Annotated in this window: 102 protein-coding genes and 2 pseudogenes (2 of these 104 cut by a window edge); 55 read left to right on the top strand and 49 right to left on the bottom strand. The window is 71.7% G+C overall.

Going from position 1 to position 114,271, the window contains the following annotated elements; translation table 11 throughout:
• From AB0H75_RS05965 to AB0H75_RS05930, 8 genes are all read left to right on the top strand, one after another.
• A protein-coding gene (locus AB0H75_RS05965; protein WP_367791090.1) for a carbohydrate ABC transporter permease crosses the window boundary here: on the top strand, positions 1-256 show its 3' end. It extends 596 nt beyond the left edge of the window; only the last 256 of its 852 coding nucleotides appear in the window; its start codon lies beyond the left edge, outside the window; the stop codon is at positions 254-256.
• Between the two features lie 71 nt (positions 257-327).
• Entirely contained in the window at positions 328-1,770 is a 1,443-nt protein-coding gene (locus tag AB0H75_RS05960; protein ID WP_367791087.1) for a glycoside hydrolase family 3 protein, read from the top strand.
• Between the two features lie 130 nt (positions 1,771-1,900).
• Positions 1,901-2,305 carry a Rid family hydrolase gene (locus tag AB0H75_RS05955; protein ID WP_367791084.1) on the top strand — a complete coding sequence of 135 codons (405 nt, stop codon included), beginning with the start codon at positions 1,901-1,903 and terminating at the stop codon, positions 2,303-2,305.
• On the top strand, positions 2,302-3,621 hold the full coding sequence (locus tag AB0H75_RS05950; RefSeq protein ID WP_367791081.1) for a 3-phosphoshikimate 1-carboxyvinyltransferase: 1,320 nt from the start codon (positions 2,302-2,304) through the stop codon (positions 3,619-3,621). Before AB0H75_RS05955 ends, AB0H75_RS05950 begins: the two co-directional genes overlap by 4 nt.
• A gap of 36 nt (positions 3,622-3,657) precedes the next feature.
• Positions 3,658-4,959 carry a 3-phosphoshikimate 1-carboxyvinyltransferase gene (gene aroA / locus AB0H75_RS05945; RefSeq protein ID WP_367791078.1) on the top strand — a complete coding sequence of 434 codons (1,302 nt, stop codon included), beginning with the start codon at positions 3,658-3,660 and terminating at the stop codon, positions 4,957-4,959.
• Positions 4,960-4,976: 17 nt separating this feature from the next.
• A complete protein-coding gene (locus tag AB0H75_RS05940) occupies positions 4,977-6,506 on the top strand; it encodes an asparagine synthetase B (RefSeq protein ID WP_367791075.1) in 1,530 nt (509 codons plus the stop codon).
• 13 nt (positions 6,507-6,519) lie between these two features.
• Entirely contained in the window at positions 6,520-7,755 is a 1,236-nt protein-coding gene (locus AB0H75_RS05935; protein ID WP_367791073.1) for a hypothetical protein, read from the top strand.
• A 3-nt stretch (positions 7,756-7,758) separates the two neighbouring features.
• Complete coding sequence (locus AB0H75_RS05930) at positions 7,759-9,639, top strand: OPT family oligopeptide transporter (RefSeq protein WP_367791070.1); 1,881 nt, start codon at positions 7,759-7,761, stop codon at positions 9,637-9,639.
• A 77-nt stretch (positions 9,640-9,716) separates the two neighbouring features.
• Here AB0H75_RS05930 and AB0H75_RS05925 read toward each other — a convergent pair whose 3' ends face one another.
• Positions 9,717-10,898, bottom strand: a complete 1,182-nt coding sequence (locus AB0H75_RS05925; protein ID WP_367792354.1) for an ROK family protein — start codon at positions 10,896-10,898, stop codon at positions 9,717-9,719.
• A 217-nt stretch (positions 10,899-11,115) separates the two neighbouring features.
• Between AB0H75_RS05925 and AB0H75_RS05920 the strand changes: the two genes are divergently transcribed.
• A complete protein-coding gene (locus AB0H75_RS05920; RefSeq protein WP_367791067.1) occupies positions 11,116-11,565 on the top strand; it encodes an Rrf2 family transcriptional regulator in 450 nt (149 codons plus the stop codon).
• A 42-nt stretch (positions 11,566-11,607) separates the two neighbouring features.
• Positions 11,608-12,387 (top strand): DNA-formamidopyrimidine glycosylase family protein, encoded by a 780-nt coding sequence (locus AB0H75_RS05915; protein WP_367791064.1) that lies wholly within the window; start codon positions 11,608-11,610, stop codon positions 12,385-12,387.
• On the opposite strand, the gene AB0H75_RS05910 is transcribed toward AB0H75_RS05915, so the two are convergent.
• The 6 genes from AB0H75_RS05910 to AB0H75_RS05885 form a co-directional block, all read right to left on the bottom strand.
• Positions 12,384-12,740, bottom strand: a complete 357-nt coding sequence (locus AB0H75_RS05910; protein WP_367792351.1) for a helix-turn-helix domain-containing protein — start codon at positions 12,738-12,740, stop codon at positions 12,384-12,386. The two genes, AB0H75_RS05915 and AB0H75_RS05910, sit on opposite strands and share 4 nt — an antisense overlap.
• Before the next feature lie 286 nt (positions 12,741-13,026).
• Positions 13,027-13,515: a CinA family protein gene (locus tag AB0H75_RS05905; protein ID WP_367791062.1), complete on the bottom strand. Its 489-nt coding sequence runs from the start codon at positions 13,513-13,515 to the stop codon at positions 13,027-13,029.
• A gap of 6 nt (positions 13,516-13,521) precedes the next feature.
• Positions 13,522-14,094, bottom strand: a complete 573-nt coding sequence (gene pgsA, locus AB0H75_RS05900; protein ID WP_367791060.1) for a CDP-diacylglycerol--glycerol-3-phosphate 3-phosphatidyltransferase — start codon at positions 14,092-14,094, stop codon at positions 13,522-13,524.
• Positions 14,091-15,500 (bottom strand): 30S ribosomal protein S12 methylthiotransferase RimO, encoded by a 1,410-nt coding sequence (rimO, locus tag AB0H75_RS05895; protein ID WP_367791057.1) that lies wholly within the window; start codon positions 15,498-15,500, stop codon positions 14,091-14,093. Before rimO ends, pgsA begins: the two co-directional genes overlap by 4 nt.
• Positions 15,501-15,560: 60 nt before the next feature.
• Positions 15,561-16,379 carry a helix-turn-helix domain-containing protein gene (locus AB0H75_RS05890; RefSeq protein WP_367791054.1) on the bottom strand — a complete coding sequence of 273 codons (819 nt, stop codon included), beginning with the start codon at positions 16,377-16,379 and terminating at the stop codon, positions 15,561-15,563.
• Positions 16,380-16,436: 57 nt separating this feature from the next.
• Positions 16,437-18,782: a DNA translocase FtsK gene (locus AB0H75_RS05885; protein ID WP_367791051.1), complete on the bottom strand. Its 2,346-nt coding sequence runs from the start codon at positions 18,780-18,782 to the stop codon at positions 16,437-16,439.
• Between the two features lie 412 nt (positions 18,783-19,194).
• Between AB0H75_RS05885 and AB0H75_RS05880 the strand changes: the two genes are divergently transcribed.
• The gene (locus tag AB0H75_RS05880) at positions 19,195-21,645 is read left to right on the top strand and encodes a SpoIIE family protein phosphatase (RefSeq protein WP_367791048.1); all 2,451 of its coding nucleotides are present in this window, start codon (positions 19,195-19,197) and stop codon (positions 21,643-21,645) included.
• On the opposite strand, the gene AB0H75_RS05875 is transcribed toward AB0H75_RS05880, so the two are convergent.
• The 3 genes from AB0H75_RS05875 to AB0H75_RS05865 form a co-directional block, all read right to left on the bottom strand.
• Entirely contained in the window at positions 21,635-22,576 is a 942-nt protein-coding gene (locus AB0H75_RS05875; protein WP_367791045.1) for an aldose epimerase family protein, read from the bottom strand. The genes AB0H75_RS05880 and AB0H75_RS05875 overlap by 11 nt on opposite strands.
• A complete protein-coding gene (locus AB0H75_RS05870) occupies positions 22,573-23,535 on the bottom strand; it encodes a LacI family DNA-binding transcriptional regulator (RefSeq protein ID WP_367791042.1) in 963 nt (320 codons plus the stop codon). The genes AB0H75_RS05875 and AB0H75_RS05870 overlap by 4 nt, the downstream gene beginning before the upstream one ends.
• A 94-nt stretch (positions 23,536-23,629) precedes the next feature.
• A complete protein-coding gene (locus AB0H75_RS05865) occupies positions 23,630-24,424 on the bottom strand; it encodes an NAD-dependent epimerase/dehydratase family protein (protein WP_367791039.1) in 795 nt (264 codons plus the stop codon).
• Positions 24,425-24,559: 135 nt separating this feature from the next.
• On the opposite strand from AB0H75_RS05865, the gene AB0H75_RS05860 reads away from it, so the two are divergent.
• From AB0H75_RS05860 to AB0H75_RS05840, 5 genes are all read left to right on the top strand, one after another.
• Entirely contained in the window at positions 24,560-25,870 is a 1,311-nt protein-coding gene (locus AB0H75_RS05860; RefSeq protein WP_367791036.1) for an extracellular solute-binding protein, read from the top strand.
• Positions 25,867-26,796, top strand: a complete 930-nt coding sequence (locus AB0H75_RS05855) for a carbohydrate ABC transporter permease (RefSeq protein ID WP_367791033.1) — start codon at positions 25,867-25,869, stop codon at positions 26,794-26,796. The genes AB0H75_RS05860 and AB0H75_RS05855 overlap by 4 nt, the downstream gene beginning before the upstream one ends.
• Positions 26,793-27,653 carry a carbohydrate ABC transporter permease gene (locus AB0H75_RS05850; protein WP_367791030.1) on the top strand — a complete coding sequence of 287 codons (861 nt, stop codon included), beginning with the start codon at positions 26,793-26,795 and terminating at the stop codon, positions 27,651-27,653. The genes AB0H75_RS05855 and AB0H75_RS05850 overlap by 4 nt, the downstream gene beginning before the upstream one ends.
• A 67-nt stretch (positions 27,654-27,720) precedes the next feature.
• Positions 27,721-28,482 carry an IclR family transcriptional regulator gene (locus AB0H75_RS05845; RefSeq protein ID WP_367791027.1) on the top strand — a complete coding sequence of 254 codons (762 nt, stop codon included), beginning with the start codon at positions 27,721-27,723 and terminating at the stop codon, positions 28,480-28,482.
• Positions 28,483-28,494: 12 nt separating this feature from the next.
• Positions 28,495-29,400 (top strand): 5-dehydro-4-deoxyglucarate dehydratase, encoded by a 906-nt coding sequence (locus AB0H75_RS05840; RefSeq protein WP_367791024.1) that lies wholly within the window; start codon positions 28,495-28,497, stop codon positions 29,398-29,400.
• 276 nt (positions 29,401-29,676) lie between these two features.
• Here AB0H75_RS05840 and AB0H75_RS05835 read toward each other — a convergent pair whose 3' ends face one another.
• Entirely contained in the window at positions 29,677-31,152 is a 1,476-nt protein-coding gene (locus tag AB0H75_RS05835; protein ID WP_367791021.1) for an aldehyde dehydrogenase (NADP(+)), read from the bottom strand.
• A gap of 105 nt (positions 31,153-31,257) precedes the next feature.
• Here AB0H75_RS05835 and AB0H75_RS05830 point away from each other — a divergent pair, with 105 nt between their 5' ends.
• The 3 genes from AB0H75_RS05830 to AB0H75_RS05820 all read left to right on the top strand — a co-directional run bounded on the left by AB0H75_RS05830 (position 31,258) and on the right by AB0H75_RS05820 (position 35,066).
• Complete coding sequence (locus AB0H75_RS05830; RefSeq protein WP_367791018.1) at positions 31,258-32,514, top strand: glucarate dehydratase family protein; 1,257 nt, start codon at positions 31,258-31,260, stop codon at positions 32,512-32,514.
• A gap of 332 nt (positions 32,515-32,846) precedes the next feature.
• Entirely contained in the window at positions 32,847-33,977 is a 1,131-nt protein-coding gene (locus AB0H75_RS05825; RefSeq protein WP_367791015.1) for a hypothetical protein, read from the top strand.
• A 687-nt stretch (positions 33,978-34,664) separates the two neighbouring features.
• Positions 34,665-35,066 carry an ester cyclase gene (locus AB0H75_RS05820; RefSeq protein ID WP_367791012.1) on the top strand — a complete coding sequence of 134 codons (402 nt, stop codon included), beginning with the start codon at positions 34,665-34,667 and terminating at the stop codon, positions 35,064-35,066.
• A gap of 1,040 nt (positions 35,067-36,106) precedes the next feature.
• On the opposite strand, the gene AB0H75_RS05815 is transcribed toward AB0H75_RS05820, so the two are convergent.
• On the bottom strand, positions 36,107-36,436 hold the full coding sequence (locus AB0H75_RS05815; protein WP_367791010.1) for a DUF402 domain-containing protein: 330 nt from the start codon (positions 36,434-36,436) through the stop codon (positions 36,107-36,109).
• A 534-nt stretch (positions 36,437-36,970) separates the two neighbouring features.
• Entirely contained in the window at positions 36,971-37,432 is a 462-nt protein-coding gene (locus AB0H75_RS05810; RefSeq protein WP_367791008.1) for a TspO/MBR family protein, read from the bottom strand.
• Positions 37,433-38,850: 1,418 nt separating this feature from the next.
• Here AB0H75_RS05810 and AB0H75_RS05805 point away from each other — a divergent pair.
• Positions 38,851-39,162, top strand: a complete 312-nt coding sequence (locus tag AB0H75_RS05805) for a hypothetical protein (protein ID WP_367791005.1) — start codon at positions 38,851-38,853, stop codon at positions 39,160-39,162.
• A 169-nt stretch (positions 39,163-39,331) separates the two neighbouring features.
• Here the strand turns inward: AB0H75_RS05805 and AB0H75_RS05800 are convergent, their stop codons facing one another.
• Both AB0H75_RS05800 and AB0H75_RS05795 read right to left on the bottom strand, forming a co-directional pair.
• Positions 39,332-39,973: a response regulator gene (locus AB0H75_RS05800; protein ID WP_367791002.1), complete on the bottom strand. Its 642-nt coding sequence runs from the start codon at positions 39,971-39,973 to the stop codon at positions 39,332-39,334.
• On the bottom strand, positions 39,970-41,223 hold the full coding sequence (locus AB0H75_RS05795; RefSeq protein WP_367790999.1) for a sensor histidine kinase: 1,254 nt from the start codon (positions 41,221-41,223) through the stop codon (positions 39,970-39,972). The genes AB0H75_RS05800 and AB0H75_RS05795 overlap by 4 nt, the downstream gene beginning before the upstream one ends.
• A 113-nt stretch (positions 41,224-41,336) precedes the next feature.
• Here AB0H75_RS05795 and AB0H75_RS05790 point away from each other — a divergent pair.
• The 3 genes and pseudogenes from AB0H75_RS05790 to AB0H75_RS05780 all read left to right on the top strand — a co-directional run.
• A pseudogene (locus AB0H75_RS05790) lies at positions 41,337-41,978 on the top strand (ABC transporter ATP-binding protein); the annotation flags it as partial.
• Positions 41,979-42,052: 74 nt separating this feature from the next.
• The gene (locus AB0H75_RS05785; protein WP_367790997.1) at positions 42,053-42,817 is read left to right on the top strand and encodes an ABC transporter permease; all 765 of its coding nucleotides are present in this window, start codon (positions 42,053-42,055) and stop codon (positions 42,815-42,817) included.
• Between the two features lie 91 nt (positions 42,818-42,908).
• Complete coding sequence (locus AB0H75_RS05780; protein ID WP_367790994.1) at positions 42,909-43,685, top strand: ABC transporter permease; 777 nt, start codon at positions 42,909-42,911, stop codon at positions 43,683-43,685.
• Positions 43,686-44,214: 529 nt separating this feature from the next.
• Here AB0H75_RS05780 and AB0H75_RS05775 read toward each other — a convergent pair.
• The 3 genes from AB0H75_RS05775 to AB0H75_RS05765 all read right to left on the bottom strand — a co-directional run bounded on the left by AB0H75_RS05775 (position 44,215) and on the right by AB0H75_RS05765 (position 47,493).
• Complete coding sequence (locus tag AB0H75_RS05775; RefSeq protein ID WP_367790992.1) at positions 44,215-45,900, bottom strand: ribonuclease J; 1,686 nt, start codon at positions 45,898-45,900, stop codon at positions 44,215-44,217.
• Between the two features lie 54 nt (positions 45,901-45,954).
• Positions 45,955-46,872 carry a 4-hydroxy-tetrahydrodipicolinate synthase gene (gene dapA, locus AB0H75_RS05770; RefSeq protein WP_367790988.1) on the bottom strand — a complete coding sequence of 306 codons (918 nt, stop codon included), beginning with the start codon at positions 46,870-46,872 and terminating at the stop codon, positions 45,955-45,957.
• A gap of 171 nt (positions 46,873-47,043) precedes the next feature.
• The gene (locus AB0H75_RS05765) at positions 47,044-47,493 is read right to left on the bottom strand and encodes a GNAT family N-acetyltransferase (protein ID WP_367790985.1); all 450 of its coding nucleotides are present in this window, start codon (positions 47,491-47,493) and stop codon (positions 47,044-47,046) included.
• Positions 47,494-47,974: 481 nt separating this feature from the next.
• Here AB0H75_RS05765 and AB0H75_RS05760 point away from each other — a divergent pair, with 481 nt between their 5' ends.
• The 4 genes from AB0H75_RS05760 to AB0H75_RS05745 all read left to right on the top strand — a co-directional run bounded on the left by AB0H75_RS05760 (position 47,975) and on the right by AB0H75_RS05745 (position 52,235).
• Entirely contained in the window at positions 47,975-48,691 is a 717-nt protein-coding gene (locus AB0H75_RS05760) for a GntR family transcriptional regulator (protein WP_367790982.1), read from the top strand.
• Positions 48,692-49,419: 728 nt separating this feature from the next.
• Positions 49,420-50,076, top strand: a complete 657-nt coding sequence (gene radC / locus AB0H75_RS05755; RefSeq protein WP_367790979.1) for a DNA repair protein RadC — start codon at positions 49,420-49,422, stop codon at positions 50,074-50,076.
• A 1,080-nt stretch (positions 50,077-51,156) separates the two neighbouring features.
• Entirely contained in the window at positions 51,157-51,633 is a 477-nt protein-coding gene (locus AB0H75_RS05750) for a GntR family transcriptional regulator (protein WP_367790976.1), read from the top strand.
• A 41-nt stretch (positions 51,634-51,674) separates the two neighbouring features.
• Positions 51,675-52,235 carry a GntR family transcriptional regulator gene (locus tag AB0H75_RS05745; RefSeq protein ID WP_367790973.1) on the top strand — a complete coding sequence of 187 codons (561 nt, stop codon included), beginning with the start codon at positions 51,675-51,677 and terminating at the stop codon, positions 52,233-52,235.
• Here the strand turns inward: AB0H75_RS05745 and AB0H75_RS05740 are convergent.
• The 3 genes from AB0H75_RS05740 to AB0H75_RS05730 all read right to left on the bottom strand — a co-directional run bounded on the left by AB0H75_RS05740 (position 52,176) and on the right by AB0H75_RS05730 (position 55,811).
• The gene (locus AB0H75_RS05740) at positions 52,176-52,658 is read right to left on the bottom strand and encodes a transposase (protein WP_367790970.1); all 483 of its coding nucleotides are present in this window, start codon (positions 52,656-52,658) and stop codon (positions 52,176-52,178) included. The two genes, AB0H75_RS05745 and AB0H75_RS05740, sit on opposite strands and share 60 nt — an antisense overlap.
• Before the next feature lie 1,230 nt (positions 52,659-53,888).
• Complete coding sequence (locus AB0H75_RS05735; protein ID WP_367790967.1) at positions 53,889-54,911, bottom strand: hypothetical protein; 1,023 nt, start codon at positions 54,909-54,911, stop codon at positions 53,889-53,891.
• A 48-nt stretch (positions 54,912-54,959) separates the two neighbouring features.
• Positions 54,960-55,811 (bottom strand): DMT family transporter, encoded by an 852-nt coding sequence (locus AB0H75_RS05730; protein WP_367792348.1) that lies wholly within the window; start codon positions 55,809-55,811, stop codon positions 54,960-54,962.
• A 187-nt stretch (positions 55,812-55,998) separates the two neighbouring features.
• On the opposite strand from AB0H75_RS05730, the gene AB0H75_RS05725 reads away from it, so the two are divergent.
• The 8 genes from AB0H75_RS05725 to AB0H75_RS05690 all read left to right on the top strand — a co-directional run bounded on the left by AB0H75_RS05725 (position 55,999) and on the right by AB0H75_RS05690 (position 63,953).
• Positions 55,999-57,405, top strand: coding sequence for a PLP-dependent aminotransferase family protein (locus AB0H75_RS05725; RefSeq protein WP_367790964.1), 1,407 nt, complete (start codon positions 55,999-56,001; stop codon positions 57,403-57,405).
• A 48-nt stretch (positions 57,406-57,453) separates the two neighbouring features.
• The gene (locus AB0H75_RS05720) at positions 57,454-57,972 is read left to right on the top strand and encodes a CGNR zinc finger domain-containing protein (protein ID WP_367790961.1); all 519 of its coding nucleotides are present in this window, start codon (positions 57,454-57,456) and stop codon (positions 57,970-57,972) included.
• Between the two features lie 44 nt (positions 57,973-58,016).
• Complete coding sequence (locus AB0H75_RS05715) at positions 58,017-58,625, top strand: N-acetyltransferase family protein (protein WP_367790958.1); 609 nt, start codon at positions 58,017-58,019, stop codon at positions 58,623-58,625.
• A 7-nt stretch (positions 58,626-58,632) separates the two neighbouring features.
• Positions 58,633-59,508 carry a 1,4-dihydroxy-2-naphthoate polyprenyltransferase gene (locus AB0H75_RS05710; RefSeq protein WP_367790955.1) on the top strand — a complete coding sequence of 292 codons (876 nt, stop codon included), beginning with the start codon at positions 58,633-58,635 and terminating at the stop codon, positions 59,506-59,508.
• A gap of 17 nt (positions 59,509-59,525) precedes the next feature.
• Complete coding sequence (locus tag AB0H75_RS05705) at positions 59,526-60,536, top strand: adenosine deaminase (RefSeq protein ID WP_367790952.1); 1,011 nt, start codon at positions 59,526-59,528, stop codon at positions 60,534-60,536.
• Positions 60,537-60,614: 78 nt separating this feature from the next.
• Entirely contained in the window at positions 60,615-61,334 is a 720-nt protein-coding gene (locus AB0H75_RS05700) for a GAF and ANTAR domain-containing protein (protein ID WP_367790949.1), read from the top strand.
• A 76-nt stretch (positions 61,335-61,410) separates the two neighbouring features.
• Entirely contained in the window at positions 61,411-62,643 is a 1,233-nt protein-coding gene (locus tag AB0H75_RS05695; protein ID WP_367790946.1) for an FxsB family cyclophane-forming radical SAM/SPASM peptide maturase, read from the top strand.
• Entirely contained in the window at positions 62,640-63,953 is a 1,314-nt protein-coding gene (locus AB0H75_RS05690) for an HEXXH motif-containing putative peptide modification protein (RefSeq protein WP_367790943.1), read from the top strand. The genes AB0H75_RS05695 and AB0H75_RS05690 overlap by 4 nt, the downstream gene beginning before the upstream one ends.
• Before the next feature lie 36 nt (positions 63,954-63,989).
• Here the strand turns inward: AB0H75_RS05690 and fxsT are convergent, their stop codons facing one another.
• Both fxsT and AB0H75_RS05680 read right to left on the bottom strand, forming a co-directional pair.
• Complete coding sequence (fxsT, locus tag AB0H75_RS05685; protein WP_367790940.1) at positions 63,990-66,488, bottom strand: FxSxx-COOH system tetratricopeptide repeat protein; 2,499 nt, start codon at positions 66,486-66,488, stop codon at positions 63,990-63,992.
• 201 nt (positions 66,489-66,689) lie between these two features.
• The gene (locus tag AB0H75_RS05680) at positions 66,690-68,129 is read right to left on the bottom strand and encodes an MFS transporter (RefSeq protein WP_367790937.1); all 1,440 of its coding nucleotides are present in this window, start codon (positions 68,127-68,129) and stop codon (positions 66,690-66,692) included.
• A 360-nt stretch (positions 68,130-68,489) separates the two neighbouring features.
• Between AB0H75_RS05680 and AB0H75_RS05675 the strand changes: the two genes are divergently transcribed.
• Positions 68,490-69,245 carry an aminoglycoside N(3)-acetyltransferase gene (locus tag AB0H75_RS05675; RefSeq protein ID WP_367790934.1) on the top strand — a complete coding sequence of 252 codons (756 nt, stop codon included), beginning with the start codon at positions 68,490-68,492 and terminating at the stop codon, positions 69,243-69,245.
• Positions 69,246-69,363: 118 nt separating this feature from the next.
• On the opposite strand, the gene AB0H75_RS05670 is transcribed toward AB0H75_RS05675, so the two are convergent.
• The 6 genes from AB0H75_RS05670 to AB0H75_RS05645 all read right to left on the bottom strand — a co-directional run bounded on the left by AB0H75_RS05670 (position 69,364) and on the right by AB0H75_RS05645 (position 76,168).
• Positions 69,364-69,846 (bottom strand): GNAT family N-acetyltransferase, encoded by a 483-nt coding sequence (locus AB0H75_RS05670; RefSeq protein WP_367790931.1) that lies wholly within the window; start codon positions 69,844-69,846, stop codon positions 69,364-69,366.
• Positions 69,847-69,991: 145 nt separating this feature from the next.
• Complete coding sequence (gene dapB, locus AB0H75_RS05665; protein WP_367790929.1) at positions 69,992-70,729, bottom strand: 4-hydroxy-tetrahydrodipicolinate reductase; 738 nt, start codon at positions 70,727-70,729, stop codon at positions 69,992-69,994.
• Between the two features lie 73 nt (positions 70,730-70,802).
• Positions 70,803-72,113, bottom strand: coding sequence for a M16 family metallopeptidase (locus AB0H75_RS05660; protein WP_367790926.1), 1,311 nt, complete (start codon positions 72,111-72,113; stop codon positions 70,803-70,805).
• A complete protein-coding gene (locus tag AB0H75_RS05655; RefSeq protein WP_367790923.1) occupies positions 72,110-74,470 on the bottom strand; it encodes a polyribonucleotide nucleotidyltransferase in 2,361 nt (786 codons plus the stop codon). The genes AB0H75_RS05660 and AB0H75_RS05655 overlap by 4 nt, the downstream gene beginning before the upstream one ends.
• A gap of 313 nt (positions 74,471-74,783) precedes the next feature.
• Entirely contained in the window at positions 74,784-75,053 is a 270-nt protein-coding gene (gene rpsO / locus AB0H75_RS05650; protein WP_367790920.1) for a 30S ribosomal protein S15, read from the bottom strand.
• Between the two features lie 185 nt (positions 75,054-75,238).
• On the bottom strand, positions 75,239-76,168 hold the full coding sequence (locus AB0H75_RS05645; protein WP_367792345.1) for a bifunctional riboflavin kinase/FAD synthetase: 930 nt from the start codon (positions 76,166-76,168) through the stop codon (positions 75,239-75,241).
• An 81-nt stretch (positions 76,169-76,249) separates the two neighbouring features.
• On the opposite strand from AB0H75_RS05645, the gene AB0H75_RS05640 reads away from it, so the two are divergent.
• A complete protein-coding gene (locus tag AB0H75_RS05640; RefSeq protein WP_367790917.1) occupies positions 76,250-77,296 on the top strand; it encodes a TRM11 family methyltransferase in 1,047 nt (348 codons plus the stop codon).
• 39 nt (positions 77,297-77,335) lie between these two features.
• Here the strand turns inward: AB0H75_RS05640 and truB are convergent, their stop codons facing one another.
• The 8 genes and pseudogenes from truB to rimP all read right to left on the bottom strand — a co-directional run bounded on the left by truB (position 77,336) and on the right by rimP (position 85,356).
• Positions 77,336-78,205: a tRNA pseudouridine(55) synthase TruB gene (gene truB, locus AB0H75_RS05635; protein WP_367790914.1), complete on the bottom strand. Its 870-nt coding sequence runs from the start codon at positions 78,203-78,205 to the stop codon at positions 77,336-77,338.
• A complete protein-coding gene (locus AB0H75_RS05630; RefSeq protein ID WP_367790911.1) occupies positions 78,206-79,240 on the bottom strand; it encodes a bifunctional oligoribonuclease/PAP phosphatase NrnA in 1,035 nt (344 codons plus the stop codon). It lies immediately after the preceding gene.
• A gap of 128 nt (positions 79,241-79,368) precedes the next feature.
• A pseudogene (gene rbfA, locus AB0H75_RS05625) lies at positions 79,369-79,809 on the bottom strand (30S ribosome-binding factor RbfA); the annotation flags it as partial.
• A gap of 52 nt (positions 79,810-79,861) precedes the next feature.
• Entirely contained in the window at positions 79,862-80,158 is a 297-nt protein-coding gene (locus AB0H75_RS05620) for a DUF503 domain-containing protein (protein ID WP_367790908.1), read from the bottom strand.
• 120 nt (positions 80,159-80,278) lie between these two features.
• Entirely contained in the window at positions 80,279-83,449 is a 3,171-nt protein-coding gene (gene infB, locus AB0H75_RS05615; RefSeq protein WP_367790905.1) for a translation initiation factor IF-2, read from the bottom strand.
• Between the two features lie 112 nt (positions 83,450-83,561).
• The gene (locus AB0H75_RS05610; RefSeq protein ID WP_367790902.1) at positions 83,562-83,870 is read right to left on the bottom strand and encodes a YlxR family protein; all 309 of its coding nucleotides are present in this window, start codon (positions 83,868-83,870) and stop codon (positions 83,562-83,564) included.
• Positions 83,854-84,858 (bottom strand): transcription termination factor NusA, encoded by a 1,005-nt coding sequence (gene nusA, locus AB0H75_RS05605; RefSeq protein WP_367790900.1) that lies wholly within the window; start codon positions 84,856-84,858, stop codon positions 83,854-83,856. Before nusA ends, AB0H75_RS05610 begins: the two co-directional genes overlap by 17 nt.
• Before the next feature lie 12 nt (positions 84,859-84,870).
• Positions 84,871-85,356, bottom strand: coding sequence for a ribosome maturation factor RimP (gene rimP, locus AB0H75_RS05600; RefSeq protein WP_367790897.1), 486 nt, complete (start codon positions 85,354-85,356; stop codon positions 84,871-84,873).
• Between the two features lie 233 nt (positions 85,357-85,589).
• On the opposite strand from rimP, the gene AB0H75_RS05595 reads away from it, so the two are divergent.
• Both AB0H75_RS05595 and AB0H75_RS05590 read left to right on the top strand, forming a co-directional pair.
• Positions 85,590-86,105: a hypothetical protein gene (locus tag AB0H75_RS05595; RefSeq protein ID WP_367790894.1), complete on the top strand. Its 516-nt coding sequence runs from the start codon at positions 85,590-85,592 to the stop codon at positions 86,103-86,105.
• The gene (locus AB0H75_RS05590; protein ID WP_367790891.1) at positions 86,102-86,578 is read left to right on the top strand and encodes a ferritin-like domain-containing protein; all 477 of its coding nucleotides are present in this window, start codon (positions 86,102-86,104) and stop codon (positions 86,576-86,578) included. The genes AB0H75_RS05595 and AB0H75_RS05590 overlap by 4 nt, the downstream gene beginning before the upstream one ends.
• Positions 86,579-86,865: 287 nt before the next feature.
• Here the strand turns inward: AB0H75_RS05590 and AB0H75_RS05585 are convergent, their stop codons facing one another.
• Both AB0H75_RS05585 and AB0H75_RS05580 read right to left on the bottom strand, forming a co-directional pair.
• Positions 86,866-88,611, bottom strand: coding sequence for a proline--tRNA ligase (locus tag AB0H75_RS05585; RefSeq protein ID WP_367790887.1), 1,746 nt, complete (start codon positions 88,609-88,611; stop codon positions 86,866-86,868).
• 107 nt (positions 88,612-88,718) lie between these two features.
• Positions 88,719-89,390 (bottom strand): hypothetical protein, encoded by a 672-nt coding sequence (locus tag AB0H75_RS05580; RefSeq protein WP_367790884.1) that lies wholly within the window; start codon positions 89,388-89,390, stop codon positions 88,719-88,721.
• Between the two features lie 135 nt (positions 89,391-89,525).
• Between AB0H75_RS05580 and AB0H75_RS05575 the strand changes: the two genes are divergently transcribed.
• On the top strand, positions 89,526-90,470 hold the full coding sequence (locus AB0H75_RS05575; protein ID WP_367790881.1) for an acyl-CoA dehydrogenase family protein: 945 nt from the start codon (positions 89,526-89,528) through the stop codon (positions 90,468-90,470).
• A gap of 63 nt (positions 90,471-90,533) precedes the next feature.
• Here AB0H75_RS05575 and AB0H75_RS05570 read toward each other — a convergent pair whose 3' ends face one another.
• Positions 90,534-91,019: a hypothetical protein gene (locus tag AB0H75_RS05570; protein ID WP_367790878.1), complete on the bottom strand. Its 486-nt coding sequence runs from the start codon at positions 91,017-91,019 to the stop codon at positions 90,534-90,536.
• Positions 91,020-91,113: 94 nt separating this feature from the next.
• Between AB0H75_RS05570 and AB0H75_RS05565 the strand changes: the two genes are divergently transcribed.
• The 6 genes from AB0H75_RS05565 (at position 91,114) to AB0H75_RS05540 (ending at position 99,204) form a co-directional block, all read left to right on the top strand.
• Entirely contained in the window at positions 91,114-92,184 is a 1,071-nt protein-coding gene (locus AB0H75_RS05565) for an LLM class flavin-dependent oxidoreductase (RefSeq protein ID WP_367790875.1), read from the top strand.
• Entirely contained in the window at positions 92,181-93,275 is a 1,095-nt protein-coding gene (locus tag AB0H75_RS05560) for a hypothetical protein (protein WP_367790872.1), read from the top strand. Before AB0H75_RS05565 ends, AB0H75_RS05560 begins: the two co-directional genes overlap by 4 nt.
• Positions 93,276-93,283: 8 nt before the next feature.
• Positions 93,284-94,831 carry an AMP-binding protein gene (locus tag AB0H75_RS05555; protein WP_367790869.1) on the top strand — a complete coding sequence of 516 codons (1,548 nt, stop codon included), beginning with the start codon at positions 93,284-93,286 and terminating at the stop codon, positions 94,829-94,831.
• 179 nt (positions 94,832-95,010) lie between these two features.
• Positions 95,011-96,315 (top strand): FAD-dependent oxidoreductase, encoded by a 1,305-nt coding sequence (locus AB0H75_RS05550; RefSeq protein WP_367790866.1) that lies wholly within the window; start codon positions 95,011-95,013, stop codon positions 96,313-96,315.
• Positions 96,299-97,504 carry an aldolase gene (locus AB0H75_RS05545; protein WP_367790864.1) on the top strand — a complete coding sequence of 402 codons (1,206 nt, stop codon included), beginning with the start codon at positions 96,299-96,301 and terminating at the stop codon, positions 97,502-97,504. Before AB0H75_RS05550 ends, AB0H75_RS05545 begins: the two co-directional genes overlap by 17 nt.
• A gap of 53 nt (positions 97,505-97,557) precedes the next feature.
• Positions 97,558-99,204: a pentapeptide repeat-containing protein gene (locus AB0H75_RS05540; RefSeq protein ID WP_367790861.1), complete on the top strand. Its 1,647-nt coding sequence runs from the start codon at positions 97,558-97,560 to the stop codon at positions 99,202-99,204.
• Between the two features lie 157 nt (positions 99,205-99,361).
• Here the strand turns inward: AB0H75_RS05540 and AB0H75_RS05535 are convergent, their stop codons facing one another.
• The 5 genes from AB0H75_RS05535 to AB0H75_RS05515 all read right to left on the bottom strand — a co-directional run bounded on the left by AB0H75_RS05535 (position 99,362) and on the right by AB0H75_RS05515 (position 104,145).
• Positions 99,362-100,042: a copper homeostasis protein CutC gene (locus AB0H75_RS05535; RefSeq protein WP_367790858.1), complete on the bottom strand. Its 681-nt coding sequence runs from the start codon at positions 100,040-100,042 to the stop codon at positions 99,362-99,364.
• Between the two features lie 95 nt (positions 100,043-100,137).
• A complete protein-coding gene (locus AB0H75_RS05530; protein ID WP_367790855.1) occupies positions 100,138-100,743 on the bottom strand; it encodes a GNAT family N-acetyltransferase in 606 nt (201 codons plus the stop codon).
• A gap of 198 nt (positions 100,744-100,941) precedes the next feature.
• The gene (locus AB0H75_RS05525) at positions 100,942-101,664 is read right to left on the bottom strand and encodes a GntR family transcriptional regulator (protein ID WP_367792342.1); all 723 of its coding nucleotides are present in this window, start codon (positions 101,662-101,664) and stop codon (positions 100,942-100,944) included.
• Positions 101,665-102,580: 916 nt separating this feature from the next.
• Positions 102,581-102,976, bottom strand: a complete 396-nt coding sequence (locus AB0H75_RS05520; RefSeq protein ID WP_367790851.1) for a Zn-ribbon domain-containing OB-fold protein — start codon at positions 102,974-102,976, stop codon at positions 102,581-102,583.
• Complete coding sequence (locus AB0H75_RS05515; RefSeq protein ID WP_367790848.1) at positions 102,976-104,145, bottom strand: acetyl-CoA acetyltransferase; 1,170 nt, start codon at positions 104,143-104,145, stop codon at positions 102,976-102,978. Before AB0H75_RS05515 ends, AB0H75_RS05520 begins: the two co-directional genes overlap by 1 nt.
• Positions 104,146-104,399: 254 nt before the next feature.
• On the opposite strand from AB0H75_RS05515, the gene AB0H75_RS05510 reads away from it, so the two are divergent.
• From AB0H75_RS05510 to AB0H75_RS05490, 5 genes are read left to right on the top strand one after another with little or no spacing between them, the layout of a single operon-like run.
• Positions 104,400-104,957 carry a flavin reductase family protein gene (locus AB0H75_RS05510; RefSeq protein ID WP_367790845.1) on the top strand — a complete coding sequence of 186 codons (558 nt, stop codon included), beginning with the start codon at positions 104,400-104,402 and terminating at the stop codon, positions 104,955-104,957.
• Positions 104,954-106,087 (top strand): acyl-CoA dehydrogenase family protein, encoded by a 1,134-nt coding sequence (locus AB0H75_RS05505; protein ID WP_367790842.1) that lies wholly within the window; start codon positions 104,954-104,956, stop codon positions 106,085-106,087. The genes AB0H75_RS05510 and AB0H75_RS05505 overlap by 4 nt, the downstream gene beginning before the upstream one ends.
• 29 nt (positions 106,088-106,116) lie before the next feature.
• On the top strand, positions 106,117-106,890 hold the full coding sequence (locus tag AB0H75_RS05500) for an SDR family oxidoreductase (protein WP_367790839.1): 774 nt from the start codon (positions 106,117-106,119) through the stop codon (positions 106,888-106,890).
• Positions 106,891-106,933: 43 nt separating this feature from the next.
• Entirely contained in the window at positions 106,934-108,229 is a 1,296-nt protein-coding gene (locus tag AB0H75_RS05495; RefSeq protein ID WP_367790836.1) for a DUF2252 domain-containing protein, read from the top strand.
• Positions 108,230-108,260: 31 nt separating this feature from the next.
• Positions 108,261-109,007 (top strand): SDR family oxidoreductase, encoded by a 747-nt coding sequence (locus tag AB0H75_RS05490; RefSeq protein ID WP_367790834.1) that lies wholly within the window; start codon positions 108,261-108,263, stop codon positions 109,005-109,007.
• A 14-nt stretch (positions 109,008-109,021) separates the two neighbouring features.
• Here AB0H75_RS05490 and AB0H75_RS05485 read toward each other — a convergent pair whose 3' ends face one another.
• The 3 genes from AB0H75_RS05485 to AB0H75_RS05475 form a co-directional block, all read right to left on the bottom strand.
• Positions 109,022-109,828 (bottom strand): RimK family alpha-L-glutamate ligase, encoded by an 807-nt coding sequence (locus AB0H75_RS05485; protein WP_367790831.1) that lies wholly within the window; start codon positions 109,826-109,828, stop codon positions 109,022-109,024.
• A 75-nt stretch (positions 109,829-109,903) separates the two neighbouring features.
• Complete coding sequence (locus AB0H75_RS05480) at positions 109,904-110,137, bottom strand: hypothetical protein (RefSeq protein WP_367790828.1); 234 nt, start codon at positions 110,135-110,137, stop codon at positions 109,904-109,906.
• 15 nt (positions 110,138-110,152) lie between these two features.
• Entirely contained in the window at positions 110,153-110,428 is a 276-nt protein-coding gene (locus AB0H75_RS05475; RefSeq protein ID WP_367790826.1) for a hypothetical protein, read from the bottom strand.
• Positions 110,429-110,601: 173 nt separating this feature from the next.
• Here AB0H75_RS05475 and AB0H75_RS05470 point away from each other — a divergent pair, with 173 nt between their 5' ends.
• Complete coding sequence (locus AB0H75_RS05470) at positions 110,602-111,294, top strand: NIPSNAP family protein (protein ID WP_367790823.1); 693 nt, start codon at positions 110,602-110,604, stop codon at positions 111,292-111,294.
• A gap of 32 nt (positions 111,295-111,326) precedes the next feature.
• On the opposite strand, the gene AB0H75_RS05465 is transcribed toward AB0H75_RS05470, so the two are convergent.
• Entirely contained in the window at positions 111,327-112,049 is a 723-nt protein-coding gene (locus AB0H75_RS05465; RefSeq protein ID WP_367790820.1) for an SDR family oxidoreductase, read from the bottom strand.
• 54 nt (positions 112,050-112,103) lie between these two features.
• Between AB0H75_RS05465 and AB0H75_RS05460 the strand changes: the two genes are divergently transcribed.
• The 3 genes in view from AB0H75_RS05460 to AB0H75_RS05450 are tightly spaced (at most 26 nt apart) and all read left to right on the top strand, a layout consistent with a single transcriptional unit that may run on beyond the window.
• Entirely contained in the window at positions 112,104-112,832 is a 729-nt protein-coding gene (locus tag AB0H75_RS05460; RefSeq protein WP_367790818.1) for an enoyl-CoA hydratase family protein, read from the top strand.
• Between the two features lie 11 nt (positions 112,833-112,843).
• Positions 112,844-113,611 (top strand): CoA transferase subunit A, encoded by a 768-nt coding sequence (locus AB0H75_RS05455; RefSeq protein ID WP_367792339.1) that lies wholly within the window; start codon positions 112,844-112,846, stop codon positions 113,609-113,611.
• Between the two features lie 26 nt (positions 113,612-113,637).
• Positions 113,638-114,271, top strand: the 5' portion of a protein-coding gene (locus AB0H75_RS05450; protein ID WP_367790815.1) for a CoA-transferase subunit beta. 86 nt of this gene lie beyond the right edge of the window; the window shows 634 of its 720 coding nt (coding positions 1-634); the start codon lies at positions 113,638-113,640; its stop codon lies off the right edge, out of view.

The raw sequence follows: 114,271 nt of genomic DNA, 5'->3' as shown, positions 1-114,271 counted from the left end.
GCCCGGCCTGGTGGCCACGAGCATCTTCTCGTTCATCACCGCGTGGAACGACCTGGTCTTCGCCCTCTACCTGATGTCGGGGTCCGAGGGGTACACGATGCCGGTCGCCCTGCAGTACTTCTTCGGCCAGAAGGGCGTCGACTGGGGGGCGATCATGGCCGGATCCACCTTGATGACGATCCCGGTCGTCGTCTTCTTCCTCCTCGTGCAGCGCCGCATGGTCTCCGGCCTGGTCGCCGGGGCCGTGAAGGGCTGACAGCACCGCCATTCGCCGCGGCGCCGCCGGCGCCGTACGCGATCCTGCCCATCTTCCACTGATGAGGAGCCATGAGTCAGAGTGATCGGGGGCTGCGCCGCCTGGCGGCCGGCACACTGCTCGTCGCCTTCCAGGGCACCGAGGCACCCGAGTGGGTGCTGCGCGAGCTGGAGCACGGCCTGGGCGGCGTGACCCTCTTCGGGTTCAACGTCGCCGGCCCCGGCCAGGTGAGCGAGCTGACCACCGCGCTGCGGGGAGCCGGTGAGCCCGTCATCTCGCTGGACGAGGAGGGCGGCGACGTCACGCGGCTCGCCTACCACGTCGGCAGCCCGTACCCGGGCAACGCCGCGCTGGGCGCGGTGGACGACCCGGAGCTGACCCGCAGCGTCTACCGGGCCATCGCCGCCGAGCTGGCCGCCTGCGGCATCAACCTGGACATGGCGCCCAGCGCGGACGTCAACACCGAGGCCGACAACCCGGTGATCGGCACCCGCTCGTTCGGCGCGGACGCCGCCCTGGTGGCCCGGCACACGGTGGCCGCCGTGGAGGGCCTGCAGTCGCTGCGCGTGGCGGCCTGCGTCAAGCACTTCCCCGGCCACGGCGCGACCCGCGTGGACTCGCACCTGGCCATCCCGATCGTGGACGTCGGCCTGGACGTGCTGCGGGAGCGGGAGCTCGCCCCGTTCCGCGCGGCCATCGGCGCGGGGGCCAAGTCGGTGATGACCGCGCACGTCGCGGTGCCGGCGGTGACGGGCGACCAGCCCGCCACGCTGTCCGGCGCCGCGCTGACCGGGCTCCTCAGGGGCGAGCTCGGTTTCGACGGCGTGGTCATCACCGACGCGCTGGACATGCACGCCATCACCAGGAGCGTCGGCCTGGCCGGGGGCGCGGTGCGGACGCTGGCGGCCGGGGCCGACCTGCTGTGCCTGGGGCCGCTGCCGACCTACGACGACGTGCGGGCGATCATCGCCGAGATCGTCTCCGCGGTGCGCGAGGGCCGGCTGAGCGCCGGGCGGCTGGAGGAGGCGGCGGCGCGGGTGGCCGCGCTGCGCGCGTGGTTCGGCGGGGCACGGGAGCTGCCCGCCGAGCGGAACGTCGTGGGCCTGCACGCCGCCCGCCGCGCCGTGCGGCTGAGCGGCGCGCCCGAGCCCCTGGTCGAGCCGCTGGTGGTCGAGGTGGACACCCCGCCGACGATCGCCGTGGGCGACGTGCCGTGGGGCGTGGGGCCGTGGCTGCCCGAGGCGGAGATCGTCCGCGTCGAGCCGTCGGCCGCCGACGCGCCCACGCTGCTGGCCAAGGCGGCGGGCCGGTCGCTGGTCGTCGTGATCAAGGACGCCCACCGCCACCCCGCCAGCCGGGAGCTGGTCTCCGCGCTGGTGGCGGCCCGGCCGGACACGACCGTCATCGAGATGGGGCTGCCGGTGTGGCGGCCGGACAGCGCGGCCTACATCGCCACGTACGGGGCCGCCCGCGCCAACGCCCAGGCGGCCGTGGAGCTCCTGCAGACCGCGTAGAACCCGACAGAAGGAAAGGGCGCCGGCCCGCGGGCCGGCGCCCTTTCCGCACGCGCTGGAACGGGCCGGAACACCGTGGAACGCCCTAGCGGTTGTCATGCCCGTAACCAGTGAAGGGAAGGGTGCCGCCGTGCGCGACACCATCGCAAGAGAGGTCATCTTCAGCCCGTCCCCGTGGGAGCCCCAGATGGGCTACAGCCGCGGCGTGCGGATGGGCGACCTGGTCTTCATCGCCGGCACCGTGGCCGCCGACGGTGCCGGAAACGCCCAGGGGAACGACGCCCGCGAGCAGACCCGCTACGTGATCGAGAAGATCCGCACCTCGCTCCGGCGGCTGGGCGCCGAGCTGGAGGACGTGGTCGCCACCTCGACCCACCTGTCCGACTTCCGGCACTTCGACGACTACGCCGGCGCCTTCCACGCCTACTTCGGCGCCATCACCCCGGTCAACACCACCGTGCAGGCCACGCTGGTCAAGCCGGAGTTCCTGGTGGAGATCAGCGCCATCGCGGTCCTGTCCGGGGACGGCCGATGATCCGGGTCTCCCCCGCCGCGCGCGGCGTCTCCGGGACCGCCCGCGTCCCGCGCAGCAAGCCCCACATGCAACGCGCCATCCTGCTCAGCCTGCTGACCAACGCGCCGAGCATCATCCAGAACCCCGCCTGGTCGTCGGAGGCGCGGCACCTGTTCGAGGCCGCCAGGCAGTGGGGGCTGGAGGTCGCCCGCGACGACGGCGACCGGCTCGTGCTCACCGGCGCGGGCCGGTCGCTGCGGGCGCCCCGCGGGCCGGTGGCCACGGAGGGGTCGGCGTTCAACTTCCGCACGCTGGCCGCGGTGGCCGCCCTCCTGCCGGAGGAGACCCTCCTGGAGGGCAACGCCTCCATGCTCAAGCGGCCCGTCCGCGAGCACCTGCGTTTCGTCAGCGACCTCGGCGGCGCGGTACGCGACCTCAGCGACGGGCGCCGCCTGCGGGTGGGCGTGCGCGGCGGTCCCGCCCCCGGCGGCCGGACCGTGGTCGACACCCGGCACAGCTCCCAGGTGCTCAGCTCGGTGCTGATGGTCGCGCCCCTCGCGGCGCGGCCGGTCCGCATCGACTGCTCCGGCCCGCCCGTCGGCCCCGGCTACGTGGACCTGACCGTGCGGATGATGCGCGAGCAGGGTGCGGCCGTCCGCGAGCAGGGACTGTCGTATCTGGTCGAGCCCTCGGTCTACCAGTCCAGGATCCACCTGGTGGCCTCCGACTTCACCGCCCTGTCCTACGTGGCGGGCGTGGTCGCGGCGGCGCCGGAGGGCGAGCTCGACGTCGTGGACTACCAGCCGTCCACGCTCAGCAGCGAGCGGGACTTCTGGGCCGCCCTGCGGGCGCTCGGCCTGCGCCTGGAACACGATCCGGTCACCCGGGTGCTGCGGATCGGCCGGGGCGTGCCGCCGGGGCCGGTCGTCGAGATCGACGGCCGCAACATCCCCACGGTGGTGCCCACGCTGGCCGCGATCGCGCCCTTCGTGCCCGCCCGGGTGAGCGTGCGCAACGCCGCGCACGTCAACAACCACAAGTGCCGCCGCATCGAGGTGATGGTCCGCGAGCTGCGGGCGATGGGCTGCCACATCGAGGTGACCACCGACCGCGACGGCCAGGTGGACGGCTTCCGCACGCCGGGGCCGAGCCGGCCGGCGGGCGGGGTGACCGTCTCCAGCCACGGCGACCACCGCATCTGCCTCAGCCTGGCCACGGCCGCCGTCGGCGCCCGCCGCCCGACCGTCGTCGAGGGCGTGCAGCACCTGCACGCCAGCTTCCCCGACTTCCCGCACGTGCTGGCCGGTCTCGGCGTCCACGTCGCGCCCGCCGCCTGACCCGGCGGCTCCTTCGACTTTCGAGGTTTCTTCGTCATGCACTCCATCCAGTACAAGCAGCTTCACGTGCGCCCGGCCGCGAGCCTGAAGGGCACGCTCGTGCCACCGGCCTCCAAGAGCTACTCCGCGCGGGCCGTGCTCGCCGCCTCCCTGGCCCCCGGCACCAGCACCATCGAGAACGTGGCCGACAGCCACAACGTCAAGGCGATGATCGAGTGCTGCCGGGCGCTCGGTGCCGTCATGACCCCCGACGGGCCCGGCCGGCTGCGGGTGGCGGGCGTCGCCCGCCCGCGCGACGGCGTCATCCTGTCCCCCGGCAACTCCGGCATCGTGCTGCGGCTGCTCATGGGCGCGGCGGCGCGCAGCCGCGGCGTCACCTTCGCCAGCCCCTACACCGAGTCGCTGGGCCGGCGCGGCAACAGCGAGATGGTCGAGGCGCTGCGCGCGCTCGGCGTCGTGGTCACCGCCGAAGGAGCGGACGGCCGGCTGCCCATCACCCTCGACGGCGCGGGCGCCCACGGCGGCGAGGTGGGCATCTCGGGCCGGCGCAGCTCCCAGTTCCTCAGCGGCCTGCTCTACCTCGGCGGGCTGCTGGACGAGCCGCTCGCCGTGCACGTCACCGACGAGCTGAAGGCCTGGCCGATGGTGCGGACCACGCTGGCGGTGCTGGCCCGCGCCGGCGTCGCGGCCGAGGCCGGCGCGGACCTGCTCACCTACCTCGTCCGGCCCGGCGGCGGGTTCCAGCCGGCCGCGTACGCGTGCGGCAGCGACCCGGCCAGCGTGGCGGCGCTGCTGGCGATCGCCACGGCGGTGGAGTCCGACGTGGAGATCCGCTCCCACGGCCTGGAGGAGCTGGGCGGCGTGCTCGACCACCTGCGCGCCGTCGGCGCCCGCATCGACGAGGACGGGACCACGCTGCGCGTGCGCGGCGGCGGCCCGCTGCGGGCCCGCGACTTCGACGGCTCGCAGGCGCCCGACGCGGTGCTCCCCCTGGCCGCGCTGGCCGCGCACGCCGAGGGCACCAGCCGCTTCACCAACATCGAGCACATCAGGTACAAGGAGTGCGACCGCATCAGCGACTTCCGCCGCGAGCTCACCCGGGTCGGCATCGACTCCGGCGAGACCCGCGACGAGCTGATCGTCCACGGCTCCCCTGGCGGCGTGCCCGGCGGCGTCACGGTCACCAGCCACTACGACCACGCCGTGGTGATGGCCATGAGCCTGGTCGCCCTGCGCAGCCGCCGTGGGCTCACCATCGGCGACCCGCAGTACGTGGCGCAGACGTATCCGGCGTTCTTCGAGGACCTGCGCCGGCTCGGCGCGACGGTCGCCGCCTGAGCGGGAGAGGGGCAGCCATGTGCGGGATCGCCGCCATCATCGACCCGGCCGGGACCGCCGAGGGCCCGGACCGCACCGCGGCCAGGCAGCGCGAGCTGGCCGCCATGCTCGGCCGGATCCGTCATCGCGGCGATCCCGGCTGCTTCGGCGAGAGCCGGGCCGAGGCCGGCGCGGCGCTCGGCACCAATCGCCTGGCCATCGTGGACCGCGAGCACGCCCGGCAACCGCAGAGCGACCCCACGGGCCGCTACCTGCTGGCCTACAACGGCGAGCTGTACGGGTTCAGGCAGCTCAGGGCCGAGCTGGAGCGGCGCGGCCACGCCTTCCGCACGGCCTCCGACACCGAGGTCGTCGTGCACGCCTACCTGGAATGGGGCGAGGCGATGCTGGACCGCTTCAACGGCATGTTCGCCTTCGTCCTGTACGACCGGGTCACCGGCGGCTTCCTGGCCGCCCGCGACCACATCGGCATCAAGCCGCTGTACTACGCGGTGCGCGACGGGGAGTACCGCTTCGCCTCGGAGCAGAAGTGCCTGCTCGGCTTCTCCTCCGACATCCGCGTCGTGGCGCCGGGGACGTACCTGCGCGACGGCCGCGAGCACCGCTGGTTCCACCTCGACGACACGCCGCTGGAGCTCACCGAGCGGGAGGCCGTCGAACGTTACGGCGAGCTGTTCGAGGCCGCCGTGCGCGGCCAGCTCGACACCGACCTGCCGGTGGCCGTGGCCTTCAGCGGCGGCATCGACAGCGCGGCCGTGCTGGCGGTCGCGCTGGAGCACCACCCGGACGTGACCGCGGTCACGGTGGGCTTCGACGGCGCCGCCGACCTCGCCGTCGCCCGGCGCTACTGCCGCGAGCGCGGCGTCCGGCAGATCGTCTCCCGGCTGGACGCGGCCGGCCTGGTGTCCGTCATCCCCGAGGTGGTCCGCGGCACGGAGTTCTTCGAGGCCGTGGACGTGATGGACTCCTGCGTCGGCTACTTCGTCTACCGCGCCGCCCGGCGGCACGGCTTCAAGCTGGCGCTGTGCGGGGAGGGCAGCGACGAGGTGCTGGCGGGCTACGACCTGTTCGCCACCCATCCCGACCCGGCCGGGCTGATGCGCTACCGCGTCGGCAACCTGCACCGTACCGACCTGCAGCGGGTGGACCGCACCAGCATGATGCACTCGATCGAGACGCGGGTGCCGTTCATGGACCGGTACCTGCTGGAGTTCGCCTACCGCGTGCCGATGCGGATGAAGCTGCGCGGCGGCGTGGAGAAGTGGCTGCTGCGGGAGGCGTTCCGCGACCGGCTGCCGGCCTACGTCCGGGACCGCCGCAAGATCCGCATGCCGGACGGCAGCGGCATGAAGAACACCCTGGCCGAGTACGCCGCCGCGCGGGCCGGCCGGGACGACGAGAGCACCCGGCGGCTGGGGATCGACACCCCGCAGGGCCGCTACTTCCTGCGGGCTTACCTGGAGGCCGGTTTCCCGCCGCCCGGGGAGCGGAACCGGCGGGTGGGCCACGACTACTCGCCCAACGGCTACTTCGAGTTCGTGGCGTAGGAGGCCGAGCAGAGTGCGTCCGACGAACGGAGACCGCCGCGCGGTGGCGGTGATCGACCCGGTGTCCATGGGCGGCCCGTACGGGGCCGAGGGCAAGGCCATGGGCCTGTCGATGATCTGTGTGCTGACCCGCGAGCACACCAACCCGAGGGTCGTGCAGAGCTTCGAGCCGCAGCACTACGACGAGATCGTCCGGCACGACTCGCTCCCGGAGACGGTGGCCCGGCTCAGGGCGCTCGGCGTGGCCGCGGTCGTGCCGGGCATCTCGCCCGCGCTGGAGCTGAGCGACCTGCTGGCCGACGCGCTGGGCCTGATCGGCAACCCGCCGGGCACCCTGGCCGCCCGCTGGGACAAGGGCGCGATGAAGGAGCGCTGGACCCGGCAGGGCGTGGCCTGCGCGGCCTTCCACACCTCCGGGCGGCTCGCGGACGTCCTGGCCTGGGCCGAGCAGCAGGGGTACCCGGTGGTGCTCAAACCGCCGTCCTCCAGCGCCGCGACCAACGTGTTCGTGTGCGAGAACGCGCGGGAGGCCGCCGCGGCCTTCGCCACGATCACCGGCCGGCCCGACCTGTACGGCCGCCGCTTCGACACCGTGGTCGCCGAGGAGTACCTGGACGGCGCGGAGTTCTTCGTCAACCTGCTGCACGCGGGCGGGCCGGGAGAGCTGATCTCGGCGGCCCGCTACGACAAGCTCCGCCGCGCCGGCCGGCCCAGCGTCTACCGCAACTTCGCCTCGCTGCCGCTGGACGACCCGGCCGTGGTGGCGGCCCTGCCGTACGTGCGGGCCGCCAACCAGGCGCTGGAGGTGCGTTACGGTATCAACGACACCGAGTACAAGCTGACCTCGCGCGGCCCGCGGGCCATCGAGGTCAACAACCGGCTGCCGGGCGGCGGCACCGCCGAGATGATCCGGGCCTGCACCGGGCGCAGCCCGTTCCAGGACAACATCCGGATCTTCCTCGGCGAGCGGCCGGCCGCCGGGCGGTACCGCTTCCACCGCCACTACAACGTGTGCTGCCTGATCAACGACACCCCCGGCCGGGTGACCGGTTACCGGGGGCTGGCGGAGATCGAGGCCCTGCCCTCGTACGAGGGGGCGCGCATCGTGGCGCGACCGGGCGGGCACTGGCCGCGCACGGTGGACATGGCCACCGCGTGGGGCCTGGTGCGGCTGGTGCACGAGGACCGCGAGCAGCTCCGGCGCGACGCGGAGATCGTGCACGAGCGGGCCGCGCTGGTGGTGAGCTGACCGGTGGAGCGGGAGCTGACCGTTCGCGCGGTGGTCACCGGCCTGGCGATCGGCCTGGTCATGACGGCCGCCATCACCTATCTCGCGCTGTACTCGGGCCTGGCCGTCTCGGCGGCCGTCCCGGCGGCGCTGGTCTGCACCGGCATCGCCCGCGGGACGGCCCGCAGGGCGGCGCTGCGCATGGGCGTGCTGGAGAACAACATCGCCCAGACCATCGCCTCCTCCGGGGAGGCGCTGGCCGTGGGCGTGGTGTTCACGGTCCCGGCGCTGCAGCTCGCCGGCGTGCGGCACGGCCTCGGCTACTGGGAGGTCAGCCTGATGGCGGCGCTCGGCGGGCTGCTCGGCGTCCTGCTGGTGATCCCGCTGCGCAGGCCGGTCACCGTGGACGCCCCCGAGCTGACCTATCCGGAGAGCGTCACCAGCGCGACGATCACCAGGACGGGCGCGGGCGGGCGGCGGGCGCTGCTGCCCGCCGGGCTGGCGCTGCTGGCGGGCGCGGCGTTCAAGTCGCTGTCCGGCGTGGTCCAGGTGATCTCGGGCACGGTCGAGGGTGCCTTCCGCGTCGGCGGCGTGCTCTTCTACGGCGGCGCGGACATCTCGCTCGCGCTGGCCGGCGTCGGCCTGGTGCTGCGGCTGCGGGTGGCGGCGCTGCTGCTGCTCGGCGGCGTGATCTCGTGGGGGGTCGCGATCCCGCTGCTGGCCGGGCCCGCCGGTCCCGCCGGGCTGGTGGCGCTGGCCTGGGACACCTGGCGCGGGCAGGCCCGCTATCTCGGGATCGGCGCGATGGTGGTCAGCGGGTGCTGGTCGGTCGTGCGGGCGCGCGCCTCCATCGGCGGCGGCGTGCGGCACGCCCTGGACGGGCTGCGCCGCGCCGGCCGGGGGGTCGCCGGCGCCGACGCCGACCTGCCCCTGCGGTGGGTGCCGGCGGGCGGCGTGGTGATCTGGGCCGGGATCGCCGGGCTGACCCTGGCGATGACCGGCTCCGCGGTGCTGGCCGTGGTGACCGCCACGCTGGCCGTGGTGCTGGTGTTCTTCCTCGCCGCGGTGGCCGCCACCGTGGTGGGGGTCGTGGGCAACTCCAACAGCCCCGTCTCCGGCCTCGCGATCTGCGCCCTGCTGGCGGCGGCCCCGGTTCTCACCCTGGTCAGGGCGGGCACCGGCACGCCCGTCGTGGCGGCGGCGCTGCTGGTGGCGGTGCTGGTCTGCACCGCCACCGCGACGGCGGGCGACACCGCGCAGCACTTCAAGACCACCCAGCTCCTCGGCGGCACGCCGCGCCGCGTGCAGCTCGTGCAGCTCCTCGGCGTCGGCGTCTTCGCCTTCGTGGTGGCGCCGGTCGTGGTGCTGCTGCTGTCGGGGTACGGCCTCGGGCCGGGCAGCCAGATCAAGGCGCCGCAGGCGGTGGTCTTCGCCAACCTGGCGGGCGCGCTGTTCGACGGCGGGGACCTGCCGGTGGGCATGCTGGCGGCCGGGGCGGGGCTGGGCGTGGTGCTGATCCTGGCCGGCCGGATGTTCCCGAGGCTGCCGGTGATGGCGGTGGCGATCGGGATGTACCTCCCGCTGAGCCTGTCGGTGCCGATGTTCGCCGGCGGCCTGACCGGGGAGCTGCTGGAACGGGCCGCGCGGCGGCACTCGCCGGCGGCCGGCCGCGCCTCCTACGACCGGGCCGTGCTGGTGTGCTCGGGTCTGATCACCGGAGAGGCGCTGGCCGGGCTCGCCGCCGCGGTGCCCCGCTCGATGGGGGTGGACCTGCCGGTTCGGGTGCTGGACAGCGCGCCGCTCTCGCTGGCCGCCCTGGCGGCCGTGCTGGCCGGGGTCTACCGGCACGCCCGCGGGTCGCGGGCCACCGCCGTGCCCGCCGGCCGGGCCGCCGCCGGGGACTGACCACCGCCCAGCAGACCGGCCCAGCAGACCGGCCCAGCAGACCGGGCCAGGAGGGTGGCGCTCAGGAGGGGTGGCGCTCAGGAGGTCAGCAGCTCCTCCTGGGCCTGGCCGAGGGCAGCGAGGACGGCGCCGCGCAGCACCGGGTTGCGGTCGGTGACCGTCGTGGTGCCGACCTGGGGGCGCACCGGGCAGATCCGGGCCACGGCCTCCTCCACCCGGGAGGCCAGCACGTCACCGCCCGCCTGCCCCACCTCCCCGGCCAGCACCACCAGGCCGGGATCGAGGATCACGCACACGGCGGCCACGCCCAGGGCGAGCCGGTGGGCGATCTCGCCGAGCAGCGGCTCGCCGCGGGCGCCGGCGGCCATCGCGACCCGGACGCACTCGCCCGCGCTGCTGGCCGCGAAGCCGTAGCCCTGGGCCAGCTCGGCCACCGCCTCGGCGCTGACCAGCGACTGCAGGCCGCCCGCCAGCGAGGGCAGCCGCCCCGGCTCGGTGCGGATGTCCTCCGGCAGCGGCACCCCGGGCACCGGCAGGTAGCCGATCTCGCCGGCGCTGCCCGAGCGGCCCCGGTGCAGCTTGCCGCCGAGCATGACCGCCAGGCCGAGGCCGCGGCTGGCCCACAGCAGCACGAAGTCGTCCACACCCTTGGCGACCCCGTCGGCGCGCTCGGCGAGGGCGGCGAGATTGACGTCGTTCTCGATCGTCACCTCGCGCCGCAGGTCGCCGGCCAGGGCCTCGTGGATGCCCTCGTGCCAGCCGGGCAGGTCGAAGGAGAACCGTACGTCGCCGCTGCGCGGATCGACCACGCCGGGGGTGCCGATGACGACGCCGCGCAGCTTGCCCAGGCCGATCCTGGCGCTGCGGCAAGCCCTGACGATGGCCTCGTGCACGGCGGCCACCGGCGCCTCGTGGCCCGCCGGATCGACGGTGACCTCGGCGATCGTGTGGCCGTGGATGTCGGCGACGGCCGAGGAGATGCGCTCGGGGCCGACCTCCAGGCCGGCCACGTACGCGCTGGAGGCGATCACCGAGTAGAGGGCGGCGTTGGGGCCCCGCCCGCCGGCCTGCGTGCCGACGACCTCGACCAGGCCGCGCTCCTCCAGCCTGGCCAGCGTCTGCGAGGCCGTGACCTTGGACAGGCCGGTCAGGTCGCCGATCTGGCCGCGGGTCATGGGGCCGGTGGCCAGCAGCAGCTCCAGCGCGGCCCGGTCGTTGATCTCCCGCAGCAGTCTGGGCACACCAGGGCGTCGCTCCACCACGCTGAATCCCCACGGTCGTCGCAGCACGGAATTGACAGGATTGTTGGAAGTTTAGCGCCCGCACCCCGACGGGACGTCGCAGGTGAACGCGAGTTTCCTTCATGATCAGCATGCCAGAGCCCCGGCGCCCGGGGCGACGCCGGACTTCGAATCTCCTGCCCCATCTGACGAGCTTGCGCCTAACCAGTGTTGACCAGGAGGGATAATCGAAAACATGCGCCTTTCCGCTCGAGTCGACTACGCCCTCCGCGCCGCCACCGAGCTCGCCGCCGCCGGTGCGGGCCCCACCACCGTGGGCGAGCTCGCCAAGGAGCAGGACATGCCGCCGAAGTACCTGGAGAACATCCTGCTCCAGATGCGCCGTGCCGGCCTGGTACGCGGCCAGCGGGGTCCCGAGGGCGGTTACGTGCTGGCCCGGCCCGCCGGCGAGATCTCCCTGGCCGACGTGATCCGCGCGGTGGACGGCCCGCTGGCCAACGTCCGGGGCGAGCGGCCCGAGCACGTGGGCTACCGGGGGCCGGCGGAGTCGCTGCAGCAGGTGTGGATCGCGCTGCGCGCCACCGAGCGCTCGATCCTGGAGGAGGTCACGCTGGAGCAGGTCGCCTCCGGGTCGCTGCCCGACCGCGTCCGCCAGCTCGCCGCCGACCCCGCCGCCTGGGACTGACGCCCGTCCTGCGGCTGCCCGGCGGGTTCCTAGACTGGGAGGATGCCCGAGGGAGACGCCGTCTATCGCACGGCCGCCCGCCTGCGCTCCGCCCTGGACGGGCGGGTGCTCACCAGATCCGACTTCCGTGTCCCCCGCCACGCCACCGCCGACCTCACCGGCCGTGCGGTGCTGACCACGCTGTCCCGGGGCAAGCACCTGCTGACCCGCGTGGAGGGTGGCCTGACGGTCCACACGCACCTGCGCATGGACGGAAGCTGGCGGATCGTGGCCGCGGGGGCCCGCGTGCCGCCCGGCGACCAGGTGCGGCTGGTCCTGGCCAACCAGGAGTGCACGGCGCTCGGCGTCAAGCTGGGCATGGTGGACCTCGTCAGGACCGACGACGAGGCGCGGGTGGTCGGCCACCTGGGGCCGGATCTGCTGGGCCCCGGCTGGGACCCGGACGAGGCCGTGCGGAGGCTGCGCGAGGAGCCTGACAGGACCATCGGGGAGGCGCTGCTCGATCAGCGCAACCTGGCGGGGATCGGCACGATCTATCGCGCCGAGACCTTGTTCCTGCGCGGGGTCTGGCCGTGGCGGAGGGTCGGGGAGATCGAGGATCTGGGCGGGCTCGTCTCGCTGGCACAGCGCCTGCTGGCGGCCAACAAGGATCACGCGGGCACGGTGACCACAGGTGATCGCCGCCCGGCGAACGCGACGTGGGTCTACGGCAGGGCGGGAAGGCCGTGTCGCCGCTGCGGCACCCGCATCAGCCGCGGGGAGATGGGGGCGCGGCCACAGGAACGGCTGATCCTGTGGTGTGCGCGCTGCCAGCCTCGCTAGGCAGCCACCATGTCCTTGACCTCGGGGAACACGGAGCCGGAGATCGTCCCGGGAACCGTCTCGGAAAGAGGCAGACGCTCGTGCTCCGGCACGTCGGCGAGCACCGGCGCGGCCTGGAGCTCCGCCAGCGCGAACTGGTCGGACACCTCACGCAGCACCTGTGACAGCGGCACCCCGAGCGCACCGCAGATCGACGCCAGCAGCTCCGACGAGGCCTCCTTCTGGCCCCGCTCCACCTCGGACAGGTAGCCGAGCGAGACACGGGCAAGCGTGGAAACCTCGCGCAGCGTACGTCCCTGGCGCACGCGCAACCGCCTCAGCACGTCGCCGAGCAGCTGACGCAGCAGAATCATCTGTCGCTCCCTCCCCGGCGCGGAAGTCTTCACCACGCCCCGCGCGATCGGATCGTGCCGCACATCGGTCTTCTTCGCTTCGTACATGCTCCTCGCCGTCATCATCGGGCGTCGCCGCCCCTTGACCGCCGCTCGTGCCTCGCCACGCGACTCATCAGGCCCGCCTGCCGGGCGCTCGGTGCTTGCAGTTGGCTCACGGACCTCACTCACAGCTCCACCGTACCCGTATCCACCGACACCGCGTCAGACCGTGCAAGGCATGTTCGCTCGGGACGTAACACGGTAATCATCCGGAATGTTCCCCTATGTTCGCCTTGAGCACACCTGACAGGAGATCAACAGCCTCGTGCACCGTCTCTACCCTGATACGTTCGCGTGACCCCTCCAGTATCAATTCCCGGCCCCAAACCTGCCCGCCGGAGCCGGCGACCGCGGCGTAGACGGTGCCCACGGGCCTGCCGTCCTGCGGCTCGGGCCCCGCCACCCCCGTGACGGCCAGCCCGTACGCCGCCCCGCACACCCGCGCGACCCCCCGCGCCATGGCCACCGCCACCTCAGGATGCACGGCTCCCTCACGCTCCAGCAGCTCGCCCGGCACGCCCAGCAGGCCCCGCTTGAGATCGGTGGCGTAGGAGATCACCCCGCCCCTGAAGGCACGCGACGCCCCCGGCACCGCGGTGATGGCCGCCCCGATGAGCCCCCCGGTCAGCGACTCGGCCACCGCCACCGTCGCGCCCTGGCGCTCCAGCAGGGCGAGCATCCCGGCCACGTCCATCGTCGATCACTCCCCGCGTACCTGCCTGGCCACCTTGCGCAGCCGGATCGCCCTGATCACGTAGTCGGCGCCGGTCACCACGGTGACGACCAGCGCGGCCCCCATCACCACCCAGCGCAGCACGTCGGGCATCCCGGGCAGCAGGTAGAGGACGATCGCCGCGATCTGCAGCACCGTCTTGACCTTGCCGCCGTAGCTGGCCGGGATGACCGCGTGCCGCAGCAGCACGAACCTGAGCGCCGTGATCCCCAGCTCCCGCGCCAGGATCGGCACCGTCACCCACCACGGCACCTCGCCGAGGATCGACAGGCACACCAGTGCCGCCCCGATCAGCGCCTTGTCCGCGATCGGATCGGCGATCTTGCCGAAGTCGGTGATCAGCCCGTAGCGCCGGGCCAGCTCCCCGTCGAGGTGATCGGTGATGGAGGCCACCGCGAACACCGCCAGCGCCGCGATCCGCCAGCCGGTGCCGGGCATGAAGAGACAGACGACGAAGAAGGGGACGAGCACCAACCGGAGGACCGTGAGGACGTTGGCGATGTTCCACGGGCTCACCGCGCGGCGCTCGTCCTTCTTCATGGGCCGGCCTTGATGCGCGCGATCAGGTCGACCCCTTCGGCGTCGACCACGACCGCCCGCACGACCTGGCCCTTGACCAGGCCGATGCCCTGCACGGTGACCGAGCCGTCGACCTCGGGACCCTGGTGGGCGGCTCGGCCCTCGTAGCCGCCGTCACCCAGGTCGTCCTCGATCAGCACGTCGACCTCGGTGCCGATGCGCTCCTCCGCGCGCTGCGCGGTCAGCTCCTCGGCCAGCTCGGTGAGCACCCGCACCCGCTCGTCGATGACGTCCTGGCCGAGCTTGCCCGGCAGGCCGGCCGCCTCGGTGCCGTCCTCGTCGGAGTAGCCGAACACGCCGATGACGTCGAGTCTGGCCGCCTCCAGGAAGCCCACCAGCTCGCCGAACTCCTCCTCGGTCTCGCCGGGGAAGCCCACGATGAAGTTGGAGCGCACGCCCGCCTCCGGGGCGCGCTCGCGCACCGTCTCCAGCAGCCCCAGGAAACGCTCGGGGTCGCCGAAACGGCGCATCCTGCGCAGCACGCCGTTGCTGGCGTGCTGGAAGGACAGGTCGAAGTAGGGCACGACGCCCTCGGTGTCGCAGATCACGTCGATCAGCCCGGGCCGCAGCTCGGCCGGCTGCAGGTAGCTGACCCGCACCCGCTCGATGCCCTCCACGGCGGCCAGCTTCGGCAGCAGCTTCTCCAGCGCCCGCAGGTCGCCGAGGTCCTTGCCGTAGGAGGTGGAGTTCTCGCTCACCAGGACCAGCTCGCGCACGCCCCGGTGGGCCAGCCAGTCGGCCTCGGCCAGCAGCTCGTCGGGGACGCGGGAGACGTAGGAGCCGCGGAAGGACGGGATGGCGCAGAACGAGCAGCGCCGGTCGCAGCCGGAGGCCAGCTTCAGCGAGGCCACCGGGCTCTCGTCGAGCCGCTTGCGCAGCACCCGCGGCCCGCTGGCGGGCGCCACACCGGCCGGCAGGTCGCCGTGGCCGGGGATGCCGGCCTTGGGCGCGGCGGCGCGCTCGACCGGCGTGATGGGCAGCAGGGTGCGGCGGTCGCGCGGCGTGTGGGGCTTGAGCGACCGGCCGGCGAGCACGTCGTCGAGCCGGTCGCCGATCTCGGCGTAGTCGTCGAAGGAGATGACCGCGCTGGCCTCGGGCAGCGCCTCGGCGAGCTCGCCGCCGTAACGCTCGGCCATGCAGCCCGCGGCGACGACCTTCGCGCCGGAGTCGGCGGCGGCCAGCAGCGTGTCGATGGAGTCTTTCTTGGCCGAGTCGATGAAGCCGCACGTGTTGACGACGACGACGTCGGGATCGTCGTCGCCGAGCTGCCAACCGGCAGCCTCGAGTCGCGCGGCCAGCTCCTCGGAGTCGACCTCGTTGCGGGCACAGCCCAGAGTGATCAGCGATGCGGTTCGGCGGGATGACATGGTGAACACTACGGTATCGGCAGTTGGCCACCACCCGATGCACGGGCCCGCCCGAGAAGGCTAGCGGGCCTTCTGCTTGGCCGGGGGCCTGGGTGCCTCGAACGAGGTCCGCACCATCTCGCCACGGCGCCCGAGCCGCTTCACCTTCTTGCCGTTGACCTGCAACGTCACCGCCCCCGCGTCGCTCAGCAGCAGGCTGACCCGGCCCGGCGCCCGCCACTCGGAGGTCTTGCCCGCCTGCAGCGTGCCGGAGAAGAGCCGGCGGCCGTCGCCGTCGTGCACCCCGACGTACGACGAGCGCTTGGCCTTGATCCGCAGGGTGACCAGCTCACGGGCGTTCGCGCCGCGCGACGTCGAGGGCCTGGGCGTCTCGGTGATGGGCGTGTTGGGCGGCACGCTGGGCCGGGCCGAGACCTGCCGCACGCCCGCCACCTGCACCTGGTCGCCGGAGCCGCCCAGCATCCGCATCATCCCGAACACGACCACGATCGTCAGCGCCACGCCGAGCGCCATCGTCCAGTTGGGACCGCGCCGCTCCGGCAGGTGGATCTTCCGGTCGGCCTGGAACACCGCGGCGGCCCGCACCGGCTCCGGTGCCCCGCCGTGCTCCTGGTCGTACTGGTGCACCACGGCGTCAGGGTCCAGCCCCACGGCCGCGGCGATCGACCTGAGGTGCCCGCGGGCGTAGAACGGCCCCCCGCAATGCTCGTAGTCGTCCTGCTCGATGCCCTGGACGATGCTCTCGCGAATACGCGTGGCCTCGCTGACCTGCGCGACCGACATCCCGGCCGACTGCCTGGCTGCCGCCAGCATGGCCCCGACGCTCTGCTGTTCCTGCACGGCGTACGCCTCCCCGATGGCGTCTGGTTCCCCAGCCACGACTCTGCGTAGCGATTCCTATTCAACCAGTTGACGCCGCTCGAACCCCCATTGGGGTCATTCGCCACGCAGGTCGGCGAGCAAACCCGGGAGATCGTCGGGCTTCACCAGCACCTCGCGCGCCTTGGAGCCCTCGCTCGGGCCGACCACGTTGCGGCTCTCCAGGAGGTCCATCAGCCGCCCGGCCTTGGCGAAGCCGACCCGCAGCTTGCGCTGGAGCATCGAGGTCGAGCCGAACTGGGTGGTCACGATCAGCTCGGCCGCCTGGATCAGCAGGTCCAGGTCGTCGCCGATCTCCTCGTCGATCTCCCGCTTGACCGGCGCCGCCGCGACGTCCTCGCGGTACTCGGCCTGCATCTGCGCCTTGCAGTGCGTGACGATCTCGGCGATCTCCTTCTCCGAGACGAACGCGTTCTGGATGCGGATCGGCTTGCTCGCGCCCATCGGCAGGAACAGCGCGTCACCCTGGCCGACCAGCTTGTCGGCGCCGGGCTGGTCGAGGATGACCCGCGAGTCGGTGAGGCTGGAGACGGCGAAGGCGAGCCGGGAGGGCACGTTCGCCTTGATCAGGCCGGTGACGACGTCCACCGAGGGCCGCTGCGTGGCGATCACCAGGTGGATGCCGGCCGCGCGGGCGAGCTGCGTGATGCGCACGATGGAGTCCTCGACGTCGCGCGGCGCGACCATCATGAGGTCGGCCAGCTCGTCCACGATCACCAGCAGGTACGGGTACGGCTGGTAGACCCGCTCGCTGCCGGGCGGCGGCTGCAGCGTGCCCGCCCGCACGGCCTTGTTGAACTCGTCCACGTGCCGGAACCCGGAGGCCGCCAGGTCGTCGTAGCGCCGGTCCATCTCGCCCACGACCCATTCCAGGGCCTCGGCGGCCTTCTTCGGGTTCGTGATGATGGGGGTGATGAGGTGGGGGATGCCCTCGTAGACGCTCAGCTCGACCCGCTTGGGGTCCACCAGCACCATGCGTACCTCGTCGGGCGTGGCCCGCATGAGGATGGAGGTGATCAGCCCGTTGACGCAGACCGACTTGCCGGCGCCGGTGGCGCCCGCGATGAGCAGGTGGGGCATCTTGGCGAGGTTGGCGACGATGGTGCGGCCCTCGACGTCCTTGCCCAGGCCGACGATCATCGGGTGGTGGTCGGCCTGCGCCACCTGCGAGCGCAGCACGTCGCCCAGCGCCACCAGGTCCTTGTCGGCGTTGGGGATCTCCACGCCGATCGCCGACTTGCCGGGGATCGGCGACAGGATCCGCACGTCGGCGGACTTGACCGCGTAGGCGATGTTCTTGGTGAGCGCCGTGACCTTCTCGACCTTGACCGCCGGGCCGAGCTCGATCTCGTAGCGGGTGACGGTCGGGCCGCGGGTGAAGCCGATCACCTGCGCGTCGATGGAGAACTGCTCCAGCACGCTGGTCAGCGCGTTGACCACCGTGGTGTTGGCCTTGGTCTGCGGCTTGGGCGGGGTGCCCTGCTTGAGGTGCTGGAGGTCCGGCAGCGCGTACGGCCCGGCCTGCGGCGAGAGCACGAGCTGCTCGACCTTGCGCGGCGCGGGCGTGGGCAGCGGCGGCTCGGGCGCCGGCCGCTCGGCCGCCACGGGAACCGCCGGGGGGACCGGCTCCTCCTCGTCCACGAGCCCGGGGACGATCTCCGGCGAGTGCCCGGCCCGCTCCTTGTCCTTCTCCGCCAGCACGGGCGTGTCGTACGGCTTGACCGAGTCGCCGCCCTCCTCGGCCTTCTTCGCCGCCCGGGTGCGCCTCCTGGCCGGCTCGCGCGGCTGCGGCTCGGCCTGCCGCTCGAACAGCAGGTGCTTGAGCTCGGTCAGCCGCTCGGGGATGCGGTGCACGGGCGTCGCCGTGATCACCAGGACGCCGAACACCGACAGGAGCAGCAGCAGCGGGATCGTGATCCACGACGGCAGGATGCTCATCGGCGGCGCCGAGACGATGAAGCCGACCATGCCGCCCGCCGCCGACACCTTGTCCATGCCCTGGCCCTCGCCGGCCGGGTAGGGCGTGTCGTTGGCCACGTGGATCACGCCGAGCACGCCGACCAGCAGCGCCGCCCAGCCGATCACCATGCGGCCGGTGTCGGCGTTCTGGTCGGGGTGGCGCATGTAGCGCCAGGCCAGCAGGCCGAGCAGCAGCGGCAGCGCCCAGGCCAGCGACCCGAACACGCCGTGCACGGCCCCGTTGACCACCCCGGAGACGGCCCCGTCGGCGTTGCGCCAGGTCATGGAGGCCAGCACGATCGCGGCGGCCAGCCAGGCGAGCCCCAGCCCGTCACGCCGGTGCGCGGGGTCCAGCTCGCGGGCGTTCCTGCCCAGGGCGCGCGCCATGCTGCCGACCCCGCCCGCGAACAACATCCACAGCCCGACGATCAGCTTGCCGACCATCGTGAAGACCCAGCTGATCGGGTCGGGGTGGGTGACGGAGGACCTGCGGCCGGAGGAGCTCGCCTTCGGTCTTGGACGCCCCGCCGGCGCTCCGGTCCGCTTCGCGGGGGTCGAGCGAGCCGGGGTCGACCGCTTCGCCGGCCCCTTGGGTGCGCTTTTCGGCGTACGGGTGGCCATGATGCCAAAGGTACGACGGAGAGACCTGCTCGCGCGCGAGGCTCGCCGCGCGAACCACGCGGAAAAGCCCGCTCCTTCAGAAAACGCCCGTCCACCGCCCGGGCGGGTGCCGGATGCGGGGGTTCCAGCTGCGCGACCAGGGCGGCCTTCTTCACAACGGGAGGTATCAACGGCATCATTCTGCCACTCTGTGTGTGACCGAACTGCCACATCGAGTGATGTTCTAGGACGCATAGTGGACACGACCCGGGTGTCGAGCACGGCCTTCGACGGGACCCCTCACGCACCGGCGCACGCGCGCAGGTTCGTCCGCCAGGTGCTGGGGGAATGGCGGCTGGGCCATCTGGCCGAGGACGCCGTGCTGCTCACCAGCGAGCTCGTCACCAACGCCGTGGTGCACGCGGGCACCGGCGTCGAGCTGACCTGCCGCCTGGACGTGGCCGCCTCCCCGGCGAAGCTGGAGATCGAGGTCGACGACCACCATCCCGCCAAGATCATCGACCCGGTCGCCCCGCCGCCCGCCGACGGATTGCGGGCCTCGGGACGCGGGCTGGCGCTGGCGGGCATGCTGGCCGACGCCTGGGGCGTCACCTACACCCGCACCGCCAAGCGGGTCTGGGTGCGCCTGGAGCTGAGCGACGGCTGCGACGAGCACGACCTGGCGGCGGGCACGCCGGGCCTGGTGCCCGCCCCGGTCCCGGCGCCCGTGGAGGGGCTGCGCGTCGGCGTCCTGGTGGTCGATCAGGCCGGCACCGTGCAGTCGTGGAGCTCCGACGCCCAGGAGCTGCTCGGCTGGCGCGGCGAGCAGGTGACCGGCCTGCCGCTGCACGAGCTGGTGGCCTGGCGCGGCCACGGCCCGTACGCGCTGACCCTCGCCGACACGCTCGGCCTGGGCCGCTGGCGGGGCGAGACGCGCATGCGGCACTACGACGGCAGCCTGGTCCCGGTCTACGTCTCACACCTGCGGGTCAAGGGGCAGCGGTCGGCGGTGTGGATGGTGGTGGCCGCCGACCACCGCCACGTGCTGGCGCCGCCGCCCGCGCCGATGCGCCGGGAGACGGGCGCCCGCATCAAGGACCTGCTCGACCAGGACAAGCCGCTGCCGGAGCTGCTGGAGACGATCGCGCGGATCGTCCAGGTCTCCAGCGGGGGCGACGCCGCGTACGTGCTGCTCGCCGACGGCGGCGGCCGCTTCGGCGTGGCGGCGGGCGCGGGGGCGACGGCGGGGCTGGTGGGGGTGCTGGCCACCGGCCTGTTCGGGCCGGGCCGCAGGTCGCCGACGCTCATCGACGACCTGCTGACCGGCGACGTCGAGCTGGCCGAGCGGCTGCGCGCCAGGTCGCTGGCGTGCGCGCCGCTGCTGGTGTCCGGCGAGGTGACCGGCTACCTCGTGGTGACGGCGGCCCCGCCGGGCTGCTTCGACCAGGAGCTGACGGCCAGCCTGCAGCTCGTCGCCGACCAGGTGGCCGTGCCGGTGCAGCGCGAGCGGCTGGCCGAGCAGGACCGCGCGCACCGGGGGCGGCTGACGTTCCTGGCCGAGGCGGGCGAGCTGCTGGCCGGGGTGCACGACGAGGAGCTGATCGCGGCGCTGACCGCCCAGCTCGTGGTGCCGAAGATCGCGACCTGGGCGGCGGTCTACCTGACCGACCTGGCCGGGATGACCCGGCTCGCGCACGTCTGGCACAGCGAGGAGCGCCACAACGCCGGTCTGCGCAAGTCGCTGCCGGCCATCCCGCGCACCACGTTCGACGACGTGAGGGGGCCGCTCGGCCCGGAGACCGTGCTGTCGTTCCCGCTGCTCACGCAGGGCAGGTCGCACGGCGCGCTGGTGATCGGCCGGGCCGAGCCGACGCTGCCGCTGGAGCTGGCCGACCTGCTGGCCGACCTGTGCCGGCTGGTGGCGCTCAACCTGCACACGGCCATGCTGTACGCCCGCCAGGCCACCACCTCCCGGGTGCTGCAGCGCAGCCTGCTGCCGATGCGGGTGGCGGCGATGCCGGGCCTGGAGTCGGCCGTCGTCTACGAGCCCGCCGAGGAGGGCGCCGACGTCGGCGGCGACTTCTACGACCTGTTCACCGTCGCCGACCACTGGTGCTTCGCCCTCGGCGACGTGTGCGGCAGCGGCCCGGAGGCGGCGGCGGTCACCGGGCTGGCCCGGCACGCGGTGCGGCTGCTGGCCAAGGAGCACTACACGGTGGCCGACATCCTCGACCGGCTCAACCAGGCACTGCTGGAAGAGGGCGAGGACAACCGGTTCCTGAGCCTGCTGTGCGGTGAGCTGACCCCGCTCCCCCAGGGCGGCGCGCTGTGCACGATCGCCTCGGCCGGCCATCCGCCCCCGCTGCTGCTGCGGGCCGACGGCGCGGTGCGGCCGGTGGCGACGCCGCAGCTCCTGCTCGGCATCGAGGCCGACGCGCGCTTCTACGTCGAGCACTTCGAGCTGGCCCCCGACGACCTGCTGCTGTGCGTCACCGACGGCGTGACCGAGCGGCGCAACGGCGACCGCATGCTCGACGACGGCGACGGCCTGGCCCGGCTGCTGTCGAGCTGCGCGGGGCTGAGCGCGCACGCCGTCGCCGAGCGGGTGCGGCACGCGGTCGAGACCTTCGCCAAGGAGCCGTCGCGCGACGACATGGCGCTGCTGGTGATCAAGGCCGCGACCGCGTTGCGCAAGGTCAGGTCGTGAACCGGTAGGTGGTGGTGGAGGTGCGGCGCTCGCCGGGCCGCAGCACGGTGGAGGGGAAGTGCGGCTGGTTGGGCGAGTCGGGGAAGTGCTGGGTCTCCAGGCACAGCCCGGCGAACGGCCCGAACGGCGTGGCCTCGCCGTCGAGCATGCTGCCCGAGTAGAACTGCACGCCCGGCTCGGTGGTGGTGACCTCCATGGTCAGGCCGCCGGCGGTGACGCTCATGGGGCCATCGAGCACGAAGCAGTGGTCGTAGGCGCCGTCGATGCGCTCGCCCAGGGCGTGCGGCTCGGTGAAGTCGAACGGGGTGCCCTTGACCGGCGCCAGCTCCCCGGTCGGGATCTTGCCGTCGTCCACCGGCAGGTAGTGCTCGGCGGCGAGCCGTACGACGTGGTCGCGCACGTCGCCCACGCCCTGGCCCTTGAGGTTGAAGTAGGAGTGGTTGGTGAGGTTGACCACGGTCGGCTTGTCGCTCTCGCTGGCGTAGTCGATGCGCAGGCCGTCGTCCTCCAGCGTGTACGTCACCGTCACGGTCAGCGTGCCCGGGTAGCCCTGGTCGCCGTCCGGGCTGACCAGCTCCAGGGTGACGGAGGCGGCCGAGCGGTCGGTGATCGTCCAGACCTTGGAGTCGAAGCCCTCGGTGCCGCCGTGCAGGCTGTTGGGGCCGTTGTTGACCGGCAGGGTGTACTCGACGCCGTCGAGGGTGAAGCGGCCGCCCGCGATGCGGTTGCCGTAGCGGCCGACGACCGCGCCGAAGTAGCGGCTGCGGGTGAGGTAGTCCTCCAGCGTGTCCAGCCCGAGCACCACGTTGCGGCCCGACACCTCCAGCGAGCGTACGACGGCGCCGAGGGTCAGCACCTCGGCGCGGAGCCGTCCTGCCGACAGCTCCACCAGCTCGACCTGCTCGCCGGACGGCAGCGTTCCGAAAATCATCTCTGGGCCCTTCCCGTGGACTCGCGGACTATGAGGGCGGTGTCGAGCGTCACCGTGGCGCCCTCACCCCCCGATTGCAGCAGCAGGTCGACGGCCATCCGGCCCGCGGCCACGGCGGGCATGGCCACGGTGGTCAGCTTCGGCCGGTTGAGCCGGCCGGGCAGGATGTCGTCGAACCCGATGACACTTATCTGGTCTGGTACCCCGATGTCCATCGCGGCGAGCCCCTCGATGAGACCGAGCGCGACGAGATCGTTGTAGGCCAGCACGGCGCTCGCCCCGCACGCCGCGACGTCGGCGGCCACGGCCAGGCCGCCGGCCTCGGTCGGCTGGTTGGGGCCGAAGAAGACGAGGTCGAGCCCCGGCGTCTCGGCGGCGACGCCCTGCATCTCGTTGCTGGTCCACGAGCCGAGGGGGCCGGACACGAGCGCGATCCTGCGGTGGCCGAGCCCGGCCAGGTGCTCCAGGGCCAGCCTGGCGCCCTGGGCGACGTTCATGAGCACGGCGGGCATGCCCTTGATGCGGCGGTTGATGAGCACGAACGGCACGTCCTCGGCCAGGCGCTCGATCATCTTGCTGGACAGGCGGGGGCTGCACAGCAGGACGCCGTCCACCTGCTTGGTGAGCGTCCTGATCAGCTCCTCCTCCACCCGCGGGTCCTCGTCGGTGTCGGCCACGAACACGTGGTAGTCACGGCCCCTGGCCTGGGCCTGGGCCGCTTTGATGATCGGCGGGAAGAAGGGATTGGCGATGTCGGCCACGATGAGGCCCATGTTGAACGTGCGGCCCGTGGTGAGCGCCCTGGCCGCCCGGTTGGGGCGGTAGCCGAGGTCGTCGGCCGCGGCGAGCACCCGGCTCCTGGTAGCAGGATTGACCAGGTGCGGCGCGGAGAAGGTGCGGGAGACTGTGGACACGTGTACGCCGCAGGCGCGCGCAACGTCCTTGATCGTCGCCGCCATCGCCGTCCTCCCTTGCAAACGGTTGCCAGACTAAACCTTGACCTTCACCGCTCCGCCCGTCAAGGTTCCTGCAACCGGTTGCCATCGGGCGCGATCACCAGCGGCCGCCCAGCTCCTTCAGCGTGAAGACACCGCCGGCGCGGGCGTGCACCGGGTCCGCCAGGTCGGGCTCGCCGTGCTCGGCGATCAGCGCCACCGCCCGCGGCTCGGAGTCGTCCTGGGAGACGTAGCCGATGGCCTCGGCCTCCCGCAGCGACCACCACCGGCGGGCGTTGTCCGAGACGCCCCACACCACGTGGTAGCCGGGCGCGACCAGCGCGGCCTCGACCAGGCGGGCCAGGTCGTCGGGCGAGATCCAGGTGGCCAGGCCGCGGGTGTCGAGCGAGCCCTCGTTGCAGGTGCCGAGCCGGACGACGGTGATGTTCATGCCGAAGCGGTCGTGGTACAGGCTGCCGAGGGCCTCCATGACGACCTTGCTGACACCGTAGAAGGTGTCGGGGCGCGGGAAGGCGTAGTCCGGCAGCTCGGTGCCGTCGGCCGGCCTGGTATGGAAGCCCGCCGCGTGATGGCTGCCCATGAGGACCAATTGGCGCACGCCCGCCTCGCGGGCCGCCTCCAGCAGCACCTGCGTGCCGTTGACGTTGGCGTGCACGATGTCGGCCCAGGAGTGCTCCCGGCTCTGGCCGCCCAGGTGGACCACCGCGTCCACGCCCTTCATGGCCTCGGTCATGGCGGCCGGGTCGGCGAGGTCGGCGACGACCTGCTCCTCCCCCGGGCCGGTCTCGACCGCCTGGAGGTCGGAGAGCCGCAGCGTGCGGCCCTCGCGGGCGAGCCGCGGGCGGAGCAGCGTGCCGACCTTGCCGGCGGCGCCGGTCATGAGTATGCGCATGACTTCAAGGTCTACACGATTCTGACCCGAATTCACATCCTTGAATATTGACCGTGAAGCATGCGGTAGTTACGTTCACAGCCACGAGTTCATCTCTTCGACTCATGTCCACGTATGTGAACGGGAGGCGGTCTGATGTCACGTCGTTTGCTGGGGGTCGCGGTCGCAGCGGCCCTGGCCGCAACGGTGACCGGCTGCGGCTCCGGGGGATCAAATTCATCTGACGACACCTTGGAGATCTGGATCAGGCAGGCGCCCGATTCCGACTCCGCCAAGACGGCGCAGAAACTCGCCGACGCCTTCACCAGGTCCAGTGGCGTCAAGACCAAGGTCGTCGCCCTTTTCGACGACTTCGAGACGAAGCTGAACCAGCAGGCCGCGCAGCGCCGGCTCCCCGGCATCGTCATCAACGACACCGCCCAGCTCGGCAACATGCAGTCCCAGGGCTGGCTCCAGGAGGTGAACAAGTCCTCCCTGGCCGGCGCCGGCCAGCTCGCCGAGCGGGCGTGGCAGGCCGCCGCGGGCAGCGACGGCAAGTACTACGCCGCGCCCTTCTCCGCTCAGGCGTTCGCGCTGATCGTGCGCAAGGACTGGCGCGAGAAGGTCGGCATGGAGCCGCCGAAGACGTGGGAGGACCTGGCCGAGCTGGCGGCGGCGTTCACCGAGAAGGACCCCGACGGCAACGGCCGGAAGGACACCAGCGGCTTCGTCGCCCCGGCCGGCACCAAGCGCGGCTACGCCTCCTGGTACGCCTCCTCCCTCATCTACGCCAACGGCGCCGACTTCCTCAAGGCCAACGGCCCCGGCAAGTACGTCGCCACCGCCAACGACCCCAGGTTCGTCGAGGCCGTCCAGTACCTCCAGGACCAGTTCTGCAAGGCCAAGACCGTCAACCCGGGCGCGGTCAGCAACGACACGACCGTCACGCACGAGGTGTTCGAGAAGGGCCAGGGCGGCATCTACCTGGTCGGCCCGTACGTGCTGGCCCGCTTCGTCAAGAGCATCGGCACCGACAAGATCGAAGTCCTGCCCGTGCCCAAGGGCCCCTCCGGCGGCCCCGGCACCCTCGGCGAAGGCGAGAACGTCTACCTCATGGCCGGCTCGCGGATGCAGGACGCGCAGAAGAAGTTCGCCGAGTTCGCGATCTCCCCCGAGGGCCAGCGCATCGGCATGAACAAGGACGCCAACGGCGCCATCGTCCGCCTGCCGGTCAACACGACCGTGGACATGGCCGCCGAGCGCCAGGACCCGCGCTGGAAGGTCTTCCAGGAGTCCTACGACTACGCCGTCTACGCGCCGCCGGTGCCCAACTGGGCGCCGATCCGGCAGACCTCAGCCGACGCCATCAACGCCGTCTGGGCCGACTGCTCGGCCGACGTCAAGACGGCCATGGACGGGCTGAACACCAAGCTCACCCAGGAACTCCAGAGCCAGAAAGCGTCATGACCTCGACCATCACCCGGGCGGGGACCCCCACCGCGCCCCCTCGCCGCCGCGCCAAGCGGGTGCGGTGGCGGGGGCCGCTGGTCGCCTGGCTGTTCCTGGCGCCCGCGCTGCTGCTGTTCCTGTACTTCAAGTTCATCCCGATGGCCGTCGGCCTGTGGAAGAGCCTGTTCAAGGTCCAGACGTTCCTCGGTGACGAATGGGTCGGCCTCGACAACTACAGGACGATCATCACCGACGACGAGTTCGCCTCGGCGATCTGGCACAGCGTCGTGCTGGCCCTCGGCACCACGCTCGGCTCGATCGTGCTCGGGCTGGTGCTGGCGCTGCTCGTCGAGGGCCCCGCCCGCTACCTGTGGTTCGTCAGGACGGCGGCGTTCCTGCCGGTCGTGACGACGATGGCGGCGGTGGCCGAGGTGTGGCGGATCATGTTCCACCCCGCCGACAGCGGCATGCTCAACGTGATCATCGGCTGGGCGGGCGTCGATCCGCAGCCCTGGCTGGCCAGCGAGCACTCCTCGCTCTGGTCGATCATGCTGATGAGCGTCTGGCGCGGCACCCCGTACGACATGATGATCTTCCTGGCCGGGCTGGTCGGCGTGGACCGCACGCTCTACGAGGCCGCGGCCGTGGACGGGGCCTCCACCTGGCGGCGGCTGCGGCACATCACGCTGCCGGCGCTGCGGCCGGTGTTCTGGATCCTGTTCACGCTGGCGGCCATCCGCGGGCTGCGCGTCTTCGTCGAGGTCTACGTGCTCACCAACGGCGGCCCGAACGGCTCCTCCGAGGTGCTGATGACGCTGGTCTACAAGCTCGGCTTCCAGAAGAACGAGCTGGGCGTCGCCTCCGCGGGCGGGATCGTGCTGTTCCTGGCCACGCTCGCGCTCACGGTGATCGTGCAGCTCATGCGCAGGAGGCAGACGACATGAGATTCGACAGCGCCCTGGGGCTGGAGTCGCGCAAGGGGCCGCTCGCCACCGCCGGCCGGGTCGTGGTCTACGGCCTCATGGTCGCGGTCTTCACCGGGCCGCTCGTCGGGCTGCTGGTGAGCGCGTTCAGCAAGACCCTCGACCCCACGTCGTTCACCCTCTGGCCGGACGAGTTCACCCTGGAGAACTTCATCCAGGCCGAGGACAAGAACGTCTACCTCTATCTGCTCAACTCGTTCGTGGTCGTGGGCTTCGGGCTGCTGCTGCAGATGCTGGTGAGCGTCTTCGCGGCGTACGCGCTGGCCCGCAAGAAGTTCCGCGGCATGACGATCGTGATGCTGCTCATGCTCGCCACGATGATGCTGCCCGAGGAGATCATCGCGATCCCGCTCTCGCTCGTCCTCGCCGACCTGCCGGGCCTGCACCTCAACCTCATCGGCACCTACGCGGGGATGATCCTGCCGGTGGGCGCCTGGGGCTTCTCGATCCTGGTCATGACCGAGTTCATGAAGGAGGTGCCGGTCGAGCTGGAGGAGGCCGCGCGCATCGACGGGGCCGGCGAGCTGCGCATCTTCGCCACGATCATCGTGCCGCTGTGCCGGCCGGCGCTCGGGGTGATCGGCGTCTTCGGGTTCACCATGATCTGGGACCAGTACCTGCTGCCGCTGATCGTCGCGACCGAGTCCACCATGTGGACGCTGCCCATCGCGCTGCGCTCGCTCCGCTCGGACGAGGAGGTCGGCATCGGCGTGCTGCTCGCGGCCTCGCTGCTGGCCCTGCTGCCCTCGATCATCGCGTTCCTGGCGTTCCAGCGCCAGTTCATGCGCGGGCTGACGAGCGGAGCGGTCAAGGGATAGATGTCCACATACCTGGACGGTATCCAATATGCTGGATGTGTCACAGGGACATCGAGATGGGATGAGTATGGAGCCCCAGCTGGTCAAGTCCGCCGAGCGGACGGTACGCATCCTGGAAGCGCTGGCCGACTCGCACGAGAACCTGACCCTGTCGGAGCTCCAGCAACGCACCGGCTTCCCGCGCAGCAGCCTGCACGCCCTCATGCGGACGCTGGTCGAGCTCAACTGGGTCGAGACCGACTCGGCCCGGTCGGCGTTCGGGATCGGCCCGCACGCGCTGCTGACCGGCACGGCCTACCTGGACAAGGACCCCGCGCTGCCGTTCGCGCAGGAGACGCTGGAGGACCTGCGCGACGAGATCGGGCAGACCGTGCACTTCGCCCGCCGCGACGGCGCGCACGTCCTCTACCTCGCGACCAGGGAGTCGCGCGAGGCCGCGCACGTCATCCCCAGGGTCGGGCGCCGGCTGCCCGCCCACGTGACCGCGCTCGGCCAGGCCCTGCTCGCCCAGCTCACCGACGACGAGGTCGTGGCCCTGCTCCCCGACCCGCTGCCCGGCCTGACCGAGCACTCGATCACCGACCTGGTCAAGCTGACCGGCGAGCTCGACCAGGTCCGCACCCGGGGCTGGGCCTGCGAACGCGAGCAGGGCACGCCCGGCGTGGCCTGCGTCGCCGTGGCCGTCGACTACCGCATCCCGGCCACGGACGCGATCAGCTGCTCCATGCCCGCGGGACTGCCGCCCGCCGACGTCGAACGGGTCACCGAAGCGGTGATCAAGCACACCCGCAAGCTGGCCGCCACCCTCCGCCGGGAGGGCATCCGCTAGAAAGGACCGCCGATGCGGCTCGATGGTGTTCTCTTCTTCCCGGTGACCCCGTTCGGGCCCGGCGGGGAGCTCGCGGAGGCGACGCTCGCCCGGCACGTCGCCGAAGGGGTCGCGGCCGGAGCGGGAGGGGTGTTCACCGCGTGCGGCACCGGCGAGTTCAACGCCCTCGACCTCGCCGAGTACGGCCGGGTGGTGGCCACCGCCGTCGCCGCCACCGGCGGCCGGGTGCCCGTCCTGGCCGGAGCGGGCGGCACGCTGCCCGCCGCGCGGGCCACCGCCCGCGAGGCCGCCGCCCAGGGCGCCGACGGCCTGCTGCTCATGCCGCCCTACCTGGTCAACGCCCCCGTCGCCGGCCTGGTCCGGTACGTGCGCGAGGTCACCGCGGCGGCTGACCTGCCGGTGATCATCTATCAGCGGGGCACCGCCCGCTTCACCCCCGAATCCGTGGCCGAGCTGGCCCGGGTGCCGGACGTCATCGGCTTCAAGGACGGCCTGGGCGACCTCGACCTGCTGCACCGCATCATCCTGCGGGTACGGGAGGCGGGCGGCGAGGAGTTCACGTTCTTCAACGGGCTGCCGACCGCCGAGTTCACCATGCCCGCCTACCGGGGCCTCGGGGTGACCTTGTACTCCAGCGCGGTGTTCGCGTTCGCACCCGAGATCGCCCTGGCCTTCCACCAGGCGCTGACGGACGGGGACGAGGTGACCGTGCGGCGCCTGCTGAGCGGCTTCTACCTGCCGCTGGTCGAGCTGCGGGACCTGGTGCCCGGGTACGCGGTGTCGCTGGTGAAGGCGGGGGTGCGGCTGCGCGGGCTGGATGTGGGCGGGGTGCGGGCACCGCTGGTGGACCCGTCCGCCGAGCACGTGAAGCGCCTGGAACAGATCCTGACGGCGGGCCTGAGAATCGCCGCCCCGTGAAACCCGACCACCCCCGAACCCAACCGCCGCCCCCCGAACCCGACCACCCCTGAACCCGACCACCCCTGAACCCGACCACCCCTGAACCCGACCACCCCTGAACCCGGCCGCCCCCGAACCCGCTCCCCGGCCAGCCCCACCTGCACCCTCGGCCGACACCTGCTTCAGCCGACGATTCACGAACGACCGCTCACGATCGGCGAGCCGCGGACAACCGCTCACGGTCGGCGAGCCACGGACGACCGCTCGCAGTCGGCGAGCCGCCAGCAACCGCCCTCAACCGGCGAGCTGCAGCCGACCGTCCACTCGACGCGGGATGCCCAGCGGGTTGCCGTCCTTGAGCTCGTCCGGCAGCAGCGCCTCCGGCCAGTCCTGGTAAGCGGTCGGCACCAGCCACCGCTCGATGGCCGTCGCCCCGACCGACGTGGACGCCGAGGTGGACGAGGGCCACGGCCCGCCGTGGTGCATCGCCCAGCACACGGCCACCCCGGTCGGCCACCCGTTCCAGATGAGCCGCCCGGCCTTGCGCCCGAGCACCTCGACGACGTCACCCGCCTCCCCCGGATCGGTGCCGTGAACGGTGGCCGTCAGCGACCCGTCGAGCCGTTCGAGCACCGCCCGCAGCTCGGAGACCTCCCGATACGTCACCACGATCGACGCGGGCCCGAAGCACTCCTCGCCGATCCCCGGCAGCTTCCCGGCGAAGGTGTCGAGATCAGTGGTGAACACCTTCGGCGTCACCGCCCAGCTCCCCTCGCCCGCCTTGCCCTCGGCCAGCAGCCGCAGCTCGCCGAGCCGTTCGACGCCGCCCAGGTAGCCGTCCCTGATCCGCTCGGCCAGCATCGGCCCGCCGCTGGTGCCCTCGACCGCCTCCACGAGGGCCTTGCGCAGCTCGTCGCCCTCCGGCACGAACATCAGCCCCGGGTTCGTGCAGAACTGCCCGACCCCCAGCGTGAGCGACCCCGCGAACCCGGTCGCCACCTTGTCCACCGGCGCGGACGGCAGCACGACCACGGGGTTGACGCTCCCGAGCTCCCCGTAGAAGGGGATCGGCGTCTCCCGCTCGTCGATCAGCTTCTGGATCGCCTTCCCTCCGGCCACCGACCCGGTGAACCCGGCCGCGACCACCAGCGGATGCCTGACCAGGTCCGCGCCGGCCTGCATGCCCTGGACCAGCCCCAGCAGGTCCGGGTACGGCAGCGCCTCGCGCACGATCTTCGCCACCCGCTCGGAGGTGTTCGGGTGCCCGGGGTGCGCCTTGACGACCACCGGGCATCCGGCCGCCAGCGCCGAGGCGGTGTCGCCGCCGGCCACGGAGAACGCGAACGGGAAGTTGCTCGCCGCGAACACGGCCACCACGCCCGGCAGCGCGTGCTTCATCCGGCGCACGTCCGGCCGCGGCGGGGCCAGCGAGCCATCGGCGTGGTCGATGATGGCCTCCAGGTAACCGCCATCCCTGATCACCTCGGCGAAGAGCCTGAACTGCCCCGCCGCCCGCGCCACCTCGCCCCGCAGGCGCGTCTCGCCGAGCGCCGTCTCCTGGTCGGCGAGCTGCCACAGCTCGTCCACGTGCGCGGCCAGGGCGTCGGCGACCACTTCCAGCGCCTGCGCCCGCTCGGCCGCCGGGGTCGCCCGCCAGGCCTGCCCGGCCGCCGCCGCGGCGGAAACGACCAGATCGACTCCGGCGGTGTCGGTCTCTGGCAGGCCGTCGCCCACGGTCTGGCCGGTCTTGGGGTCGTGTCCGTAGATCATCGAATGGCCCTTCGGAGTCTTGACACTTCTTCAGCCCAATTCTTACAGTTTTGGATACTTGTCCACAAATCTGGCTCTTGTTCACATATATGGACGGCGGTTGAGATGATCATCAGGGAGATCCACGTCACACCGGTCGCCTTCCGGGATCCACCCCTGCTCAACGCCGCCGGAGTCCACGAGCCGTGGGCCCTGCGCACCATTGTCGAGGTCGTCACGGACGAGGGACTGACCGGGCTGGGCGAGACCTACGGCGACCTGGGCCATCTCGGCAAGGTACGCGAGTGCGCGCAGGCCCTCCTCGGCCTGGACGTGCACGCCACGCACGCGATGTACGCCCGCGTCGCCGCCACCGTCGGCGACGTGGTCACCGACCTGCACGGCCTGACCGGCGTCGCGACGAAGGAGAAGAGCGTCGACCGGATCTTCGCCCCCTTCGAGGTGGCCTGCCTGGACATTCGCGGCAAGGCCGCCGGAGTGCCCGTCGTCGACCTGCTCGGCGGACGCGTGAGGGACGCCGTCGAGTACAGCGCGTACCTGTTCTACAAGTGGGCCGGGCACCCCGGCGACCAGCCCGACCGCTTCGGCGCGGCGCTCGACCCGGCCGGCGTCGTCGAGCAGGCCGCCCTCCTCATCAAGGAGTACGGCTTCAAGTCGATCAAGCTGAAGGGCGGCGTGTTCCCGCCGGACGAGGAGGTCGCCGCGATCAAGGCCCTCCACGAGGCGTTCCCCGGCGTGCCGCTGCGCCTCGACCCGAACGCCGCCTGGACCGTCGCGACCTCCATCCGCGTCGGCCGCGAGCTCGAAGGCCGGCTCCAGTACCTGGAGGACCCCACTTCCGGCATCTCCGGCATGGCCGAGGTGGCCGCGTCCGTCCCCATGCCCCTCGCCACCAACATGTGCGTGGTCACCCCCGAGCACCTGCCACCCGCCATCGCCTCCCGCGCGATCGGCGTGCTCCTCCTGGACCACCACTACTGGGGCGGCCTCGTCCGCTCCTCGCACGTGGCCAGCCTGTGCGAGACGTTCGGCCTGTCGCTGTCCATGCACTCCAACTCCCACCTCGGCATCAGCCTGGCCGCCATGACCCACCTGGCCGCCGCCACCCCGAACCTCACGTTCGCCTGCGACACCCACACCCCCTGGCAGGACGGCCAGGACGTGGTCGTCCCCGGCGCGCTGCGCTTCGTCGACGGCGCCGTCCCCGTCCCCGCCGGTCCCGGCCTGGGTGTGGAACTCGACCGGGACGCGCTGGCCCGCATGCACGAGCAGTACGAGAAGTGCGGCATCGTGGCACGGGATGACACGACGTACATGCAGCGTTTCACCCCTTCCTTCTCCGCCGAACGCCCCCGCTGGTGACTCCCAGGACCCGCCCCCTTCTGCCACCCACGCCTCGCGCCACCCACCAGCCCTGCCACTCCCCCCTCGCCGCCCACCGCCCACCCGCTCGACCATCTCCCGGCCCTCCCCGGCCCTCCCCGGCCCCCCCCGACCCTCTCCGGCCCTTCCCTGTCCTGGCCTGGCTTCGCCTGTCTCCCGTTCCACCCCGCTGAGACCGGTTTCCAGCCCTCCCCCTGTCGCCTGCCCGCTCGTGGGACCGACTTCCATTCCCTCCCTCATCCGCTCACCCACCCGATGACCCGTCAGCCGCACGACCGTCGTCGCAATCACCCCAGGAGCCGAGTAGCCCCATGAACATCGCCTACGTCTACCCCTGGGACGTGGTCGGCGACCCGTCCGCCCCCGAACGCCTGGCCTCGCTCGGCGTGGACGCGATCGCGCTGGCCGCCAGTTACCACTCGACCCGGGCCGCCACCCCGTACCACCCGTCGCACCGCGTCCTGGACGTCCCGCATCCCGCCCTCTACCTCCCGGTACGCCCGTCCGCCTGGTCCCGTCTCGTCCCGGCGTCCCCGACCTGGACCCCGGCCGACGCCTACCTACAGGCCAGGGACGCCCTGAAGGCGGCCGGCCTCCCCGTCCACGCCTGGACTGTCCTGACCCACAACTCCCACCTGGGTGCCGCGAACCCCGATCTGGTCGTCCGCAACGCCTTCGGCGACCCGTACCCGTACGCGCTGTGCCCCGCCCACGAGGACGTCCTCGACTACTGCGACCGCCTCGTCACCGAGATCCTCACGGTGGCCGCTCCCGACGGCCTGATCCTGGAGGCCTGCGGCCCGATGGGCTTCGGCCACCAGAGCGTCCACGAGAAGACGTCCGGCGCCGACTGGACCGCGCTCGACTCCGACCTCCTCTCCCTGTGCTTCTGCACGTCCTGCGCTCCCCGTTACCCGGAGCCCACCAGGGCGAGGGTCCGCGAGGCCATCGACCGCACCACCCCTGCGGCCGCCGACCTCACCACTGTGGAGCAGGTCCTCGGCCCTCTGGCGGACGAGGTACGCACCATCCGCGTCTCCCTGTCGGCAACCCTGCGCCACCGCCTGCTGGCCACGGCCCGCGAAATCGCCCCCGACCTTCCCCTCACCCTGCACGTCAACCCGGACCCCTGGGCGACCGGTGCCTTCGCCGCCCTCCCGGAAGGCGATCCGGTCGCGGACGTCCTGGTGGCCAACTGCTGGGGTGACCCCGCCCAGGACGCGACCCGCCTGACCCGGCTGGCCGACATGTCCACACCGGCCCAACGGATAGGCGCCTATGTCCTGGCCCTGCCGCCCCGTCCAGCCGATCCCGCCGTCCTGGCCGACCATCTGAGGACGTACGCGAAGGCCGGCGCTACGGAATTCCACCTGTACCACGCGGGCCTGGCCTCCCCCGCCCGCCTGACCGCCCTGGCCGAAGCCCTCCGCCAGCTCGCCTGACAGCCCACCACCGCAGAGCACCTGATCGGAACCCCACAACCCCCGGCACACCATCCATCACCAGGCCCACGGCCACACACCTCCCTACCGGACCGCCCTCCTCCCGAAGGGGCCACGTCTTTCCCCTTACCAAGCAAGCACCCCGAACCCTGGAGACCGCCACCTCGCATACGCATGAACGAGAAGCCCCCACGCACCCACTCCCCGCCCCGCCCCACCCCGCCCGAGACCGAATCCAAAAGCCCGCCTGACCTCGACCAGGTCCCGACCCGGTTCCGACCCCGACCTGGTCCCGATCCCAACCCGACCCTGACCCTGACTCCGACTCCGACTCCGACCAGTGCAATCCGCCATCACCATCCGGCAAGCCTCCAGCTTTGCCACAACCTCCCATCCCTTCCTCAACGGCATAAACCAACAAACCCCAGAACGCTGTCCAAGAGCCCGCCCCGACAGAGAACTCCGCGAAACCAGGCCACCTCAGCGACAGACGATTTCCTGCCCTCGCTGTCGCGAGCGAATGGGCCGCCGGTCGGCCCACCGCGCCACAAGCCTGGATGGATGGGCCGGCCCTGCGCGGCCCGCGAGCGGCCGAGGCCGTTTTCCGGTATTTGCCCTGGCGCGGTCCGGAGAGGAGGCTTGCTCGTGAACTGATCGGATCACTGACCCTCGTGAGGAAGCAGACTGGTGTCCGAACGGAACAAGGCAGCCGCCCGTACGGTGTTCAGCGTCTGGAACACCGGTGATCTCAGCAGGCTCGATGAGATCATCGCGCCGGACGCGGTGCATCACGACCCGTACGATCCGCACGGAAGCGAAGGACTTGCCGGCCTGAAGAAGAGCATCGAGAGCAGTCGTCGTCTCTATCCGGACCTGCACATCCACGTCGAGGATCAGATCGCCGAAGGCGACCGGGTCGCGACCCGATGGGTCGCCGCCATGACCCGCGACGGAAAGCCCCATAGGCTGGCGGGAATCACCATAGACAGGTTCAAGGCGGACAAGATCGTTGAAGCGTGGCGCAGCATGGACATGCTCAGCCTCGTCCGCGCGGAGAAGGCCGACCCGCCGCGGCACACTGACGCTTGACACGGAGTGCACTGCCGCCGCTGGCCACCGATGGCGCCGCCCGCTTACGTGCCGGGACGACACGCAGGCACGCGTACCTGCTGATGGCGAGCACACAAACGGACGCCCGCATCCGCTCTCCATAACCCACAGGCCCTGACCGAAGTCCGCGTCGAAGCCGCCACAGCCGCACTCGTCGATCTTGAGGGATGTCTTCGCTGGTAACGGCTTCGGGAAAATAGGGGGAATAGAGGCGTGCCCGGGCATGCAAACCGAACGCCAAAGACGAACGCCGCTATGACTGGGCCCTGATCGCCACCAACTGCCCCACCCATCGCCTACTGATCCGCCGCTCCCTGAACAATTGTTCTCCCCACCTGACTTCTAGCTGCGCCACACTCCACGGTCAGCCCTGACGGTCAGCCCTGACGGTCAGCCCTGACGGTCAGCCCTGACGGTCGGCCCCCTTATCACGCCTGGTCCGCGTGCCCGGAGCCCGCTGCACAAGCAAAGAACCCTTCCAACCGGCATGAACGAAGCCGCCTTCGCCCTCTACCAGATCCGGCCCTGTCCCACCTGACCCCGGTACATCATCACCCTGGCCGTGTTCGCCCGGGACCGGCTCCCCCTGGCCTTCATAGCCGTCCCCCTGCCGCCCTCGCCCCCAACCTGCATCACCGAGCAGCACCGGCGGCCAACTCATCGCGATCTCTGCGAACGACATCCGCCACCTGTTCGCCCTGCTGACCCGGCCACCCCTCAACGAAGGCCGCACCCTGCAAGGGCCACACCGGCGACGACGCCACCGAACTCGCGCCCGCCAAATCCACCGCCAGCGACGACAACTCAAAGATCGATAAGTGTGGCTGGAACACCAAGCCGTGCAATCGCCTTGATCAGATCCGCAGGTTCTCTTCCAGCCCCAGAAACCAATCCGCAAGAAACTTCAACCACAAGCCAACAAGACCATCCGCCTACCGGCCACTCACTTACAGCCTCGCTCACAGCCGTATCCGCCGCCCTCAACGAGCCGACAAGCCCTCATCGGCGCCTTCCGGCACTCAGCCCAACAGGGCCAGCCATTCCACATGCGCGCCCCCGAACGGCCCTCGCCTGTCCCCCACCACACCCATCAACCACCGCGCAGTACTTTCGGCCCGCGCCACCAACTCCGGCGGGTACCCTAGCAAGACCTGGTGTTCGGCGAACTCATCCTCATCATCAAGAATGAGCCCCCCATCCCGCAGCCTGATCACATCGAGATCCAGGTCTATCATCGTCACCTCTCCTTCTCGCCATTCAGGCACCGTGGTGACGTCCACGTAAACCTCGCTGCGGTTGGGCGCCGAGTTGAAGGAAGCTGTCCACCAGGCGTCCCGCGGGAACAGCATGATCGCCGTAGTCGTCCACGTAACGGTAGGCCCTTCTCCCTTACGCGCTACCGTCCCGCAGGGCACCCCCACCCAAACCCCGTGCTCATCCTCACCCAGCACCCGCCCCGGGTGGTTCCAGTGCAACGCTCCGTCGTATTTCCGATACACCACTCGCACATCGCCCACACGAACAGCTTGTCCAGAACCAAGCCCCGCAACCGCCCGCAAAGCGTCCCTGGCCTACCGGCTACGCGCCCGCCCCCTCCGGGTAAGCCCTGAGACAGAAAGAACATCAGCATCGATGGCCCACCTTGGCTCCGGCCACCCGCAGTCCCAAGACGCCTTCACAGCCGCTTCTCTTCACCCGCGTACACGGGAATCCTACACGGCGAAAAACGCCCGTTCCTTCAAAGCCCGCCCATTCCCCCGACAGCGAACGACCGGACTCGCGCTCCCAGTCCTATGAATCCCCCGAAGCGAACCAATTCAAATACTTGACACGCCCGCAAAACACCCGAACCCACCACAGTGACGTTCTGAACACCTACCAAGTCACCGATTACGCCGAACGATGGAGGCATTAAGGGCAGTGGCGAACAAAGTCCAGGCCGCATAAGGCACCAATGCGGCGCCTGCCGTACGATCCGCCTTCATCGCCCGACGGATCAGTGCCACGTTCGAAAGGTTGAGCACCGCGATCTCGGCCAAAGCCAACCGAGGCGACTTCGCCCGGAAGAAGAGTGCGGGCCATCCGGCATTGAGCGCCAGGTTCCCGGCCAGCGCCCGCCCGAAAGCCTCCCGCTCCTGCCCATCCCCCCGTGTCAGTGCTCTCGCGCTCCCGAACGCGATGAGCGCGTAGAGCGGTGTCCACACCAGCGGGAACGCCTGTGCCGGCGGCTGCCAGGCGGGCTTGCGCAACCGCCGATACCAGCGACTACGAGGATCCGTTCCCAACGACCCCGCAGCCGCCGTAGCAGCAGCCGCCAGACCAGTACGGACCAGCGCTTTCCTCATCGACATCGCCATAGCAGATGCCACTGCCCCAGACATTCCAGCCTAAGCACCGACACATCTCCCATACGCAGCCGCATCACGAACGCCACCTCAAGCCGCGACCAGGATCACGCACGAGCCCGGGATCCTGGTGACAAGAAGCACGTCGAGTTAACCGTCCAGAGGCCACCAAGCCACCTACGCGGAAAACGCCCAAACCGCATGAACCGCCAGGTAGATGGCTATCCAAGCGATAACTCCTCCTGTAAGGACTCCGGCTTCCTCGGATATGCGTCGAAGCCGTGCGACCACTACTGCCCCAGCCCGGATACAGTCCACGGCGTTCCTCCTTCAGCTGATTTCGCAGCCGTATCACCTGCCCAGGGCCGCTGTCGAAGTCTCGACGACGCCGCACCATCCGCCCATCTCCATGGTCACAGCACCACAACCCGGGGCATGCCCGGGATCGACGCCCGCGGGAAGCCGCCCTGAAACCTGGACTCCCGGAGTGATCGACACAGCACGTCCGTCCACGCCGGCAACGGCGTCGCCGAAGTCCTTCACCCCACCCCCAGACCAGAAGGCGAAGGCGAGAAGAGCCACGAGAACCCCATCGAGGTCGTCCGCATTCGGGCCCGGCAGGGGCCAGCAAGGACCGACACGGTGGATACGCTGGCCGCGAGTTCGGCGTCCACCACGTGCGTCCACCCGTGCGTCCACCCCGTGCGTCCGCTGCTCAACGCTCTCCGTCGGGTCCGGAAACCAGCGATCCGGCCGAGTCGTACCAAATCAGTGTCTGCTTCCTCGCCTTCGGAAGGCTCGCCACACGCACCCCAACTGCAGCACTCAAGTGCGCCCGGCACCGCCAGGAACCAGCTCCCTCCGGAGGTCAGAGCTTCGACCAGATGCCGCAGCACACGGTCTCCATCCCAGGCAGCGGGGACCGGGGCGGCGTAGTCACGGACTTCGGCCTCCCATATGCACGTGTCATCCAACTCGCCGAGGTGTAAGCACCGACGCCGCCCTATTCACCAAGCCAACATACGCCCACGTACGCAGGACTAATCCGCTATCCCAACGTACCGAATCGTCATATGACAGCTTTGTACGAGAACCGCCTCCGCGACAAACCGCTTTTACCACATGCCATACATGCACTTCTACTACCACCCACCCATGTCACACATCTCGACAAGCAGTCCGCAAACCGCCATCACGAGATCACCGAGGATTGCTTTCCTCTCCCCGGAAATGTGGGCCAGGTCGGATGTGACGAATCCTCGGAGTGAACCACTCAACACCGAGAAGTACAAATCCATACCCGACGCCGATCTCCCGCCCAGCACAATCTCGCGATAGTTGCCACCATGGACTCCAACAAGTGAGACCCGGTCACTACAAGCCGGCATCTCTCCCGACCACCGCAAAGGTAGGAATGCGTGGACGTCCAGACGGAGATCCTCGGTTTGAAACTCCGTGTCGAGGCGCTGGAAGCACAGATGCTCTCCGGCTCAGACCGCGCAACGACCGCGAGCATCGTCATCGCCCTGCGAACGGACATCGCCGAACTTCGAGCCGACGTAGCTGAAGACCTCGCCGCGTGGGGCGACGAGCTGGCCGGCGTTCGCCGCCAGCTCGACGACTCCGTCAAAGCCTTCCGTTCCGACCTCGCGCGAGTCCTGGACCTTCTTCGCTGCGAGATGATCGATCTAGGAATCAGATTCGATCGCCTCCTGGAGAACGACACCTGATCTGGTGACGGCCCGAGGCCCCCGGCCCCAGCCCGGGGGCGCCCACTCGTACATCCGTCCACGTCCACGGAACCCGATACCGGCCACAATCTCATCGAATCCAGCAATGATCACAGGACGTCTCATCCTTCAGCAGTCGCTGAGGCGTCCTGGCACCACCCCACTCCGCTCAAGGCGCAGCCGAAACCAGCCCGCTCTCATAAGCGGCGATCACCAGCTGCGCACGATCCCGCGCTTCCAGCTTGGCCAGCAACCGGGTGATGTGTGTCTTCACTGTCGCCAGGCTCACCTGCAGATGATTCGCGATCTCCCCGTTCGACAACCCGCGTGCGATCAACAGCAGCACCTCGCGCTCCCGGTCTGTCACTCCCTCCAGCCCTTTCACCTGCGGAATGACCGGACTGCGCGTGAACTGCTCGATCAACCGGCGCGTCACCGTGGGCGCGAGCAACGCCTCTCCACCCGCCACCACCCGGATAGCGGTCAGCAGATCAGCAGGTGGCGTGTCCTTGAGCAGGAACCCGCTGGCGCCGGCCCGAAGCGCGTCATAGACATGTGCGTCCAGGTCGAACATGGTTACCACCAGAACTCGCGAAACATCCTTGATCTGCCGAGTGGCCTCGATACCGTCCATCTCGGGCATCCGCACGTCCATCAGCACAACATCCGGCCTCTGCTGCAGGACGACCGCGACCGCCTCTGCCCCGGTGGCGGCCTCCCCCACCACGGCGAGGTCGGGCTCGGAGTCGACCAGGACCTTGAAACTTCCCCTCAACAACGCCTGATCGTCTGCGATGACCACCCTGATCACGCGACCTCCCCGTACGGCAATCGCGCGAAAACCCGGAACCCCCGATCGGGCAAGCTTCCTGCCTCCAGTACACCGCCGTACATCATGACCCGCTCACGCATACCGATGAGCCCATGCCCGGCACCCGCGGAGGGCAACGTGCGCCTTCCGGGCCCGTCATCGACGACTTCGATCCAGACATCCTTCTCATCAGCGACGACCGAGACCCGGCACCATGCCGGTGCGGCGTGCTTGATGACATTGGTGAGAGCTTCCTGCACGATGCGATAAACCGCCAGCTCGACCCCTTCCGGCAACCGCCCATCGGCGATGTCATCCGTTCTGCTCCTGCCTCTGGGCGTGTCCACATCCCCTTGCTCGTCGGCATCGCCGATGCGAGCCTCGAACTGCACATCCACTCCCGCCAGCCGTGCCTGCCGCACCAAGCCCTCCAGCCCGGCAAGCCCCGGTACCGGCACTCGATCGGCGGCTTCGGAGGTCGATCGCAGCACCCCGAGCAGATGCCGCATCTCGACCAAGGCGCTCCGGCTGGCGGTCTCGATCACGCGCAGAGCGTCCTGCGCCTCCTCCGGTCTGGTCGCGATCACATGATTCGCCACGCCTGCCTTGACCGCGATCAGACCGACGCTGTGCGTGACCACGTCGTGCAGCTCCCGCGCGATCCGTAACCGCTCCTGTGTCACCGCTTGCGCGGCCAGCCGCTCGGCGTCCCGTGTCGCATACAGCCTGCGCTCGTACACGGCCCGTCCGATCGTCCAGGCGCCGCCCAGCGCCGCTACCCCCATCAGGGGCTCATCGAGGTTGAGAGCCCACGACGGGACGGCCTCACGCGGCGTGCCTGTCACCACCAGCCCCACGACGGTGAGCAGGCTCAACGTCCCGATGGCCGAGACCGGCACCACGCTGCCGGCCCGATCGGTCAGCGCGACGACGTAGAGCGCGTACGCGGACGCGAAATAGGGAAACGCGACGACGTCTGCCACTTGAGCCGCGACCGCGACCGCCAGAGTGAACAGGAACACGGACATCGGCCGCACTCTTCGCAGCGCCAGCGGCAGCCCCAATCCGAGCGGCAGGATGATTCTCACCCAAGGCGGCACCCCGCTGGCGTTGGCTGCGGACGTGAAGTACGCGAAGGCGATGACGAACCCCGCTGCCAGGTCGAACATGACCAACTGCCCACGCTTGAGCCGTCTGGCGAACAAGGGGTGCTTGTCCGTGCTACCCGCCGTGCCGAAGGTCCCGTTCACGCGATGAACCGTAGCCGCTGCTGCGACCCCCGCACGTCAACCCAGGGTCTGACCTTGAAGTTCGGACCCTGGTCCGACGCGCCGCCCGCCCTCGCTCGGCCAAGCTCGACGCCGTGATCGAACTCCAGCACCTCACCAAGCGTTACGGCGGCACGCTCGCCGTCGATGACCTGTCCTTCACGGTCGAGCCCGGTCACGTGACCGGGTTCCTGGGCCCCAACGGAGCGGGCAAGTCGACCACGATGCGCCTGATCCTGGGCCTCGACGCTCCCACCTCCGGTCAGGCATTGATCAACGGCCGGCGCTACACGACGTTCCGCAGGCCGATGCGCGAGGTCGGCGCCCTGCTGGACGCCAATGCCGTCCACGGCGGGCGTAGTGCATACAGCCACCTCCTCTGCCTGGCCCGCACCAACGACATCGGCGCCGTGCGCGTGGCGGAAGTGCTGGAGCAGGTCGGCCTGGCCGGCGTGGCGCGCAAACGCGTGGGCGGCTTCTCCCTCGGCATGAAACAACGCCTGGGCATCGCCATGGCGTTACTCGGTGACCCGGGCGTGCTGATGTTCGACGAACCGGTGAATGGCCTCGATCCGGATGGTGTGCGCTGGATCCGGGATCTCATGCGTTCGCTGGCCGCCGAGGGCCGCACCATCCTGTTGTCCAGCCACCTGATGAGCGAGATGGCCCTCACCGCTGAGCGCATCGTCATCATCGGCCGGGGCCGGCTCATCACCGAGGCCACTGTCGCCGAGCTGACAAGCCGCTACCCGTCGCTCGAAGACGCCTACATGGCTCTCACGGCCGACAGCATCCAGTTCGGAGCGGCCCGATGAAGGCGGTGATGTCCTCCGAGTGGCTCAAGCTACGCTCGCTCCCGTCGACCTACCAGGCGATGGGCGCGGCGGCTCTCATGGTGGTCCTGGGCATGGCATGGACGTTCTATGTGAGCGGCCTGGCCGACCAGCGCGGATCCCTGCGTGCGGCGGCTCCGGAGGAGGGCTTCCTCCCACTCGTCCAGATCAGCCTGTCGGTCCTCGGCGTGCTGGCCATCACCAACGAGTACAGCACCGGCATGATCCGCACCAGCCTCATCGTGGTCCCGAGCCGCAGCACCTTGCTCCTGGCCAAGACCATCATCGTCGGCCTGGTGACGCTCGTGGCGGCGAACGTCATCCTCCTGCTCACCTACTCGGTGAGCCGCCTGATCGCGGACGGCCACTCCCTGGGCTTCAACACGACTCCTCTAACGGACGATCTTCCGATACTGCTGGCCTCCGGCTTGTCGGTGACCGCGCTGGCCCTGGTCGGACTGGGCCTCGGCACCGCTGTCCGCTCGACCGCCGCCGCGGTCGGATCCGTTGTGGCGGTGCTCTTCGTCCTGCCCGGCGTCGTGAATTACCTTCCTCCGCCCTGGAACAGCCGCATCGCCACCTTCCTCCTGCCCAACCTCGTCCCGCAGATGGCAGGCGAACGCCTTTCGACCCGTCTCGGGGACGGCCTCCTCTCCCCCTGGGCCGCCCTCGCCGTGCTCGTCGCCTATCCAGTCGTCGCACTCGCCATCGGCCACCACATCCTCAGGAGAAGAGAAGCGTGATCACCCCGAGATCGACTCCACCGCGTGGCCAGCCCATCCCACGCGGCGGCAAAGGCCGCGCCCGTCTCGTCATCTTTCGGAGAACGTCATCATGAGTGTCCTCGCCGCCGAATGGTTGAAGATCCGCTCGGTCCGCTCGACGTACGTGATCCTCGGCATCAGCCTGGCCACCGTCCTCATGGGTTTTGCTCTCGCGACGATGGCCGCAGGCGCATTCGACAACGCGCCTCCGGCCAGGCGTCCCGATGCTCGTATCTCGGAGCTGGAGGAGGCCATGGTGATCGTGCCCCAGCTCTGCATGGGCATCCTGGGCACGCTGGCGGTGACCTCGGAGTACGTGACGAGTCTGATCAGAACGAGTTTCACCGTCGTGCCCCGCCGCTGGCCCGTTCTCGGCGCCAAGGCGGTCATCGTCGGCACGCTGGGTCTGCTCGTCGGTCCTGTCGCCGTCTTCGGCACCTATGCCGTCTCCCGGCTCGCGATCGGTAACCGGTTCTCCGGGGCTTACACCGGCCCGTTCATCGACAAGCTGCCGATCCTGGTCGCCACCGGCCTCACGGTTCCGGTCTTCGCGCTGCTCGGGCTGGGTCTGGGTGCTCTGCTGCGCTCGGCTGCCGCGGCCATCGCGGTCATCACCGGCCTCGTCTACGTGTTCCCCATCATCATCGGCAACATCCCCGAGCCGTGGAGCGAGCGCCTTGGCTCGATCATGATCGGCGGCCTTCCCCGCCAGATCACCGGTGGCAGCAACGACTCCTCGGTGTACGGCTCACTGCTGTCACCCGCAGCGGCCACTGCGGTCCTGCTCGCCTACGCGATCCTCCCTCTCCTGGCAGCCATCTGGGCAACGCAGCGGAGGGACGTCTGACAACAAGCGCCGAAGGACCACCTGGCATACATCCGCTGCAGCCAGGACCGCTCCTGACTCCTCGCGACGACGCTCGGCTTGTGGGCTTTGTGGAGGGGTTCACCGCCCACGCAGTGGTCCACCGCCCGCACAGTGGTCACCGCTCACACAGCGGTTCATCGTCCGCACACAGTGGTCCACCGCCGGCACAGTGGTCCACCGCCCGCGCAGTTATCCGCCGCATGCGGTGCGTCTGGTCCGCCATGTCGCGCTTCCCGGCCTCACGCCGGAGATTCTGATCAGTGCTGCAGTTCACGCGGCAGCACTTCCTGACGCCCGAGGTCCTGACCCGTGCTGCAGCTCATGCGGCAGCACTTCCTGGGCTCCTGTTTTGTCGGGCTGTGCCGGACCCGGGACCCGGGGCGACGCGATCGTCGGACGCTGGTGTTCCCGTGATGGAGGTGAAGAAGTGGCGGAGGTTCCGCGTGGCGATGGGCGGCTGCCATCGGTACGGCAGACGTTCTTCCCGTCTGCCGTACCACCAGGATTCTCAGACCTCGAGCACCACAGGGATGATCATCGGCCGTCGGCGGTAGGTGTCGCTCACCCAGCGCCCCACCGTGCGCCGGACCACCCGGCGGATCTCCTGGATGTCCACCACGCCGTCGGCGGCCTTCTCCTCGAGCGCCCGCTGGATGTGCGGGATGAACTCATCGAACTGCGCCGGGTCGATGCCCGACCCTCTCGCGTGGATCTCGGGACCGGCGGTGAGCTTGCCCGTGTTCGAGTCCACGACCACGACCACGGAGATGAACCCCTCGTCGCCGAGGATCCTGCGGTCCTTGAGCGAGGTGTCGGTGATCTCGCCCACGGACGTGCCGTCCACGTACACGTATCCGGCGTGCACGGCGCCGACGATTCTCGCCCTGCCGTCCACCAGGTCGACCACGACCCCGTCCTCGGCGATCACGATGTGGTCGTCGGGAACGCCGGTGAGAGCGGCCAGCTTGGCGTGGGCGCGCAGGTGCCGCCACTCGCCGTGCACGGGCATGAAGTTGGACGGGCGGGTGAGGTTCAGGACGTAGAGGAGCTCGCCGGCGGCCGCGTGGCCGGAGACGTGCACCTTGGCGTTGCCCTTGTGAACCACCCGGGCGCCCCACCTGGTCAGCCCATTGATCACCTTGTTGACCGCCGCCTCGTTCCCGGGCACCAGCGACGAAGCCAGCAGCACGGTGTCACCCTCGGCGATGCGGATCGGGTGATCGCGGTTGGCCATCCTCGACAGCGCCGCCATGGGCTCGCCCTGGGAGCCGGTGCAGATGAGCACCACGTCCTGTGGCGGCCACTCCTCGATGTCGCGCGAGTCGACGATCAGCTCCGGCGGCACCTTGAGGTAGCCCAGGTCGCGGGCCACGCCCATGTTGCGCACCATGGACCGGCCCACCAGGGCGACCTTGCGGCCGTGCCTGGCGGCGGCGTCCATGACCTGCTGGATGCGGTGCACGTGAGAGGCGAAGCTGGCCACGATGACCCGCTGCTCGGACGTGCGGATCACCTCGTCGATGACCGGCCCGATCTCCCGCTCGCTGGTGACGAACCCCGGCACCTCGGCGTTGGTGGAGTCGGACATCAGCAGATCGACGCCCTCGCTGCCGAGCCTGGCGAAGCCGCCGAGGTCGGTGAGCCGGCCGTCGCTCGGCAACTGGTCCATACGGAAGTCGCCGGTGTGCAGGACGATGCCGGCCGGCGTCCTGATGGCCACGGCCAGCGCGTCGGGAATCGAGTGGTTGACCGCGAGGAACTCGCAGTCGAAAGGCCCGAAGGTGTGCCGTTCGCCTTCGACGACCTCGACCTTGTTCGGCTGGATCCGATGCTCGCTGAGCTTGGCCTCGATCAGGGCCAACGTGAGCCTGGATCCGATCAGGGGGATGCCGCGCCGCTCGCGCAGCAGGTACGGCACCGCCCCGATGTGGTCCTCGTGGGCATGTGTCAGCACCACGGCCTCGATGTCGTCGAGGCGGTCCCTGATGTACTCGAAATCAGGCAGGATGAGGTCGACGCCCGGCTGGTCAGGCTCGGGGAACAACACCCCGCAGTCGACGATCAGCAGGCGGCCTTCGTATTCGAAGACGGCCATGTTCCTGCCGATCTCTCCCAGCCCGCCGAGCGCGACGATGCGCAGGCCGCCTTCAGGCAGCGGCGGTGGGGGGCCAAGTTCAGGATGCGGATGGCTCATGCTCGTCCCCCGCAATCAAATCGTGTGTACAAAACTGCTGGTTCCTCCCCGTTCCTATGCGTCTGTCAACTTCACCCCGCCGGCTACCAGGCAAGTACGCAGCTCGGCGATTTGCTGTTCTGTGGCATCCACGAGCGGCAGCCGTACCGGACCCGCCGGCATGCCGACCATGCTCAATGCCGCCTTCGCCATGATCGCTCCGCCCGCGCGCAGCATGATGCCGTCCACGACGGGCGCGATCTGGCTGTGCACGGCCAGGGCCCCGGCGACGTCTCCGCTCTTGTGCAGGCGGATCATCTGTGCCAGCTCGGAGCCCACCACGTGCCCCACCACGCTGACGAACCCGGCCGCGCCGAGCGAGAGCCAGGCGAGGTTGAGCAGGTCGTCGCCGGAGTAGAAGGCCAGATCCGTCGCCGCCATCACTTGGCCGGCGGCGAACAAGTCACCCTTGGCATCCTTCACGGCCACGATGCGCTCATGCTGTGCGAGCCGGATGAGCGTTTCGGTCTTGATCGGCACACCACTGCGTCCCGGGATGTCGTAGAGCATCACGGGCAGGTCGGTCGCGTCGGCGACGGCGGTGAAGTGCCGGTACAACCCCTCTTGCGGAGGTTTGTTGTAGTACGGCGTCACCACGAGCAGCCCGTGCGCCCCGGCGCGTGCGGCCTGCTTCGCGAGTTCGACACTGTGGCGGGTGTCATTGGTGCCCGCTCCCGCCACCACGGTCGCGCGGTCGCCGACCGCTTCGAGGACGGCGCTGACGATGCGCTGCTTCTCCTCGTCCGTAGTGGTGGGGGACTCACCGGTCGTCCCGTTGACGATCAAACCGTCGTTGCGCTGCTCGTGCACCAGATAGGTGGCGAGCCGGCGCACGGCGCCGTAATCGACCTCGCCGTCCGGCGTGAACGGCGTGACCATCGCAGTCAGCATACGGCCGAAGGGCGCGTCGGTGGTTCCAGTTGGCGATGCCATAGTGCGAACGCTACCCGGATTCGGAAATCCATTGGACGCCGCCACCCCGCTTCGCCTGCCTGGAGTCGCTTTCTGCCTCCATTCGAGGACATTCCAGAAGCTGATCCCCCGCTCTCCGGCACGCAAACCACCGAGGTCAGACAACTCGCTCCCGGCCGCACGCCGTCCGCGCTAGGTCGGCAGGTCGATCTGGTACCTGATGAAGCCACGGTTCTCGGCCACCTGGTCGTAGAGCCGCCGGGCGGTGCTGTTGGACTCGTGCGTGTTCCAGTACACCCGCGAGCAGCCCCGCTCCCGCGCCCACCCGGTCACGGCCTCGATCAGCGCCCGTCCCACGCCCTTGCCGCGTGCGTCCGGCGCGGTGAAAAGGTCCTGGAGGTAACAGATGTCGGTGTCGGGCGCGGACGTGCTGCCGTGGGTGAGGAAGTGGGCGATCCCCACGAGTCTCCCCTCGTCCAGCCTCGCTCCGAAGGCGTGCAGCCGGACGTCCGCCTGGAACTCCTCCCATGCCCTCTCGTACATCTCGTCCGGCTCATGTCGTCCGTAGAAATCGATGTACGCCCTGAACAGGTCCTCCCAGGCATCACGGTCACCGGGTACGAGCCCACCAATACTGATCATCGTCGTTCCCGACCTCACGGAGCGTCATACAGGTCCACTGGGCAGAACCTAGGACTGAAGCGGCGTCTTGGGCATGGCCACTCGGCGAGGCAACGGGGTGACCACTTTCCCTCTCGCGTGCCGCGTCGAGGGGGCATGCCGGACCGGAAGAGGCGCCTCCGCCAGGGGCAGGCGCACTTCCGCCACCCATCACACCAGCGAGCGGGTCATGAGCAGGTCATACCAGCTCATGGCGCGCCGGGCTGAGCCCCGAGGCAGGGGCTGAGCAATGGAAGAGGCCGCCGATATGTGCTCGGGGGTACACACATCGACGACCTCTACCGGAGAATCGGCGCCCCTTATGGCTGTGTTACAGGGTTTCTCCGATAATTTTCCGCCATCGCAAAGTTGGGGCTCCAGCAGTCATCGATGACGGTCGGTTACCTGCCGAATACGGCAACATGGGGCAACGCCTCACACTGAACCCCCCAGGGATGGACTAGTGGCCACCTCAGATCCGGTCTACCTGCGTGTCGTCGAAGACATCCGGCGGCAGATCACCGACGGCACCCTTCCCCCCGGTGCGCCCATTCCGTCGCGGGCGCAACTCACCCGTAAGTACCAGGTGGGCGAGACCGCCGCTCGTCATGCGCTTCGCGTGCTCGCGAGTGAAGGGCTCATCATCGGTCGTGTCGGCTCGGGACATTACGTCAGAGAACGCCCCGTTCTGACCCCTCTTCATCGGTGGCGTTATCTCGATCATCCGGCCCCGATCGCGGCCGATCTGCAGTCCCAGGGCAGACGCGTGACCTGGGACTGGCACAGCGAGCCGGCCGAAGCGGGGCCCGACATCGCCCGCCGCCTCCGCCTCAAGGAGACGACCACGCTCACCAAGACGCACTATGTCTTCCGCGGCGACGGAAGACCCCTTCAGCTCGCCACCTCCTACGAGCCGATGGAGTTCGCTCCGCACACTGAGGAGGAGCGCCGCAGTCTGGTCGCGAGACTGTACGCGCACGGCTTGAAGATCACCGAGATCGTGGAGAGTGTCAGCACCCGTGTCCCCCGCCCCGCCGAGAGCGACGCGCTCGGCCTGTCGGCGGGCGTCAACGTCCTGCACGTCGAACGTACCCACTGGGTCGGCGACCGTCCCGTGGAGACGAGCGACATCGTCATCCCCGGCGACCGTTTCCGGGTGATGTACAGCATGCCCGCCTAGCCATACGTCCTCCGCGTGGCGATCGGAAGGCTCCGGGCGAGCCCCACCACATCCTCGCCCGGAACCTCCCACCGTCCATACTCTGCATCAGCCGGCCGAAGCCCAAGGTGGCCCGGCCTTCCTTCTCTTGGCCCGCCGGGGCGGGTCGCCCTTTGGTCCGGAAAAGCGACATTGCCTCCCCTGCTCCGGAACACTCCGGAGCAGGACGGGATCCTGATCTGCCGTTCTCGTGAAGCGGGCTCCGGGCAGCCGCTCGCATCGGGCACACCGCGATCAACCGCTCCCCGCAGGGAGGACCGCACCGCTGTCCGCCCTTCATCCGTGGGCCGGATCGCCTTGCGTCGCACCCGTGCGCGCTCCCGCTCGAACCACGGTTGCCACCATGACGCCGGCGGTGACGTCCTGGCAGTGGGGAGGCGAGGTGCCGAGGGCGGCGGGGTCAGTCACCTCCCGGAGGGTGGGTAATTTCCCTCACGTCGCCAAATATCGCATACGTGAGCTAGGTCCCCTCACCTGGCCGTGACGAGATCCAGGTTTTCAGAGGAATAACAGGCGCAGGATTCCTTTTTCCGTGCCAATCGGACGCTTCACCTAAATGACGAAGTGGTGGGGCCGCCTCACGCGGCTTAGAAAGCCTGACTATCGTCCATTCCCGGCAGAATGCGTAGCAGCCGGAGGGGGCCGAGAATTGTCGGTCCTCGTTGGTAGAACAGTCGCGGAGGTTGCCGATGCGACTCAAAGACCTGGCCAAGCACGACCGGCCACGCGAACGCCTCATGTCCAGAGGCGCGAGCGCCCTGGCGGACCGTGAGCTCCTGGCCGTGCTCCTCGGCTCGGGTTTCCGCGGCTCGAGCGCCCTGGACCTGGCCGCCCAGGTCATCGACCACTGCGGAGACCTCGACGGGCTCGGCCGCTCCGACCCGCATCGACTGCTCACCGTGCCGGGCATCGGCCCCGCCAAGGCCGCGAGGGTGGCCGCCGCCTTCCACCTCGTCCGGCGGGCGGAGGCGGGGCCCGAGCGCGAACGCATCACCAGCACCGCCGACCTGGCCGACCAGTGCGCCCCGCTCCTGCATGGTCATAGTCAGGAACGCCTGGTCATGGTGGTGTGCGACACCGGAGGCCGCGTGCTGAAACGCTCGGTCGTCACCGAAGGCGGTGCCGATCACACAGCGATGCCGGTCCGCGAAGTGATCACCGAGGTGCTCACCACGGGCGGCGCGATGTTCGGGCTCGCGCACAACCATCCGAGTGGATCCCTGGAGCCGAGCTCGGCCGACGTGGAGGCGACAGCCCGCCTTCTGGAGGCCGCCGAAACGGTCGGACTGCGGCTGCTCGACCACCTGATCATCACGGATGCCGCCTGGAGACGAATCCCCACGTAAGCCCGTCCACCCGCCCGCCAAAGGCAAAGGGAATCATCTTGTGCATAGCGACGAACAGCAGTTTTCCAAGCGTGGACCATGAGAATCTAATGCCGCGGGTAGGCCGTTACGGACGTCAGCCGGCCGACATCCGCCGTGGATGTGGTTCTACGCCTCCTGGTGGCAAGGGGCCATGTCCATGCTTCCGCGCCAATCCCGGGCGGGTCGTCCTCGGTCGCATCGACAGTTTTCTGACCGCGGCGTTCCGCTTGGGATTGCGGCGCGAAGGCGCGCAGCATGTGAGGAATGGTCGCCTCACGTGCGCCCGGCAGAGGTGCCCGCATTCGACCGGTCCGCAATTCCGGCTTGAACGCGGGCCCTCTGCCACCCCTCACCGTCCCGTACCCGTGCATGGACACCGTCTCGTACCCGTGCATGGACGAGTGCCGCCATCGCGTGCGAGGCCACGGACATCGAGCTCGGGACCGCGTTCATTGGCGAGCTTCGTGAGGCCCTTCGCGGGATCCCGGGGGGCATCGGCAGGGCGGAGGCGTATGGCGTTCCCGGATCACCCTGTGGTGGGGATGCTTCTGGTCCCGGCCGATGGTCCCAGCGGGCGGCAGAGCTCCTCCTTCGCGGGATGACCTGCCAGCGCCGGCGCGGCGGCGGCATGCCGGCGCGGGAGGGGTCAGCCTGCCAGGCCCTCCAGGAGCTCGTGCCAAATGATCGTCACCTGGGCGGATATGCCTCTTGAGGTCTCGTCGACCAGCGCTCTTCCCTTACCCCGGCGCGTCCTGCGGATGTAGAAGAGGCCGCCTGCCTGGCACAACTCGTAGGAGGTCGGCTGGCAGGGGCACGTGTAGTGGCGGACGCGTACGTGTTCCTCGGGCGAACGGAGGGGCCGCCATTTCAGCCGGGTGTAGTGGGGACGGAGCCGTGGGACATGGACGGTGAAGCATGATTTGTCGAGTGGTGAAGGATCTTCGGCCATGCCTTCACCATAGGTCTAGTTGTATCCTCTCGCCTCTCTAGCAAGGGGGTTCTGTCTAAAGGGACAGAGCGATATGCCAGCTCTTGTACCTCTTGGCCTATGTTGCCAATGTGCTCGACTACGACGGGGACACCCACATCTACATCCAGATCGCCGACATCATCCGGCGTCGCGTCTCCGGGCTCGCGTCCGGACATCCGGTGCCCAGCGAGGCCGACATCCAGCAGGAGTTCGGGGTCGCGAGGACCACCGCCAGGCGGGCGATCCATGTACTACGCGAAGAGGGGATCGTCTACACCGTTCAGGGCGAAGGCGCCTTCGTGGGCAAGCCTGAACAAGCGCCCCGCAAGAAGCGTAAGGTGCCGCTCTATCAGCAGATCGCTATGGATCTGGCCGAACAGATCAAGGCCGGAGAATTCGCCCCTCGTCGCCCCGTTCCGGGTGAAGCCGCACTGGTCAACCAGTATGGCGTGGCTCGCGAAACAGTGCGGCGGGCCATGGCGCTCCTGCGCGAACAGGGATGGGTCTACACCGTCGCGCAGCGCGGCAGTTACGTCTCGCCAGAAGAGTCGTGGCCCCAAGCCTGATTCCGCTCGTCTGCTTGTATCGAAACGTCTACGCTATGAGGATGCTCGAACGCGGTGGGCCCGTCCCCCTCTACATCCAGGTGGCCGAGATGATCGAAGAGCAGATCGTCAACGGGGAGTTGCTTCCCGGCGAGGCCGTGCTGAGCGAGGCGGCCATGGAGGCGGAGTTCGACATCGCGCGGACCACGGCGCGCAACGTGGCACGGGAGCTTCGCAGGCGCCGGCTCGTCCACACCGTCCAGGGTGAGGGCACCTTCGTGGGTCCCGCCGGAGTGCCGTTGCAGAGGCGGTCGAGGGCGATCTACCTCCAGATCGCGGACGAGATAGCCGTTCGGATCAGGCGTGGAGAGCTCCGGCCCCATCGGGCGATTCCGAGCGAGACCTCGTTGATGCAGCGGTATGGGGTTGCCAGGGTCACCGTACGGAGGGCTGTCACGCATCTGCGCGAGCATGGGTGGGTCTTCACGGTGCCGTATCGGGGGACTTACGTGTCGGCGCGGGAGGATTGGCCTGTCGGGTATCAACAACAGTCGAATTCTGGATCAGACACACATTCCGTAATCGGACCGTGGTCGGTCGCCCAGCAGGATGCGTTTGTGTAGGAGGCCGGGGCCGGCGCGGCCGTGCATCTGTCGTTTGAGCATCTTGGTGTGGTGGACGTGGCCTTCGACAGGGCCGGAGTTGTAGGGCGGGGTGAGCCCGGCGGTGACAGCGTCCTGGTGGTCGCGGCGTAGTCCGATGACGAAGGAGTGCGACTCGGGCAGGTCATCGCGCAGGACTGCGGTCATCCAGTCCTCCAGATTCTGGCGGCGGTGATGCGCCATCATTTCGGCGAACCGGTGCACGTGGAGACGGGGCGCCGCCGGCTCCGGGGAAGCGACGGTGAGCGCCTCACGTTGGCGGTGTTCGTCGGGGGCGAGGTACGCGGGGTTGCGCAGGAACCAGGCGGTGGCCTGCCGGACGGTGTTGCGGCCCAGGGACAGCTGACGGACGGCCTCCCGCAGCCCTTGGCCTTGCTCCAGCAAGGCGTGAATGGTGGTATGCCGCTCACGGGTTCGAGTGGCGTGCGGTCCTGGCGGTCAGCGGGCGAGCGGGGTGGGTCGGGCGCGCCTCAGGCGGTGAGGTGCCGGCGTGGGTGCTGGGCGCGGCGGTCAGGGCTTGACGGTGATCGCGGTGACGGTTGACGGGGCGTTCGACGGCCTCACCGAGGGTTCCGCCAGATGTGCCATCTGTCTGCGACCGATCTGCGACTTGGGTCGCGTGTGGTGTGCCCCTGGTGATGTCCTCGGCACAGGCGCCGGCCCGGTCGCGGCAGACGATCTCGACTCCGGGATGCGCGCGCAGCCAGGCGGTCAGGGTGTCGGCCGTCCGGTCGGCCAGCGCGTCCGTCACGGGCTGGTGGAGATGCCGATCAGAATCGTGCCGTAGGAGTGGCCCCTCCGCAGGGCGAAATCGTCCACGCCGAGCACCCGTGGGTCCGTGGTAAGCGCCGGATCGGGCAGGGCGCGGATCAGCCTGATCAGCGCCTCGCCCGGTCCGGCTCGCCGAGGCCGCCAGCCGGCCGGTGAGCCGGGCTACGGCACGACCGCCCAGCGTCGGCGCGATGGCCCGCAATGTCCTGGCTGCCCGGAAACTGCGGCGGCCGTATCGGGCCGTATCGGACAGTCGTCTCTCGTGGTGGCTGTGCACTCGCCGCGACGGTGTCTCACAGCCTGGGCAGGCGGCGGCCTCCACGGCGCCGGTATTCGCCCGTCGTCGACATCGGGGACCTCGTTGGCCACACCTGGGTGGGTGAAGGGGTGCCGGGCCACCGAGGCCGGAGCCGGGGATCGGGGATCGGGTGCCGAGCTTGTGGGCTCGTCGGCATGGGGGCGCGGAGGTGGGCGGGGTCAGGGCGGCAGGGCACGGGGCGGGGGGCGGGGGTGTCGATGAGGGCGGGTTCTACGGTCTAGGGATTAAGGTTCGTCCGGGTTTCCGCGGGTCACGGGTTTCGCGGGTCACGCGGTTCCGCGGGTCACGAGGTTCTGGGTTCCGGAGGTTCTGAGGGTTCTAGGTTCCGGGGGTTCTGGGTTCCGGGGGTTCTGGGTTCCGGGGGTTCTGGGTTCTGGGGGTTCTGGGTTCCGGGGGTTCTGGGGGTTCTGGGGGTCAGGGATGGGAGCTCGTGGGACCGGGGGCGTGGATGCCGGGCAGGGGCGGTTTCAGGGTCTGCCGGGTTCAGGCCCGCCGGTCCGGAGGTGGGTTCGTGGTGAGGTGGGTCAGAAGACCGGGATGATGTCCTCCGGGTCGATGATGTCGACCTCCACTCCCTCCAGGTCGAGCTCGGGGATGGCTGGGAAGGCGATGCCCCAGCGTTCGACGATCGCGCGCACGCGGGCCATCGCGACGCGCCAGTTCTCCGCCTGTTCCTCGTACGAGAGCACCCCCAGGCCCGCGTCCCTGGCGTGGTCCATGAGGACGCGGTGGTTGTGGAGGAAGTAGGGCGGAAGCTCCCAGAAGCCCTCGGGCGGTTCCCAGAGGATCATGCTGAGGAAGACGAAGCCGGCGCGGAGCTGGCGGGTGATGAGGGTGCGGGTGTCGTCCGTGAGGCCGGGCCATTCGTTCTCGAGAATGGTCATGCAGATCTGGAGATGGCGGGACTCGTCGCGGCCGATGCGCTGGAACATCTCGCTGAAGACCGGGTGCTGCGTGCCCGACGACATGCCCCGGAACAGCGTCGAGGCGGCCATCTCGCCCATCATGAAGCTGGTGAACAGGACCGGGAGCGTGTACTTGCCGACGGCGCTGTTGTAGCCGTTCCAGTAGCGGCCGCCGTTGTGGTAGAGCCAGCCGATGTTGTTGTGGGCGGCGTGCTCCAGGTCGTCGGAGGGGGTCCAGTTGAGGGGGCCGCCGGGCCAGAGCTTGGCGATGGTGCGCTGGCAGCACTCCTCATGGTTCATCTCGTCGCGGGTGATGGAGAAGAAGCACTTCCTGACGGGGTCTTCCTCGTGCTTCTCGAACGCCTGGATGGTGGCGCGGGCGAAGACGGCCGGGCCCGAGGCGTCGAAGTTGGCCAGGACCGCGAACCAGTACATGATTCCCAGGCGCTGCTCCCGGGTGAAGTCCTCGGGTTTGAGGCCGTCCCAGGGCAGGTCGGCCGGGTTCCAGAGCATGCGCTTGGACTTCTCGTAGATCGCGGCGAGCTTCTCCGTCTCGACGCGCCACTCCATGGGATAGATGTTGGGCTGCGGGATTTCCGGCGCGGGCCAGAAGCCGCCCTCCGGGATCGTGAGGTCCGCCATGATTTGTGACACCTCCTCCCCCAATCCTGCGGGGCGGCGTCACGGCTTTCAAGTACGGGCACGCTGGGTGACGGCCACGCAGACGAGAACGGCGAGCGCGGCGGCCACCGTGACCGGGCCGAATCGTTCGCCCATGAGGAACCAGGCCCAGACGAGGGTGAGGAGCGGCTGGATGAGCTGGGTCTGCCCGGCCCGGGCGATGCCGCCCTTGGCGAGGCCCGCGTACCACGGGAAGAAGCCCAGGAACATGGAGATCACCGCGACGTAGGCGAAGCCGGCGAGGGCGTGGGGAGTGGGGGTGATGGGCGTCAGCAGGGCCAGCACGACCGTGACAGGGGCGGTGAGGGGCAGGGACAGCACGAGGGCGTGGGAGATCACCTGCCAGCCGGGCGTGTCGCGGGCCAGGCGGCCGCCCTCGGTGTAGCCGATCGCGGCGGACAGGAGCGCGGCCAGGAGGAGCAGGTCCGGCCATGCCGCCGCCTCCGTCTCGCCCTGCTGGAGGAAGGTGAAGGTGGTGATGGCGGCGGCGCCCGCCAGGCAGGCCGCCCAGAAGAGGGGGCGGGGACGCTCGCCGGCGCGGAGGACGGCGCAGACGGCCGTGGTGGCGGGCAGGAGCGCGGTGATCACGGCGGCGTGGGACGTACTGGAGCCCAGGGCCAGGGCCAGGCCGCTGAAGACCGGGAAGCCGAGGACCACGCCGAGGGAGATCAGGGCGTAGGCGGGCCAGAGAGGGCGGGGCGGGAGGAGGGGGCGGCCGGCGAGGCGCAGGCAGAGGACGGCGAGCAGCCCGGCGACGGCGGCGCGGCCGATGGCCACCAGCCACGGGTCGAAGCCCTCCATGGCGTAGACGGTGCCGGGGAAGGAGCCGGAGAAGGCCAGCACGCCGAGGAAGGCGAGGATCGTCCCTTGCGATCCGCGGGATCCCCGGCTTTCGGGGGTTCCCCGGGTCCCGGGCGGCCGGGGGTGCCCCTGGGCGGCCGTCCCGTGAGGGCGGTCGGCGGGTGCGGGGGGAACCGGGCCGGGGCCCGGCGGGGTCGCCCGGGGGACCGCTACTCCATTCGTGACAGTAGCGCTATTCTCATCCTTCATGGACAACGATAGCAGTATCGCCCAGATCGCCGCGATACTGCGCGAAGAGGCCGCCCGGCTCGGCCCCGGCGCCCGCCTCCCCTCCAGCCGGGAGATCATGCGCAGGCACAATGTCTCCCCCGTCACCGTTTCCCGGGCGATCGGCCAGCTCGCGGCCGAGGGCAGGGTGGTGACGAAGCCGGGCAGCGGTGCCTTCGTCGCCCGGCACCAGCGTCCGGTGACCGGCCGGGAGGCGGCGGACCTGTCCTGGCAGACCGTCGCGCTCGGCGACCGCGTGGTGGACGAGGGCCCGGTCGCGGCGCTGCTGGCCGGCGCCCCCGATGGCGCGGTCCCGCTGACCGGCGGCTACCTGCATCCGGGCCTGCGTCCGGACCGGCATCTCGCGGCGGCCGCCGCCCGCGCCGTCCGCCGCCCCGGCGCCTGGGACAAGCCGCCGCTCACCGGCCTGTCCGAGCTGCGGCGCTGGTTCGCCGGCCAGACGGGCGGCGACGTGACCGCGGCCGACGTGCTGATCGTCAGCGGCGGCCAGGCGGCGCTGACGCACGCGTTCCGGGCGCTGGCGGCCCCGGGCACGCCGGTCCTGGTGGAGACGCCGACGTATCCGGGCGCGCTGGCCGCGGCGAAGGCGGCCGGGCTGCGCGCGACCGCCGTCCCCATGGACGTGGACGGCGTCCGCCCCGAGCTGCTGGCCGAGGCGTTCGCGGTGACCGGTGCCCGGGTCTTCCTCTGCCAGCCCACCCTCCACAACCCGACCGGCGCCACCCTGCCCCTCGACCGCCGGCGGCAGGTGTTGCAGGTGGCCAGGGCGGCGGGCGCGTTCGTGATCGAGGACGACTACGCCCACTACCTCACCGAGCAGCCGCCGCCCACGCTGGCGTCGATGGACGAGCACGGCACGGTGGTCCACGTCCGCTCCCTGACGAAGATCCTCTCGCCCAGCGTGCGGGTGGCCGCGGTGATCGCCCGCGGCCCGGCCGCGCACCGGCTGCGGGCCGGGCAGCTCGTGGAGTCGTTCTTCGTGGCCCGGCCGCTGCAGGAGACGGCGCTGGAGCTGGTCGGCTCGGCGGCCTGGCGGCGGCACCTGGCGGCCGTCCACGCCGAGATCCGCCTGCGCAGGGACGCCCTGGCCGCCGCCCTCGCCACGCACCTGCCCGCCGGGGCCGAGCTGCACCTGCTGCCCGCGGGCGGCATGCACCTGTGGCTGCGCCTGCCCGCCGATCTCGACGAGGGCGCGCTGGTGGAGGCCGCCCGGCGTAACGGCGTGCTGGTGAGCCCGGGCCGGATGTACTACCCGTCCGAGCCGCCGGGGCCGCGGCTCAGGCTGACGCACATCGCCGCCGCGCACCTGGCGGAGCTGACGGAGGGGGTACGCCGCCTGGGCCGGGCGTTCGCGGAGATCGGCTGACGGCGAAGCCGATCATGGCGGTCATGATCGGCCCAGTAGAGTGGGACCATGCCGTCCTCCGCGGAGCTCGTCCGAGACTTCGTGAACACCTACGACGTCGAGTCCGACACCGATGAGCTGTCCTCCCCCGCCGAGCTGGCCGTCTGGCTGCGCGAGCGCGGCCTCGCCGGCCCGCGCGACCGCGCCGGCGACGACGACCTGCACGCGGCCCAGGCCCTCCGCGAGGGGCTCAGGGCGGCGCTGCGGCGCGATCCGGCCGCCGTGCTGCCCGCCCTTCCGCTGCGGGTCGCGGTGGGGCCTGGCGGCGCTCCCGAGCCGGTGCCGGTCGGTGACGGCGTCGCGGGCGGGCTGGCCAGGATCGCGGCCGCGACGCTCGGCACCGCGTGGGACCGGCTGAAGGTGTGTGCGGAGGGAACGTGTCAGTGGGCGTTCATCGACTCGTCCAAGAACCGTTCCCGCTCGTGGTGTTCCATGAGGGTATGCGGCAACCGCACCAAGACACGGGCTTACCGGGCGAGGAAGCGGGGTTCGCGTCGTCTCCAAGCCTCAAACACCGATACGGTGTAACTCGTGCCTTGTGGCATGAACGGCAGGCGAAGGAGCGGGCCGAGATGGCAGACGTAGGCGTCCGGGCGGCCCGGCGCGAGGATGTGCTCCAGGTTGCGAATTGTCAGATCCGCGCCTGGCGCTACGGCTATCGGGAATTCCTCCCCGAGGGGCCGCTTGAGCAGATGACCGGCCCCGCGGCCGAGAAGATGTGGCTACGCCAGTGGGACGAGGCGATCGCCGCCCCGCCCAGCCCCATGCACCGCGTGCTGGTGGCGGTCGAGACCATCCTCGACACCGAGGGCTTCCCGGCCCTGGGCGCGGGCGGCAGTGCCGCGCTGGTCACCCCGCGGGGCGGCGAGCGCGTGGTCGGCCTGGCCTCGCACGCCCCCGCCGAGGACCCCGACCTCGATCCCAGCGTGACGGCCGAGATGCTGACGCTGCTGGTCGATCCCGACTTCGTGCGCCGCGGGCACGGCAGCCGCCTGCTCAACGCCACCGTCGACTACCTGCGTGACGACGGCTTCCGGCAGATCGTCACCTGGGTGTTCGCCGACAACTACGCGGTGCTCGGCTTCCTGGAGTCGGCCGGCTGGGGCGAGGACATGGCCGAGCGCGTCCTCGACATGGGCCGTCCGATCCGCATGGTCAGGCTCACTACGGACATCAGTTAGGTAGGACATGGCAACCCCCGGCCAGTGGATCGCCGGCGCCCGTCCGCGCACTCTCCCCAACGCCGTCGTGCCCGTCATGGTGGGCACGGGCGTGGCGATCGGCGAAGGCGCGTTCGTGTGGTGGCGGGCGATCCTGGCGCTGCTCGTGGCGCTCTCCCTGCAGATCGGCGTCAACTACGCCAACGACTACAGCGACGGCATCCGTGGCACCGACGACCAGCGGGTCGGCCCGATGCGGCTGGTCGGCTCGCGCGTGGCCACCCCGCGCCAGGTGCTGACGGCCGCGCTGGGCTGCTTCGCGGTCGCCGCGGTGCTGGGCCTGGTGCTGGTCGTGGTCACGCGGGCGTGGTGGATCCTGCTGGTGGGCGCGGCCTGCATCGCCGCCGCCTGGTTCTACACCGGCGGCAGGCATCCGTACGGCTACCGCGGGCTGGGCGAGCTGGCCGTGTTCGTCTTCTTCGGCGTCGTGCCGGTGGTCGGCACGGCGTACGTGCAGACGGAGTCGCTGAGCTGGGCGGCGCTGCTCGCCTCCATCCCGGTGGGCCTGCTGTCGTGCTCCATGCTCGTGGTCAACAACCTGCGCGACGTGCACACCGACGGGCAGACGGGCAAGCGCACGCTGGCGGTGGTGCTGGGGCCCGAGCGCACCCGGACGTTGTACGTGGCCTGCCAGGTGGTGCCGTTCGTGGTGGCGCTGGCGATGGTGCCGATCACGCCGTGGGCGGCGCTCGTGCTGCTGGCGGCGCCGCTGGCGATCACGCCGATCCGGACCGTGCTGGGCAAGGCCGTCGGGCCGGCGCTGATCGCGGTGCTGCAGCAGACGGGCAAGCTGCAGATGGCGTACGGGCTGCTGTTCGCGGTGGGACTGGCCATCGTCTTCTAGTCCTCTAGTCTGGACAGATGGAGGACTTCATCGCCGGCCTGCCCAAGTGCGAGCTGCACCTGCACATCGAGGGCACGCTGGAGCCGGAGCTCGCCTTCGAGCTGGCCGCCCGCAACGGGCTGGAGCTGCCGTACGGATCGGTGGCGGAGCTGCGGGCGGCGTACTCCTTCGACAGCCTGCCGTCCTTCCTGAGGGTCTACTACGAGGGCATGCGGGTGCTGCGTACCGAGCCCGACTTCTACGACCTGGCCATGGCCTACCTGAGCAGGGCCGCCGCGCAGAACGTCCGCCACGCGGAGATCTTCTTCGATCCGCAGGCCCACACCGGGCGCGGGGTGCCGTTCGACGTGGTGATCCGCGGGCTGCGGCGGGCGGTCATGGACGCCGGCGCGCGGCTCGGGGTGCGGGCGCAGCTCATCATGTGCTTCCTGCGTGACTACCAGGCCGAGTACGCGATGGCGACGCTGCTGGAGTCGCTGCCCTACAAGGAGTGGATCGTCGGCGTCGGCCTGGACTCCGACGAGAAGGGCAACCCGCCGGCGAAGTTCGCCGACGTCTACGCCCGCGCCCGGCAGGAGGGCTACCTGCTGACCATGCACTGCGACGTCGACCAGGACGGCGCGATCGAGCACATCCGCCAGGCGGTCGAGGACATCCGCGTCGACCGCCTCGACCACGGCGTCAACCTCCTGGAGGACCAGCGGCTGGTCGAGCTGGTCCTGGAGCGGGGCATCGGGCTCACCTGCTGCCCGATCTCCAACGGTCACGTCACCGGCTCGATGCAGGCCGAGGGCATCCGCAAGCTGATGGACCTGGGCGTGCGCGTGACGGTCAACTCCGACGACCCGGCGTACTTCGGCGGCTACGTACAGGAGAACCTGATCGCGCTGCAGGAGGCGCTGCAGCTCACGGCCGAGGAGCTGGCCGGGCTGGAGCGCAACGCGTTCGAGATCGCCTGGCTCCCCCGGGCGGTGAAGGACGCCTACCTCGCCGAGGTCGACGTTCACCTCTCCTCAACGGAGCTGTGAAGAGGTAGCGTAAGGGGCTCTCATCAGGGCAGTCGTATCTGCCGTAGGGCGCGGACGACCGAGGGCGAGGGATCTTCGTTGAACCGGCCTAGTGTCCCCACGGACATCGAGGAGTTCGAACGGGCGCTCGCGGACAGCGTCTCCATCGCCACCCGCGCCATGCCCGACTCCCCCATGGTGAGCATCGCGCTCTGCGATGAGAAGGGGCTGCGTACCGTGGCCTGCTCGCACGCCCGGGCCGAGCTGCTGGACGAGCTTCAGTCGATCACCGGCGAGGGGCCGTGCGTGGACGCGATCGCCGGTGGCGAGCCGGTCACCTCGGGCGACCTGGCCGCCGACCCCCGCTGGCAGCGGTTCGCCGCCGAGTCCGGCCTGCTCAGCCTGCACTGCGAGCCGCTGACGTCGGAGGGCATGCTGCTGGGCGTGCTGACGCTGTACTCGGGCGAGGCCGGCGGCTTCGCGGAGGCGACGCACGTGGCGGCGCGGGTGACGGCCGAGCACGCCGGCGTGCTGTTCCGCGCGGCGCTGGACGCGGCCCGCATGAAGGAGGTGGCCGCGCAGCTCAAGGACGCGCTCAACACGCGGGCGGTCATCGATCAGGCGCTCGGCATCGTCATGGCGCAGCGGCGCTGCACCTCGCACCAGGCGTTCGAGATGCTCCGGCACGTCTCCCAGGACAAGAACATCAAGCTGCACCAGGTGGCGGCCGGCATCGTGCGGAAGGTGACGGGCGAGCCGCCGCAGCGCCCGCGTTTCGAGGACCCGCCGCCGCCGCGCCCGCGACCCCGGGTGCGGTAATCAGCGCCAATCTTGACTCGGCCGGTCGGTGGTGAAAGATAGGACCGGGGTTCATCACGACGCTAAGAGGTAGCCGTTGTCAGGAAGCCCTGGGCCGGAGCCCGCGCGCACCGCCGGGTTCCCCGGCCTCCTCGACGTCGACGCGTTGCTCGCGGCGGGCTGGAAGCCGTTCGCCTTCCAGCAGTTCATCCTCAAGGTCCACAGCCGCTGCGACCTGGCCTGCCGCCACTGCTACGTCTACGAGATGGCCGACCAGAGCTGGCGCGATCAGCCGCGCAGGATGTCCGAGGCGATCGCCGACCGGGCGATCGAGCGCATCGCCGAGCACGCCTCCCGGCACGACCTGGGCGAGATCGACGTCATCCTGCACGGCGGGGAGCCGCTGCTGGCCGGCCCGGCGCTCATCTCCCGCATCGTGCGCGGCGTGCGCGGCGCGGTGGACACCGGCACCCGGGTCAACGTCCGCATCCAGACCAACGGCGTCCGGCTGGACGAGGCGTACCTGCGGCTGTTCGAGTCGCTGGAGATCCGGGTCGGGGTCAGCCTGGACGGGGACGCCGAGGGCCAGGACCGCCACCGCCGCTTCGCCGACGGGCGCGGCAGCCACGCCCTGGTCAGCGAGTCGCTGCGGCGGCTGAGCGAGGGGCCGTACCACCACCTGTTCAGCGGCCTGCTGTGCACGGTGGACGTCCGCAACGACCCGATACGCACCTACGAGGCGCTGCTGGAGTTCGACCCGCCGGCGATCGACTTCCTGCTGCCGCACGGCAACTGGGCGCAGCCGCCGCCGTTCCGCGAGCCGGGCTCGCCCGCCACCCCGTACGCCGACTGGCTGATCCGGATCTTCGACCTGTGGTACGACAGCCCGGTGCTGCAGACCGACGTGCGGCTGTTCAAGGAGATCATGCGGCTGCTGATGGGCGGCCACTCGCGGGCGGAGAACGTCGGCCTGTCGCCGGTGCGCATGGTGGTCATCGAGACCGACGGCGCCATCGAGCAGTCCGACAGCCTGAAGAGCGCCTTCCACGGAGCGGCCAGGACCCCGCTGCACGTGCTGCGCGACTCCCTCGACACCGCCCTGCTGCATCCGGCCATCGTCGCCCGGCAGATCGGCGAGCCGGCGCTCTCCGCGACCTGCCGCGGCTGCGAGCTCGTCCCGGTCTGCGGCGGCGGCCAGTACGCCCACCGCTACAGCCCGGACTCCGGCTTCGCCGAGCCGTCGGTCTACTGCCCCGACCTGTACCGGCTGATCAGCCACATCGCCGCGCGCTGCGGTCAGGACGTCGCCCGGCTGCGAGGGGCCGGATGAGGCCCGCCACCACGCACCGGCTGTCCGACGCGGCGTTCGCCGCGCTGGCCACGGGCGGCGGCGGCGCGGCGGCCGTGGCGGAGCTGTGCGCCGCCCAGGCGAGCAAGCACCGCCTGCTGGTGCGGCTGGCCGCCGAGGAGTCCGGGAGCGCGGCGCGTGCCTACGAGGCGCTGGCGGAGCTGGAGGCCGCCGCGCCCGAGGAGGTCGGCCGCTGCCTGCGCCATCCCGCGGTGGGCGCGTGGGCGCTGCGGGCCTGCCAGGGGCGGGCCGATCCCGGGCGGCTGGCGGCGGTCGCGCTGGCGGCGGCCGTGCGGGCCGGCGTCGCGTGCCGGCTGGAGGTTCCCGTTCCCGGCGGGCGGCTCATGCTGCCCTCGCTGGGCCTGCTGACGCTGCCGCCCGGCGGCCCGGACCGGCTGCCCGCCACGGTCGAGCCGGTGCCGGCCGAGCCGGTCTCGGGTGAGCCGGTGCCGGGTGAGCCGGTGCGGGGTGGTGGGGGCGAGGTGCGGGTCGGCCGGCATACGTTCCTGGTGAGGCCCGGCCGTGACGGGCCGGGCTGGCAGGGTCTGCGCCGCGTGCCCTTCGGCCCGGACGCGGCCATGACCATCGACGACCTCGACCCCTACCGCTGGCCGGGCGGCGACGCGGCCGGCCGCCTGAGCGAGGGCCGCGTGCGGCACTGGAGCGCCTGCCTGGGCCAGGCATGGGACGTCCTGCAGGCGAGGCACCGCGGTGTCGCCGGGGAGGTCGCCACGGCCGTCTCGGCGCTCACGCCGATCGTCACGTCCTCGCTGGAGCAGCGCAGCGCCTCGGCGCGGGGCGCCTTCGGCGCCGTGGCGCTGTCGGACCCGGCCGACGGGACGGGCCTGGCGCTCACCCTGGCGCACGAGCTCCAGCACGCCAAGCTGTACGCGCTGAGCGACCTGGTCACGCTCACGGCACCGGACGACGGCCGCCGCTTCTACGCCCCGTGGCGCCCCGATCCGCGCCCGCTGGAGGGCCTGCTGCACGGCGCGTACGCGCACGCGGGCGTGGCGGCCTTCTGGCGGCGGCACACGGCGGACCCGGAGCGCGGGCGGTACGCCGAGGTGGAGTTCGCCCGCTGGCGCGAGGCCGCCTACCAGGTAACAGGGACCCTCCTGGACAGCGGCGGGCTGACCGAGAAGGGCACGCACTTCGTCGGCACGCTGCGTGACACGCTCGCGCGCTGGCGCGGCGAGCCGGTGAGCCCGGCCGCGGCGACGCAGGCCCGCCTGCGCGCGGAGGAGCACAGGACCGCCTGGACGGCCGCCAGGCCCTCCGAAACCGGCTGACCGAGCAGCGCCCCGGACCTCGGTCAGCGGGCCGGCTCAGATGGGCGGCGGGTCGAAGTCGCAGTTGAGCCGCTCGCCGGCGAGCAGCCCGAGCGCGTCGGGGTGCTCGCGGCTCATGACCGACTCGAAGCGCTGCGTCGTCTCGGCCCGCAACCGCTCGGCCGCCTCCTCCGCGCCCGTCGCCTGCAGGTCCAGGCAGAGGTTGGCCGCGCAGACGAGGCTCAGGTAGTGGTCGGCGGAGAACTTGGCCTGGATGATCCGCAGGTTCTCCTCGCCGAGCGCCCTGGCGTCCTCGTGCCTGCCGAGCGCGGCCAGGTCGTTCTGCAGGTTGATGGCGCAGGTCACGGTGTAGTCGTGGTCGCGGCCGACGCGGTTGCTCAGCCCGGCCAGCGCCTTCTCGTCCAGGTCGCGGGCGGTCTCCGGGTCGCCGCCGAGGCGCCGGAGCAGGGCGACGTCGATCCAGGCCGCGTGGGTGAACGGATGGTCGGCGCCGAACACGTCCGGGTAGTGCCGCAGCGCGCGCTCGGCCAGCTCCAGCGCCTCCTCGTGCTCGTCCACGGCGCGCAGGACGTTGGACAGGCCGAGGGCGGCCGCCATCGTGTTGGCGTGGGCGTCACCGTAGAGGCGACGTGAGCGGATGTGGGTGTCCCGCATGAGCTGCAGGGCCTCGGGCATCAGGCCCATGCGGCGCTGGGAGACGGCCAGGTCCTTGGCGGCCAGCAACGTGATGGGGTGGTCGTCGCCGAGGTTGGCCACGCCGTAGCTGTAGGCCTCCTCCGCCAGGTCGGTGGCCACCTCGAACTGGCCGTTCAGGCGGACCGCGCGGCTCAGGTTGATCCAGGTGACCAGCAGCACCCGCCGGCCGACGCCCTCCATGCTGCTCTGCGTGAGGTAGATGTCCTGGAGCATGTCGCTGGCCCGGCCGTAGTCGCTGGTCAGCGTGTAGTCGAGGGCCAGGTTGTGGCGGGCCCGCAGGGTGAGGGGATCGGAGTTGCCGAGCAGGCGCTCGTAGGCGACCGCCGCTCCCTCGTCGAGCTGGCGTGCCCTGGCGAAGTCGCCCCGGCCGCGCAGGGCGCCCGCGTAGCCGGTCATCGCCCACAGCGTCTCCGAGTGTTCGGGGCCGAGGGTGTCGGCCATCACGGCGTGGGTCTCGGCGGCGAGCGCCTCGGCCCTGTCGTACGCGGCCAGCCCCAGGTGGACGTTGCTCAGGTGGATGCGGGCGGCCAGCACGTCCTTGTGGTGGGCGCCGCTGGCCTCGGTCCACTTGGTGATGTACTCGTGGAGCAGCGCCTCGGCCTGGCGGTAGCTGCCCCGTACGTACAGGTAACGCACGAGGTCGAGGGCGAACTTGCGCACGGTCGGCGCGGTGCAGTCGATCAGCCCGGACGGCTCCAGGTGGGCCGCGAGCTCTTCGTACCTGGGCCAGTTGGCCGTGTCGTCGGGGTCGGCCGGCGCGGTGCCCGACAGCAGCAGGTGGACCTCGTGGCGCAGCTCGGCGCGGTCCTTCTCCGGGGTCTCGTCGCGCAGCAGCGCCTGGTTGAGCCGGTGGACCTGGAGGGTGCGGGTGGACGGCTCGACCTTGACCAGCGCCAGGCGTTCCAGGTTGCTCAGCGCGTTGGTGAGCTCGATCGGGTTGGACAGGATGGGCGCCAGGCGCGGCCCGACGGCCCGGTTGCCGCGGCGGAAGACGTCGCGCGGGATGGGCTCGGGGCCGAAGAACGCGCAGCAGCGCAGCACCTCGACCGCGGCGGGCACCCGCTCCTCCAACTGGGAGACCGACAGCCGCCAGGCCGCCGTCATGGACTTCGGGTAGGTCGGCGGCTTCTCCAGGTCGAGCAGCCGGCTGGTCTGCTCCTCCAGCAGGTCGAGGTAGTCCTCCACCGGCATCAGCGTCCTGGCCAGCAGCGCGGCGGCCTGCTCCAGGGCGATCGGCAGGTCGCCGAGCTTCTCCGCCACCCGCTCGGCCTCCCACTCGCTGAGCGTGTCCGTCAGGCGCCGGCGCAGGAAGGTCACGCTCTCCTCGCGGCGGAAGACGTCCACCTGGATCGTGGGCTCGTGGTCGCTCCAGCGGGAGTTGCGGGAGGTGATGATGACGTGGCCGGGGCCGCGCGGGATGAAGTCCTTGATGTACTCGGGCTCCTCGGCGTTGTCGAAGATGACCAGCCAGCTCCGGTAGGGGGATCCGCTCTCCAGCGTGCGCAGGACCGCCTGGGTGGTCTGCTCCACGCCGATGCCGGCGGCGGGCGGCAGGCCCAGCTTGGGGGCCAGCTCGGCCAGCGTCGAGGGGACGAGCAGCGGCTGGTCGGCCGAGACCCACAACACCAGGTCGTAGTGGGCGCGGTACTGCCAGGCGTACTCGATCGCCAGTTGTGTCTTGCCGACGCCACCGAGACCTTGTAACGCCTGGGGTTGCGCCACGACCGCCGTGACGGTGTTGATGCTCTTTCTCAGCGCCGCGAGCAGATCCTTGCGGCCGGTGAAGTTGAGATTGCGCTTGGGGACGCGTTCCCAGATTTGGGCTCCCTGCGATGGCATGGAATTCTCCGCCACGTCGGTCCTCCGCTTCACACCCGCAAAGGTGGGCAGTCGTAGACCTCATCCTAGAGGTTGATTAGCGTACTGGTTCGTCACAGAATGCTAAATAACGGTATTTGTGAGCATGCCTGCACGTCGCCCTCCGGGCCGACGGGAGTGAATGGAGTACGCATGCGTGACGGTCAGCCGCAGTTGGGCACCTTAATCGACGTCAGCGCCATTTCCCTGCAGGAGCTCCACACGATGGAGAGCGCCGCGCTGCGGGCGGCGCTGCACTCCTGCCTGAGCAACGACGAGGAGTCGTCCGCCAGGTTCAGCAACAACATCTGATCTCCCGGCTCTCTCGCAACGGGAGCCGGGACGGCCGTGCCGCCGGTGCAGCAGCTTCGGCGGCTCGGGCGCGGGGAGGCCGGTGGGCAGGGGCGGGGTCAGCTTCTCGCGTACCGGGGCCCAGCCGCTCAGCGCCGCGGCGAGGATCATGAGCAGGCACAACAACAACGAACCGCCCGTCACGTCACCGTAGGTGACCATGAAGCCGCCCAGGGGGGCGGCCAGGCAGAGCGCGCCATGCGAGGAGAGCCGCGAGACGCCGACGACCCTGGCCAGGGTCGCGGGATGGACCTTGTGCATCTCGACCAGCTTGATCGACACGTTGCTCAGCGCCCCGCCGATCCCGGTGGTGACCAACGCGAGCGCGAAGAACCAGGAGGGCAGGCCCACCACCGTGCCCACCGCGGCCAGGGCCAGGGCCAGCGCCCAGATCCACAGGTGCAGCCGCAGCACCTCGCGCAAGGGCCGCAGCACCGCGGCCAGGATCGAGCCGAGCACGCCGCCGAGGCCCCCCGCCGCCAGCACCACGCCGATCTCGAACGAGGACATGCCCTCCGACCCCGAGACGAAGATCATGATCAGGGTGTTGACCATGAGGTTGGTGAAGGTCGTCACGGCGACGGAGCCGCCGAGGAAGGGCTGGCGGGTGAGCTCGCGGAAGCCCTCGGTCAGGTCGCGCAGCCCCGGCGGGCGGCGCGGGCGCCTGGCGACCTCGCGCCCCTGGCCGAGGAACAGCCCGCAGGAGAGCGCGAAGAGCACGGCGTTGACCGCGAAGGGGACGTAACGGCCGACGCCGAAGAGGTAGCCGCCGAGCGGCCGGCCGGCGATCGAGGCGAGGTGGCTCGCGCCCTCGCTCCTGGCCAGCGCCTGGTGCATCATGGCCGGCTGCACGACGGAGGGCAGCAGGGCCGCCTCGGCCAGGGTGTAGAGCACCCACAGGGTGCCCTCGGCCGCCGCGGCCAGCAGCAGGTGGGCGAGGGACGGGCCGCCGAACGGCATGGCGACCAGCACGGACACCGCGCTGAGCATGCGGCCGGACTCCGCGCACAGGATGACGCGGCGGGGCGACATGCGGTCGACCAGAAAGCCGCCGGGCACGTAGAGGAGCAGGACCGGAATCGTCAGGGCGAACCCGGCCCAGCCCGCGGCCGCGGGTGACCCCGTCTGCGCCAGCGCGAGGAGGGGGTAGGCGACGCCCAGCGTACGAGCGCCCACCGTGGAGATGGCCGAACCCGCCCAGACGAGGGCGAACCTCAGTCGCAACGGCACGTCGGCAGGCGCCGCCTGCACCCGTTCAACCGTCTCGTCCACGCCCCCCGCCTTACAAGCCCGACCCTTCGGCCGTCAGCGATGGCCGCGCATGACACGACCCGCCTCCATGCTCCGGGGGGAAAGAAGTAATACCAGTTTTTTCGCCGGCCGCGATGCGTTGCAGTATAGGGGACACTGCCGGAGACCATGCAGTCATGCGCTTTCCGGGCCGCCGATATACCCATCCGCGCGTCAAATTTAATACTGCATGATCAACATATAGATGAAGACTCTCGATCAACCAGAAGTCACCTTTCCGGCACCTTTAGCGCGAGATACGATCATCTTCCGACCGCGAGGAACGATAGGCACTCAATGTCAGACTTCGTCCTTTTAAGTCATGATTTTTCCGCTCTGGGCGTGGGTTTCGGTCAGGTCATCGTCCTGCACTCCTCCCTGCGCAGCGTCGGCCCGGTCGAGGGCGGGGCCGCCACGGTGGTGGCGGCGCTGCGCGAGGTGATCGGCGAGGACGGCACGCTCGCCGTCCCCACGGGAACGGCCGGCAACTCCGACACCTCTTCCCTGTACCGCGCCGCCGTCGCCGGCATGACGCCCGAGCAGGTCGCCGCCCACCGCGCCCGCATGCCCGCCTTCGACCCCGCCACCACGCCCTCCCAGGGCATGGGGGCGATCGCCGAGCACGTGCGTACGCTGCCGGGCGCGCGGCGCAGCGCGCATCCGCACACCTCGTTCGCCGCCGCCGGGCCCCTCACGGCCTGGGTCACCGAGGGGCACGCGCGCGACTGCCTGCTCGGCGAGCGCTCCCCCGTCGCCCGCCTGTACGACGCCGGCGCCCGCGTGCTGCTGCTCGGCGTCGGCTACGACCGGTGCACCGCCTTCCACCTGGCCGAGTACCGCTGCACCGCCGACCCGCCGCGCCGCGCCTACCGGGCCGTCGTGGACGACGGGGACGGGCGCAGGTGGTGCGAGTTCGAGGACGTGGACGTGGACGCGGGCGACTTCGCCGCGCTCGGAGCGGCGTTCGAGGAGACCGGGGTCGTGCGGCGCGGGCGGGTGGGGGCGGCCGAGGCGCGGCTGTTCCCGCTGCGCGGTGCCGTGGACTTCGCGGTGGACTGGCTGGCGGCCAACCGCCCGCGACCCGCCCGCCTCCGCTGAGGCCGGCAGCGGGGCTCACGCGGCGGAAGGTCAGACGGCCGGGTCAGGCGGTGGAGGATCAGGCGGTGGAGGATCAGGCGGTGGAGGATCAGGCGGTGGAGGATCAGGCGGTGGAGGGTCAGGCGGTGGGGGCGCTCATCACCACGCGGGGCGCGATCTCCAGGCCCAGCGCGCGCTCGTGCTCCACCAGCGCGCGCAGCTCCGGCCCCCACTGCTCCTCGGGCAGGACGGCGAAGCCGTGGCGCTCGTACCAGGGGGCGTTCCAGGGCACGTCGCGGTAGGTCGTCAGCGTCACGCGGGACGCGCCGCTGGCGCGGGCGTGGTCGAGGACGGCCGCCACCAGCCGCCCGCCGATGCCCCGCCGCATGCTGTCAGGATGCACGGCGAGCTGGTCGAGGTGCACGTGCCCGTCCAGCCGTCCCATCAGCGCGAACCCGGCCGGCGGCACGCCCTCGACCAGCACCAGGCCCGGGTCGTGGGCTTCCTCGATCATCGTCGTACCGGGCGGGAAGGTGATGCCGACCTGCTCGAAGAGCCGGTCGGCCGCCAGCTCGATCGGCGCCAGGCCGGGGAGCTCCTCGGGATTCGCCCATCGCACCATGCCGACACGATCCCATCTTTGGGGCGGACCGCGCCTGTCATTATTAATGTGGATGATCGTAGGCCCGGCTGTGCGGAGCCGGGGTCCTCTCCTCACGGCGTGCCCATCGGCCGGATCAGGCGGTGGGCACGCCGTGCGGCCGTCTTCAGAGGTCCAGCAGGGCTTCCAGGCCCACCGTGAGGCCGGACAGCTCGCGGACGCGCCGGACGCCGAGCAGCACGCCGGGCGTGAACGCCGACCGGCTCATCGTGTCGTGGCGGATGGTCAGGATCTCGCCGTCGCCGCCCAGCAGGACCTCCTGGTGGGCGATGAGGCCGGACAGGCGCACGGCGTGGACGTGCACGCCGCCGACGTCGGCACCGCGGGCGCCGTCGAGGGACGTGCTGGTCGCGTCGGGCATCGCGCCCGCCCCCGCCTTGGCACGCGCCTCGGCCACCAGCTCCGCGGTGCGGCGGGCGGTGCCGGACGGCGCGTCGGCCTTGTTGGGGTGGTGCAGCTCGACGATCTCGACGGACTCGAAGTAGCGGGCCGCCTGCTGGGCGAAGTGCATCATGAGCACGGCGGCGATGCCGAAGTTGGGGGCGATCAGGCAGCTGGTGCCGGGACGGTCGGCCAGCCAGCCGCGGACGGTCGCCAGGCGGGCCTCGTCGAAGCCGGTCGTGCCCACCACCGGGTGGATGCCGTGGGAGATGGCCCACTCCAGGTTTCCCATGACGACGTCGGGGTGGGTGAAGTCGACCACCACCTCCGCGCCCTGAAGCCCCTCGATGGGGTCGTCCTTGTCCAGCGCGGCCGCCAGCTCCAGGTCGGGGGCCGCCTCGACCGCCTTGCACACCTCGACGCCCACGCGCCCGCGCGCGCCCAGCACACCTACCCTGATCACAGGCCAACCCTATCCCAAGGCATCCCCAGGCACCCGCCACCCCGCTCCGGGAACGGGGTGGCGGCACACGGCCTCAGCGGATGGCGGAGGTGAAGTCCTTGTCGCCGTACGGGCCGATCACGGCGAGCGTGAGCGGCCGGTTGAGGACGTCAACGGCGATGTCGGCGATCTCCTCGGGGGTGACCGCCTCGATGCGCCCCAGCACCTCGTCCACCGACATGAGCTCCTCGTAGACGAGCTCGTTCTTGCCGATCCTGGACATGCGCGAGCCGGTGTCCTCCAGCCCGAGCACCAGCCCGCCGCGCATCTGCCCCTTGCCGCGGCCGATCTCGTCCTCGCTCAGGCCCTCGGCGACCACCCGGGCCACCTCGTCCCGGCAGATCTTGAGCACGTCGTCGACCTTGGACGGCAGGCAGCCGACGTAGATGCCGAACTGCCCGGTGTCGGCGTAGGCGGAGGTGTAGCTGTAGGCGGAGTAGGCCAGGCCGCGCTTCTCCCTGATCTCCTGGAACAGCCGCGACGACATGCCGCCGCCGAGCGCCGCGTTGAGCACGCCCAGCGCGAACCTGCGCTCGTCGGTGCGGGCCAGGCCGGTGGTGCCGAGCACCAGGTTGGCCTGCTCGGTGGGGCGGTCGAGCACCCGCACCCCGGAGCGCGTGTCGGCGCCGGGGCCGCTGGTGCGCGGCGGCTCGTACTCGGCGGGGCCGCTCAGCGCGCCGGCCCGGTCGTACGCCCGCGCGACCAGCTCCACGACCTCCTCGTGCCGGACGTTGCCGGCCACCGAGACGACGGTGCGGCGGGGCTGGTAGTAGCGGTGGTAGTACTCGGCGATGCGCTCGCGCCCCAGCGTGTTGATCGACTCGACCGTGCCCAGGATGGGCCGGCCGATCGGCGAGTCGCCGTAGAGCTCGGCGGCGAACTGCTCGTGCACCACGTCCGACGGGTCGTCGTCGTGCATGGCGATCTCCTCCAGGATCACGCCCCGCTCGGACTCGACGTCCTCCTCGGTGATCAGCGAGCTGGTCACCACGTCGGCGAGGACGTCCACCGCGACCGGCAGGTCCTCGTCGAGCACCCGCGCGTAGTAGCAGGTGTATTCCTTGGCGGTGAAGGCGTTGATCTCGCCGCCGATGCCCTCGATGGAGGCCGAGATCTCCATCGCGTCCCGCGTCGGCGTGCCCTTGAACAGCAGGTGCTCAAGGAAATGGGTGGCCCCCATGTGCTCGGGGGCCTCGTCACGTGAGCCGATGCCGACCCACATGCCGACCGCGACGCTTCGCACGGTCGGCATGGTCTCGGTCACCACACGCAGCCCACCGGGGAGGACGGTGCGCTTGACTTCCCCGGCTCCGTCCTTGCCGGGGTGCAGCGTGGTGGTTTTCACGAGTTCCGGTCGTCCCCCTCGCCGTTGCCGGCGCCGCGGGTGCGCACGCGGGTGCGGGTGCGGCGCGGGCGCTCCGGCTTGTCCTCGGCCGGCTCGGCGGCGGAGGCGGTCTCGGCGGCCTGCGGGGCCTCGCCGTCGCCGTCGCCCTCGCCGGCCGCGGCGGACCTGGCCTCGCGGTCGGCGGCCTCCTTCTCGATGACCTCGACCGGCACCAGCGAGAGCTTGCCCCGGCCGTCGATCTCGGCGATCTCGACCTGGATCTTCTCGCCGACGCTCATGACGTCCTCGACGTTCTCGATGCGCTTGCCGCCGTGCAGCTTGCGGATCTGCGAGACGTGCAGCAGGCCGTCCTTGCCGGGCATGAGGGAGACGAACGCGCCGAAGGCGGCGATCTTGACGACCGTGCCCAGGTAACGCTCGCCGACCTCCGGCATGTGCGGGTTGGCGATGGCGTTGATCGCCGAACGGGCCGCCTCGGCGGACGGGCCGTCGGTGGCGCCGATGTAGATCGTGCCGTCGTCCTCGATGGTGATCTCGGCGCCGGTGTCGTCCTGGATCTGGTTGATCATCTTGCCCTTCGGGCCGATGACCTCGCCGATCTTGTCGACCGGGACCTTGATCGTGATGATGCGCGGCGCGGTCGGGTTCATCTCGGCCGGCCGGTCGATGGCCTCCTGCATGACGTCGAGGATCGCCAGGCGGGCGCCCTTGGCCTGCTTGAGCGCGGCGGCCAGCACGCTGGCGGGGATGCCGTCGAGCTTGGTGTCGAGCTGCAGGGCGGTGATGACGTCACGGGTGCCGGCGACCTTGAAGTCCATGTCGCCCATGGCGTCCTCAGCGCCCAGGATGTCGGTGAGCGTGACGTAGGTGTCGCCCTCGCCGATCAGGCCCATCGCGATGCCCGCGACCATCTCCTTGAGCGGCACGCCGGCGTCCAGCAGCGCCATCGTCGAGGCGCAGACCGAGCCCATCGAGGTGGAGCCGTTGGAGCCGAGCGCCTCGGAGACCTGGCGGATGGCGTAGGGGAACTCCTCGCGCGTCGGCAGCACCGGGATCAGCGCCCGCTCGGCCAGCGCGCCGTGGCCGATCTCGCGCCGCTTGGGCGAGCCCACGCGGCCGGTCTCGCCGGTGGAGTAGGGCGGGAAGTTGTAGTTGTGCATGTAGCGCTTGGTCCGCTCGGGGTTGAGCGTGTCGATGACCTGCTCCATGCGCAGCATGTTGAGGGTGGTGATGCCCATGATCTGGGTCTCGCCGCGCTCGAACAGCGCCGAGCCGTGCACCCGCGGCACCACGTGGACCTCGGCCGACAGCTCGCGGATGTCCTTGGTGCCGCGGCCGTCGATGCGGATGCCCTCGTTGACGACCCGCTCGCGCATGAGCTTCTTCATGACCGAGCGGAAGGCGGCGCCGATCTCCTTCTCGCGGCCCTCGAACTCGGGCAGCAGCTTCTCGGCGGCCAGCGCCTTGACCTTGTCGAGCTCGTTCTCGCGCTCCTGCTTGCCGGCGATGGTGAGCGCGGCGGCCAGCTCGTTCTTCACGGCGGCCTCGACGGCGTTGTACGTGTCCTCCTGGTAGTCCAGGAAGACCGGGTACTCGGCGGTCTCCTTGGCCGCGACCTGCGCGATGCGCTGCTGCGCCTCGCACAGCACCTTGATGAACGGCTTGGCGGCCTCCAGGCCCTGCGCCACGGCCTCCTCGGTGGGCGCGACCGCGCCCTCGGAGACCAGCTTCAGCGTGTCCTTGGTGGACTCGGCCTCGACCATCATGATCGCGACGTCGCCGTCGGCCAGCACCCGGCCGGCCACGACCATGTCGAACGTGGCGCGCTCCAGCTCGGGGTGCGTCGGGAACGCCACCCACTGGCCGTCGATCAGCGCGACCCGCACGCCGCCGATCGGGCCGGAGAAGGGCAGCCCGGCCAGCTGCGTGGACAGCGAGGCGGCGTTGATGGCGACCACGTCGTAGAGGTGGTCGGGGTGCAGCGCCATGATGGTGGCGACGACCTGCACCTCGTTGCGCAGGCCCTTGACGAACGACGGGCGCAGCGGCCGGTCGATCAGGCGGCAGGTGAGGATGGCGTCCTCGGAGGGACGGCCCTCGCGGCGGAAGAACGAGCCGGGGATACGGCCCGCCGCGTACATGCGCTCCTCGACGTCCACCGTCAGCGGGAAGAAGTCGAACTGCTCCTTGGGGGTCTTGGAAGCCGTGGTGGCCGACAGGACCATGGTCTCGTTGTCGAGATAGGCGACCGCGGAACCGGCCGCCTGCCGCGCGAGCCGACCGGTCTCGAACCGGATCGTGCGCGTGCCGAATGAGCCGTTGTCAATGACGGCTTCAGCGGTGTGGACACCCTCCACGGGGGACCTCCTTGTGGTCGGTCTCCCGCGCCCTTTTCTCACCGGCACCCTCGTTAGGTGCAGCGCCGGTCTTCGATCGAAGCGCCCGGTCGAGTGCGTTCTTACCGGAAGCCACTACCGAGGACCGGCCCGCAGGCGTCGCGGGTCGCATGGTGCTGAGCGGACGCGGGGGCTGTGTGTCTCGGATCTTCAGTTGTACGTCAGGCGCGGGGGTGGATTCCACCCCGCCACGCCCTTGACGGTCTTGCTCTACCCAGGTCTTGCCCTACCCAAAGAAAGAAGGGAGCGGCATGTGCGCCGCTCCCTTCTCATGTTATCGGCGCAGACCGAGCCGCTCGATGAGCGTACGGTAACGCTGGATGTCGACCTTCTGCAGGTACTTGAGCAGGCGGCGGCGGCGGCCGACGAGCAGCAGCAGGCCACGACGGCTGTGGTGGTCGTGCTTGTGCGTCTTGAGGTGCTCGGTGAGCTCGCTGATGCGCTTGCTCAGCAGCGCGATCTGCACCTCCGGCGACCCGGTGTCGCCCTCGCCGGTCGCGTACTCGCTGATGATGGACTTCTTGGCAGCGGTGTCGAGGGACACGGCTCTCCTTACGGTCTACGGGCACGCGCGAATGTGACAGAAGCGCGAACGACCGTGCGTGCCTACAGTCGCCGCGAGGTGAAGGCCGACGGAGGCAAGCGCGAATACGCGCTCGTCACAGAGCCGACATGAAAGGTTACCACCTCACGCGCGGTGCTCGGGGAACCGGGCGGCGCACGCCGGTGTCAGCCGGCGGTGAGGCGGCGGGCGGCGTCCACGTCGGCGTGGATCTGGGCGATCAGCGCGTCGATGGACTCGAACCGGGTGTTGCCGCGCAGCCGGGCGGCGAAGTCGACCGCCACGTGCGCGCCGTACAGCTCCAGGTCGTCGCGGTCCAGCGCGTACGCCTCCACGGTGCGCGGCACCCCTTCGAACGTCGGGTTGGTGCCGACCGAGATCGCCGCCGGCCAGCGCTCGCCCGGGTAAAGGGCGGGCAGGTTGGCCACGGGCACGCACTCCAGCCAGCCGGCGTAGACGCCGTCGGCCGGGATCGCGGTGTGCGGGGGCGTCTCGACGTTGGCGGTCGGGAAGCCGAGCTGCCGCCCCCGCTGGTAGCCGCGCACGACCACGCCCTCCACGCGGTGCGGGCGGCCGAGCGCCGCCGCCGCGCCCTCGACGTCGCCGGCCGCGATGCGCTCGCGGACGGCGGTGGAGGAGACGCCGTCCAGCGGGGGCACGGCCTCGACCACGAAGTCGTACTTGTCGCCCAGCGTCCGCAAAGTCTCGACGTCGCCGCTCGCGTCCCGCCCGAAGGTGAACCCCTCCCCCACGACCACCGCCGCCGCCCGCAGCCGCTCGGCCAGCACCGCCTGCGCGAAGTCGTCCGGGCTGGTGCGCGACAGCTCCAGCGTGAAGTCGACGGCCTCGATCTCGTCCACGCCCAGCTCGCGCAGCAGCTCCGCGCGCCGCCGGGAGCCGGTCAGCCGCGCCGGGTGCGACCCGGGGAGCACGACCTCGTCGGGGTGCGGCTCGAACGTGAGGGCCACGGCCGGCAGCCCCCGCTCGCGCGCGACGGCCACGGCCCGCTCGACGACCCGCCGGTGGCCGCGGTGCACGCCGTCGTACACGCCGACGGTGACGACAGACCTTCCCGAACCCTGCACGCCGGACCCCATTCGCTCGTGGCGGATCGAACCCCCCAAGCCTGCCACGCGCCCGGCCGTCACCTCCAATCGAGGGGGCTACACTCGGCCATCATGCCTCGATACGCGCTCCTGATCCTGCCTGCCGCCAACCGGGTCTACGCCGACGCCTCAGTCCGGCTGACGCGCAGCGAGCTGGCCGTCTTCAGCGCGCGCGGGCTGCGGGCCGAGGTCGCGGCGAGCGAGGAGCGCGAGCTCGGCGGCGTGCCGTACGTGACGTTCGAGACGGCCGAGCCGCTGGAGCTGCGCGACGTCGCGCTGCTGTCCAACCTCTCGTCGGTCTACGCGCTGTTCGCCGTGGAGGGAGGCGCGGAGAGGGACGCGGAGGGGGAGCTGCTGCGGCCGCTGCCCGTGCGGCCGCTCGACCGCCTCAGCAGCGACCTCATCACCATCCAGAAGTACGCCGGCAAGACCAACGAGCACTTCACCAAGCTGCTGCTCAACGTCACCGCGCTCGCCTCCGACAAGGGGCTCGGCGAGCGCCTGTCGGTCTTCGACCCGCTGTGCGGCCGCGGCACCACCCTCAACCAGGCCCTCATGTACGGCTACGACGCCTACGGCCTCGACGTCGACACCAAGGACTTCGAGGCCTACGCCGGCTTCATCAAGACCTGGCTGCGCACCAAGCGGCTCAAGCACACCGCCGAGGTCGTGCCGGTGCGGCGCGAGCGGGCCCTGGCCGGGCGGCGGCTCAACGTCACGTTCGGGCTGTCGAAGGAGGCGGTCAAGGCCGGCGACGTGCAGCACCTGGCCGTGGTCAACGCCGACACGCTCAGGAGCAGGGAGTTCTTCAAGCCCCGCTCGTTCGACCTGGTGGTGACCGACGCGCCCTACGGCGTCCAGCACGGCAGCAAGGGCGGCTCGGGGCTGTCGCGCAGCCCGCTGGAGCTGCTGCGCCGGGCCGTGCCGGTCTGGGCGGAGCTGCTGCGGCCCGGCGGGGCCCTGGGCATCGCCTGGAACACCTACGGCGGCAAGAGCGAGGAGCTGGCCGCCATCCTGGCCGGCGCCGGCCTGGAGGTCGTGGAGCTGCCCGACTTCGAGCACTGGGTGGACCAGGCGATCGTGCGTGACATCATCGTCGCCCGCAAACCGGCGGCTTGACCGGGCGCTTGACCGGGCGCTTGACCGGGCGCGGGCCGCTCAGACGAAGACCGCCAGCGGCCTGGCCGCCCCGCCCTGCTCCTCCACCAGCGCCAGCAGCATGCCGTCCGGGCCGAACACGCCGATCGGCCCCCCGCCCAGCCCGGCCGCGGGCAGCCGGCCGCCGTGGGCGACGAGGCGGGCCTGCTCGGCGGTGACGTCCCGGCGCGGGAAGGCCGCCGCCACCGCCTCGGCGATGGGCAGGATCACGCACTCCTCGGCGAGCTGGTCGAGGCTCCTGGCCAGCGACAGGTCGTACGGGCCCACCCGGGTGCGGCGCAGCCGCGTCAGGTGGCCGCCGACGCCGAGCGCCGCGCCCAGGTCGCGGGCCAGGGAGCGGATGTAGGTGCCGCTGGAGCAGGTGACGACGGCGTCCACGTCCACCACGTCGCCCCCGGCCCGGATGTCGAGCACGTCGAAGGCCCGCACCGTGACGGGCCGGGCGACCAGCTCGACCTGCTCGCCCGCCCGCGCCGCCTTGTAGGCCCGCTGCCCGTTGACCTTGATGGCGCTGACCTGCGGCGGGACCTGCATGATCTCGCCGGTCAGCGTCCCGACGCCCTTGTGGATCTCGGCAGGGGTCACCCCGGCCGCCGGGGCGGTGGCGGTGACCTCGCCCTCGGCGTCGTCGGTGTTGGTGGTGACGCCGAGCCGGATCGTGGCCTCGTACACCTTCTCGGTCAGCGCCAGATGGCCGAGCAGCCTGGTCGCCTTCTCCACGCCGATCACCAGCACGCCCGTCGCCATCGGGTCGAGCGTGCCGGCGTGGCCCACGCGGCGGGTGCCCGCGATGCGCCGCATCCTGGCCACCACGTCGTGGGAGGTCCACTCGCCCGGCTTGTCGACGATGATCAGACCGCTCTCGGCCATCTACGCCCTTCCCAGCTCTCGCCTGAGGGCGGCCATGGTCTCCTCGACGCCGGCGCGCGAGGTGTACCCGGCCGCGTTGTGGTGCCCGCCGCCGCCCAGCGCGGCGCACGCGGCGCCCACGTCCACGGCGCCCTTGGACCTGGTGGACACCTGCCAGGCGCCCTCGTCGTCCTCCTTGAGCACGACCGCCACCTCGGCCTCGTCGGTGCGGCGCACGACGTCGATGACGCCCTCGATCTCCGCGTACGGCAGCCCGTGCGCCGCCCGGTCCACCCGGGTCACGTACGTCCAGACCACGCCGTCCTCCAGCCGCACCCGGTCGAGCGCGGCCGCCAGCACCTTGAGGTAGCCGAACGGCGAGCGGTCCCACAGCTCCCGGGCGATCTCGTCGGTACGCAGCCCCGTCGCCACCAGCCGGGCCGCCATCTGGTGGACGGCCGGGGTGGTCGAGGAGTGGCGGAAGGAGCCGGTGTCGGTGACCAGGCCGGCGTACAGGCAGGTGGCGATGTCGCGGTCGAGCCGCCCGCCGAGCCGGTAGATGAGCTGCTCGGCCAGCATCGCCGTGGCGGCCGCCCTGGGGTCGATGAGCCCCAGCGTGCCGAACCCGGCGCCGGACGGGTGATGGTCGACCACGATGACCTCGCCCGCCCGCGCGGCGGTGGCGCCGAGCAGCCCCAGCCGGTCGAACGTCGACGAGTCGAAGGTGATCATCAGCTCCGGCGCGAACGGGAACTCCTCCGGCGGCACCAGCATGTCCTGCCCCGGCAGGAAGCGCAGCAGGCGCGGCACCGCGAAGTGCCGGTCGCCGAAGGAGGCCACCACCCGCTTGCCCATCGAGCGCAGCGTGAACGCCACGGCCAGCATGGAGCCGAGCGCGTCGCCGTCGGGCGTGACGTGGCAGGCCAGCCCGATCTCCCGGGCCCCGCCGATCAGCCGCACCGCCCGGTCCCAGGCGTCCTCGGGGATGCCCCGGCCGGCGACGGCCTCGTCGGGCCGCGCCGGCCGGCCGGGCCGGTCTCGCACGTCGGGCGTCACGCCTGGTCGTCCCCGGCCGAGTCGCCACGCGCCGGCCCGGCGTCCTTCGCGGCGCCGTTCACCGGGCCGTTCGCCGGGCCGTTCGTCGGGCCGTTCACGGGGCCGTCCGCCGGGCCGTCCGAGGGGCCGTCGTCCGTCAGGTCGTCGTCCTCGTCGGGCTTGCGGTACGGGTCCGGCTCGCCCGCGTAGGACGCGCCGGCCGCCCGCCGGGCCACCTCCGCGTCCCTGGCCCGGGCCGCGCTGATGAGGTCGTCCAGGTGGCGGGCGCTGTCGGGCAGCGGGTCGTGCTTGAACGTCAGCGTCGGGGCGAAACGCACGCCGGTCTGCCGGCCCACCTCGGAGCGGATGATGCCCTTGGCGCTCTCCAGGGCGGCCGCGCTGTCGGCCCGCTCGGCCTCGGAGCCGAACACCGTGTAGAAGATCGTCGCATCGCGCAGGTCAGCGGTGACGCGCGTGTCGGTCACGGTGACGAAGCCGAGACGCGGGTCCTTGATCCGGCGCTCCAGCATCTCGGCGACGATCTGCTGGATGCGGTCGGCGAGCTTGCGCGCTCGTGCGGCATCCACCATGTTGGCTCCCCCTCACGCACGGCCTGGCGTGCAGTCGTTCCATCGCAGTCGGTCAATCTTCGTCGTTGTACAGCCGCTGCCTGGCCGACAGCAGCTCGACCTCCGGGCGGAAGGCAACCATCCGCTCGCAGGCGTCCATCACCTCTTTGCAGTTACCCGCGGAAGCGGAAACCACCGCGATACCGACCTCAGCCCTGCGATGCAGGTCGAGATGTCCGGTCTCGGCCACCGCGACGGCGGGGTAACGGCGCAGCACCTCGGCGATCAACGGCCGCACGACGGAGCGCTTCTGCTTCAGCGAGCGCACGTCGCCGAGCAGGATGTCCAGGGTCAGAGCACCCACATACATCGTCAGTCACCACCGCTTGCTCTGGTGTGCTGAGCGCACGCCCGTCCTGCTGCGGTGGGAACCAGGCCAGGACGTGCGAGAGGCGCCCGGCGGATGTCCCGCCGGGCGCCCGGCCGCGCGTCAGACGCGCGGCTTCTCCCGCATCTCGAACGTCTCGATCACGTCGTCGATCCGGATGTCGTTGTAACCGACACCGATACCGCACTCGAAGCCCTCGCGGACCTCGGTCGCGTCGTCCTTGAACCGGCGCAGCGACGAGACGGTCAGGTTGTCGGCGATGACGACGCCATCGCGGATCACCCTGGCCTTGCTGTTGCGGACGATCACACCGGAGCGGACGAGAGTACCGGCGACGTTGCCGATCCTCGGCACCTTGAAGACCTCGCGGACCTCGGCGGTGCCCATCTGGACCTCTTCGAACTCCGGCTTGAGCATGCCCTTGAGGGCCGCCTCGATCTCCTCGATCGCCTGGTAGATGACCGAGTAGTAGCGGATGTCGACGCCCTCGCGCTCGGCCAGGTCGCGTGCCCGCGGCTCGGGGCGCACGTTGAAGCCGATGATGACGGCGTTGTCGTCGGCGACCGCCAGGTTGACGTCGTACTCGGTGATCGCGCCGACCGCGCGGTGCAGGACACGGAGCCTGACCTCGTCGCCGACGTCGATCTTGAGCAGGGCGTCTTCCAGGGCCTCCACCGAACCGGACACGTCACCCTTGATGATGAGCTTGAGCTCGTCCACGCGGCCCTTCTCGAGGTCGCTGAACAGCTCCTCGAGGGTGCGGCGGCGGCTCGACTTCGCCATCTCGGCGCTGCGCTTACGCGCCGCGCGCTGCTGGGCGATCTGCCGGGCCATCCGGTCGTCGGTGACCACGATGAAGTTGTCACCGGCGCTCGGCACGGCCGTCAGGCCCATCACCAGGACCGGACGCGACGGCGTGGCCTCGTCGACCGGCTCGCCGTTGTCGTCGAGCATCGCCCGGACGCGGCCGAAGGCCTCGCCACAGACGATCGAGTCGCCGACGCGCAGCGTGCCGCGCTGGACCAGGACGGTCGCGACGGGGCCGCGGCCCTTGTCGAGGTGGGCCTCGATCGCGATGCCCTGGGCGTCCATCGTCGGGTTGGCGCGCAGGTCGAGCTCGGCGTCGGCGGTCAGCAGGATGGCCTCGAGGAGGCTGTCGATGCCGGTGCCGTTCTTCGCCGAGATGTCGACGAACAGCGTGCTGCCGCCGTACTCCTCCGCCACCAGGCCGTACTCGGTGAGCTGGGCCCGCACCTTGTTGGGGTCGGCGCCCTCCTTGTCGACCTTGTTGACCGCGACCACGATCGGCACGTCGGCCGCCTGGGCGTGGTTGAGCGCCTCGATGGTCTGCGGCTTCACACCGTCGTCGGCCGCGACCACCAGCACCGCGATGTCGGTGGACTTGGCGCCTCGGGCACGCATGGCGGTGAACGCCTCGTGACCCGGGGTGTCGATGAAGGTGATCTTCCGCTCTTCGCCCTCGTGGGAGGCCGCCACCTGGTAAGCGCCGATGTGCTGGGTGATGCCACCCGCCTCGCGCGCCACCACGTTGGTGTTGCGGATGGCGTCGAGCAGCTTGGTCTTACCGTGGTCGACGTGACCCATGACGGTCACCACCGGCGGGCGCGCGGCCAGGTCGCCCTCGTCGCCCTCGTTCTCGCCGAACTCGATGTCGAAGGCCTCGAGAAGCTCGCGGTCCTCCTCCTCCGGGCTGACGACCTGGATGTCGTAGTCCAGCTCGGCACCGAGCAGCTGCAGCGTCTCCTCGTTGACCGACTGCGTGGCCGTCACCATCTCGCCCAGGTGCAGCATGATCTGCACGAGCGAGGCGGGGTTGGCGCCGATGCGGTCGGCGAAGTCGGACAGCGACGCGCCGCGCGGGAGGCGGATCGTCGCGCCGTTGCCGCGCGCGACCTGCACGCCGCCGATCGACGGCGCCGACATGTTGTCGAACTCCTGGCGCCTCTGGCGCTTGGACTTGCGACCACGCGCGGGACGGCCGCCGGGCCGCCCGAAGGCACCCGCGGTGCCGCCGCCACGGCCACGGCCACCGCCGCCGGGACGACCGCCGAAGCCGCCGCCACCGCCGCCGGGACCACCGGTGCCGGTGCGCGGACCAGCGCCGCCACCACCACCGGGACGACCGGCGAACCCGCCGGGACGGCCACCGCCGCCACCACCGGGACGGCCACCGCCGCCACCGCCGGGACGACCGCCGCCGCCACCGGGACCGCCACCGGGGCGACCGGCGCCGGGACCGGCGGGCCGGCCCTGCGGCATCATCATCGGGTTGGGACGCGGACCACCGGGACGCGGGCCACCCGCGCCGGCGCCGGGACCCGGACGCGGGCCGCCGGGGGGCGGGCCCGGGCGCGGGCCCGGAGTGGGCCGGTCGCCGCCGCGGCCCTGCGGGGGACGCGGCATCGCGCCGTCGCGCGGCGGGCCGTCACGGCGCTCGCCCCGCTGACCGGGGCCGCCGCCGTCACGAGGACCGCCGGGACGCTGCGGCCGGGGCGCCTGCCCCATGCCGCTGGCGTTGGACGAGAACGGGTTGTTGCCAGGACGCGGGCCGCGCGGGCCCGGCTTGGGACCGGGGCCGGGACGCGGGCCGCCGCCGGCGGGCGCGCCGGAACGCGGCGCCTGCTGAGCGCCGCCACCGCCCTGCTGCTGGCCGGGACGCGGGCCGGGCTTGGGACCCGGGCGCGGAGCCGGACCGGGACGCGGGCCCGGAGTCGGCCGGGCGGGCGCGCCGCTCTCGAAACGCGCCTGCGGAGCCGGGGACGCCTCGCCGCGCGGCGCCTGCGGCTGCTGCGGCTGGTGAGGCATGGGCACCGGCGGGCGCGGCTGGCCGCCACCCTGTGGGCCGCCCTGCGGGCCACCCTGCGGGGCGCCCTGTGGGCCACCCTGCGGGGCGCCGCCCTGGGAACCGCCCTGCGGGCCTGGAGAGACCTGAGGGCTCGGACGCGGACCGGGCTTGGGGCCCGGACGCGGAGGTGCCGGAACCGGGGACTGCCCGGCGCCGTTGCCGGCCTGGCTGTCCGCCGGCCGGGGCGCAGCCCTTGGCGGCTGCGGCTTGTTGGACGGCTGTCCGCCGCCCCTGGAGGGCCCACCCTTGGATGCGCCCAGAGCTTCGGTGAGCCTGCGGACCACCGGCGCCTCGATGGTCGAGGACGCCGAGCGGACGAACTCTCCCATCTCTTGGAGCTTGGCCATGACGACCTTGCTCTCTACGCCGAACTCCTTAGCGAGCTCGTATACCCGGACCTTCGCCACTGCACTCCCTTACTCGGCCCGGGAGGCTGGCTGTGCCGTCCGGACCGTCGTTACCTTGACGTCTTCATCGCCGCGTGCTCATCAGGCGCTCATAGCAATCTGACTCCGCCCATCAACTCGGCGTCCTACATGACATGGGGTTCTCCTCCAGGTGTGCTCGCACGGGCGAGACGTCGAGCGGCCCCGGCACGCGAAACGCGCGCGGGAACGCCCGCCGCCGCTCGGCGAGCTCCAGACAGCTCAGGGCCGGATGCAGCGACGCACCGCGGCCCGGAAGCCGTCCTCGCAGGTCGGGGACCACCTGGCCCCCTGCCCGCACCAGGCGGAGCAGCTCGGACTTGGCCGTGCGGACCCTGCAGCCCACGCATGTGCGCTGAGGGACCCCTCGGCTACCATATTCCAGCTTACCGCTTTGACGCATCTACGGAACCGGCGGCATCCTCCGCCTGTGTGTCGGGTCGGATGTCGATCCGCCATCCCGTGAGCCTCGCGGCCAGCCGGGCGTTCTGCCCCTCTTTCCCGATGGCCAGCGAGAGCTGGTAGTCGGGCACGGTGACCCGTGCGACCCGCCCGTCGAGATCGAGAACCTCGACATGGGAAACACGCGCCGGGGACAGCGCATTCCCGACGAATTCGGCAGGATCCTCGGACCAGTCGATGATGTCGATCTTCTCGCCGTGGAGCTCGGTCATCACGTTGCGCACCCGCGAGCCCATCGGGCCGATGCAGGCGCCCTTGGCGTTGACGCCGGGCTTGCGCGACCTGACCGCGATCTTGGTGCGGTGGCCGGCCTCGCGGGCCACCGCGGCGATCTCCACGGTGCCGTCGGCGATCTCCGGCACCTCCAGCGCGAACAGCTTCTTCACCAGGCCGGGATGCGTGCGCGACAGGGTGACCGAGGGGCCCTTGTGGCCCTTCTTGACCTGCACGACGTAGGCGCGGATGCGCTCGCCGTGCAGGTAGTCCTCGCCGGGGACCTGCTCGGCGTGCGGCAGCACGGCCTCGATCTTGCCCAGGTCGACCAGGACCACGCGGGGGTCCTTGCCCTGCTGGATCACGCCGGAGACCAGCTCGCCCTCGCGGCTGGCGAACTCGCCGAAGTTGATCTCGTCCTCGGCGTCGCGGAGCTGCTGCAGGATGACCTGCTTGGCGGTGGTGGCGGCGATCCTGCTGAAGTTTCCAGGGGTGTCGTCGAACTCCCTGACGACCTCGCCGTTCTCGCCCAGCTCGGCCGCCCAGATGGTGACGTGGCCGCTGCCGCGGTCGAGCTCGGCGCGTGCCTTGGCGGCCGCTCCGTCGGTGCGGAAGTAAGCGATCAGCAGGGCGTCCTCGATCGCCTTGACCACCAGGTCGAAGGAGATGTCCTTCTCCCGCTCCAGGCTGCGCAGGACGCTCATGTCGATGTCCACGGCGGCTCCCCCTTAGCCTTCGTCGCCGTCGACGTCGTCGATGCGGCGGAACTCCACCTGCACCCGTCCGCGGGCCAGGTCCTCGTACTCGAACCGGCGCGCGGTCCCGGCGACGTCGAGGTCGACGCCGGCGTCGTCCGCGGCCGTGATGCGGCCTTCCACCACAGTGCCGTCCCTCAGCTCCGCCTTGACCAGGCGCCTGGCCGCGCGGCGCCAGTGGCGCGGCTCGGTGAGGGGGCGGTCGACGCCCGGCGAGGAGACCTCCAGCGTGTACGCCGTCTGCCCCATCGCGTCGTCGTCGTCGAGTGCCGCCGAGACGGCCTGGCTCACGTCGGCCACGTCGTCGAGGCTCACGCCGCCGTCGCGGTCGACGATCACGCGCAGCACGCGCCGCCTGCCCGCCTGGGTGACCGTGATGTCCTCCAGATCGAGGCCCTCCGCGCTGACCACGGGCTCCAGGAGCTTCATCAGGTGGTCGCGGGGTGATGCGCTGCCCATATCGACCTCCCCTATTGTCATGTCTCAGCCGGGCGGACCTCGCCTGCGGCTCTCCGCCGCGTGACCGCTCAGCCAGCGACGACAGTTGACACCCTATCCGTACGGGGGCACGGAAAGAGCGCCACTCGTCACGGCCGAATGGCGGGTCGAACGTCGGAGCGTCGCCTGGCGGCGATCGCGGGCACAGACCGTACGATGCTATCTGCGTCAGTGACAACTGGAGGTTCCCGCTCGTGCGCCCGCGTCACCTCTCCCGGCGAGCCCTGCTGGCTGGCGGAGCGGCCGCTCTCACCGCCTGCAGCTCCTCCGGGACGGCCCCGGGGCCGTCCGCCCCGGCGTCCGACTCTCCCGAGACGGCTCTCGTCAAGGGGCTGATCGCGGAGAAGGAGCGCACGATCGCGCTGTACTCGTCGCTGATCGACGGGGACGGGGGCGACAGGCTGGCGCCCTTCCGCGACCGCCATCAGGCGCACCTGGACGAGCTGCGCAAGCACGTGACGGGCGCGGGCGGGGCCTCCGCGCCGCCCACCGCCTCGCCGCCCGCCGCCTCGCCGTCCGCCTCCGGGGCGCCGTCCGGGTCGGCGGAGCCGGAGAAGCCGTCGCTGTCGCGGCTGCGCGAGCTGGAGCGGAAGGCGGCGGCGCGGCGGGCCAAGCAGCTCGCGGCGGTCTCGCCCGGCATGGCCCAGCTCATCGCCAGCATCGGCGCCTGCGAGGCCGTCCACGCCACGGCCCTGCCGAGGTCGCTGTGAACGGGAACGACCTGGACAAACTGGGCAAGGCGCTGGCGGCCGAGCACGCGGCGCTGTTCGCGTACGGGCTGCTGGGGGCGCGGACGTCGGGGGCGCTGCGGGAGCGGATGAGCGCGGCCTACGACGCCCACCGGGCGCGGCGCGACCAGGTGCGCGCGTACATCATGGCCAGGGGCGGCAGGCCGGTGGAGGCGGAGGCGTCCTACGCGCTGCCGTTCTTCCCCTCGGACGCCACGCTGGCGGCCAAGCTGGCGGTGCACCTGGAGAGCGGCGTGACGGCCGCCTACCTGGAGCTGGCGGCGGCCCAGGACGTCGCGCTGCGCCGCTACGCCGCCCTGGCCATGCAGGAGGCGGTCACCCGCTCCTACGCCTTCCGCCCGTCGCAGCCGCCCGCCTTCCCCGGCATGCCGGCCGTCCCGGCGGCGACACAGACGCCCCCGGCCACCCCGACGGCGGCGCAGAGCGGCGGATAGGCGGACGGCCCGCCCCGCGCCCCCACGGGGCGCAGGGGGGCCGCAGGGGACGGGACGCACCGCAGGGCGACCGGCGTCCGCAGGGGGACGGGACGCACCGCAGGGCGACCGGCGTCCACAGGGGGACGGGACGCACCGCAGGGCGACCGGCGTCCGCAGGGGGACGGGACGCACCGCAGAGCGGCCGGCGTCCACAGGGGGACGGGACGCACCGCAGGGCGATCGGCGTCCGCCCGGGGATGGGTGGGCCCGCGGGAGCGGCCGGCGGGCCCGGGGCGGGGCGTGGGTCAGGCGGTGGTGGCGGCGGCGACGCGGTCGGCGGCCTCGGCGAGCGGGATCTCCGACTTCTCGCCGCTCACCCGGTCGCGCAGCTCGACCACGCCCTGCGACAGCCCGCGCCCGACCACCACGATGGTCGGGACGCCCAGCAGCTCGGCGTCCTTGAACTTGACGCCGGGCGAGACCTGGGGCCGGTCGTCCACCAGGACGCGCAGGCCGCGCGACTCCAGCTCGCCGGCCAGCTCCAGGGCGGCCTCCACCTGGTTGTCCTTGCCGGTGCCGACGATGTGCACGTCGGCGGGGGCCACCTCGCGCGGCCAGACCAGCCCGAGCTGGTCGTGGGCCTGCTCGGCGATCACGGCCACGGCGCGCGAGACGCCGATGCCGTAGGAGCCCATGGTGATGCGGATGGGCTTGCCGTCGGGGCCGAGGGCGTCGAGGCCGGCCGCGTCGGCGTACTTGCGGCCGAGCTGGAAGATGTGGCCGATCTCGATGCCGCGGTCGATGGACAGCTCGCTGCCGCAGCGGGGGCAGGGGTCGCCGGCGCGGACCTCGGCGGCCTCGATGGTGCCGTCGGGGGTGAAGTCGCGGCCCGCGACCACGTTGGCGGCGTGCTTGCCGGGCTCGTTGGCGCCGGTCACCCAGGAGCTGCCGGTGACCACGCGCGGGTCGACGAGGTAGCGGATGCCCAGCTCGCGCAGGACCTGCGGGCCGATGTAGCCGCGGACGAGACCGGGGTGGGCGGCGAAGTCGGCGGCCTCGAAGATGGCGGGCTCGCCGGGGGCGAGGGCGGCCTCCAGGCGCTTGAAGTCGACCTCGCGGTCGCCGGGGACGCCGATGACGAGCGTCTCGGCCTTGTCGGAGCCGGGGGTGGTGACCTTGACGACGACGTTCTTGAGGGTGTCGGCGGCGGTGATGCCCAGGCCGTGGTGCTCGTTGACGTGCGACACCAGCGACTCGATGGTCGGGGTGTCGGGGGTGTCCATGACCGTGAGCGGGGGCGCGTCGTCGTAGGGGCGCGCGGCGGGGGCGGGCGTGACGACCGCCTCGGCGTTGGCCGCGTAGCCGCAGGAGTGGCAGGCCACGAAGGCGTCCTCGCCGGTGGGCGTGGGGGCCAGGAACTCCTCGGAGGCCGAGCCGCCCATGGCGCCCGACTGGGCGAACACGATCTTGTATCGGATGCCGAGCCGGTCGAAGGTGCGGATGTAGGCCTCGCGGTGCTGCTCGTAGGAGCGCTTGAGCCCGTCGTCGTCGAGGTCGAAGGAGTAGGAGTCCTTCATCAGGAACTCCCGGCCGCGCAGGATGCCCGCCCGGGGACGGGCCTCGTCGCGGTATTTCGTCTGGATCTGGTAGAGGATGACCGGGTAGTCCTTGTAGGAGGAGTACTCGCCCTTGACCATGTCGGTGAAGAGCTCCTCGTGGGTGGGGCCGAGGAGGTAGTCGGCGCCCTTGCGGTCGTGCAGGCGGAAGATGTTGTCGCCGTACTCGGTCCAGCGGCCGGTGGCCTCGTAGTACTCGCGGGGCAGCAGGGCGGGGAAGAGCACCTCCTGGGCGCCCATCCGGTTCATCTCCTCGCGGACGATCCTGGTGACGTTCTCCAGCACCAGCTTGCCGAGCGGCAGCCAGGAGTAGATGCCCGGCGCCACGCGGCGGACGTAGCCGGCGCGGACCAGGAGCTTGTGGCTCGGCACTTCCGCGTCTGCCGGGTCGTCCCGCAGGGTGCGAAGAAACAACGACGACATGCGCAGCAACACGGCTACTCCTTGCTCGAACCCGGATGTGGAGGACTACAGGCTATCGAGTCGGGGCCGCCGCCCGCTCGGCGTTAACCCGCCCCGCCCGCCCGGTCCGGAGGCCCCGGTCAGGCCGGCCGCGGGATCCAGCCCGTGACGAAGACCGCCAGCCACACCGCGAACAGGCCGGAGAAGAGGACCGACAGGGCGAGGGCGCGCGCCCGGGAGCGGGCGCTCCTGCGCAGCCCGAGCACCAGGACGACCGTCAGCAGGCCGACCAGCAGGGCGGGCCCCGGCCAGAACGAGCGCTCGGTGTCGATGAAGCCGGGCGTCGCGCGGTCCACGACGTCGGCGATGAGCGCCGCGCCGATGCCGCCCGCGGCCAGGTCGCCCCAGGCGTCGTCCCTGCGGGTGACGTAGGCCAGCAGGCCGAGGCCCACCAGCAGGGCGAGGATCCAGTTGAGCCCGGCGGCGCTGCCGCCGATGACGTCGAAGGCCGGGTAGCCGCGGAGCGCGCCCGCGCCCATCGCGGCGACCAGCGTGGAGACCGCCGCCAGGAACGTGGTCAGCAGCGCCCAGCCGAACCCCGACGCGCTCGCCCCCACGGCCAGCGCCAGGGCGAGGTAGGCGTAGGGCTCGTAGAGCTGGCCGAGCCAGCCGGGGCCGCGGCCGGAGATGAGCATGCCGACCAGGCCGACGGCGAGTCCCCCCAGGAAAGCCGCGACCAGGTGCCGTTCGATGCCGCGTTGGCGGCGGTCGTACTCGGCGAAGTCGGCGTAGTCGATCGTGGTGTTGTTCATCTCCCTTTCCCCTGGTCAACCCCTCCCCCGGGAACTTCGGGAATTGACCGCTTTCAGATTATGTGAACCTACATAAAAGGCAAATTTCGGTCATTCCTCTACCAAAACAAGCAAGTGCTTGGTTAGCATGGTTCCGTGTCGCTTCCCGACGAGCTCGGCGCCGCGGTCCGCGGCTACCTGGCCGCCCGCCCCGGCGCGTCCTGGAGCGACCTCGCGCGGGACGTGGGCGTGGCCGGCCTGCTGGTCCCCGAGGAGCACGGCGGCGCCGGCTGCGGGCCGGCCGAGCTGGCCGCCGTGGCCGAGGAGATGGGCCGCGTCCTGTCCCCGCACCCCTTCCTGCAGACGGCGGTCATGGCGGTGACGGCCGCCGCCGCGTGCGGAGCGGGAGACCTGCTCAAGGCCCTGGCCGCCGGCGACGTGACCGCCGCCGTGGCGCTGCCCGGCGAGGCCGCGTTGCGCCTGGAGGCGGGCGGGCGGCTCAGCGGCGTGGTGCCGTACGCGCCGGCGGGCGAGCTGGTGCTCGCGTACGTGGACGGGCAGCTCGTGGCGGCGGAGCCGACGCGGCGGGAGCCGTACCGGACGATGGACGAGAGCCGGCCGCTGGCCCGGCTGACCTTCGAGGGCGCGCCCGCGCGGCGGCTCGGCGACGCCGGCTCGGCGGAGCGGGTACGCGACCTCGGGATCGCGGCGCTGGCCGCCGAGCAGGTGGGCGGGGCGCAGCGGTGCCTGGAGATGGCGGTGGAGCACGCCAGGACACGGGTGCAGTTCGGGCGGCCCATCGGGGCGTTCCAGGCGATCAAGCACAAGCTGGCCGACGTGCTGCTGCTGGTCGAGTCGGCCAGGTCGGCGGCGCGGGCGGCCGGCGCGGACGGGGTGGCGGCGGCGGTGGCGGGGTCGTACTGCACGGAGGCGTACCTGGTGGCGGCCGGGGAGAACATCCAGGTGCACGGGGGGATCGGGATCACCTGGGAGCACCCGGCGCATCGCTACCTCAAGCGGGCCACCTCCGACGCTCAGCTCTTCGGCCCGCCCGAGGCCCACCGCGCCCGCCTGGCCGCCACGGTCTTCGGCGGGCCGTAGCCCAAGCCGCAGCCCGGGCCGCAGCCCGGGCCGCAGCCCGGGCCACGCGGTCGCGAGGGCGGGTCAGCCGCCCAGGAGCTCTTCCCAGGGATGGCGGGTGTTGGTGCGGCGGGTGGTGTCGAGGGCTTCGGCGAGGCGCCAGAAGCCCGGCCGGGCGCGGACCGTGGCCCGGCCCATCGGGTCGATCGCGCGCAGCTCGAAGCGCACGCCCATCACGTCGAGCACGGCCCTGGCGGCTCCCCCGGGCCCGGCCTCGGTGACCAGCGGCCCGTCGTGCTCGGGGTCGCGGACCTGCCCGGCCAGCAGGGCGGCGACCTCGGAGGCGTAGGGCCCGTCGCGCCACTCGATGTGCCAGCTGTGGTCGGCCCCGCGCCACCAGGTCAGGTCGCGGCACGACTCGATGAAGTCGGCCTCGGTCGCGAGCGCCGCCATGACCCGGCCGAACGCCTCGTAACGGCGGGCGCTCGCGAGCGAGAGACCGTCCCCGTCGTGGCCGGGATCGCCGGCCTCCTTCGGTCGTCTCAGGGCGTGCTTTCGCTTCACAGGCATCCACTCTGATCGCGCCCGCGCCCTTCCCGCAAGTCCTCGCCGCTGATACGCTCTACCAAGCGAGCGCTTGGTTTACTACTGTGCCGGAGGCGCGATGACGACCCTACGGATCAGCCTGGGGTACGAACTGGAGGTCCGCGGCCGCACCCGCGACGTCGAGCAGCAGGCGTTCCACAACGTGGTCGAGCAGGTCGTGCTGGGCGACCGGCTGGGGTTCGACACCGCCTGGTTCGTGGAGCACCACTTCACGCGGGGCTTCTCCCACTCCTCCGCCCCCGACCTGGTCCTGGCCGCCGCCTCGCAGCGCACCGAGCGCATCCACCTGGGGCTCGGCGTGGTGCTGCTGCCGTTCCAGTCGCCGATCCGCACGGCCGAGCGCGTCGCCACCCTGGACGTCCTCAGCCGCGGCCGGGTGGAGTTCGGCACCGGCCGCGGCGCCTCCCCGCTGGAGTACCAGGCGTTCCAGCGGCCGTTCGAGAAGTCCCGGCAGATCTGGGAGGACTCGCTGGAGGCCGTGCTGGCCATCTGGGACGCCGACGGCGAGCCGGTCAGCCGCTCGACCGAGTTCTTCGAGATCCCGGACGTCGCGGTCTATCCGCGCCCGGCGCAGTACCCCCACCCGCCGGTGTGGGTGGCCTCCACCTCGCTCGACGGCTATCTCGCCGCCGCCCGGCACGGCTACAACCTGCTCGGCATGACCATGCTCAAGGGCATCGACGACGTGGCCGCCGACATCGCGCGCTACCGCGAGTGCCTGGCCGAGCACGGCTTCGACCCGGGCAGCCGGCGCGTCGCCCTGATGATCCCCTGGTACGTCGCCCCCACCAGGGAGGCCGCCACCGCCACGGCCGCCGACCCCGTGCTGTGGTACATCCGCCGCCAGGTCAACCTGGTCACCCCGCCCGACTACTACGACGCCCGCCACGCCACGCACCGCGTCCTGGGCCAGCTCGCCGCCGGGCTGCCGCCCGAGGAGGCCATGGCCACGCTGCGCGAGCACCTGATGGTCGTGGTGGACGACGTGGAGGGCTCGCGCAAGGCCCTGGCCAGGATCGCCGAGGCCGGCGCCACGGACCTCATCATCCAGGCCCAGGTGGGCGGGCTGGCGCACGAGCGGGTCTGCGAGGCGATGACGTTGTTCATGACCGAGGTGGTGCCCTCATGACCGTGGGGACGGGACGGTGGCTGACGCGGGACGACCTCGGGGCCGCCGCGGGCTCGGCCGCCGGGCTCCTGCTGGTCTCCCCCGACGCCGCCAGCGCCTTCCCGCTGGGCCCCCGGGACCGTTCCGACGCCGCCGGGCTGGCCGCGGCGGCGCTGCGCGCGGCCGGGGTCGGCGAGCACGACCGGGTGGCGGTGGCCCTCGCCGAGCCCGCGGGCGCGCTGTGGGCCGCCGCCGCGGCCGAGGTCGCCCAGGCCGCCGCCGACCTGGGGCCGCGCGGCCGGATGCGGCTGCACCACGCGCTGACCGCGCTGCGCGCCACGACGCTGGTCGCCACTCCGACCGGCGCGATGGACCTGCTGGCCCGCCTGCACCTGGAGTTCCTGCTGGACCCCCTGGACCTGGGGCTCACCACCATCGTCCTGACCGGCGAGATCGCCTCCAAGCGCACGATGGCGCACCTGGCGGGCGAGTTCGCCGCCCGGGTCACCGAGGTGTACGCCAGCCCGTTCGGCGGCACCCCGCTGGCCTGGCGGGCGGCCGAGGAGGACCCGCTCACGCCGCTCGCGGACGGCCTGCTGGGCCTGGCCCGCCTGGCCAAGGACGCCCCCGCCGGCCCCGGCGCCCCCCTCGCCGAGCTGGTCGTCACCCCGCGCGGGCACGCCACGCTCGGCGACGCCGTCCTGCGGACCGGGCAGGTCGCGCGGGCGGGCGAGCGGGCGGGCGGGGAGCTGCCCGCGCCGGCCCACACCGTGGGCGACCACGTGCTGGTCAGGGGCGTGTGGCTGGCGCTGCCCCGCGTCGAGAGGGCCCTCGCCAAGATCGACGGGGTGGCCGGGTGGGAGCTGACGATCAGCCGGCCGGGCACGCTGGACACCGCCGTGCTCACCGTGACGTTCGGCCGCGAGAGCCTGATCGGCAACCCCATGTGGCGGGCGCGGGTCCAGGAGGCCGTGCGGGCGCTGACGCCCGTCTCGATCGGCGTGGAGATCGCGCCGCGGCCGGCCGGGGCGGCGGGACCGCGGCCGGGGCCGGGCAGGGTGACCGACCTGCGCGGCCACCATCTGGGCAGGGACCGGGCGCTCGTCTCCTAGGGGTGGTCATGGCACCGATGCCGGAGTGGGGCACGCTCCCCCGCATGCTGCGCGACCAGGCGGAAACCCACCCGGACGCGGTCGTGGTGTCCGAGGGCGGCGCCCGCACGACACCGGCCGGGCTGCGGGAGGCGGCCTCGGCGGTCGCCCGCGGCCTCATCGCGCTGGGCGTCGAGCCCGGCGACCGGGTGGCGCTGTGGGGGGTCAACTCGGCGTACTGGGTGGTGCACGCGCTCGGCGTCTGGGACGCGGGCGCGGTCCTGGTGCCGCTGTCGCCGCGGTTCAAGGGCATCGAGGCGGCCCAGCTCATCGCGCGGACCGGCGCGCGGGTGCTGATCACCGGCGAGGGCCCCGCAGGCACCGCGCTGTCCGGGCTGCTGCCGGACGGGGCGCGGCCGTGGCGCACGGTCGTGCCGCCGGGCGCGGAGCTGCGCGCGCTCGGGGAGCGGGTGCCCGTGCGGGAGGCCGAGGAGCGGGCGCTCGCCGTCCGGCCCGGCGACCTGTGCGAGATCATGTCCACCTCCGGCACGACGGGCACGCCCAAGGGCGTCATGCTGGACCACTCCCAGATCCTGCGCGGCTACTGGGACTGGTCGGAGATCGTCACGCTGGACGAGCACGACCGCTATCCGGTCATCGCGCCGTTCAGCCACGGCTTCGGGCTGAACGCCGGGCTCGTGGCCTGCCTGCTGCGCCGGGCCACGATGCTGCCGGTCCCCGCCTTCAGCCCGGACGCGCTCATGTCGCTGATCTCCCGCGAGCGGGTCACCGTCCTGGCCGGGCCGCCGACGCTCTTCCACCGCGTCCTGGACGAGCTGGAGCGCGGCTCCTGGGACCTCTCCTCGCTGCGGGTGGCCATCTGCGGGGCCGCCGCCGTGCCCGCCGCCCTCATCGACCGGCTGGTCGAGCGGGTCGGGCTGGAGCGGATGATCAACGCGTACGGGCTGATGGAGGGCACGGTCGTGTCCATGACCCGGGCCGGCGACCCGATCGAGGTCGTCGCGAACACCACCGGCAGGCCCGTCCCCGGCATCGAGGTCAGGATCGTGGACGGCGACGGCGAGCCGGTCGGGCCCGGCGAGCGCGGCGAGATCCTGCAGCGCGGCTACGGCGTCATGCGCGGCTACTGGGACGACCCCGAGCGGACCGCCGAGGCCGTGGACGCCGACGGCTGGCTGCACACCGGCGACGTCGGCGTGCTCGACGAGCACGGCAACCTCGCCGTCGTGGACCGCAAGAAGGAGCTCTACATCGTCAACGGCTTCAACGTCGCGCCCGCCGAGGTCGAGTCGCTGCTGCTGCGCGAGGGCTCGCTCGCGCAGGTCGCCGTGGTCGGGGTGCCGGACGCCTCGGCGGGCGAGGCCGGGGTGGCGTTCGTGGTGCCGCGGCCGGGCGCGGACGTGGCCCCCGAGCGGCTCCTGGCGTGGGCGCGGGCCAACATGTCGGACTTCAAGGTGCCCAAACGGATCGTCGTCGTGGACGACCTCCCCGCGAACGCCAACGGCAAGACCGACAAGCGGGTGCTGCGGGAACGGGCGTCCGGCGGGCGCCCGTAGGCCCGGCGCGCGCGGCGCCGCCGCCGGCCGCGGGGCGGGAACATCGGGCGGGAACATCGGGCGGGCGGTTTTCCCCGGGGACGGGTTCGGCCAGACTGGCGATCGGGGATACATCGGTGACATCGGCCGGTTGCACCTCATGGGGCGCATGCCCCGGCGGCCGGTTCTGAGGAGGCGGCGTGACGTTGCGTGTGGCGGTCATCGGGTCGGGTCCCGCCGGGATCTACACGGCCGAGGCCCTGGTCAAGCAGTCGGCCGAGCCGGTGCGGGTCGATGTGCTCGAACGCCTGCCTACCCCGTACGGGCTGGTCAGGTACGGCGTCGCGCCCGACCACACCTCGATCAAGTCGATCGCCGGCTACCTCAAGCGGGTGCTGGAGCTGCCCGAGGTGCGCTTCCTCGGCGGCGTCACGCTGGGCGAGCACGTGTCGGTGGACGACCTGCTGGGCCGCTACGACGCCGTGGTCTACTGCACCGGCGCGATGGTCGACCGGCGGCTCGGCATCCCCGGCGAGGACCTTCCTGGCAGCGTGGCCGCCACCGACTTCGTCAACTGGTACTGCGGCCATCCCGACGTCGATCCCGGCCGGTTCACGCTCGACAGCCCCGAGGTCGCGGTGATCGGCGTCGGCAACGTGGCCGTGGACGTCGTCCGCGTCCTGGCCAGGACCGCCGACGAGCTGAGCCGCACCGACGTGCCCCACGACGTGCTCCAGCGGCTGTCCGAGAGCCAGGTCAAGGTCATCCACATGGTGGGCCGGCGCGGGCCCGAGCACGCCAAGTTCACCCTCAAGGAGCTACGCGAGCTGGGCGAGCTGGACAACGCCGACGTCGTGGTGCGCCCCGACGAGGCCCAGGTGAGCGGCGACGGCTTCTCCCGGCAGGTGCGGGGCAACGTGGAGGTCATCCGGTCGTGGTCGGCCCGATCGCCGGCCGGCCGGGCGCGCCGCCTCGACGTGCGCTTCTGGCTGCGGCCGGTGGAGATCCTGGGCACCGAGCGGGTCGAGGGGCTACGGCTGGAGCGCACCCGGCTGTCGCCGGAGGGGCGCGTGGTGGGCACGGGCGCGTTCGAGACGCTGCCGGTCGGCATGGTGCTGCGGTCCGTGGGCTACCAGAGCGTGCCGCTGCCCGGGGTGCCGTTCTCCGAGGAGACCATGACCGTGCCGAACGAGGCGGGGCGGGTGCGCGAGCGCGAGTACGTCGCGGGCTGGCTCAAACGCGGCCCGACCGGCGTCATCGGGACGAACAAGTCCGACGCCGCCGAGACCGTGCGCACGTTGCTGGCCGACCTGGCGGGGCGCGAGCGGCTGCCCGGGACCGCCACGATCGACGCGCTGCTGGCCGAGCGGGGCGTGCGGCCGGTCACCTACGACGAGTGGCTGGCGATCGAGGCGGCCGAGGCCGAGCTGGCCAAGTCGCTCGGGCGCGGCGACCGGGTCAAGCTCGTCGGCCTGGAGGCCATGCTCCGTGCCTGCCGTCCCTGAGGTGCCCGCCGTCCCCGGAGTCCCCGCCGTCCCTGAGGTGCCGCCGGGGTTCGCGGGCGCCTACGAGGCGCAGCGGGCCCGTTTCCCCGGGCGGTCGGGGTGGCAGCCGGTCCACACCGTGTACGTGCCCGCCGACCGGTTCTCGGCGGCGACCGTCGGCGAGTGGCGCGAGCAGGCGACGGCGCTGGTGGCGTCCCATCTGGCGGGGCCGCGCGAGCTGGCCGAGGTGTTCGGCACGCCGCCCGGCCTGGCCGCCGCCGTGCACGCCAGGCTGCTCCTCAAGCTCGGCCGCGAGCCGATCGAGGACCTGCGGATCGACTTCGAGGACGGCTACGGCGCGCGCCCTGACCCGATCGAGGACGGGCACGTCGAGCGGGCGGCCGAGGCCGTGGCCGCCCTGCACGCCGCGGGGACGCTGCCGCGCCGGTGGGGGCCGCGGGTGAAGTCGTTCGCGGACGGCGACCCCGGGCGCTCGATCAGGACGCTGGCCGGGCTGGTCGGCGGGGTGGTCGGGCGGGCCGGCGAGCTGCCCGCCGGGTTCACGGTGACCTTCCCCAAGGTGCTCATGGAGGACTACCTGCGGCAGTTCGCGGACGTGCTGGGCCGGCTGGAAGCGGGGCTGGGGGCGGGGCTGGGGGCGGGGCTGCGGTTCGAGATGCAGGTGGAGGCGCCGCAGACGCTGCCGTTCCTGCGGGCCGAGCTGGCCGAGCCGGGCGGGCCGCTGGGCGGGCGGCTGGCGGCGGCGCACTTCGGCGTGTTCGACTACACGGCCGCGCTCGGGCTGCCGCCGCACGAGCAGCGGCTCGACCACCCGGCCTGCGACCACGCCCGGCACGTCATGCAGACGGCGTTCGCGGGCACGGGCGTGGAGCTGTCGGACGGCTCGCTGGCCGCCTCCCCCGCCTCCGGGCGGGCCGAGGACGTGCACGCGCTGTGGCGGCGGCACGCCGAGCTGGTGCGGCACTCGTTGCGGCACGGCTTCTACCAGGGCTGGGACATGCACCCGTCGCACCTGGTGAGCCGGTTCGCCACCGTGTACGCCTTCCACCTGGCCCGCTACGACTCCTACCGGGAGCGGGTCCGCGCGTGGGAGGAGCGGCGGCAGGCCGGTGACGGCGTCATGGACGAGCCCGCCACCGTCCGCGCCCTCGCCGCGGCGCTGGACAGGGCTGACGCGGCGCTGCCCTGAACCCGTACACTGGCGCTCAGGTCGGGGGGCCTTTCGCACCATAGGAGACATTCATGCGGCTTGCCGCCGTGGCCTGCCTCGTCGCGCTCGTCCTTCCCGTTCTTCCCGCCGCGCCCGCGGCCGCCGCCGCCTGCGAGCCGGGCAGCGGCCCCAAGCTGAAGGGCCGCGACCTCACCGAGGCCGCGCTCCCCGGCGGCCTGCCCGCCGACCTGACCTGCGCCGACCTGCGCGGCGCCAGGCTCGACGGCCTGATGGTCACCAGCCGGCTCACCCGCGCCGACCTGCGGGGCGCGTCGCTGCGCGGCACCCGCCTGCACAACACCCGGCTCGACGGCGCCGACCTGCGCCGGGCCGACCTCAGCGAGGCCCGGCTCCCGAACGTCGACGCCCGGGGCGCCGACCTCTCCGGCGCCGTCCTGGAGGACGCCGAGCTCCAGTACGCGCGGCTGGAACGCGCCAACCTCACCGGCGTCCGCGCGGCCCGCGCCAAGCTCTACTACGCCCAGCTCGACGGCGCCCGCCTGGCCGGCGCGGACCTGACCGGCGTCCCCCTCTACGGGGCCGACGCCCGGGGCGCCGACCTCACCGGCGCCAAGCTGGCCGACGCCGCGCTGTACCAGGGCGTCTTCGTCAGGACGGTCTTCAAGGACGCGGACCTGTCCCGCACCCGGCTCGACTCGGCCACCCTGACCGGAACGGTCTTCGACGGCGCCAAGCTCGCCGAGACCCGCATGGACGGCTCCGACGCGACCGGCGCCACCTTCACCGGCGCCGACGTCACCCGGGCCGAGCTGCGCGACTCGCGCGGCCTCGACCTCAAGGGCGCGAAGGGGGTGCCGCGCTCGCTGCCCGCCATGCCGGACGGCTGCGCGCCGGGCAGCGGCCAGAAGTACGCCGGCTGGGACCTGACGTCCGTCTCCGAGCTGCCCAGGGACCTGCGGTGCGCCGACCTGACGGGAGCCAGGCTGGACGGCGTGGACCTCGGCTCCGTACGGCTGGACCGCGCCGTGCTGCGCGGCGTGTCGGCCCGCGGCGCCACCTTCCGCGAGCTGCGCGGCGCGGACCTGCGCGACGCCCGGCTCGCCGGGGCCTCCTTCACCAGCGGCGACCTGCGCGACGCGCGTCTTGAGGGCGCGGACCTGAGCCGGGCCACGCTCACCAGCGTCCGGGCCCAGGACGCGCGCTTCGACCGGGCCACGCTGCGGGAGGCCGAGTTCGTCAGCGCGGAGCTGAGCGGGGCCGGCTTCGCGGACGCGGACGTGACCGACGCCGACTTCCTCAGCGCGAAGGGGGCCGACCTGTCCGGCTCGCGCAGCGACCTGTCGCCCGGCTGGGTGGTGCTCTGGGGTGTGCTGGCGTTCCTCGCGGCGCTGGTGCTGCTCGGGGTGGTGCGCTCGGCCAGGGCGGCGCGCCGGCGGCGGGCCGAGGCCACGGCGCGGGCGGCCGTGAGCCTGGCCGACGGGGTCGCCATGGCGCAGGAGGCGATCGTGCTGCTCGGGGAGGAGATCGACGCCTTCGACCAGTCGATGGACCCCGGGGACGACCGGCGGGCCAGCGCGGACTGGCGGCGGGTGCTGGACGCCTACGACGGGGCGCGGCACCGGATCGACGCGGTCGAGAGCACGGACGAGCTGGACGAGGTGCGCGCGTCGCTGGCGGCGGGCCGCGAGTCCCTGGCCCGCCTCCGCTCCGGCGGCTGACGCCCGCCGGCCCCCGGGGCGGCCCCAGGGCGGTCCCCGGCGGCGTCCCGCCGGCCCAAGCGGCGTCCCGCCGACCCCAGGCGGCGTCCCGCCGACCCCAGGCGGCGTCCCGCCGACCCCAGGCGCCGTCCCGCCGGCCCCGGCGGCGTCCCGGGGGTCAGTCGCGCTCGACCAGGGTTCGCCACTGGCGGACCAGCCGCCACTCCACCGGGTCCGACCAGCTCGCCCGCACCGCCGAGCCGACGTGGAAGGCGCGGATGCCGTGGTCGAGCAGCACCGGCACGTGGGCGGGCCGCAGGCCGCCGCCGGCCAGGATGATCGACCCGTCGCCCGCCTCCGCCCGGGCCCGCAGCATGGGCAGGCCGTCGCCGACCCCGGTGGGGGCGCCCGAGGTGAGCACGGTGGCCAGGTTGGGCAGCAGCCGCACCGCGCGCCAGGCCGCCTGGACGTCGGCCGCGTGGTCCACGGCGCGGTGGAACGTCCAGGGGAGCGGGGACACGGCGTGGATCAGCGCCTCGGTGGCGGCCAGGTCGACCGCTCCCGCGCCGTCGAGGAAGCCGAACACGAACCCGGCCGCGCCGGCCTGGGCCAGCGCCTTGGCGTCGCGGGCCAGCCGGTCGAGCTCCTCGGGCCCGGCGGTGAAGGCGGCCTCGGAGCGCAGCATCACCATCTGCGGCAGGGGGCACTCGGCCGCGATCGCGGCAACCGTCTCCGGGGAGGGGGTCAGCCCGTCGGCCGCCATGCCGGCGACGACCTCCAGCCGGTCGGCTCCGCCCTGTTCGGCGGCCACGGCGTCGCGCACGTCGAGCGCGATCACCTCGAGCAGGGATCCGGTCATGGAGGAGAGGTTATATGGCGCTCTGTCCTGTTGCGCCCAAAACCATCCTCCGGCCGCCCGGCCTCCGCGCGCGACGGAGGCCGGGCGGTGCCGGATCAGGCGGCGGTGATCAGCTCGGCGAGGGTCAGGTCGCGGAAGGCGGTCGTGACGAGGTCCTCGGACCGGCGCTGGAACAGGGCGCCGCTGGAGCGGTGCGGGAGGTCCACGGTGCGCAGGTGCTGGAAGCCGCGGTTGCGGTAGTACCGTTGCAGCCGCGGGTTCGCCTTGGCGCAGTCCAGGCGCAGCCAGGGCAGGCCCGAGGCGAAGGCGCCGGCCGCGGCCCAGTCGAGCAGCGCGTCACCGAGGCCGCTGCCGGACCAGGGCCGGGCCACGGCCAGCTTGTGGACGTAGAGCGCGGCCCCCGGGTCGTCGTCGGCGGTCCAGAACTCCGGGTCGGCGTGCCCGTCGAGGGCTATGGTGGCCACGGGCGGCGCCGACTCGTCCGGATCCAGGTAACGCAGCTCGTCGTCGAGCACGAACAGCACCCGGTCCTCGATGAGCGGCCTGATCCGCTCGGCCCCGAAGCCGCCCCGGGGCCACTGCCGCACTCCCCGCGCGTGCAGCCACTCGGCGGTGTCGGCGAGCAGCGTCAGGACGCCGGGGAGGTCCGCGGGCTCCGCGCGCCGGAGCGCGAGGGGATGAAGCAGCGTGTTGGTGTGCATAAGACAGCTCCTGTCGCCTTGAGCGTTCACGCGCATGCGCACAGTGATGGCGCAGTGTCGCGTAAAGGTGATAAGGGTCCTAAATCCGATATATGGGATTTAAGGCGATTTAGGGGAGTATGCACGACTCCCCCAGGCCAGCGAGGCGGCTAATTCTCGCTGCACCCGGCCGGCGGGATCACCCCTTCACCCGAGCTCCTAGCGGCGATCGAGCTCGTATCTGACCAAATGTTTGTCGGCTGGCAACACCGACACGGCGACACGCACTGGCATGTCTGCCCCGTCGTACCCGACTCGGACATACACCATGACTGGCGTGCCGAGTTCGAGCTGGAGGCGCTCGGCCTCCTCCTGGTTGGGCATGCGGGCCCAGATGTCGTCCACGACGCGCACCTGCGCATGACCCAACTCCTCCAGGACCCGGTTCGCTCCCCTCGCGATGTCCCCGGGCCTGGCGATCTCGGAGTCGGCCACCAGGTCACGCGGGAAGTAGGAGTCGTTGGTGTTGTACGGCTGCCCGTCCACGAACCGCAGCCGTCGCCTCACCACGGCCAGCTCCCCATCGGCCAACTCCAGTCTGCTGGCGATCTCCTCGACGGGAGACACGGTCAGCACCTCGATGTACTGGCTCGGCTCGCGGCCTTCCTGCGCCACGGCGTAGGCGAAGGCCTCGCGCAACTCCCCGCGCGGCTGCGGCTCTAGCTCGCGCTGGGGGTAGATGAGCAGCGGACGCCGGTCTCTGACCACGGTCCCGCGTCGCGGCGTACGCGTGACCAGCCCCTCGTTGACGAGCTCCCCGAGGGCCAGCCTGACGGTGTTCCTGCTCACCCCATGGTCTTCCATGAGTTGTGCCTCGGTCGGAAGCTGCGATCCGGGGCCGAGGACACCGGAGTAGATGGCTCGACGCAATTCCGCAGCCACCTGCTGATACAGCACCGACCTTGCCACTTTCACCCCTTTTGTTCCAACAATTTAGACGATCTGGTTCTAGCAGGCCACAACCCCTTGACCGAACCCCCTTGAGCGGCCCATCATCCATTCGTTGGTACAAATCCATCTAAAGGCCGGTGAGGGGGTGAAAGCCAGTGTCGCCGGTCAGCGCGGGTAAGCCGTACCTGCCCAGGCATGACCCCGGTGAAGCAACACGTTTACTGCGTTACGTGTTGCGGCGCCAGAGGGTCACCCACACCTGCCGGAGCGACCGGCGCGGCGAGTCCGTGCAATCGGCGTTGACTGAGCTGACCGTGCGGTGCGATGGCGGATCCTTTGTCTCCCGCAAGGAGGACGGCGCCCACGTCACGCACCCCATTGATGACCCGGTCGGTGCAGCTCGACGCATCGCCGCACGTCGCCGGCGGCCGGAGCCTTCACGCTCCCCCATCGACTCCGTGTGCGACCACGCGGTCTAGGACTCCATCCCTCGCCGGAGTCCTGGCGCCGCCGCTCACGGGGCAGGAAGCGCGTCCTGGCGGGTCCCCCACGCCCGCCAGGGCGCGCTTTCCTCCAAGGGACCGTCATGTGCAGCTCTTCCTTCCGACAGGATGCCCGCTCCCGCTGGCGTGCCGCCCCGCGCGGCGGCGGCCGGGCCCGCGGGCGCGGCCGGGCGGCGGGCACGACCGCGACCGGTGACCGCTTCGCCGTCACCACCGTCGCCGTCACCACCATCGCCATCGCCGCCGCCGCTCTCGCCGCCGAGCCGGTTCCGCTCACGTACGCCGCCCAGATCGAGTCGTCCGCGTTGACGCCTACCGCCACATCATCGACCCTCCCGGCCCGGCACGGGTGTGCCTTCTGCATGGTGGGACTGATGGGATTGGTGGGTACGAATCCGGTGCGCCTATCCGGCCGGCTCCCAGTCCATCAGGGTCAGTTCCTCGTCCACCTTCCGGTAGCTCCCCCGCGCCCGCTCCCAGGCCCGCGGCTCCCGCCCGCCCCGCCAGTTCCCGTGGACCAGGCACCCGGGCACCGCCGTCAGCCGCACCATCACCACCACGTACGGCACCGCCAGCCCGGGCACGAACGGCTGGTGGTTGACGATCCAGCTCTCGACGTGCCCCTCCGGCTCCACCACGCGCCACCGCCACGCCTCGCTCCGGCACGCCGGGCAGAACGCCCGCGCAGGGAAGCGGTCCGTGCCGCAGCCCTCGCACCGCTGCACCGCGAACTCCCGCCGGGCCAGCCGCTCCCACCACGCGCGCGAGTCCCGGTCCGGCTCGGGCCGGTAGGCCGCCATCACGCCCTCCTCAGGATCAGCGCGGAGGTGGCGGGAAGGATGTATCCCGGTTGCGCCGTGGACAGGGCGACCTCCACCCCCGGCACCTGGCGGTCCCCCGCCTCGCCCCGGAGCTGGGAGACCGCCTCCGCGATGTGGTTGACGCCGTGCACGTAACCCTCCGACAGGAAGCCGCCGTGCGTGTTGACCGGCAGCGGGCCGTCCAGGGCGGTGGCCCCGGAGGCCACGTACGGGCCGCCCTCCCCCTTGGCGCAGAACCCGTAGTCCTCGAGCTGGACGATCACCGAGTACGTGAAGCAGTCGTAGATCTCGGCCACGCCGATGTCGCGCGGGCCGAGGCCGGCCTGCGCGTACAGGCGCGGGGCCAGCGCGGCCGCGGCGGTCACCGTGGGGTCGGCCGCGCCGCCCGACAGGTGGGACTGGCCGCCGCCCCAGGCCGCCGCGGAGATCAGGACCGGCGGGCGGCGCAGCGCGCGGGCCCGCTCGGCCGTGGTCACCACCACGGCGCAGGCCCCGTCGGTCTCCAGGCAGCAGTCCAGCAGCCGGAACGGCTCCGCGATCCACCGGCTCGCCAGGTAGTCGTCCAGGGTGATCGGGGTGCGCATGAGGGCGCGCGGGTTCCTGGCGGCGTTGGCGCGCTGGGTGACCGCCAGCGCGCCGAAGTGCTCGGCCGTGGTGCCGTAGCGCAGCATGTGGGCGCGGGCGTACATCGCGTACTGCTGGGGCGGCGCGAGGTACCCGTACGGGGCCTGGTACTGCACCTCGGCGCCGGGGGGCGCGCCGCGGCCGGTGCCGCCCATGCGGAACTCCGAGCGGGCGTTGATCGCCCGGTAGCAGACGACGGTCCCGGCCATCCCGGCCGCCACCGCCAGCGCGGCCTGGCCGACGACGGCGTGGGAGACGCTGCCCCCGCCGAACTGGTCCAGGTGCCAGGACAGGTCGCCGAGGCCCAGCGCGGGCGCGACGAGGGTGGGCGGGGCGGAGTCGCCGACGCGGTGGGTGGCCAGGCCGTCCACGTCGGCGGCGTCCAGCCCGGCGTCCTCCAGGGCTGCCAGCACCGCGCGGCAGGCCAGCGTCAGCGTGCTGACCCCGGAGTCCTTGGTGAACGGGGTGTACCCGATGCCGGCGATCGCGGTCGTGTCCCGGAAATCAAGCAAGCGCTTGGCCACACGAAGCACCGTAGGCCGGATCTTTCCCGCATGTCAACGCGGGCCCGCGCGGGTCCGCCCACGCGACTTGACACCTTTTCCGGCTTGCCCCTACCGTCCAAGCAAGCGCTTGGTAAGATAGGGCGCAGCCGGTGGACTAGGAGGCGGACCCCATGAGCACACACGCTGCCCGGCTCGTCACGCCGGAAAGCTGCCGCGGCCTTCCGGCGCCCCATCAGCGCAGGAGCCGCACCGGAGCCGCCAACGGAGCCGCCATGCCGACGGGCCCTTCCCACCAGAGCGCGAACGGCCCCCTCGACAGCGGCCCCCTCGACGGCGGCCCCCTCGACAGCGGCCCCCTCGACAGCAACCGCTTCCGCAAGGTCCTCGGCCGCTTCGCCACCGGCGTGGTGGCCATCACCGCGCTGGACCCCAGCGACGGGAAACCCTGCGGCCTGGCCGCCAACTCCTTCACCTCCGTCTCGCTCGACCCGCCGCTGGTCGCCTTCTGCGTGGCGCACACCAGCACGAGCTGGCCGCGCGTGCGCGGCGCCAAGGTCGTCACCGTGAACGTCCTGGCCGAGCACCAGCAGCCGGTGTGCGCGCAGATGGCGGCCAGGGGCGGCGACAAGTTCGCGGGCCTGGAGTGGACCGGCTCGCCCGGCGGCAACCCGGTCCTGGAGGGCGCGCTGGCCTGGCTCGACTGCGCCGTCGAAGCCGAGCACCCGGCGGGCGACCACACCATCGTGGTGGCCCGGGTGCTCCAGCTCGACACGCACGCCGACGGCGGCCCCCTGCTGTTCTTCCAGGGCGGCTACGGCGGTTTCCGTTGACCCCTGGGGAGACCCCCGGCTTCCGGGAGCGGGCGCGGGCCTGGCTGGAGCGCGCCCTGGACGGCGAGTTCGCCGCCGCCCGCGGCCTCGGCGGCCCCGGCCGCGAGCACGAGGGGCACGAGCTGCGCCTGGCCTGGGAGCGCCACCTCGGCGCGCACGGCTGGACCTGCCTCGGCTGGCCCGAGCGCCACGGCGGGCGCGCCGCCCCGCTGCCCGACCAGGTGGCCTTCCACGAGGAGTACGCCAGGGCCGACGCCCCCGCCCGGGTCGGCCACATCGGCGAGGGCCTGGTCGGCCCCACGATCATCGAGTACGGCACCGCGGCGCAGCAGCGGCGCTTCCTGCCCGCGATCCGGCGGGGCGAGGAGCTGTGGTGCCAGGGCTACTCCGAGCCCGAGGCCGGCTCCGACCTGGCCGCCGTCCGGACCGAGGCGCACCTGGAGGACGGCGCATGGGTGATCACCGGCCAGAAGGTGTGGACGTCGCTGGCGCACGTGGCCGACTGGTGCTTCGCGCTGTGCCGCACCGAGCCGGGCTCGCGGCGGCACCACGGGCTGTCGTACCTGCTGGTGCCGATGGCGCAGCCGGGCGTCACGGTGCGGCCGATCGTGCAGCTCACCGGGACCTCCGAGTTCAACCAGGTGTTCTTCGACGGCGCGCGCACCCCGGCCGGCAACGTGCTCGGCGCCCCCGGCGACGGCTGGCGGGTCGCCATGGCCACGCTGGGCCACGAGCGCGGCGCGTCCACGCTCGGCCAGCAGATCGGCTTCCGGCGCGAGCTGGCCAAGGTCATCGAGACCGCCCGGCGCACCGGCGCGGCCGAGGACCCCGTCCTGCGCGACCGCCTGGTGCGCTCGTGGCTGGAGCTGGAGATCATGCGGCTCAACGCGCTGCGCATGCTGCGGCCCGACCCCGGGCCGGAGGCGTCGATCGCCAAGCTGTACTGGTCGGAGTGGCACCGGCGGCTGGGCGAGTTGGCGCAGGCCGTGCAGGGCAGGGCCGGGCTGGTGGGCGAGCTGAACGAGCTGCAGCGGCTCTACCTGTTCAGCCGGGCCGACACGATCTACGCCGGCTCCAGCGAGATCCAGCGCACGATCATCGCCGAGCGCACCCTGGGACTCCCCCGCTGACCCGCCGACCCACTGATGGGAGTGAGCCGATGCCCCCGGTCCCGCCCGAGGCACACGGGCTGCTCGACGGCAAGGTGACGCTCGTGACGGCCGCCGCCGGCGCGGGCATCGGCTACGCGACGGCCCGCCGCTGCGCCGAGGAGGGCGCCGCGGTCGTCCTCTCCGACCGGCACGAGCGCCGCCTGGCCGCCGCCGCAGAGGCGCTGACCGAGCTGACCGGCGTCAAGCCGCTCGCGGTGCCGTGCGACGTGACGTCCGAGCCGCAGGTGCTGGCGCTGTTCGACGCGGTGGTGGAGGCGCACGGCCGGCTCGACGTGGTGGTCAACAACGCCGGGCTCGGCGGCACGGCGGAGCTGGCCGGCATGACCGACGAGCAGTGGCACGCCGTCCTCGACGTCACCCTGACCGGCACCATGCGCTGCACCAGGGCCGCGCTGCGGCACATGTACGGCCAGGGCTCGGGCGTCATCGTCAACAACGCCTCCGTGGCGGGCTGGCGGGCGCAGCGCGGGCAGGCGCACTACGCCGCCGCCAAGGCCGGGGTGATGGCGCTGACCAGGTGCGTCGCGCTGGAGGCCGCCGGGCACGGGGTGCGGGTCAACGCCGTGGCGCCGTCGCTGGCGGTGCACCCGTTCCTGGCGAAGGTGACCAGCGAGGAGCTGCTGGCGGAGCTGGCGGCCAGGGAGGCGTTCGGGCGCTCGGCGCAGCCGTGGGAGGTGGCCAACGTGATCGTCTTCCTGGCCAGCGACTACTCGTCGTACATGACGGGCGAGGTCGTCTCGGTGTCGTCGCAACACCCCTGATCAGGAGTGGCCGGAAGACATTTCCCCGTCTACCGTGCGTGACATGGGCACACGCACCACTTTTCTGCTCGACGTCCTCATGACCGAGTTCGGCGCCTCGATCCGGCGCGACCCGGCCGCCTTCCGCCGGAAGTTCCGCAAGATGGCGGCCTCGCCCTTCGCCTTCTACCGCGGCAGCGCCTGCCTGTTCTACGCCGATCTGACCGGCCCGTACGCCGACGACGCCTACCTCGACGAGCCCACCGCCCGCGTCTGGATCCACGGCGACCTGCACGCGGAGAACTTCGGCACGTACATGAACGCCTCCGGCCGGCTGGTGTTCAACGTCAACGACTTCGACGAGGCGTACGTGGGCCCGTACGTCTGGGACCTCAAGCGCTTCGCCGCCAGCGTGGCGCTGCTCGGCTACGCCAAGGCGCTGTCGGACGCCGCGATCGGCGGGCTGGTGTCCGACTTCGCCGGGGCGTACCTGGAGGAGCTGGCCGCGATCGCGGCCGGCGGGGACGACGCGATCGGCTCGCTCACCCTGGACACCACCACGGGCGTGCTGCACCGGGTGCTGCAGACCGCGCGGCTCAGCACCCGGGTGGCGCTGCTGGACGTCGAGACCGTGATCGACGACTACGACCGGCGCTTCGCGCTCATGGACGGGCGCGAGCCGGTGGACGCGGCGACCAGGGAGGCGGTGCTGGCCGCGTTCGCCGATTACCTGGCGACGCTGCCCCACCCGGGCGACCCGGTCGAGCACGTGGTCAAGGACGTGGCGCTGCGCAAGGGCGTGGGCATCGGGTCGGCGGGGCTGCCGTCGTACAACCTGCTGCTGGAGGGGCGCTCGCAGGCGCTGGAGAACGACGTGATCCTCTACATGAAGCAGGCGGCGGTGCCGGCGGTGGCGCGGCACGTCACCGACGAGAAGGTGGCCTCCTCCTTCCTGCACCAGGGGCACCGCACGGCCGAGTCGCAGCGGGCGCTGCAGGCCTACGCCGATCCGTGGCTGGGGTACACGACGCTGTACGGGACCGGGCAACTCGTCGCCGAGGTCTCGCCGTACTCGGCGGACCTGGACTGGGACGACGTCAACGAGCCGGGCGAGCTGCGCTCGATCGTGTGCGACCTGGGGCGGGCGGTGGCGCGCATGCACTCGGTGGCCGACGACGAGTCCAGCCACGACCTGGTCGACTTCTCGACGGAGGAGGCGATCGTGGCGGTGATCGGCGGCGACCGGGACGGGTTCGCGGCGATGCTGGTGGACTTCGCCCACCGGTACGGGGCGCAGGCCCGCGGGGACCATCAGCGGTTCGTGGACCTGTTCCGCAACGGCGGCCTGCCCGGAGTGTGAACCGACCGGCCGGTATGGCATGCTCCGGAACATGACTCTGTTCTCGGTGGAAGGCAAGACCGTCGTCGTCACGGGCGGCTCGCGGGGCATCGGCCGCATGATCGCGCAGGGGTTCGTCGCGGCGGGCGCGAACGTCTGCATCTCGGCGCGCAAGGCGGCCGAGCTGGAGAAGACCGCCGCCGAGCTGGGTTGCGCGGCCGTGCCCGCCGACCTGTCCACGGCGGAGGGGCGCGAGGCGCTGGCCTCGGCCGTGGACGGGCCGCTGCACGTGCTGGTCAACAACGCGGGCGCGACGTGGGGCGCGCCCCTGGAGGAGTATCCCGAGTCCGCCTTCGACAAGCTCTGGAACATCAACGTCAAGGGCGTCTTCGCGCTGACCCAGCTCCTCCTGCCGCGCCTGCGCGAGGCGGCCGGGCCGGACGACCCGGCGCGGGTGATCAACGTGGGCTCGGTGGACGGCATCAGGGTGCCGGTCATGCCGACCTACGCCTACTCCTCGACCAAGTCCGCCGTCCACATGCTCACCCGCCACCTGGCCGCGCACCTGGCGAAGGAGCACATCACGGTCAACGCCATCGCGCCGGGGCCGTTCGAGTCGAAGATGATGGCCTTCGCCCTCGACGACCCGGGCACCCGCTCGGCCATCGAGACCGGGGTGCCGCTCGGGCGCATCGGCCGGCCCGACGACATGGCGGGCACGGCGATCTTCCTGGCCTCGCGCGCGGGGTCGTACCTGACCGGGACGGTGATCCCCGTGGACGGCGGGATCACCGCCTGATCACAGCAGCCCGGTCACAGCAGCTCGGTGAGGGCCTTGGCGAAGGCGGCCGGCGCGTCCGGCGCGTGGCGCAGGTACAGGTAGGGCTCGGTCAGCTCCAGCTCGATGACCGCGGGCGCGCCGCCGGGCAGCCGGACCAGGTCCACCCGGGCGTACAGCAACGGCCCCGGGACGGTGGCGAGCACCCGCTCGGCCAGCTCGACCTGGTCCTCGGCGGGCGTGCGTACCTGTGCCTTGTCGTTGTCGCCGGGCGTCGCGCCGGTGGCGAGCATCGGGGTGCGGCGGACGGCGTGGCTGAGGCGGCGATTGAAGTACAGCAGCGAGGTCTCGCCCTCGTCCTCCACCATGTCGAGGTACGGCTGGATCATCGGGGTGCGCCCGCCGGCCTCCAGCGCGGCGGCCAGGGCGGCGGCCTCGGCGCGGTCGCGGGTGCGCGTGGTGTCGCGGGCGCCCGCCGAGACCGCGGGCTTGACGACGTACTCCGCCCAGTCGGGCAGCCCCCGCGAGGACCAGTGCGTGGGCACCGACGGCAGATCGCGCAGGTAGGTCTTGTCGGTGTTGGCCGCGATCACGGCGAACGGGTTGAGCAGGCGGGTGACCGACTCGACCCGGCGTGCCCAGGCCAGGAACTCCGCGCGCCGGGGGACGTAGTCCCAGACCGAGCGGACGACGACCGCGTCGTAGGCGCTCCAGTCGGCGGCGGGGTCGTCCCAGCGCTCGGCGCGGCCCTCGATGCCGGCCGCGCGCCAGGCCGCGAGGACCAGGTCACGCTCGTCGTCGTTCTCCTGGCCATCAAAAGTGGCATAAGCACAAATAGTCACCCAAAGATGCTAATAGGCCGCGGGCCAGGCCCTTTCCGGCCTGGCCCGCGGCGATCCGGGGATCGTGCCGGCGGGTTACTGGCCCGCGCCGTCGGTGGTGGTGGTCGTGGCGACGCCGTTGACGTTGTTGACGCCGGCCGCCTCCCTGCCGGAGGTGTTGACGTTGCTGACGTTGCCGAAGTTGTTGCCGGACTGGGTGGCGCTCCTGTTGGTGCTGGTGTTGCCGGCGTTCGTGTCGGCGTGGGCGGGAGCCGAGAGGAAGGCGGCTCCCACCGCGACGACGCCGACCATCCAGAGCTTCTTCACCATGCGGATGTCCTTTGGTCAGTCGAAGATGTAGGTCACCGTGAGGCCGCCGTTCGTGGCGGTCGAGGCGATGCCGTTGACGTTGTTGACATTCGTCGAGGCGCCCCGGCCGAGATTGGCCGAGGAGACGCCGCCGAAGTCGTTGCCGGACTGGGACGAGTCGTCGTTGCGGCTGGCGGTGCCGGACCAGGGCCAGCCGCCGGGCCAGGCGTCGGCGTGCGCGGGGACGGCAAGGAGTGCGCCGCCGGCGACCGCTGCAACCCATGCCGCGGCGGCGCACACTCTTCGGATCATTCGTGCTCCTTCACCCGGGACGAGGCGCGCCACGGGCCCCAGGCGCACCACCGTCTGCTCTTCGCTGGTGAGCATATAACCCAGAGTTGCGAATATGTAGCACTAGGTATCCGGAATTTTTCCGGTGGCGACGCTGACATGAGGTGTCAGTGACCGGGTCCTACCGTCCCCGCATGAGGATCTACGAGTTGCGCCGTTACGCCCTGCGCCCCGGACGGCGGGAGGACCTGATCGGGTTGTTCGAGCGGGAGTTCGTGGAGTCGCAGGAGGCGGCCGGCATGCGGGTGGCCGGCACCTTCCGCGATCCCGACGCGCCCGACACCTTCCCCTGGCTGCGGGCCTTTCCCGACATGGCCGCCAGGAAGGCGGCGCTGGAGACCTTCTACTCGGGGCCGGTGTGGCGGGCGCACCGGGAGGCGGCCAACGCGACGATGCTCGACTCCGACGACGTGCTGCTGCTGCGCGCCCTGGCCGAGCCTCCCCTGCGGGCGCGGCCGCCGGTCGGGGCGGACGCGCCGCCGGCCTCCCGGTACGTCGCCACGGTCTACCCCGTCGCCGACGGCTTCCCGGAGTTCTTCGACGGCGTGCTCGCTCCGGTGCTGGCGGAGGCGGGGGTGCCGCCGGTCGTCCGGTTCGTCACCGAGCACGCCGAGAACACCTTCCCGCAGCTGCCCGTCCGGGAAGGGGAGAACGTCTTCGTGTGGTTCGCCCGCTTCGACGGGCCCGCGGGCGAAGGAGAGCCGGACGCCGTGGACTTGGACACCGTGGACCTGGACGCCGTGGACCTGCCGGTGGTGGCGCCGCGCCTGACCGCCGCCCCGCAGCGGCTGCGCCTGCACCCCACGGCCCGCTCCGCCATGCGCTGACCCCGCCCCTGGGCCCCCTGGCCCAGCCCCCCTCACTCCTGGGCGAGGCCGCGCCAGAGCGGGATCTCGCCGCCGCCGTCCACCCGCACCTCGGCGCCCGTCACGTAGCCCGGGGCGGCCAGCCACAGGCACGCCCGCGCCACGTCCTCGGGGCCGGCCGGGCGGCCGGCCGGGATCGCCGCGCCCAGCCCGCCACCGGCCCCGCCGTAGTGATCGGCGGCGGACTCCGTCGCGGCCAGGCCCACCACCACCGTGTTGACCCGCACCTCCGGCGCCCATTCCGCGGCCAGGCAGCGGGCCAGGTGGTGCAGCCCGGCCTTGGCCGCGCCGTAGGCGGAGGTGCCGGGCGAGGGACGGGTGCCGCTGACGCTGCCGACCATCACGACCGCGCCCCGGGCCGCCGCCAGCAGGGGGCGGGCGTACTGGGCGACCAGGAGCGGAGCCGTCAGGTTCAGCTCGATCACGCGGGCGTGCAGGCGCGGCGAGGTGCCCTCCAGCGGCGCGTACGGCGACCCGCCCGCGTTGTTGACCACGACGTCGAGGCGGTCGAAGGCGGCCACCAGCCGCTCGACGTCGGCCGGCTCGCGCACGTCGGCCGGTACGAAGCGGAACTCGTCCCGCTCGGGCGGGCGCCGGGCGCACACGGTGACCTCGGCGCCCGCCCGCGCGAAGGCCCGTGCGACGCCCAGCCCGAGGCCCCTGGTGCCGCCGGTCACCAGGACGGACCTGCCCGTGTAGTCGTAAGTGACGGTCACGGGTGCTACCGTACCAAGCAAGCGTTAGGTGCAACCAGGAGGTGGGGCGGCGGGATGGGGATCACGCTGCGAGCCGGGCCGGTCGCCGAGGTCGTCATGGACGTGCCCCCGGTCAACGCGCTGACCGTACGGGCCTGGCAGGAGCTGGCAGCGGCCCTGCGGGCGGTCGGGGACGACCCCGGGACCCGGGTGGTCGTGCTGCGCGCCGAGGGACGCGGCTTCAACGCCGGGGTGGACATCAAGGAGCTGCGGGACGCCGAGGGCCACGAGGCGCTGGTCGCCGTCAACCGGGCCTGCCACGCCGCCTTCGCGGCCGTCTACGACTGCCCGGTGCCGGTGATCGCCGCCGTCCACGGCCACTGCCTGGGCGGCGGCGTCGGCCTGGCCGGCAACGCCGACGTCGTGGTGGCCGCCGAGGACGCCTACTTCGGGCTGCCCGAGGTGGACCGGGGCGCGCTCGGCGCCGCCACGCACCTGGCCCGGCTGGTGCCCCAGCACCTCGTGCGGGCCATGGTCTACACCTGCCGCAACGTCACGGCGGCCGAGCTGCACGCCTTCGGCTCGGTGCTGGAGGTGGCGCCGCGCGACGGGCTGCGCGAGGCGGCGCTGGAGGTGGCCGGGGTGATCGCGGCCAAGGACCCGTACGTCATCCGCCGCGCCAAGGAGTCGCTGAACGGCATCGACCCGGTGGACGTCCACCGCGGCTACCGCTTCGAGCAGGGCTTCACCTTCGAGCTGACCCTCATGGGCGCGGGAGACCGGCACCGGGAGCGCTTCCGGTGACCGGCAAGGTGATGACCGCCGACGAGGTCGCGGCCACGCTGGACAGCGGCATGACCGTCGGGATCGGCGGCTGGGGGTCGCGGCGCAAGCCGATGGCCCTGGTGGCGGCCGTCCTGCGCTCCCCCGTCCGGGACCTGACGGTCATCTCCTGCGGCGGGCCGGACGTCGGCATGTTGTGCGCGGCCGGCAAGGTGCGCCGGGTGGTGGCCCCGTTCGTCACGCTCGACTCCATCCCCCTGGAGCCGCACTTCCGCCGGGCCCGGCAGGCCGGGGAGATCGCGTTCACCGAGTACGACGAGGGCATGTTCCTGTTCGGGCTGCTGGCGGCGGCGCACCGGCTGCCGTTCCTGCCGACGCGGGCGGGGCTGGGCTCGGACGTGCTGCGGATCAACCCGGAGCTGCGGACGGTGCGCTCGCCGTACGCGGACGGGCAGGAGCTGGTCGCGGTGCCCGCGCTCACCATGGACGTGGCGCTGGTGCACCTCAACCGGGCCGACGCCCGGGGCAACGCCCAGTACCTGGGGCCGGACCCGTACCTCGACGACCTGTACGCCAAGGCGGCGGACCGCTGCTACGTCTCCTGCGAGCGCCTGGTGGAGACCGCCGACCTGCTGAAGGAGGGGCCGGTGCAGTCGCTGCTGATCAGCCGGTCCGTGGTGGCCGGCGTGGTGGAGGCGCCCGGCGGGGCCGGTTTCACCTCCTGCGAGCCGGACTACGGGCGCGACGAGGAGCGCCAGCGCCGTTACGCGGAGACGGGGACCGATGAGCGGGGCTACTGATGAGCGGGCTGACGATGAGCGGGCTGATGAGCAGGGCTGACGTGTGCGTGGTGGCCTGCGCGGAGTCCTTCCGCGGCGACGGCGAGATCCTGGCGGCCGGGATCGGCGGGCCGGTCACGGTGCTGGCGGCGCGGCTGGCGCGGCTGACGTTCGAGCCGGACCTGCTCACGCACGACGGCACCTGCCTGCTCACCGGCGACGTGCCCGCCCTGGGCGCGGCCCCCGAGGTCGTCGAGGGGTGGCTGCCGTTCCGCGACCACCTGTGGCTGGTGCTGAACGGGCGGCGGCACGTCATGCTCGGCGCGAGCCAGATCGACCGGCACGGCAACACCAACATCTCCTGCATCGGCGACTGGGCCCGCCCGAAGGCGCAGCTCCTGGGCGTGCGCGGCGCGCCCGGCAACACCCGGTGCGACCCGGTGAGCTACTGGATCCCCCGGCACGGCCCGCGGGTGTTCGTGCCCCGGGTGGACCTGGTGAGCGGGCTCGGCACCGACCGGGGCGCCTTCGACCTGCGCCGCGTCGTGACGAACCTGGCCGTCCTGGACTTCCGCACGCCGGACGGGTCGATGCGGCTGGCGTCCGTGCACCCGGGGGTGAGCGTGGCCGACGTGGTGGCGGCGACCGGCTTCGACCTGGTCGTGCCCGCCGAGGTCCCGG

The sequence above is a fragment of the Nonomuraea sp. NPDC050783 genome (assembly GCF_040802095.1).
Taxonomy (GTDB): Bacteria; Actinomycetota; Actinomycetes; order Streptosporangiales; family Streptosporangiaceae; genus Nonomuraea.
Note: the sequence above shows the minus strand (reverse complement) of the source record. Positions and strands in the feature narration are given on the sequence as shown.

Coding starts and splice junctions, on each gene's coding strand:
- AB0H75_RS05960 (WP_367791087.1), top strand. CDS start 328: ATGAGTCAGAGTGATCGGGGGCTGCGCCGCCTGGCGGCCGGCACACTG.
- AB0H75_RS05950 (WP_367791081.1), top strand. CDS start 2,302: ATGATCCGGGTCTCCCCCGCCGCGCGCGGCGTCTCCGGGACCGCCCGC.
- aroA (WP_367791078.1), top strand. CDS start 3,658: ATGCACTCCATCCAGTACAAGCAGCTTCACGTGCGCCCGGCCGCGAGC.
- AB0H75_RS05940 (WP_367791075.1), top strand. CDS start 4,977: ATGTGCGGGATCGCCGCCATCATCGACCCGGCCGGGACCGCCGAGGGC.
- AB0H75_RS05920 (WP_367791067.1), top strand. CDS start 11,116: ATGCGCCTTTCCGCTCGAGTCGACTACGCCCTCCGCGCCGCCACCGAG.
- AB0H75_RS05915 (WP_367791064.1), top strand. CDS start 11,608: ATGCCCGAGGGAGACGCCGTCTATCGCACGGCCGCCCGCCTGCGCTCC.
- AB0H75_RS05910 (WP_367792351.1), bottom strand. CDS start 12,740: ATGATTCTGCTGCGTCAGCTGCTCGGCGACGTGCTGAGGCGGTTGCGC.
- AB0H75_RS05905 (WP_367791062.1), bottom strand. CDS start 13,515: ATGGACGTGGCCGGGATGCTCGCCCTGCTGGAGCGCCAGGGCGCGACG.
- pgsA (WP_367791060.1), bottom strand. CDS start 14,094: ATGAAGAAGGACGAGCGCCGCGCGGTGAGCCCGTGGAACATCGCCAAC.
- rimO (WP_367791057.1), bottom strand. CDS start 15,500: ATGTCATCCCGCCGAACCGCATCGCTGATCACTCTGGGCTGTGCCCGC.
- AB0H75_RS05885 (WP_367791051.1), bottom strand. CDS start 18,782: ATGGTCGGCAAGCTGATCGTCGGGCTGTGGATGTTGTTCGCGGGCGGG.
- AB0H75_RS05875 (WP_367791045.1), bottom strand. CDS start 22,576: ATGATTTTCGGAACGCTGCCGTCCGGCGAGCAGGTCGAGCTGGTGGAG.
- AB0H75_RS05870 (WP_367791042.1), bottom strand. CDS start 23,535: ATGGCGGCGACGATCAAGGACGTTGCGCGCGCCTGCGGCGTACACGTG.
- AB0H75_RS05865 (WP_367791039.1), bottom strand. CDS start 24,424: ATGCGCATACTCATGACCGGCGCCGCCGGCAAGGTCGGCACGCTGCTC.
- AB0H75_RS05860 (WP_367791036.1), top strand. CDS start 24,560: ATGTCACGTCGTTTGCTGGGGGTCGCGGTCGCAGCGGCCCTGGCCGCA.
- AB0H75_RS05855 (WP_367791033.1), top strand. CDS start 25,867: ATGACCTCGACCATCACCCGGGCGGGGACCCCCACCGCGCCCCCTCGC.
- AB0H75_RS05850 (WP_367791030.1), top strand. CDS start 26,793: ATGAGATTCGACAGCGCCCTGGGGCTGGAGTCGCGCAAGGGGCCGCTC.
- AB0H75_RS05845 (WP_367791027.1), top strand. CDS start 27,721: ATGGAGCCCCAGCTGGTCAAGTCCGCCGAGCGGACGGTACGCATCCTG.
- AB0H75_RS05840 (WP_367791024.1), top strand. CDS start 28,495: ATGCGGCTCGATGGTGTTCTCTTCTTCCCGGTGACCCCGTTCGGGCCC.
- AB0H75_RS05835 (WP_367791021.1), bottom strand. CDS start 31,152: ATGATCTACGGACACGACCCCAAGACCGGCCAGACCGTGGGCGACGGC.
- AB0H75_RS05830 (WP_367791018.1), top strand. CDS start 31,258: ATGATCATCAGGGAGATCCACGTCACACCGGTCGCCTTCCGGGATCCA.
- AB0H75_RS05825 (WP_367791015.1), top strand. CDS start 32,847: ATGAACATCGCCTACGTCTACCCCTGGGACGTGGTCGGCGACCCGTCC.
- AB0H75_RS05815 (WP_367791010.1), bottom strand. CDS start 36,436: ATGCTGTTCCCGCGGGACGCCTGGTGGACAGCTTCCTTCAACTCGGCG.
- AB0H75_RS05810 (WP_367791008.1), bottom strand. CDS start 37,432: ATGAGGAAAGCGCTGGTCCGTACTGGTCTGGCGGCTGCTGCTACGGCG.
- AB0H75_RS05785 (WP_367790997.1), top strand. CDS start 42,053: ATGAAGGCGGTGATGTCCTCCGAGTGGCTCAAGCTACGCTCGCTCCCG.
- AB0H75_RS05780 (WP_367790994.1), top strand. CDS start 42,909: ATGAGTGTCCTCGCCGCCGAATGGTTGAAGATCCGCTCGGTCCGCTCG.
- AB0H75_RS05775 (WP_367790992.1), bottom strand. CDS start 45,900: ATGAGCCATCCGCATCCTGAACTTGGCCCCCCACCGCCGCTGCCTGAA.
- dapA (WP_367790988.1), bottom strand. CDS start 46,872: ATGGCATCGCCAACTGGAACCACCGACGCGCCCTTCGGCCGTATGCTG.
- AB0H75_RS05765 (WP_367790985.1), bottom strand. CDS start 47,493: ATGATCAGTATTGGTGGGCTCGTACCCGGTGACCGTGATGCCTGGGAG.
- radC (WP_367790979.1), top strand. CDS start 49,420: ATGCGACTCAAAGACCTGGCCAAGCACGACCGGCCACGCGAACGCCTC.
- AB0H75_RS05745 (WP_367790973.1), top strand. CDS start 51,675: ATGCTCGAACGCGGTGGGCCCGTCCCCCTCTACATCCAGGTGGCCGAG.
- AB0H75_RS05735 (WP_367790967.1), bottom strand. CDS start 54,911: ATGGCGGACCTCACGATCCCGGAGGGCGGCTTCTGGCCCGCGCCGGAA.
- AB0H75_RS05725 (WP_367790964.1), top strand. CDS start 55,999: ATGGACAACGATAGCAGTATCGCCCAGATCGCCGCGATACTGCGCGAA.
- AB0H75_RS05720 (WP_367790961.1), top strand. CDS start 57,454: ATGCCGTCCTCCGCGGAGCTCGTCCGAGACTTCGTGAACACCTACGAC.
- AB0H75_RS05715 (WP_367790958.1), top strand. CDS start 58,017: ATGGCAGACGTAGGCGTCCGGGCGGCCCGGCGCGAGGATGTGCTCCAG.
- AB0H75_RS05710 (WP_367790955.1), top strand. CDS start 58,633: ATGGCAACCCCCGGCCAGTGGATCGCCGGCGCCCGTCCGCGCACTCTC.
- AB0H75_RS05705 (WP_367790952.1), top strand. CDS start 59,526: ATGGAGGACTTCATCGCCGGCCTGCCCAAGTGCGAGCTGCACCTGCAC.
- AB0H75_RS05690 (WP_367790943.1), top strand. CDS start 62,640: ATGAGGCCCGCCACCACGCACCGGCTGTCCGACGCGGCGTTCGCCGCG.
- fxsT (WP_367790940.1), bottom strand. CDS start 66,488: ATGCCATCGCAGGGAGCCCAAATCTGGGAACGCGTCCCCAAGCGCAAT.
- AB0H75_RS05670 (WP_367790931.1), bottom strand. CDS start 69,846: ATGGTGCGATGGGCGAATCCCGAGGAGCTCCCCGGCCTGGCGCCGATC.
- AB0H75_RS05645 (WP_367792345.1), bottom strand. CDS start 76,168: ATGGGGTCCGGCGTGCAGGGTTCGGGAAGGTCTGTCGTCACCGTCGGC.
- AB0H75_RS05640 (WP_367790917.1), top strand. CDS start 76,250: ATGCCTCGATACGCGCTCCTGATCCTGCCTGCCGCCAACCGGGTCTAC.
- truB (WP_367790914.1), bottom strand. CDS start 78,205: ATGGCCGAGAGCGGTCTGATCATCGTCGACAAGCCGGGCGAGTGGACC.
- AB0H75_RS05620 (WP_367790908.1), bottom strand. CDS start 80,158: ATGTATGTGGGTGCTCTGACCCTGGACATCCTGCTCGGCGACGTGCGC.
- AB0H75_RS05610 (WP_367790902.1), bottom strand. CDS start 83,870: ATGCGTCAAAGCGGTAAGCTGGAATATGGTAGCCGAGGGGTCCCTCAG.
- rimP (WP_367790897.1), bottom strand. CDS start 85,356: ATGGGCAGCGCATCACCCCGCGACCACCTGATGAAGCTCCTGGAGCCC.
- AB0H75_RS05580 (WP_367790884.1), bottom strand. CDS start 89,390: ATGAACAACACCACGATCGACTACGCCGACTTCGCCGAGTACGACCGC.
- AB0H75_RS05570 (WP_367790878.1), bottom strand. CDS start 91,019: ATGCCTGTGAAGCGAAAGCACGCCCTGAGACGACCGAAGGAGGCCGGC.
- AB0H75_RS05565 (WP_367790875.1), top strand. CDS start 91,114: ATGACGACCCTACGGATCAGCCTGGGGTACGAACTGGAGGTCCGCGGC.
- AB0H75_RS05560 (WP_367790872.1), top strand. CDS start 92,181: ATGACCGTGGGGACGGGACGGTGGCTGACGCGGGACGACCTCGGGGCC.
- AB0H75_RS05555 (WP_367790869.1), top strand. CDS start 93,284: ATGGCACCGATGCCGGAGTGGGGCACGCTCCCCCGCATGCTGCGCGAC.
- AB0H75_RS05540 (WP_367790861.1), top strand. CDS start 97,558: ATGCGGCTTGCCGCCGTGGCCTGCCTCGTCGCGCTCGTCCTTCCCGTT.
- AB0H75_RS05535 (WP_367790858.1), bottom strand. CDS start 100,042: ATGACCGGATCCCTGCTCGAGGTGATCGCGCTCGACGTGCGCGACGCC.
- AB0H75_RS05530 (WP_367790855.1), bottom strand. CDS start 100,743: ATGCACACCAACACGCTGCTTCATCCCCTCGCGCTCCGGCGCGCGGAG.
- AB0H75_RS05520 (WP_367790851.1), bottom strand. CDS start 102,976: ATGGCGGCCTACCGGCCCGAGCCGGACCGGGACTCGCGCGCGTGGTGG.
- AB0H75_RS05510 (WP_367790845.1), top strand. CDS start 104,400: ATGCCGACGGGCCCTTCCCACCAGAGCGCGAACGGCCCCCTCGACAGC.
- AB0H75_RS05500 (WP_367790839.1), top strand. CDS start 106,117: ATGCCCCCGGTCCCGCCCGAGGCACACGGGCTGCTCGACGGCAAGGTG.
- AB0H75_RS05495 (WP_367790836.1), top strand. CDS start 106,934: ATGGGCACACGCACCACTTTTCTGCTCGACGTCCTCATGACCGAGTTC.
- AB0H75_RS05490 (WP_367790834.1), top strand. CDS start 108,261: ATGACTCTGTTCTCGGTGGAAGGCAAGACCGTCGTCGTCACGGGCGGC.
- AB0H75_RS05480 (WP_367790828.1), bottom strand. CDS start 110,137: ATGGTGAAGAAGCTCTGGATGGTCGGCGTCGTCGCGGTGGGAGCCGCC.
- AB0H75_RS05475 (WP_367790826.1), bottom strand. CDS start 110,428: ATGATCCGAAGAGTGTGCGCCGCCGCGGCATGGGTTGCAGCGGTCGCC.
- AB0H75_RS05470 (WP_367790823.1), top strand. CDS start 110,602: ATGAGGATCTACGAGTTGCGCCGTTACGCCCTGCGCCCCGGACGGCGG.
- AB0H75_RS05460 (WP_367790818.1), top strand. CDS start 112,104: ATGGGGATCACGCTGCGAGCCGGGCCGGTCGCCGAGGTCGTCATGGAC.
- AB0H75_RS05455 (WP_367792339.1), top strand. CDS start 112,844: ATGACCGCCGACGAGGTCGCGGCCACGCTGGACAGCGGCATGACCGTC.